The organism is Brucella thiophenivorans (genome assembly GCF_002252445.1).
In the GTDB taxonomy this organism is placed as follows: domain Bacteria; phylum Pseudomonadota; class Alphaproteobacteria; order Rhizobiales; family Rhizobiaceae; genus Brucella; species Brucella thiophenivorans.
In genome coordinates this window covers 1-106,791 of record NZ_NNRJ01000016.1, presented here as the reverse complement: position 1 = coordinate 106,791, position 106,791 = coordinate 1, and the positions used below count along the sequence as shown (strand labels likewise).

The window sequence follows — 106,791 nt, the reverse complement described above, 5'->3', positions numbered from 1 at the left end:
GTTCAAGGCAACCGACAAGGCTACCTTCAACCTTCAAGGCGCATATGAAGATTGGGGCAAGACCGCAATCGCAGCAAACGTTGCTTATCAGTTGGTTCCAGGCTTCACCATCACTCCAGAAGTCACCTATACTCGTTGGGATAGTGATCATCCGGCTTTCGCAGACGGTCGTGCGTATAACAAGGACGCTTTCGGCGGCATCATCCGCTTCCAGCGCTCATTTTAATAGACGTCTAATATAAACGACTGACGCCAGCCCTAATTGTTGGCGTCAGAGCATCCCAAGCGCTTTTAGAAGCTTGAGCCTATGTTCTTTCGAAATGGGGATTTCGAATGAGCAAAATGAAGAGTTACGGGAACGAACTAAGGGGGCAAAGGGGTCTTTAGAGGATCATAATATGTCTCCGACTAATATTAGCTTGCTTATCTTGTGCTTTATTTTTAAATTCTTTAAGTGTGTTCTCCATGAAAATGTGGGGGACTTGCTATGATCATCGTTGGGGGCACGACGATCGATAGTGGCGATACGTATTCGTCAATCATCGATTATAATCTGGAATATACGTCTGTCAGGAATCAGAAGCACAGAATTGTCGAAAAATTCTCGCTGGCTGAACTGGCAGGAAAGTATATCAACATTCTCTGGGATGACGGCTCGCACAAGTATAACGTTAAATCGTTTCTGGGTGAGATTGACGAGATTTTGAAAGGCGTTCGCTTTTCAGGTTTTGATCAGGAAATGCTGGACTCTGTCATAGGTTCGCTTCGCGAGCGCGGTAACAGCAACGCAACCATCAATAGAAAGATGGCTGCGTTGAGCAAACTGCTGCGAAAGGCGAATAAAATGGGGGACATTTACAGCCTGCCGGAATTTGTCCGACAGAAAGAGCGTGTGGGCCGCATTCGTTTTCTCGAACATGAAGAAGAAAAACGACTATTTTCTGCTATCAAGGTCCGATGCGAAGACAGTTATAGATTAGCGGTTTTTCTCGTCGACACCGGCTGTCGTCTCGGAGAAGCAATCGGTTTGACCTGGAATGACGCCCAAGACCAGCGTGTTACGTTCTGGCTCACAAAATCTAACAGAAGCCGGACCGTTCCATTGACCCGTCGTGCGAGAAAAGCGACTGCGATTGAACGTCAAAGACTTAAGGGTCCCTTCTCAATGCTCAATCAGGTTCGATTCCGCCAGATATGGAACGACGCCAAGCTTGAGGTGGGACTCGGAACAGATGACCAAGTCGTACCGCATATTCTGCGTCATACCTGTGCATCCAGATTGGTGCGGGGTGGCATTGATATTCGGCGCGTCCAAATGTGGCTTGGGCACCAGACTTTGCAGATGACGATGCGCTACGCCCATCTCGCCACCCATGACCTTGATTCATGTGTGAAAGTTTTGGAGATTCACTAGCAAAAACGCAGCAAAAATTGAGGTCCATTTTAAATCAGTCAGTGGCAGAAGCTTGCCGAAATTGTTATGCGTGGTGAAAGTGCTTGTCCCTGGAGCTTGTGGGATGACAAAGCTTCTCCACAGTTATTCTCAAGCTCACGACGAAATCAATTGGAAGTAAAATGGCATCGCCTCGTCTTACACCGCTCGTTGAAAGCCTCCCGTCCACCGTACCTTTCATTGGCCCAGAAACACTGGAATTGCAGCGCGGAAGGCCTTTCTCAGCACGCATCGGTGCGAATGAAAGCAGCTTTGGGCCCGCCCCGTCTGTCATCAACGCCATACAAGCAGAAGCTTCTGAGGTCTGGAAGTATGGCGATCCTGAAAACCATGAACTGCGTCATGCAATTGCCGCGCATCATCAGGTAAAGCCTGAGAACATCATGCCCGGTGCGGGCGTCGATGCTTTGCTCGGGCTGGTCGTCAGGCAATATGTTCAGCAAAGCGACAGGGTCATCAACTCGCTCGGTGGCTATCCCACATTCAATTATCACGTGGCGGGTTTCGGCGGACATTTGCTGACAGTTCCTTACAATCAGGACAAGCCTGATCTCGACGCTCTGATCCACAAAGCACGTGAGGAAAACCCGGCACTGCTTTATATAGCTAACCCCGATAATCCCATGGGTACATGGCATGAAGGGACAGAAATTCAAGCATTCATCGAGCACCTCCCGAAAACGACGATGCTGATCCTTGATGAAGCCTATAGCGAAACCGGTCCGGCATCCGCCTTCCCTGCATTTGAACTCGACCGTCCCAATGTTCTGCGCATGCGTACTTTTTCAAAAGCCTACGGACTTGCCGGAATTCGCGTGGGTTATGTTGTCGGATGCGCCGATGCAATTAAGTCCTTTGACAAGGTCCGCGATCATTTCGCCGTCAGCCGGATTGCGCAGGCGGCTGCAATTGCGGCCTTGAAAGATCAGGATTATTTGCGCGATGTGGTTGGCAAAATTCGCGCTGGCAGGGATCGAATCGCAAAAATCGCAGAACGGCATGGGTTAAAGCCTATCCCCTCGGCCACCAATTTCGTTACCATTGATTGTGGACTTGACGGAAGCTTCGCAACAGCCATTCTAAATGGACTGATAGAACGCGACATCTTCGTCCGCAAGCCCGGAGCACCTGTACTTGATCGCTGCATTCGCGTCAGTGTCGGTGTGAGTGAACAATTGGACATGTTCGAAGCAGCGCTGCCGGAAGCAATCGCCAATGCTCGAAATGCTTTGAAAATCGCCTGACAGCGGAGAAAATATATGTCGACTCAGCACTATAGTCAGCCTCGCAATGTTTTGTTTGGCACGCTTGCAGGTCTTTGCGGTGCTCTGGCCATTGCCGCCTATGCTGGTGCTGCACATGGCGGTGACAATCATCTTGGCACTATAGCTCCGATGTTGCTGGGGCACGCGCCTGCCCTGCTGGTTTTGTCACTGATTATTCCAAACAGCCGTGTGGCCAATATTGGTGGCGCTGTGCTGATCGCAGGGTTGGCGATGTTTTGCGGCGATCTGTTTATGCGCGATATGACGGGGAACCGATTGTTTCCTATGGCAGCTCCTACGGGCGGAAGCCTGATGATTCTTGGCTGGCTCATCGTAGGCGTTAGCTGCTGGTTCAAAAGAAACTAAACAAAATCATAAGTAAATAAAAAAGGGGCTTTGCTGATCAGCAAAGCCCCTTCTCTCTCAAACGGTGTAAGTTCAAACCGACTTATAAGCCGTTTCAGATATGAATTTAAGAATTACCCTTCAGTCGTGCATTGCAGAGGCTGTAATAACCGCCACCCTTTTGCACCCATTTCAAACCACCAAGTGCATTTGCATCCTTGGCTGCATGATACTGCTCAAGGCAAGTATGCATACGTGCTTTACCGGGAGATTCGCTTGAAAACTTGGCAGAAACAGCACTCGGAAATTTCACCCCGCGCGGAGCAGCAGCAGTTGGTGCCGCAGGTTCTGAATTGCCATCGGTGGTAAGTGCAACAGCGTCAGCGCCTGGTCCGCATTCGGCTTTACGGAAATCGTTCCATTTTGCACCACCATCCGTACCGGCATCTTTCGCTGCCTGATACTTCGTGCTGCACTGCTTCATCGTCAGACCCTTAGCAGCATCATCTGAAGCGGGAGCTGCGGCATTATTAGTCGGTACGGCGGCTTTCTTTGCAGGTGCAGCGGGTGTTGCGGGAGCTGCGGCTGCATCGTCACCACATTGTGTTTTACGGAAATCGTTCCATTTTACGTCGCCAAGCGTTCCAGCGTCTTTAGCTGACTGATACTTCGCGCTGCACTCTTTCATCGTCAGTGCGCTGGCGGGGGATGATAAAACAAAGGCAGAAGCGCCCATAATGATGGCGGTGCCAGCCAATGCTGTGAAAGTACGAATAGACATCTCGTCGCTCCCTGTCGGATACGGACTATTGAACTCGATCGTTGCCATTTGCGGAGAGCTATTCGCGACTTACAGACCATCTGATCTGCTATTAATCACTATAGCGAAAAGCCCGCACTCTCTACTAAGTTTGATATGAGGCAAGTTGTCTGTCAATCAACTGCTTAATATTAACACTATCTACAATACAAAATTTCTGACTGTCATTCTTCATGCGTTACGTATTTTGGCTATGCAAAGTAAATATACAGTAATTACATGCTCTTGTCCCATTTTTATTGGAACAGAGTTAAAATCCCCACAAAGCCCGGCATATATCCAATATAGTGTATCAATGCGAAGTCATCCACTCGCGGGCACTGCGCAGGGCTGCGACAAGTTCGGTCTTGCTCATGGTTGCTGCAACCTGATTACGCATACGTTCGGCTTTCTGATTGCCTCGAATTGCAGCAATATTGAGCCACTTATGTGCTTCAATAACGTCAATTTCGCAGTCCCGGCCAATAGCGTATTTCAAACCCATCTCGAGAAGGATGCGATCCTGAGGACCCGAATTATTGTGCTGTGTAACGCTCTGAAACTGTGTCATTTTCTTTATCCCTGTTAAATCCCGAGAACCGTCCGCTCTTTGTTTCCGCGACTTGATTTGCCGCCGCAGAACTGTCGGATCTGTCGTTCCGTTCATAGTCTTAAAGATAGACTACAGGACTAAAATGCACGTTAAACCAGATGCTTAACAACGCGACAACGAAATGCAAACAAGGTGTAAATTTGGGGATTTGTTAAACATCCAAATGCCGAGGATTGCTGCATTTTTAGAACATCACGGGATTTTGGCGTTCGTCAGCTTTAAACCAGATGATAACCATGGCGCAGATTGATAGCGTAAGAAACATTCCTGCGGCACGCACATTATCCCTCTTCCGCTTTCACCAAAACTCGATTACGTTTACGTTTGCGTAAGTTTTATGCAAGGCTGTGTGCCTTGCCGCATTTTGGGAGGAATGCATGATCCGTAATTTGTTTTTGGGAATGACAGCTGCCGTTGCTTTGAGCGCCGGGCTTGCAGTACCTGCCTTTGCTGATGAGGCTATCGTCGGCACATGGAAGCGTCCGAACGGCACGATCATAAGCTATGCAGCCTGTGCTGGCGGCAAGTATTGCGGCACCGTGCAAACGGGCGAATATAAAGGCAAGTCGATTGGCTCAATGTCAGGCAAAGATGGCACCTACAAAGGCGAAGTCAATAAGCTGGACGAAGGCAAAACCTATACCGGCAAAGCCAGTGTAAAAGGCAACACTCTGTCCCTTTCCGGCTGTGTGATGGGTGGTTTGATCTGCAAAAGCGAAAGCCTTACGCGGCAATGACAGTTCATAAAAAAGGCGGCCTCTCGACCGCCTTTTTGATTTATCGGGCCTTCTGACCGAACAAGATTTTCTGCGCTTCCTTGTCATCGGCAAGATTGGACTTTTCCCGCTCTTCTTTACCAAGCAAGATGCCACGCTGCACAGCACGGCGCGCATTCATGATTTCATGCCAGCGCTTGAGGTTTGGGAAATCATCCAGATTCTGGTCAAAGTTTTTGTAAGCATTGATCCAACCAATACTAGCCATGTCAGCAATGGAATATTCGCCTGCGATATAATCCTTGTCTTCAAGCTGATGGTTCAGCACACCATAGAGACGATTAACTTCATTGGTATAGCGATCAATGCCATATTGCACCTTTTCTGGCGCATAATTGCGGAAGTGACCCGCCTGACCTGACATTGGTCCAAGGCCACCCATTTGCCACATCAGCCATTCATCGACGGCAACGCGCTTACGCTCTTCAGCGGGATAAAACTTGTCGAACTTGCGACCGAGATATTGCAGGATGGCTCCAGATTCAAAGACTGAAATCGGCTCGCCGCCCGGACCTTCAGGGTCGACAATTGCTGGCATGCGATTGTTCGGCGCGATTTTGAGAAAGTCCGGCTGAAACTGATCGCCCTTGCCGATATTCACATATTTGACCTCATAAGGAACGCCGAGCTCCTCCAGCATGATGCTGACCTTGAAACCATTTGGCGTCGGCCAATAGTAAAGCTCGATAGGTTTTGTCTGCTCGGCCATGGGTATCGTCTCCCGCTTTCTTGGCTTTGTTCATTTTTGCAATGAGGCTTAAACATAGGCCCAGCGTGCTTAGGCACAAGAGCAAACGGCGTTGATTAATGAAGCTTCAATATTTTTGAACGGTGGATGAACGTGAACGTCAGAAGCGGTTCAGGTGCTTCGTGTCACTTTGAGACATTGAATAAGCACATTTGATAATCGGGGGAATTATGCTGCTGTGGCGCGTAACAATAGTCTGCCTGATGATCGCAGGTTTTGCGATCATTGCTGGTCTTTTCGTTGATCAGAAATACTATATCTATCGCGATCAACCCGTTGTTGGGCCGATCACCGCGATGCATATGGAGCATGTGAGCGGAGACGATAAGTTATGATTTCTCGTTTGCGTCTTTCGACAGGCATTGCGCTTCGTGTTCTTCTTTTTGCAGCCGTTTTCACCGGGCCTGCAGCAACATTTGCCTATACGCAAATCGGCCAAAAGACACAGATGAGTGGCGCAGGCCTTGTGCTTTATGTGAGTCTACAACGAAGTGCATAAAGTGGGACATGTTACTGTCGCGGACTTTGCTATACTAGGTCATGACACAGCGAATCGAACAACCATTCCTCATGGAAATTAAAACGCCTCCATTTATGGAGCCCGAAGTTTTTACAGATGCCAGCGCGGCTGTGGTCGCGCTGCGCAAACTTTATGATCGCAATACGGAATTCCTTCGCAAAGCTTTTGAGCAGCTCGCGCGTGGAGAGGTGCGTCCGCAGCGTTATCGGGCATTTTATCCTGAAATCTGCCTCTCGACGTCGAGCTTCGCGCATGTGGATACACGTCTGGCCTTTGGTCATGTGACTATGCCAGGTGATTATTCGGCGACAATCACACGACCCGATCTGTTCGACCATTATCTCAACGAGCAAATCCGCCTTTTGATGCGCAATCATAGCGTCACCGTCACGGTGCGGGAATCGGCAACGCCTATTCCTATCCATTTTGCGTTTATGGAAGGCACTTATGTGGAGGCGTCGGTTGCCAATGCCTTCACGCATCCGATGCGCGATCTATTCGATGTACCGGACCTGGCAGCAACTGATGATAAGATCGTCAATGCAGATTTTGATCCGATTCCCGGTGAACCGATGCCTCTGGCACCTTTCACCGCGCAGCGCGTTGACTACTCACTGCATCGACTTTCGCATTACACAGCAACCAGCCCGAAGCATTTCCAGAATTTCGTTCTGTTCACCAACTACCAGTTCTATATCGACGAGTTCTGCACCTATGCGCGCAAGCTTATGGCAGAGGGCGGCGGCGGTTATGAAAGCTTTGTCGAGCCGGGCAATGCGATAACGCTTGCGGGCGAAACTGCTCCAAGCAGCGGTATCGCGCTGCAACGAATGCCGCAAATGCCGGCCTATCATCTGCAGCGCTCTGACCATTCCGGCATTACCATGGTCAATATTGGCGTCGGCCCATCCAATGCCAAGACGATCACCGACCATATTGCGGTTTTGCGTCCGCATGCATGGGTGATGCTCGGACATTGTGCAGGACTGCGCAACAGCCAGCAGCTTGGCGATTATGTTTTGGCGCATGCCTATATGCGCGAGGATCACGTTCTCGATGACGATCTTCCGGCTTGGGTTCCGCTTCCAGCACTTGCGGAAATTCAGGTGGCTCTCGAAGAAGCGGTTGAGGAAATCACCGGCCTTGAGGGCTATGATCTCAAGCGCATCATGCGCACCGGAACTGTCGCAACCATTGACAATCGCAATTGGGAACTACGTGACCAGCGCGGCCCGGTTCAGCGTCTCTCTCAGGCTCGTGCGGTTGCACTCGATATGGAATCGGCGACAATCGCTGCCAATGGCTTTCGCTTCCGTGTTCCGTACGGCACGCTTCTGTGCGTTTCCGACAAGCCTTTGCATGGCGAGCTGAAGCTGCCCGGCATGGCCACCGACTTCTATAAACGGCAAGTCGCGCAGCATTTGCAGATCGGCATTCGTGCGATGGAAAAAATCGCCGCTATGCCAGATGAACGGCTACATTCGCGCAAGCTTAGAAGCTTTTACGAAACGGCGTTTCAGTGACGGTTAGGGCAGTATGATTGCGCGATTACATACTGCCCTAAATTACCTTTTGCCCCACTGCCCTCATCTCCATCATCACGCCGCAATCAGTAGCTAATCGCCTTTCATGTCAAAACGCCACGAAAACCTTTGCTTTTCTCTCCTGATCACCGTCGTGCTGGTATCAGTGCCGCTCGTGCTTGGTTTTCTCGGATCAGCGCATCCAGCGCTCGATTCATTCGCGCATTTTAGGCCACATCTCGCCATTCTGATGGGTTTACTTGCGCTGCCGCTTCTGTTCACCAAAATGCGGCGTGAAGGTGCGATGATTCTGCTTTTTGCGATCCTTGCTTTCAGCACGACATTGGGCGCAGCGCGTAATCTGCTTGATGGATCAACTGCGGCACAGGCCAATGTGACCGCATCTGAAGCGCGCTATAGTCTCGTGCAGATCAATCTGCGTTATAATAATTCTGAGCCAAAGCGCCTTTTGCAAATGGTTGCACAGGAAAAGCCCGATGTGATCACCTATCAGGAGGCCGGTCCCGATTGGGCCATGTGGATCGATATATTGAAGGGGACCTATCCTTATCATTTCGACTGCCGCAATGACGCAAACAATATGTTAGTCGGGGTTCTTTCGCGCCGCCCATTCGTCGAAAACAGCGAGCAGACTTGCCTTGGTGATGGTCGCCTTGCTGTGACTGCCATCGATTTCAGCGGCACAAATGTGAATGTGGCAACCTATCATTCGGCATTGCCTTGGCCTTTTGAACAAGCCTCCATCATCGACCGGATTTTGCCGGACTTGCAGAAGTTTAATGGCCCTTCAATTATCGCAGGCGATTTCAATGCCACCCCATGGAGCAATGGCGTTTATCGCTTGGAAAAAGCATCTGGTACAAAGGCAATTACAGGCATTGGCGGCACATGGATGCCAAGCAAACTGCCCGTAAAGCTTGCGCCGTTTATCGGCCTGCCAATCGATCAGGTTCTGGTTAGTCCTGAGATAGAAACGCCAGTTGCAGCCTCAAGCGAGGAAGTAGGCTCCGATCATCTCCCGATACGGCTCGAATTTTCCGTCCCGCTTCCTGTGCGACAGGACGAAACCGAAGTTCAGTCTGTTATGTTGCAATAAAAAAAGGCGGTTTAAACCGCCTTTTTTTATATTTAGAATTCCCATAAACATTACATGTTTACGTAAACTGGCCCTTCGCCAACATTTTTGAAACGCATTATCCGACGCAAAACCGCTCCGCACTTTTACTGGAAATGCTTGGACGGCGGGCGAGACGGACACAGTTCCCATAAACATTACATGTTTACGTAAACTGGTCCTTCGCCAACATTTTTGAAACGCATTATCCTACGCAAAACCGCTCCGCACTTTTACTGGAAATGCTTGGACGGCGGGCGAGACGGACACAGTTCCGATAAACATTACATGTTTACGTAAACTGGTCCTTCGCCGCCTTGTGGCGGAACCCAGTTGATGTTCTGGTTCGGGTCTTTGATGTCGCATGTCTTGCAATGCACGCAATTCTGCGCATTGATCACAAAGCGAACATCCTTGGCCTGCGGGTCAGCCGCCGAGTTGCCATCGGCATCGACCCATTCGTAAACACCTGCCGGGCAGTAACGCGTCGATGGACCAGCAAAAACATCATGTTCCGATGTCTGCTGCAATTTCATGTCAGCGACATGCAAATGCACTGGTTCGTTTTCATCGTGATTGGTATTCGACAAGAACACTGATGACAGACGATCAAAGGTCAGAACGCCATCCGGCTTCGGATAGTTGATCTTCTTATGCTTTGCGGCGGGCTCAAGGCTCTGCGCATCGGTCTTGCCATGCTTAAGCGTGCCAAAGAACGAGAAGCCGAAGAGTTGGTTGGTCCACATATCAAGGCCGCCGAGGGCTACACCGGCAACTGTTCCGAGCTTTGACCACAGCGGCTTAACGTTACGAACGCGCTTGAGATCCTTACCAATGGCGCTGTCACGCCAGCTATTTTCGATCTCGATTGGCTCGTCATTGGCACGGCCAGCAGCCAACGCTTCCGCGATCTTGTCAGCGGCAAGAATGCCCGACAGAACCGCATTATGGCTGCCCTTGATGCGTGGCACATTTACAAAACCTGCCGAACAGCCAATCAATGCGCCGCCGGGGAAGGAAAGTTTTGGCACCGACTGAAAGCCGCCTTCGGTGATTGCGCGCGCGCCGTAAGACAGGCGCTTGCCGCCTTCAAATGTGTCGCGAATTGCCGGATGCGTCTTGAAACGCTGAAATTCCTCAAATGGTGCGAGATATGGGTTCTTATAGTTGAGATGCAGCACAAAGCCGACCGCTACCATATTGTCTTCAAGATGGTAGAGGAACGAGCCGCCGCCGGTCTTCATATCAAGCGGCCAGCCAAATGAGTGCTGCACCAGACCTGGTTTATGCTTGGATGGATCAACCTGCCAGAGTTCCTTGAGGCCAATGCCGAACTTGGCTGGGTCGCGGCCTTCATCAAGTTTGAACTTGGCGATCAGTTCCTTGGCTAGAGAACCGCGCGCGCCTTCACCGATCAGCACATATTTGCCAAGCAGCGCCATGCCACGCGTGTAGTTTGGGCCGTGCGAACCATCGCGTTCGACCCCCATATCGCCGGTTGCAACACCAACCACAGCGCCTTCGTCGTTATAAAGCACTTCGGTCGCAGCAAAGCCCGGATAGATTTCAACGCCAAGTTCTTCGGCCTTTGTGCCCAACCAGCGGCAGACATTGCCGAGCGACACAATGTAATTGCCATGATTGTTCATCAATGGTGGCATGGCGAAATTAGGCAAACGCACCGAGCCAGCAGGCCCAAGCAGAAGGAAATGATCAGCCGTCACAGGCGTCTTGAACGGATGACCTTCTTCGTCTCGCCAGCCGGGCAGCAACTGATCGATCCCGCTTGGATCAACGACTGCGCCTGACAGAATGTGAGCGCCGACTTCCCCGCCCTTTTCAAGAACGACGACTGAAAGCTCAGGATTGATCTGTTTGAAACGAATTGCCGCAGCAAGGCCAGCAGGGCCAGCGCCAACAATAACAATATCAAATTCCATGCTTTCGCGTTCGGGAAGCTCAATCGCTTCAGACATTCGTGCCTCCGTCTGGTTTACATTCCCCTCACTATTTCAGCGCGGGTGATGCATCCAATTGTTTTTTGCTCATGAACCTATCGCGAATGGCGATAAACCATATCGAGAGGTCTATTTCCCTTAACCTCACTACCCTCTCGCAGAGTTAAAGACTGTCGCATATGCGTCCAATTGTCCAAAATCAAAGCGACAACAGTCATGATAATATTGACCTTAACGTAAACGTCAAACATAAAAGTACATTGAGCCGTTTGTGGGCTATTGTGATGCAATGGGTATTTCTGCACGCCCAAGCACTCTATGAACCGGAATTATACGCCTTGCTCTTGCATTCATGGCCAAAATTCGTCACCTGATTTGGTGAGGTGTATGAATGAACGATGATCGTGAAATGCTGGATATGGAAGGCTTACTTCGCTTTTATGCGGAAGCGGGCGCTGACATGCCGCTTTCTGAAACGTCTATCGATCGTTTTGCAGCACCCTTGCCGGTTGCAAAGACTGTAGAAGCGCCGCCTCCGAGCTCAAAATCGGAGCGTCCGCAACAGCAGCCACGTGCTGTGGCTACTCCTTCCCCGACCAGCCGGCCCGTGCAGGCTGCATCTGATGTGCCCGACAACGCTCAGATTGAGCTTGCCCGAATGGCAGCAATGCAGGCTTCGACGTTAGAAGAGTTGCGTGAAAATCTTGCACGATTTGATGGCTGCAACCTCAAATCCACGGCCAAAAGTCTTTGCTTTTCCGATGGCGATCCTAACTCTGGCATCATGTTTGTCGGTGAAGCGCCCGGGCGCGACGAAGACATGGAGGGGCTACCTTTCATGGGCAAGTCCGGGCAGCTTCTCAATCGCATGATCGAAGCCATCGGGCTCAAGCGCGAAAACGTCTATATCGCAAATGCAATTCCGTGGCGTCCTCCAGGAAATCGCACGCCTACACCACTGGAAACGGAATTATGCCGCCCGTTTATCGAACGGCAGATTGAGCTTGCCGCACCCAAAGTGCTTGTTGCGTTGGGTGGGCCTGCTGGCAAAATGCTCACGGGCGCTACCGAAAGCATCGTACGTATGCGCGGCAACTGGAAAATCCATAAAACTGCGTCGGGGATTGAAATTCCGGTCATGCCGACACTTAATCCCGAATCCCTTTTGCGTACGCCTGCGCAAAAACGCTTTGCATGGCGCGATTTTCTATCCGTAAAAATAAAGCTCGCCGAATTTGCCGATTGATCTTGTCTGATTTCAATGGCATCGGCAGGGCGATTGTCACCAACATGCCGTAAACTTCTATTATTCGGCCATCTCAACGTGACAAATATTCTTTCTATACAGCTCTTCCTGGAGTTTTCTCATGGCTGGTCAGCTTTTACCCATTGCGGCTCTGCTCGCAAGCACATTTCTGATGCTGCTTGCCGGTGGACTTGCGGGTATCCTCATGCCGATCCGCGGCGGGATCGAAGGTTGGTCAACCACCACAATCGGCTGGATGGGCACGACTTACGCGCTCGCCTTCACCATAGGCTGTATTGTTATTCCACATCTGGTGCGACGTGTCGGGCATGTGCGCGTCTTCGCGGCCCTCCTGACGCTGCTATCCATTGCGCTTTTACTGCACTCGCTAATCGTTCACCCCTATGCATGGATGATTTTTCGCGGCATTGCGGGCTTCTCACTCGCCGGGTCGTATATGATCATCGAAAGCTGGCTCAATGAGCGCGTGACCAATGAAACACGCGGACGCGTATTTTCGATCTATATGATCATAACGATGCTCGGCTTGATGTGCGGTCAGTATATCTTGCCGTTTGGCGATGCCACAACGCAAACCCTATTTATCATTTGTGCAATCATTTATGCGGCTGCACTTCTGCCGACAGTGCTTTCCAGTGCCCAGTCTCCGAATGCGCTTACCCAGGTGAAGCTGGACCTGAAAGGTCTTTATCGACGTTCACCTGCTGCGGCAGTTGGCTCATTCATCGCTGGCATCGTCGCTGCGACCTGGAGTTTTCTTGCTGCCATTTATGGCGGCATGAACGGGCTTTCAACATTCGGCATTGCGACCATGCTTGCGTCCGCGATGATTGGTGGCGTCATTTTCCAATATCCGCTCGGACGCGCATCAGACGTCGTTGACCGCCGATATGTGATGGTGGTGGCCGGCGCTATCGGCTTCATAATTTCGCTGATTATGCTAATCGTCCACCCCACATCGCCCTATGCCCTTTACACGATGATGTTCCTCTTTGGCTCGGTCATCTATCCAATCTATAGTCTCAATGTCGCCCATGCGAATGACTATGCGGATGCAAGCGAGTTCGTCAAAGTTTCGAGCGGCTTGCTTATCATTTATGGCGCAGGCAGCGTTATTGGCCCTGCCCTTGCGGGTCCGTTGATGGATATGATGGGTGCATCAGGATTCTTCGTCATCATGGCGGTTGCCTACTCAATCTATGGATTGCATGCTTTGTGGCGTATACGACGCTTCGAACGTCCGGCAGTGAGTGACCAGAAGACCGAATTTAAAATATATACGCCGGACGGCCAGCCGACGCCCGAAACAATGCAGCTTGATCCACGCTCTGAAGCATCTCCCGGACAGGCTTAATTTTCAGGCTTAGTTTTACTGCGATTGTTGCGGGGTATTGGTTTTGTGTGGGGCTATCGCCAGTTGATGCTCGCGATAGATAATATACCCGCCAGCACCCATAACAATCGCGCTGCCAATCAACATTTCAAAGGTTGGAATGTCTCCGAAAAACAAAAAGCCAATCCCAAGGCCGAGCAGCATTGACGTATATTCAAATGGTGCAATCGTGCTCATTGGCGCATGACGATAGCATTCAGTAAGCAGAATTTGCGCGACCCCACCAGCAATACCTGCACTGACCAGCATCGCCAATTGCGTCCAGGTCGGCATGACCCAGCCAAACGGTATTGTGACCAGTGAAATGACAGTTGCTGAAATCGAGAAATAGATAACGATTGTCGATGTGCGCTCTGTCTGCACCAGACGACGCACCAGCATCATCGCAAAAGCTGCCATTGCAGCACCGCCAAGCGCTGCCAGTGCGCCGAGAGCTTCTGCGTGACCGACATTGCCTTCGGCAAACAATGTCATACGTGGCCAGATAATGATCATCACGCCGACGAGACCGATCATCACTGCACTCCAGCGATAAAGGCGCACGACCTCGTGTAAAACGACGGCACTGAGAATGACCGCCATCAAGGGTGAAGCGTAATTAATTGCAATTGCTTCGGGCAGCGGCAACTTCGTCAGAGCATAAAAGCTCAATGACATGGCGCCTACGCCAATCATCCCGCGCCAGAAATGACTGAACCCGTGCCTTGTATGCAAGATACCGGCAATCTGCCCACGCCATGCAAAATAAACGAGAATGGCAAGCACGGCGAAAAATGACCGAAAGAAAATCAACTGACCAAGAGGAATACCATCGGCAGCTTTCAGCAAAGTCGACATGCCGACGAACACAGCAACGGAGGCGACTTTAAGGCTGATCCCCAGCATCGGATTATTCTGAAGCAGGTCAGGCTCGACGGTTTCGCGGGCCTGAACATTTGCGGAGGCCGCGTCCGGAAGGGACTTCACAACGCAATTCCTTAAACGGGGGAGATAGGACAAGGCGGGAAACAATAACTATTGCGTCATCCATAGGCTTGTTCGCAATAAAGTTCCAGCGGCGTTAAGATCAGCTGATAAAAAATATTGAGCCAGTTTGCTTTTCTTGTCGTTTGCTAAAAAGCCGGATACGACTCTCTCATCGAAGTGATCACAGAGAAGAGTTTCGCAATGCGCACTGAAACCGGCCAGACATTCCGTCTTGAGGATTATCGCCCGACCCCTTACGCCATTCCAGAAACAAAACTCGACTTCACGCTGGAGCCGGAAAAGACAATCGTTCGCGCAACCCTCACCATAGAGCGCCGCCCAGAGACTGCACGGAGCACACCGCTGGTGTTGGATGGTGACGGGCTGAAACTCATCAGTGTCAGTCTTGATGGAAAGCCACTTGGTGACAACAGCTATTCCGTCACGCCCGATCAGCTTGAAATTACCGACCTGCCCGATGCAGATCGCTTCACGCTTGAGATTGTCACGGAAGTCAATCCGACCACCAATCGCCAGCTTTCAGGGCTTTATCGTTCAAGCGATGTTTATTGCACGCAGTGCGAAGCAGAGGGCTTTCGCCGCATTACTTATTATTATGATCGCCCGGACGTGCTGTCAGTCTATACGGTGCGCGTTGATGCAGACAAGGTTGAGGCACCGATATTGCTTGCCAATGGCAATCCGGTTGAGCATGGCCTCGTTACCGATGATGATACCAGGCACTATTCGCTCTGGCATGATCCGCATCCAAAGCCATCCTATCTCTTTGCGCTAGTCGCCGGTTCGCTTGATGTTGTGAAAGATCATTTTACAACTGCGTCGGGCCGTCCGGTCGATCTTGCCATCTATGTCGAGCACGGCAAACAGGACCGCGCGCTTTATGCCATGGATGCGCTCAAGCGCTCAATGCGCTGGGACGAGGAAAAATTTGGACGCGAATATGATCTCGACGTGTTCAATATTGTCGCGGTCTCCGATTTCAATATGGGCGCTATGGAGAACAAAGGTCTCAATGTCTTCAACGACAAATATGTGTTAGCTGATCCCGAAACCGCAACCGATGTGGACTATGCCGGCATCGAAGCGGTCATTGCGCATGAGTATTTTCATAACTGGACCGGAAACCGTATCACCTGCCGCGACTGGTTCCAGCTTTGCCTGAAAGAAGGTCTGACCGTTTATCGCGATCACGAATTTTCGGCAGATGAGCGCTCGCGACCTGTCAAACGTATCGCCGAGGTGAAAATCCTCAAAGCCCAGCAATTTCCAGAAGATAGTGGACCGCTTTCGCATCCCGTACGTCCGCGCGAGTATAGCGAAATCAATAACTTCTATACGGCGACCGTCTATGAAAAGGGGTCTGAAGTGGTGCGGATGATCCGCACGATCATCGGACCGGAGCTTTTCCGCAAAGGCATGGACCTTTATTTCGAGCGTCATGATGGTGACGCCGCAACCATCGAAGACTTCATCAAAGTCTTTGCCGATGTGTCGGGACAAGATTTCTCACAATTTGCACTCTGGTACGATCAGTCGGGTACGCCGAAGGTCGAGGCGAGCTTCGATTATGATAGTGCAAAAGAGACTTTCACCATCACATTCGCGCAGTCGCAGGCACCCTCGCCCGGACAGCCGACGAAAAAGCCGATGCATATCCCCATTGCTTTCGGGCTTCTGGGACGTGACGGCAAGGATATTCAGCCGTCATCCGTCGAAGGCGGGGATGTACGCGATGACGTCATCCACCTCCATCATACTGAGGAAACCATCACCTTTCACGGCATTAAAGAGCGTCCAGTTCCTTCGCTTTTGCGCGGATTTTCCGCACCCGTTAATCTGGTATCGCCACTTGATGCGGAAGATCGCATATTCCTGGCACTCAATGACAGCGATCCGGTTGCACGCTGGCAGGCGCTGAGCAGCATTTTCACCCAGTCACTGCTTGAGGGTGCCAAGCGCGTGCGTGGCGGCTATGAGCCGGAGATCGACGACAAGATCGTCCATCTTGCTGGGCGTATTGCATCAGATGAAACACTGGATGCTGCATTCCGTGCGCTTTGTCTAACGTTACCGACCGAAAGCGATATTGCACGCGAGATGGGATCAAATGTCGATCCTGATGCAATTCTGGCAAGTCGCGATCATATGATTGCAGCCATCGCTGCCGCTTATGCGAAGGACTTCGCGAAGCTCTATGTAAACCTGCAGCAGGATGGTGCTTTCTCGCCGGATGCGGTATCGGCGGGCAAGCGCGCTTTGCGCAACGTGCTTCTGGATTATCTCAGCCGTCATGAAAACAACCCTGCCCGCGCAGCGCAGCAGTTTGCCGATGGCGATAATATGACCGAACGTGCAGCGGCACTTAGCATTCTGGTGCATCGTTTTGGCGACAGCCATGAAGCATTGGGTGCACTTGCTTCCTTTGAAAAGCGGTTTGGCGATGATGCGCTGGTGATGGACAAGTGGTTCATCGTGCAGGCAACCCGCCCCGGTGAAAAGTCACTGAATGCGGTGCGCGCTCTGACCAAACACAAGCTGCTGACCTTCGACAATCCGAACCGCGTGCGTGCATTGATCGGTGGGTTCTCGGCCAATAATCCGACCGGATTTAACCGCAAGGATGGCGCTGCCTATACATTCTTTGCCGATATGGTTCTGGCAATCGATCCTGAGAACCCGCAACTTGCCGCGCGTCTTCTCACCGCCCTGCGTTCATGGCGCGCATTGGAAGACAAACGCCGCGAACACGCACGCGCCGCACTCGCTCGCATTTCCGGTACACCGAAGCTCTCGACCGATCTGCGGGACATCGTGGACAGGACGCTTGCTTGATTTTTGAGGGCTGATTCGCGAATCATCTTGCTGGTTTCATGATTCGTAAAGCCCGGCCTCAAAATGGGCCGGGTTTTGTCATTCCGACCATATCCAAGCAATAGCGCATAAATCCTGCAAAGACTTACGGCTTTCATGAGTCTTTTCATGATGTTAGATGAGCCACTTCTCAAACTGATTCCACTTAACAGATTGAGATTCAACGAAAAAATCAAAACCGCGAATGGCATTTTTTACATCTCGTTAACGAATTCGCTGGACAGCACGAATCACTTTTGATTCATTAGAGCTGTTCGGTGACAGCGTATTCCGAAACATTTTGAGTAAAGATTTCAATTCATGCAGTTTCGGGCGGGCGGCGCTTTTTGGCGCATCTTGGAAACTGTCACGGCAAATCAAGAGGGGCTAAGAGATGGCGAGCACCGACGCGTATAACGCGACGGCGGAGAAGCGCGGCTACTCCGGAGCGAAGCGAAAGAAGGGCAAGCTCTCGGGCCATGCCAAGCTTCTCGCAGGCCCTGCCTATGGCAAGTTCGTGGCAGTCGAACCTGCATTGCGCCGCCTTGTTCCGGCCCTCATCATCATCTTTCTCATCATCCTTGGCGTAGCGCGAGTCTTCTCGATGCTCTCATGGCGCGAAGACATCGAATTGCAGCATAAAGCTGCTCTGTCTGCCGCAACCGCCAATCTCGCGCAGATGATCGAGCGTGCTGCCAATGGCACGCAATCCGGCGCGCAGATGACGACAAAAGATCTGGATAATACAATTGCCGAATTTCGTGCTCGCGGTCTTTCTTCCAGCGGCATGACCGTTGCTCTGGTCAATGATGATTCAGTGATCGTTACCGCTTCAGGACCTGCAACGGACATTGTTGGAAAAGCTGCCGACGATGTGTTCAGCGACATCCAGCCGCTTTTCATGTTTGCGGAACGCGCAGGCGTTCTGACAATCGTCATGAATGGCGAAATCGCTTATGGCACAGTGTCAAAACCGATAACTGTGCCCTATTCGATTATTGCTGCTGAACCCGAAAACACGATCTTTGCCGAATGGCGACGTGCGGTATCTCTGAACGTGACGCTATTTGCAGGCACGACCGGCGTGATGTTTGCCATTCTCTACGCCTATTTCAGTCAGGCAGCGCGTGCTCGCGAAGCCGACGATCTTTCCGGCCAAATTCAGCGCCGTATCGATATGGCTCTAGCGCGTGGGCGCGGTGGTCTGTGGGATTGGGACATGGCGCGTGGGCGCATTTACTGGTCGCGTTCGATGTATGAAATGCTTGGCTATGAAGCGCAGGATGCGGTGCTTGCCTTTGGCGATGTCTCGGCGATCATCAACCCGGAAGATGGCGATCTTTATTCGATTGCTGAACAGGCTGCGGCTGGCGATATTTCGCATGTCGACCGCGTGTTTCGCATGCGCCATGCGGACGGCTCCTGGGTGTGGATGCGGGTTCGTGCCGAGATTGCGGCTGAAAACGATCTGCATCTCGTCGGCATCGCATTTGACGTCAGCGAACAGCATCGCTTTGCCCAGCAGACGGCAGAAGCCGATATGCGCATTCGTGAAGCGATTGAAAATATCTCCGAGGCCTTCGTTCTCTGGGATTCCAACAATCGTCTGGTGATGGCCAATTCAAAGTTCAGCGAATATGCGGGCCTGCCGGTCTGGACGCTTAAACCCGGCGTGCCACGCAACGAGGTTGACGCGCATACGCGTCCATTCAGCTTTGAGCGTCGCATGGCAAACGAACATAATCGTGCAGGCGGGCAGACCTTTGAACGTCAGTTGAGTGATGGCCGCTGGCTACAGGTCAATGAACGCCGCACGCAGGATGGCGGTCTTGTTTCCATCGGCACAGATATTACGCAAATCAAGCAGCATCAGGAACGTCTGGTGGATAGCGAACGCCGGTTGATGGCAACAATTCACGACCTTTCTATTGCGCGTAAGGGCGAGCGCGACCGTGTACGTGAACTCTCCGAACTGGCCCGAAAATACGGACAGGAAAAGGAACGGGCGGAAGCTGCTAACCGTGCAAAATCCGAATTCCTTGCCAATATGTCCCATGAATTGCGCACGCCGCTCAATGCTATTATTGGCTTCTCGGAAATGATTCAGGCGGGCACTTTCGGTCCGCTCGGCTCAGACCGCTATGAGGAATATATCAACGATATTCACACCAGCGGTAACTTCCTGCTCAATGTTATCAATGACATTCTCGATATGTCGAAGATCGAAGCAGGTCATTTCTCGCTTGATCGCGAAGAGATCGATCTTTGTCCGCTGATCAATGAAACCGTGCGCATGATTTCGCTACAGGCCGATGAAAAGAACATCACGGTTGAGACACGCATTGAAGAAGCGATGCAACTCAATGCAGACCGCCGTGCGGTCAAGCAGGTTCTGATCAATCTTCTCTCGAATGCGGTGAAGTTCACCTCCCATAATGGCAATATCACAGTGCGCGCACGCAAGACCGGATCAGCACTGTTCATGACCATTCAGGATACGGGCGTCGGTATTCCAAAATCCGCGCTCAAGAAAATCGGCCAACCGTTCGAACAGGTGGAGAACCAGTTCACCAAGACGCATAGCGGTTCAGGCTTAGGCCTTGCAATCACCCGATCGCTTGCAGAATTACATGGCGGCTGGCTGCGCATCCGTTCAACCGAAGGCGTTGGAACGGTGGTTTCTGTCTGCATTCCTGATCGCAGACAGAAAGCAGTGACCGGCCAGGAGGCCGAAATCCACGCGGCCTGATTATTTGATCAGCGTATCAAAGCTGGTTCGAACATTGGCTGCAAGTTCGCTCAGATGATGTTCAACGCGGTCGATGTCCGGTAGTTCTGCAGCACGACAAAGAAGATCGACCATTCCGGGAATGAACTCTTCGCGTTTTGCATCGCTCCCCAGACAGAGCCTGATCGTCTGGCTAAGATTTGTGTAGAACCGATGTGCTTCAACCAGACTGTCAATTACAGCGGGGTCGGCAAAAGCCGGGTCTAAACCTGCAAGCACATCTTCGGTTCCCAAGGGTCGGGGATGCCTGATTTCTTTGCCCGTCAGCACCGCAAACTGCGCAATGAATTCCAGATCAACAATACCGCCGGGTTTCAGCTTGAAATCCCAATCATCACGCGGCGGCTTTTCCTCATAAATGAGATCGCGCATTTCGTGCACATCTTTGGCAATCTTTTGTGTGTCGCGTTTGTTCGCCAGCACTTCGTCGATTTCGTCTTTGATGAAGTCGCTGAAAGCCGCATCGCCATGGATTGGGCGCGCACGTGTGAGCGCCATATGCTCCCATGTCCAGGCCTCGCTGCGCTGATATTTGCCAAATGATTCGATATGGGTTGCGACCGGACCTTTATTGCCAGACGGTCGCAAACGCATATCGACTTCATAAAGTACACCTTCGGCAGTTGGTGCGGAAAGTGCAGCAATCAGCCTCTGCGTAAGTCGGATGTAATATTGTGATGAAGCCAGCGGCTTGTCACCATCGGATTCTTCCACATCCTTATCATGGTCATAAAGCAGGATCAGATCGACATCGGAACCTGCGGTCAGTTCGCGGCTGCCAAGCTTGCCCATGGCAAGCAATGCAACCTTTGCGCCCTTTACCTTGCCATGACGTCGCTGAAGTTCGGCCTCGACTGCCTCAAAAGCTTTGCCGATCATAAGTTCAGCCAAATCAGAGAAAGCGCGCCCTGCCCGCACGCCATCAATTGCACTGGTGAGCAAACGGATACCAATCAGAAAACGGTGTTCCGCCGCAAATATCCGTAAGCGGTCCAGCACTTCCTCATAATCAGTGGCAGCACCCAGAAAAACGCGCAACCGTTCTTCGAGATAATTGCGTGTCGGCATTTCGGAGAAAATTGCCGGATCAAGCAACCCATCGAAAACATGGGGATTCCGGGTAATGACCTCGGCAAGCCGAGGGGCCGCACTCATGATCATCACAAGCAGATTGAGCAGGCGCTGGTTGGATTGCAAAAGGCTGAAAAGCTGGATACCCGCAGGTAGCCCCTGCAAAAAGCCATCAAAGCGCAAGAGCGATTCATCGGCGCGTTTGGTCGCGGCAAAAGCCTGCAACAAGGCAGGTGTCAGCTCGGTCAAACGCTCGCGTGCTTCGGCTGATTGCGTGGCGCGATAACGTCCAAAATGCCATGTGCGGATAACACGACAAATATCGCTTGGACGCTCATAGCCCATTGCGGCAAGCGTTTCCAACGTGCCGGGATCATCTACATCGCCAGTGAAAACCAGATTGCCGCTGGAAGAACCAAGTTCCGGTGCCTGTTCGAACAATGCCGCGTATTGCTTTTCGACGACTTTGAGAGCCGACAAAAACACATCCGAAAATGCGGCTGGGTCGGCATAGCCCATCATATGGGCGACACGCGCAAAGCCCTCGTCATCTTCTGGCAAAATGTGGGTCTGCTCATCGGCAATCATCTGAATGCGGTGTTCGACATCGCGAAGGAAGTAGTATTCCTTGGCAAGTGCATCGCGGGCTTTCTCGGTAATCCAGCCACGCTCGGCAAGTCTGCCCAGCATCGGAACCGTCTGATTGCCACGTAGTTCTGGAAAGCGCCCTCCGGCAATCAATTGCTGGGTCTGCACGAAAAATTCGATCTCGCGGATACCACCGCGGCCAAGCTTCACATTATGCCCCCGCACAGCGATGTCGCCATGGCCCTTATGCGCATGTATCTGCCGCTTAATCGAATGCACATCGGCGATTGCCGCATAATCGAGATATTTGCGCCAGACATAAGGGGCGAGTTCTGACAAAACTTGCTCACCGGATTCGCGATCACCGGCAACGGGCCGCGCCTTGATCATGGCAGCACGTTCCCAGTTCTGACCGCGACTTTCGTAATAATGCAGTGCAGCGCCCACCGGAATAGCCAATGGTGTCGATCCCGGATCGGGGCGAAGTCTTAAATCGACGCGGAAGACATAGCCATCCCCCGTGCGGTCTTGAAGAATGCGCACCAAACGCCGTGTCAGCCGTGAAAACGTATCCACGCATTCATAAGGATCGATGATCGATGGACGTTCAGAATCGATGAAAACAATCAGATCAATATCGGACGAATAATTGAGTTCGCGGGCGCCGAATTTACCCATACCAAGAATGATCCAGCCGCTGCCCTTCTCGGGGTCTTGGCGATCCAGAAGCTTGATCTTACCGGCATTGTCCGCATCGCGCAAAAGGAAGCGAATGGCGGCTCCTGTGCAGGCTTCTGCCAGATCAGTCAACCAGCCGGTTGTTATTTCCGTATGATAGAGTTGAGCCAGATCGCAAAGTGCAATCAGCACATGCGCTTCACGCTTTCGTTGACGCAGGCTGCTCATCAATGTGGCTTCGGTGACGCCGTCTTCGATGCCCGATGCAGCTATTTCGGAAAGAATATTGGCAAGAGCCTGTTCGGGCGGATCAACCGTAATGCGATCAAGAATGCGCGGGTGACGAATGAGCGCCTCGCGCATGAAGGGCGACAGATCAAGCACCGCTGCCAGAAAACTTGACGCCAGTTTGTTTTGCAAAAGGGCTGTGACGCGAACAAGTTCCTCTTCCTTTGCCCGCTCCTTTAGATCGGTCAGGAAGGACTGCGCGCGCTCGTCATCAAGGGGGATAAGCCCACAAAGGTTTCGATCAAAAAACAGTGCCTTTGTGTCTTCAGCCGTCATAAGCCCCTCTTGAATTATGCTGTTATAGTTTTTCGTCCTTTACCAATGGAAACTCCAGAACAGCACGCAGGCCGGGACCATTGTCTTCAAGACGAAGAGCGCCACCGTGCAACTTCATGACTGCCTTGGCAAGACTTAAACCAAGTCCAGAACCCGGCTGTGTACGGCTTTCCTCCAGTCGCACAAAACGTTCGGTTGCCTGCTCACGCTTGTCCTCGGGAATCCCGGGACCATTATCGGCAACAACAATGCGCACCCATTGCTGATCACGCTCCATGAAAAGGTTGACGGCGGCATCATTTTCGCTTCTCAACGCATATTTAATCGCATTATCGACAAGGTTTGAAACCGTCTGGCCGACGAGTTCACGGTTGATATGCAACGGCACATCGTTCAGCGCACCAAGCGTCAACTGAACACCTGCATCTTCCGCAACTGGCTCATACATTTCAGCAACATCACGAACAATGGGTGCCACCAACATATTTTCGAGGTTTTCAGTCGAATAGCCTGCTTCAAGACGCGAAATCATCAAAATCGCGTTGAAGGTGCGGATCAACTGATCGGATTCACCAATCATATCCTCAAGCGCTTCACGATACTCAGGACCGGTCTTCTTGCCCGACAGCGCTTCTTCGGCACGGTTGCGCAGACGTGTCAGCGGTGTCTTAAGGTCATGCGCGATGTTGTCGGAAACCTGTTTAAGGCCTTCGTTGAGTTCGAGAATCCGCCCAAGCATAACATTGAGATTGATGGACAAACGATCAAACTCGTCACCCGACCCATTGACTGGCAATCGACCCGTCAAATCGCCATCCATGATGCGTTGCGATGCGCGTGACACATCATCGATGCGCTTGAGCGCACGACGCCCCACGAAAAACCAAATCAAAAGAGCGCCAACACCCATAATGCCAAGTGCCAGCATCAACGAATTGCGCACAAGATCACGGAAGCGTTCCGGCTCGCCCAGATCGCGGCCGACCAGCAGGCGCATACCATTGGGCAATGCAATCACAACGGCGATGGCGCGGTGTTCGGTTTCAGTCCCCTGTTCACCATAACGACGATATTTGAAAGCGCGTTCAACCACGCCGTCCGTATCGAGTACGCCGGGTTCGACACCTTCTACATTGCCCGATAAAATGCGTCCCGACTGATCTGCCACAAGATAAAGATAGGCACCAGGCTGGCGTGAACGATAGTCAATGGTGCGCACAAGCTGGGGAATGCCGCCGCGTGAATAGGCTTTGCCAATACTCGCCACTTCCTCGCCAAGCGCTTCCTGCGTCTGGCTATTGATTATAGAGGCGGAAAGATTGGTCATGTAAAAGACCAAAGCCACGGCACCCACGGCAAACAAAAGCAGATATAATGTCGAAAGACGTGCAGCGGTGGTGCGCATGAGCGCAGAGAAGCGGCCCATTATTCGACCTTAGCGCTTACAGCGGCTTTAGATTTTGCGGCTTTCAGCATATAGCCTGCGCCACGCACCGTGTGCAGCAGTGGTCCATCAAAGCCTTTTTCGATTTTCGAACGCAATCGTGAGATGTGAACATCAATCACATTGGTCTGCGGATCGAAATGATAATCCCAGACATTTTCCAGCAACATCGTGCGCGTTACAACCTGGCCTGCATGGCGCATCAGATATTCGAGCAATCGGAATTCACGCGGTTGCAACGTAATGTCGACATTCTGCCTGCGTGCGGTGTGCGCAAGGCGATCGAGTTCAAGATCGCCAACGCGATAAATCGTATCAGCCTCGCGCGGGCTGGAGCGACGACGCAAGACTTCGACGCGTGCAAGAAGCTCGGAAAATGCGTAGGGTTTGGTCAGATAGTCATCGCCACCGGCGCGCAATCCGGTTACGCGATCATCCACTTCGCCAAGCGCGGAAAGGATGAGAACCGGCGTTTCCATTCCTTTGGCCCGAAGGCCCGCAACAACGGATAGCCCATCGCGCTTGGGCAGCATACGATCAACGACCAGCACGTCATAATTGCCATTTTCAGCCAACGCATAACCAGTTTCGCCATCGCCAGCAATGTCGGCAGAATGACCAGCCTCGCTAAAGGCCTTCTCAAGATAGCGGGCCGCTTCGCGGTCGTCTTCAATAACGAGAATCTTCATGGCGATACTATACCGGGTCGTTGGAGAAAATGAAGCAATGCCAGGCAGATTAACCGCCTGGCATCAGATTAGCTCAAAGCACGACGGGTGTGTTTAACCCTGATCGATTGGCAGCGCCACGAAGCGGCTCTGATCGTTGCTCTGAATCTGGAGCAGAACGGCCTTACGACCAGCCTTTTCTGCTTCTGCGATCGCGCTATTAATGTCCTTCGCACTCTTTACGATCTGATTATTGACCGTAACGATGGTATCGCCAGAACGGATACCACGATCCGAAGCATCGCTGTCTGGATCAACATTGGTCACAACAACGCCATCACCTTCTTCTGATGGTGTTACAGTCAGGCCATAAGAGTCGAGTGTTTCACCCTGATCGCTATTGCCATCATCGGACTGAGTGCCGGCTTTACCCACATCTTGAGGCATAGCGGCAATCGTGACGTCAATTTTCTCAGCCTTGTTCTTGCGCCAGACTGTTACTTCAGCCTTTTCACCAGTAGCAATCTTGGCAACCTTACGGGCCAGATCGCGTGGGTCCTGAACAGGCTCACCGTTAACAGCAGTGATCACGTCACCAGCCTTGATGCCTGCCTTTGCAGCCGGACCATCGGCCTGTGGTGCGGCAACAATTGCACCCTTTTCTTCGGCCAGGCCGAGAGAGGCTGCAATGTCTTTGGTTACGGGCTGAATCTGTACACCAATCCAGCCGCGTTCTACAGAACCTGTCTTGATAAGCTGATCGACAACCTGCTTGGCAGTGGAAGCCGGAATTGCAAAGGCAATACCGACGCTACCGCCTGAAGGCGAGAAGATGGCCGTATTAATACCAATAACTTCACCCGACAGGTCAAACGTAGGCCCGCCTGAATTGCCTTTGTTAACGGCCGCATCAATCTGGATGAAGTCATCATAGGCGCCAGCACCAATGTCACGACCGCGAGCCGAAACAATACCCGAAGTCACAGTTCCGCCAAGACCGAACGGGTTACCAACAGCAACAACCCAATCACCAACGCGGACCTTGTTATCGTCGCCAAGTGCTACATAGGTGAATTTCTGCTTAGGATCGTTGATCTTAAGAACTGCGAGGTCAGTGCGCGGATCGGTGCCGATCAGCTTTGCGTCAAGCTCGGTGCCATCATCGAGAACAACGCTATAGGCATCGCCATCGGAAACAACGTGATTGTTGGTGACGAGATAACCATCTTCCGAAATGAAGAAGCCGGAACCCTGTGCAAATGGACGCTCATGTCCAGGGCGTGGCTTTCCACCGCGCTTGCCCTGACGGCTATCAGGACGTGCATCGCCGCGTGGCTCCATTCCAAAATCACGGAAGAAGCGCTTCAAGGGATGACCATCGGGCAACTGATCAAAACCCGGAGGGGTCTGCATCTGCTGGCCACGGCTATCTACTTCCTGCACATCTTTCTTTACGCGAACGCTAACGACCGCAGGGCGAACCTTTTCAACCAGATCGGCGAATCCTGCCTGCTGGGGAGCGGTAACCCGGACGGCTTCAGCGCGGGCATCGCGTATTGCACCAAGAGGGCCAGTCGCGACGAACCCGCCAGCAAGTGCTGCCGACAGTGCCAAGGCTGCAACGCCCTTACGATACCTGGAATTAGTCGCTTTAAACATAAGTCTCTCCTTGCGAGCATTACTCTTCGACCAGCGCACCTTGGGAAGGCTAACCAGCTCTGTGAAATCTTTATAGAGCGTAAGATAGTGTTGGCTACCTTACCGCTCAATTTCCGGAAGATGAAACTTTTGTAAGAATAGGAGCATTTCCAGTAAAAGTGCGCAGCGGTTTTGCATAGGATAATGCGTAACAACGAATAGAAGGAGCGGTTCCTACAATTCCAATTAAACAGGAACAGCTCTCAGAGCAATAATTTCAGCGCGAGACGCGATTATTTATCGTCAAGAAGCCGGGAAAGCTGGGCCTTTTCGCTGTCGGAAAGAGGCTTCTGCACCTCAACAAAAGCGCTTCTCCTGCGAAATGCAAAAGCCAGCGCAATTCCACCAATCAGAAGAATAATCACAGGAAAGCCCCACAAAAAAGCTGTCTGTGCATTGAAACGCGGCTTGAGCAGGACGAATTCTCCATAACGATCAACGACGAAATCGATAACTTGATTATCGGTATCGCCTGATGTCAGGCGCTCCCGCACCAATAGACGCAGGTCTCGTGCGAGTTCAGCATTGGAATCATCAATGGATTCATTCTGGCAGACCATGCATCTGAGTTCTGCCGAAATTTGCCGCGCACGACTTTCAAGCTGAGCATCAGGCAAAATCTCGTCCGGGTTCACAGCCAAAGCGACCGAACCATGAAACATTAATGAGAAACCAAGAAGAATTGCCGCCAGATTTTTGGTTAACTTCATGCGGTTGCCCCCGCCTGATTGGACGAAGACGTGCGTGTTTTTGACGGAGCACCAACGCGCAGACGCCGATCCGCCAGCGAGATAATACCGCCCAGCATCATCACCAGCGCGCCATACCAGATCAGTGTCACATATGGTTTCCACCAGACGCGGACAACGATGGAACCATCACCTGGTTCATCACCAAGAGCGACATAGACCTGACTGAACCAAAGTGTGCGGATGCCCGATTCAGTAGTCGGCATCTGACGCGCAGGGAAAAAGCGCTTGGAAGAGTGGACCTGCCCGAGATCACGATTTGACGAATCGAAAAGCGTAAAGTCGCCGCGATTTTCCGTGAAGTTTCCGCCCGTCAGCGGACGCATTCCTTCAAAACGCAAAGAGTAATCAGCAATCTTCACCGTATCACCGGCACGCATAACAACGACATTTTCAGTGCCGAAAGTCGTCACGCTGACAATACCAAGCAGCGTAATCCCAAGCCCCATATGCGCCAGCGATGTGCCGAACACAGAACGCGGCAGGCCTATGAAGCGCGAGAATGCCTTGCCTGCCGAAACCTTGCCAATACCCGCTTTCAGCCATAAATCGGTCAGGCTGCCAAAGATCAGCCACGCGGCAAGACCAACGCCAAGCGCTGCCAACACGGAATGCGCATTGCTACGCCAAAGCACGATGCCGAACGTGATGAGAGCCAAAGCAAAGGCTGTCATCAGCCGTTGCGCAACGCCATAAAGATCGCCGCGTTTCCATGCCAAAAGCGGACCGAAAGGTACTGCCAGCAAAAGCGGAATCATCAATGGCCCGAAGGTCATATTGAAGAATGGCGCGCCAACGGAAATCTTCTCGCCGGTCAGAACTTCTAGAAGCAGCGGATAAAGCGTGCCTATGAGAACGGTCGCCGCCGCCGTCGTGAGAAACAGATTGTTAAAGACCAGCGCGCCTTCGCGCGAAATCGGCTGAAACAATCCGCCTGACGACAGGCTTTGAACGCGAAGCGCAAAAAGCGACAGTGAACCACCGATGAAAATCGCAAGAATGGCGAGGATGAATAGACCACGTCCCGGATCGGTCGCAAAACTATGCACAGATGTAAGCACGCCTGAGCGCACCAGAAATGTGCCAAGCAATGACAGTGAGAAGGTCAATATTGCCAGTAGCACGGTCCAGATTTTAAGCGCCGAGCGCTTTTCCATCACAATTGCCGAATGCAGCAGCGCTGTACCGACTAGCCATGGCATGAAAGATGCGTTTTCGACCGGGTCCCAGAACCACCAGCCACCCCAGCCGAGTTCATAATAGGCCCAGTACGAACCCATTGCGATGCCGCCTGTCAGAAACATCCAAGCAAGCAGCGCCCATGGACGCACCCATCGCGCCCACGCAGCATCAAGTCGTCCCTCGACCAGCGCAGCAACGGCAAACGAGAAACAGACCGAGAAACCAACATATCCGAGATAAAGCAACGGCGGATGGATGGCGAGGCCGATGTCCTGAAGGATCGGATTGAGATCACCACCTTCCATCGGTGCTGGAATAATGCGTGTGAATGGATTGGATGTGAAAATGATGAAGGCAAGGAATGCTGTCGCAATCCAACCTTGGACGGCCAGCACATTGGCCCGTAATGTTTCAGGCAAATTGGCCGAAAAAGCTGCAACGAGTGCGCTGAAAAAACTAAGAATCAGAACCCAAAGCAGCATCGAACCTTCATGATTGCCCCAGACACCGGTGATTTTATAAAGCATCGGCTTCTGCGAATGCGAGTTCTCAACCACATTCAGCACAGAGAAATCAGAAACTACATAGGCCACAGTTAAAACGATGAATGAAAAGGCAATCAGTGCAAAAGCCGCAAGCGCTGTCGGGGCAGCAACGGCCATGAGTTGCATATCTCTGCGCTGCGCGCCCACAAGCGGGACAATGGATTGCACCACAGACAAAGCCAATGCCAGCACAAGCGCAAAATGACCGATTTCGACATTCATAATCTATATCCCGATCTCATCATTGCCCTTCCCACACGCCCTTTTTCTTCAGGCTGTCGGCGAGATCTTTAGGAACGTAATTTTCATCATGCTTTGCCAGCACATTGTCGGCGCGAAATATGCCATCGGGCTCAAAACGGCCTTCGGCAACAACACCCTGTCCTTCGCGAAAGAGATCAGGCGCAATGCCTTCAAACACAACTTTGACAGTTTTAATCGTATCGGTGACGACGAAATGCAATTCGCTACCATCGCGCGTAACCGATCCCTCTTCGACGAGCCCACCCAGACGAAAGCGTGCGCCGGATGTTATTTCCTGCTCGGACAGATCGGCGGGTGTTCTGAAAAAACGAATGTCCTGATTGAAAGCCATCAGCATCAGCCCGACCGCAATTGCCAGCACCGCCAATGCACCGCCGATCAACATCAGTCGCTTGCGCTTTCTGCGGCTGACCGTGCGGGCTATACTGCCTGATGAATTCGTTTTGCGCCCATTATTTTCTGCAGTCGCACTCATTGGTTTGCGCTCCCTGCTTCCAAACCCAGCCCTGCGGCAAAGCGTTCTAGCTCAGCCCGCTTTCCGCCATCCAACGCTGCAATGCCGCGTTTCCAAGCATCAAGGGCTGCAGCACGATTATTCAGGATCATGTACGAGCGCACAAGACGCTTCCATCCCTCAAGATTATCACCATTTTCTCGAAGACTTTCGTCAAGTCGTTGAACCATACCTTCAACCATCGCCTGACGACCCTCAGCATTCATGGAAGCCGCGGCGTCTATATCTTCGGCTGTCGGACCGACTGCAGGAGCCGATGGTTCTGAGGTACCGCTTCTGATGCGGGCAATCGTCTGCTCGACCTGCGCCCGCCATGGAGCATCTGCAGGAGCCTTATCTAGGAAAGATTGCAGCCGCATCACAGCGCCTTCTGCATCACCATCCTGCATTTCCCCCTGCGCGAGATAATATTGCGGACGAATATCGTCAGGCTGAAGATCTGCGGCTTTATTAAAGAGAGCCTCTGCTTCAGCTGTAACGGGTCCACCAGAAACGGCTATCAACGCTTCGCCCAGTCCAAGGACACGCGGGAAGTTTTCGCCTTCGATACGGATCGCCGAGCGATACGCGTTTGCAGAGTCAGCGCCCCGACCAATACGCAGATAAATTGGTGCAAGAACATCCCAGCCACGCGCATCATTTGGATTTTGGGAAAGATGCGTTTCCGCGCGGGCTATAAGCTCGTCAACCGAGCTATTCTGCGGGCTGCCTTCTAGACGGGCTGAGAGGGGCATAGAGGGAATATCCGGCGCGCCAAATAAGGGATAAATACCCCACGCAATCAAAGGTACGGCGAGGATTGCAACAAAAGCCAGCAATCGTCCTGAGCGGGCCTTTTTTACTTCGGCTGCGGCATCCGTGCTCATTTTCTCGGCGTTTAGGATACGACGGGAAATTTCGATCCGCGCCTGCTCGGCGCTTGGCGCATCAATCATGCCTCTAGCAACATCGGCCTCGACTTCGCGCAACTGGTCGCGATAAACTTCCAGATCATTTTTTTCAGGAGGCAAAAAATCCTGCTTGTTCCGTGTAAGCGGTAACAAAACAATCGATGTAGCTGCAAAAGTCAGCAGTGCGGCAGTCAACCAGAATTCCATAGTCGAGACTTAATCTTAGTCGTCACAAAAACCAACTTGAACGATGCTGAATCCCGCTGACTAGGGCAATTCGCCGCAAAGCTGCAATTGTCAGAGACAACTTTTCACGTATTCGAAGGCATAGGAGAGTTAATGGCGATGCATGAAATGCATAACTAAATAAAACGACTCACATTTTAGGCGTGATCTATGTAAGGGGAGTCCAGCTTCCATCCGCATTGCGGCAAGCCGTGCCACGCGCAGTTTGCGGTGCTCCCGCGATGGTGAAGCTATGTGTATATTGGCGGCAATTTTGCGAACCCACCTGATAAGGCTGCGCTGCAACCACATCGCCAGAGGTCGACCCACTGCCGCTCCACGAGACTGCTTTACCGGCAGGCGAATATTCGAGCGCTCGATACTCGGCTTCAAGTGCTTTCTTGCGGTCGGGCGCCGTCAATTGCGCTGCTGCGCTACCAAGAAGCCCCGCATCAAGAGAAGCAAGCAAATTAGGACGTGTCTCGGCAGGAGCTGACAGGCCACCAAGTGAAGTCAGTCCCGAGCTGTTTCCCCCACCGGAAGTTCCGCAGGCAGAAAGCGCAAACGCCATTGAGACGATCAGAATCGGAGCAGAAAACCTTGATACAATCATCATAACAAACCGGCCTTCATAACAAATGAGCATGCATACTATCTTACGATACAGCTAATAACTTCAATCTTCTAGTTCACATAACGGCAAAGGCAACATTCAATCTTCGGTCAGCGGCAACAAAACACGCACTTGAAGCCCCCCCATATCACTTTTACCGAGCTGCAAACTGCCGCCATATTCGCGTACTGTATCTTGAACGATTGCCAGACCAAGACCTGTTCCGGGCTTGGTTTCGTCGACACGCGTGCCACGCTTCAATGCTGCATCAATCTTGTCTGAAGCAAGACCCTTGCCATCATCTTCTATCAGAATTTCAAACTGGTGCTGCTTACCAATAGCAGGGCGTAGAACGATCTTGATCCGCTTTTGACCCCATTTTCCTGCATTTTCCAGCACATTCCCTATGATTTCTTCAAGGTCTTCTTTTTCACCCGCAAAGACGGCACCAGGCAAATCGTTCTTGAAAGCAATGTTGAATGTAGGATTGAGTTTAACGGTAACGCGCTCCATACGTTCCAGAACCGCCGTAACTGGCGTTCGGAACACCACACTGTCACGCTGTGCTGCAATGCGCGCGCGTTGCAGGTAATGCTGGATTTGTATCTGCATGGCTTCGCTTTGCTCAAGCACAAGCCGCCCCTGCTCGCCCCCCATCGCGCGTGCTTCATTGGTCAGAACCGAAAGCGGCGTTTTCAGCGAATGTGCAAGATTGCCAACCTGTGTTCGTGACCGCTCGACGATACGGCGGTTGTTCTCAATCAGCGCATTCATTTCACTGGCAAGCGGCGCAATTTCAATAGGTAGCGATGTATCAAGCTTGGCAGAGCGACCCTCTCGAATATCAGCAAGGGCCCGACGCACCTTATCAAGTGGTCGCAGACCAAAAAGAATAATGCCAGCATTGATGAAAACACTGCCAAGGCCGAAGATCGTCAGATAGAATGCAAGCTTGCTGCGGAAGTCCGAAATTTCACTTAAGACTTCGCTTAGATTGCCCATAACCCGGTAGCGCGCCACGCGATTGTCATTGTCAAGAACGACTTCGGTTTCGACAATGTAAAGTTCTTCGCCATTCAAACCTGGCAAAGTATAGCTGCGCATGAAGGAACTATCGAAAGGCGCTTGGCTGACCGGCATTTCAGGCACCACGCGCCCGACAGAAGAAAGCGACTGCAGCTTGCCATTAATATTTGAAGAAACAGGATCAACAGTCCAGTACCAACCAGAAAGCGGACTGGAATAGCGCAGATCACCCAATTCTGGGCGCCCTTGCAGAAGGCCTTCCGATGTTATGCTAACCGCACCGACAAGACTGAACAAATGCGCCGTCAGAAGCCGCTCGAAATTATTGCGTGCCGCATCACCGTAAAGCGTGCTGATCAATGTGGCCACAACGACAAGCCCGAGTATAACCCAGAGCGTCGAAAGGGTTACGACACGTATCGCAAGGGACCGTAAAGGGGGGAAAACGCTGAGAAGCTTCAGTTCCCGCTCCCTTTCGCATCTCCTTGCTCGTCTGAGCGAATGCGATAGCCCATACCACGCACCGTTTCGATGAGGTCAACGCCCATTTTCTTGCGCAGACGACCGACAAAAACTTCAATCGTATTGGAATCACGATCAAAGTCCTGATCGTAAAGATGCTCCACGAGTTCAGTGCGCGATACGACCTCATCCATGTGGTGCATCAGGTAAGACAACAGCCGATATTCATGGGATGTAAGCTTGAGCGCTACGCCATCGACACTTGCCTTCGAGGTCTTGGTATCGAGATGCAGAGAGCCGCAAACCAGTTCAGATGAAGCATGTCCGGCTGCGCGGCGGATCAATGCGCGCAATCGGGCCAACACTTCTTCGATATGAAACGGCTTGGCTACATAATCATCGGCACCGGCATCGATGCCTGCGACCTTATCGCTCCAGCGATCACGCGCGGTAAGCATGAGAACGGGCATAGTGCGACCACTGCGCCGCCAGCGTTCGACCACACTGATACCATCCATCTGCGGTAAGCCGATGTCGAGGATAACCGCATCATAGGGTTCAGTGTCGCCCAGATGATGACCTTCCTCGCCGTCATAAGCACTATCAACGACATAACCTGCGGCAGCCATCGCATCCGAAAGCTGCCTGTTCAGGTCCTTGTCATCCTCAACGATCAGGATACGCAAGCCATATTTCCTCGCCTATGTTCCGTAGCAAAGCCGATTACTGTGCAGGAACCGCAACTTCGACACGGCGCGGACGTTCACCGTCGCGACCGGGGACGAGCACCACGACCACGCACATGGCGCGACCATTCTGTGTGGTCGGCGTTGCCTTAGCCAATTGGCCACCCTGAGAGGCAGCCACTTGTTCACCGATGGCCGCACAATCACCTGCGGCGGCAACCAGCATATTGGACTTCTGTAGTGTGGCAGTTGGAAAGGCGCCAGCGTTAACCGGCAACAGACCAATGCTAACGGCCAGAAGCGCGAAAATTTTGAGAGCAGGGTTCTGTTTCATCATGCCCCTTATATAGCGTCTTTCATCTGAACGATGCATGAACAATGCGCTTATCTGATCGACACAAAGGAATTTTTCCCATAAAATGACCTCAGACTGAGGCCATTCTAAACTATTGTTTTCACGCATAATATTATCCGGAACATCCGTCAATATTCCGGTATCAGGCTATTTTCAGAACTTTGCTATCACGGTTTATGAAATTATGAAATGCGCGAAGTTGCCCCAATCCGCCCAAAAACTGTGATTAGACCAGCGATTGCGGTAGCAAGTTGCAGCAATACATCAGTCAATGCACCCTGATCTACGGTATCGCTGATGAAGCCGAAAGCGCCGGCCAACGACAGAAAAAGCGCCACCAATCCGGCCCAGATGGTGCGGGAAAGATACCAAGGTTTATCTTCGGTCATGAAACTTCCTTCCATTTCAAATCGTGTTCGGAATTTCGATTGTGGCAAAATCGCCAGCGCCTATTTTTGCGCTCAACATAGCAACCCGCAGCTCGAAACTATTGGTGCCGACCTCAGCTAGTATTGCGGCATTCGGATAGGTCCACGATGCCGTTTGTACGTCCAAAGTCCGAACACGCATTTCCGCCCGCCAGACTTCAATCCGATAGGTTTCCGCGTCCTCACCCAGTGGAATATCAGCACCCATCCAGCTATCGGCATCTATGCGTCCACGCCTGATCCAGTGAAACGACAGATCGCCATTGCCAAGCCGCTCCGCCTTGAGATGTACGGGGCTTAGTGGTTTCAAGGCTTGCAAACCACCGCTGGCTTTTACAGTGTCAAAATACTCATCCGAGAATGATTTTCCCGCCGCACCTATTCGCCAGTTGAGTTCCAGCCCGATCTCACTGGCCTGCAAACCAATGCTTTGTACGCCGCCATCAAACAGCACAAATGGCGTGCCAACTGGCTTTTCGATCAGGCTTGCTGCTTCCGTGCCAAGTTGACCACGCAGGAGACGGCTTAGTCGCCATTGATTCTGTCCGATTTCCTCAGCTTCAAGAAACTGAAGAATCTCCCATATTCCATCGGGAGATTTCAACATGACCATATTTGCGCCATTGAGGATTTGCGCGATTGGCTTTGATTCCAGTTCGCCCGAATAAAGCGCTATGTCTATGATCTGCGCATCGATCACTCGTCCACAGGGACCGCGTCCAAGCGGTGCGGTGAGTTCTCCCATAACCGCACGCTGCCCGATCAGGTTGCGCTCGCTAAAACCGTTATCGGAAGGAGAGGCATAGATCGCCACGCCGCGCCATGGCTTTGCATGACAAGCAATACGGAACTGACCAGCGGGATCCTCCGCCCCCGGCCAGAGCGGCAGATCAATCAAATGAAAAATCGGCTTCATATCGGAAACAGATCCGGTTGGTGGAAGCTGCGGTGTCTCACCTCTGTCGGCATAGACGACATTGGGCGCAAGTGCTATTGCCTTGACCGTGCGCACCTCACCATCTTCGAACGCCGATACCACATAATCGCGTCCGCCACCCAGAATGTTAAGCCGTACGCGATCACCCACATGAAGGGCTGCTTGCGACCATGGTAATGAAAAGCTAGCTGTGCGTCGCTCGGCATAGCGGCGCGCCATCCAGCTTTCAGCCAGTGCCGTCGCCTGCCCCGCTTCCATAGAACCAGAAAGACTTAGGCTTTCTGTACCCTGTCCTGCATCGCGCCGTACCGATGCACCTACCACCTGAAAATCACGCAGAGGATCATTACAATAGAGCTCCGCCACGGAAGGTAGATCCCCCTGATCTTCCAGAACAGAGGTCAGCGCATTACCATCCTGTGGATCGACCAGCTCGCCTGCCACATCAAGCGTCTGCGCTGCACGACCAATGCTGCGGAACATAAATTTCCCTGCCTGCTCAAAGCCATGCACACCAAAGACATTCATCAATGGTTCAAGCGCGCCACGCGCTGTTGATGGTTCTGAAATCACAAAGCCTGTCAGATGACCGTCTGCGCCGGAACAATCGGCTTGCGGCAAACCAAAATCCGTGAGAATTGCTGCAATAAGCTCGTCCAGCGCAACACCGCTCATGCGGCCATTGAGCCAATGACCCAGCCGCCAGTTTGGTGTGTCCCCCCACACATCGCCCTTCAGCGGAAATTCTGGAAACGGTCTTGTATCCCATGCCCAGAGATAAATGCGATCCATATCAAGCATCGGTCCGCCATAGACAGACGAGACCGGATTATGCTGCGGCCAATATTGGTAATGCGCGCGCAGGAAGCGATCCATTGCAATGTCGGAGCGCGAACCGTTCGAAAAATAAGGCGTGGCATTTTCAGACGATTTTGGATCGGGAAACACATTGGGCTGGTTCGGTCCCTTATCGACTGCCGGGCATCCCAGTTCCGTAAACCAGAAGGGCTTGGATTGCGGCACCCAGCCGGTGGATAAAGCTGCCTCCGCACCATCGACCCGATTATAATGCGGATTGCTCCACCAGGCGCGAATATCCTTGTAGCGATAGACCCATGGCTTGTCCGCTAGTCCGTCGGTAATCGGTGTGCGGATACGCGCTGCGCGATCCTCACTACTGGCATAATACCAGTCAAAACCTTCACGCGCTTCGACGCTTTGCGTAAGGCCATCAAGATCATAAGGCCCCTCAAAACCATCGGGATTGTCGCCGTCAAGATCGCTGTCGCGCCAGTCAGAAAGCGGCATATAATTGTCGATGCCAATGGCATCTATTGCAGGATGCGACCACAACGGATCAAGGTTGAAGTAGAGATCGCCTGTGCCGTCCTGCGCCTGATAAAAAAAATATTCGGTCCAGTCCGCGCCATAACTGATACGGCAACCCGCTCCAAGCTTCGCACTCATATGACTTGCAAGCGCACAAAGATGCGTGACGAATGGAAAGCTGTCACGGCTGTCACGAATGCTGGTCAGTCCACGCAATTCGGACCCAAGCAGAAATGCATCGACGCCACCCGCCTGCACGGCAAGATTTGCACAATGATTCAGAAAACGCCTGTAACCCCATGTTCCATTGACGAAAGCCTCGACCTGATTGCCTGCTTCAAGCGTTTTGTCGGGCGAGCCTGTCACGCCGATTGCCGGGTGGCACGTAATTCGTCCGCGCCATGGATAGACGGGTTGCCCTATCCCGCCATAGGGCGATGGCAATTGGTTATCCGCGGGAACATCCATCATGATAAACGGATAGAAGGTCACTTTAAGACCACGCGCTTTCGCATCACGGATAGCATCGATCACGCTCTGGTCGGATGGTGTGCCGCCATAAGCAGCGCCCTCACCGCTCTTCGAAATCAGACGTGCCTGTGAGCGTGTGACATTTTCGACCTTCCATGTATGACTCGACGACAATGAAGATTGATGCGTAACACCCGGCCGAATTTGGCACGAACCCGCGCGCAGATCATCGCCAAACCACGGCAGAACAATAGCCACATGCTGCAATTGCGGACAGAGCGCCTGCAATTCGTCCATGGCGGTGGCCCAGTCACTGCGACCGCGCTTCGCATTGCGATTAAGCGTGCGGCGTTCGCCCGGCGAAGGTTGATCCGAGACAGCGACTGGTGAGAGGCCGAACTCAGTGGAACCCGGAATAAGCGCAATGGCACGGAGATTCTGCGCCAGCTTTCCGACAGGACGCAAAACCTCGAACTGGAACTGCGGCAGTCGATTTCCAAATGTATCGAGCGGAATGCGCTCAAAAACCACGTAGGCTGTGCCGCGATAAGCGGGTGCATTACCCGTGCCCTGCTTGGCTTCGATCAGCGGGTCCGGCTCTTGCGTATCCGTGCCGTGATAGATCCGCATCTCGATCTCGGTGAGGTCAAGCTCCTGCCCATCGGCCCAAACACGACGAACGCCAGCAATCTCACCCTCGGCGATCGTATAGGCAACATTGCCAAAATAGCTGTAACTGGTGACTTTCGGACCACCCTTGCCACCCTGCCGCTCGGTCGTCTTTTTTTCCTCAAAACGCGTCGCCCAGATCAGCGTGCCGGAAAGCCGTGCTGTGCCGTAAACGAATGGCAATGCAGCACCCTCTTCGGCTGTTGCCACGCGACCGCCATTGAGGCGTGCACCTTCCATATGACGGGTGGAATTGATGATTGCCGTATCGATGGCATAGCCACCCATAGCACCAAGGCCTGCACCGATAGCTGCGCCCACAGGGCCAAAAATACCGCCAACGGCAGCACCAACCGCTTGCAGAACGATAGTCGCCATTGCTTATACTTTCAGTTCGGGGAAGATGAAAATTCCGGCAATGCGCTTGCGCCATTGCGGCACCAGCGCGGATGCCATCACATGATGGCCTTCATAGGCATGAATGAAGCGGTTCTCATTTGCCATAATGCCGAGATGCTTGGCCGACACGTCAGAACGCCATCGAAAGACGAGCAAGTCACCCGGTTGAGGATTATTATCGGATCGGCGTTGCATATGCCGGTTGGCCGCCTCAAATAGCGGATCGCCGGATGCGGCTTCCGCCCAGTCCGGCGCATAGACACCCGGATTTTCTGGTTCATCGTCATAAAGCGCACGCCAGATACCACGCACCAATCCAAGACAATCGCAGCTTATGCCGCGCGTTGAAGCGCCATGCCGGTAGGGCGTGCCGATCCAGCTTTCGGCTTCCGCAAAAACTCTATGTGCAATCATCATGGGACAAGTGCGCTCCCGTCATATTCATTGCCACCGCTGACATAGGCAAAAGCGGCGTCATTGCCGGGAAGATGCGGGAAGCCGCGAAAATTAGTGCCATTGGCAAATTTCGCCTTGCAGGTGACAAAGCTCTTGTCGCAGCCCGCAACGACACGAAAACTGTCGCCTGCGGCGACGGGCAATACTGGCTGCTCTATCAGGTTCAGGCTATTGCCGCTATGCGCAAGAATACGCAACGATCGACCCACATTTTCGCCACTCCACCAAGTGAGAAAACCTTGCGTGAACCAGCCGCTTGCAAAGCCCTCAATGCCTGTAACTGTGAGCGTCACGCCACTCGAATTTATGACTGAACCGATCGCAGAAAAACGCGGATCATCGGTATTCACGCCACAGCGCTTATCGCCCAGCACCGCATCGCATTGACGCAGAACCCGCCTCCCGCAAACGGCGTCGAAAGCTGCGGCAGCACCTTTTAATTCCATCACGAAGTGTCCGCCTGAACGGCTGATCGTGCCTGCTGTCCAGCGCCGCAACAGCATATGCTGCTGGGGTGCATTCCAGTTGACAAGATAGCTTTCAACAATAGCGCCGTCATAGCGGCCAAGCTCGATATCACCATCGCTTATGCGCTGCGATGAAAGTGCGCCTTCGACCTCGCCACCGGCAATAGAGAGGCCAAGCGTGGTGGTGGCTTCGCTGCTGTTTAATCCGGTCAGCGGTTCACACAGAACACCGCCCAACACCAGCGCTGAATCATGGTCTGTAAACCCAAGAACAACATCGTCAGAACGCCTTATAAGCCATGCAAAGCAATGGTTTGTCACCTCGCCCTTCAAATGTGATTCAAGCGCAATCGGAACCGGGATCATGCCTTCACCTCAATAATGGGAATGGATGGAATTTCGCCTGCCTGAAACGAAGCGATGCTGGCTGTGAGGCGGTCCGTGTCAAAGCGGACCGGCACATCGAACAGAAAACCAGCACTCACACGCTTTCCTGCGAGCGGCACATAATCAGGTGTAAAAGTGACAATGCCAGTGGTGAGATTAACGGTGAAAGCCTCGCCCTCATCAAGCTTTATGCCGTCCACGCCAACCACCACAGAGCCCGCAACGGGGCGCTTAATCGGGCGATTATAAGTCTCGTAATGCTTGACGAATTGAAAGCTGCTGGTGACACCATCACCCGTCCCGATCACCTGATCGATATGCGAGGGTGCAGCACTTGCTGTGGCAGACGAAAAGTCGAACGGATCGCGAAAGCGAAACGTATGAAGGGAACCGCGTCGGGCCTCGAAAAAGGCCAGCACGGTTTTCAGATCGTCAAGCGAACGCAAGCCTGTGCCTGCATCAAAATGCCTGCGTGAATGCGCCCAGCGCGCATTGCGCTTTTCCAGCCCCGAGGTGAGCGTGACAATTTCATTGCGCCATTCCGGCCCGCCGGTCGCACCAAAGGAAACACCGAGCGGGAAACGAATATCGTCAAAGGCTTCCATATCACATTCTCCGTGCGCCGCGACGCACGGCTCCTGCCAGCATGGTCGAAAGCTGCGCTTCGGACTTGCGGAAGGACGAAGCATCTGGAGAAGTCATATTGAAGACAACCTGCACCGGCTTGCCACCATTTCCGCCTGTGGCGACACCCAGCCTGCCATCGGCACCGCGTGCACGCGGCAGGATCGCTTCCGCGCCAGCCTCGCCAGTCAGCCCCAGCGAGCCATTGCCCATGCCAAAATAAGTCGGACTTGAGACCACCCCGCCCTTGGCAAATGGCATAATGCCACGGATGCCGCCAAGCACACCCGACATCAGCGATGAGCCGAGATTCTGCAATGGCTGCAGACCAGCCGACAAGGCTGACCCAGCTAGACTGCTTGCAAGGCCGCGCAGCACATCTTCCAGGCCTTTGCCGGAGACGATAGCGCCTTTGAGCGCTGTCGTCAGGCTTGAGCCGAAGCTTAATGAGCGTTTTTCGAGGTCGGTCAATGCGCGATCAAATGCGCTCGTATCCGCCTCGACGGAAACGGTTACGGTTTCATCTGTCATGTTAAATCACCTGTCGGGAAAGGTCTGCATCAGCGCGTTAAATGTTGCGCGCGAAGGAACGTTCATGCTGTGCGAGGTCGGTCGAAGAACGGCTGCGAGCTCGCGTGGGGTCATGGCCCAGAAGTCTTTCGAAGAAAGCCGCAGCAAACCAAAGCCCGCACGCATCACCTCATCCCAGGGAAAAGGCTGACGTGAAGGAGCTGATTCAACTGCGGCATTTAAGGGTTTGAAAGGGAATCGCTTTCTGCTGTCCCGAAGGTGGCAGTCAGGAGTGCAGAAACAATGCGGGCATAGCCGCTTGCGCCACCATCGGCGCGCATATCGGCCACGTCTTCAAAAGACACATCATGCCCGCCTCCATGCAAGCCAGCGCAAATAATCCGCTGCATATCGAAGGCAGAAAGCTTACCACCGGAAAAGCGCGAAATCAGGTCCGATAGATTATCTGCCTCAAAAGCGGCTTCGAGTTTCGCCAGCGAACCAAGCGTCAGGCAGAGTGTCCAGTCGCGACCATCGAGTTTTGCCGCAACCTCGCCGCGATGGCGGTTGATCATCATAGCGCATCTCCGAAAGCGATCAGGCCTGCGGATTCGAGCGCAATTTCAAACGTCACTTCGGCATCATGATTGCCGCCATATTCCAAAGCTACAACCTGAAACATGCCTGTAACAGTGCCAAAGTCGGGCAGAACAATCTGCCAGTCGCGGATTTCACCATTAAAAAAAATGCTCCGGATCAAAGCATCCGATGCGGCATCCTTGAAGATGCCCGATCCACTGACCGAAGCGCGTTGCACGCCACTTCCGGCTAGCAATTGCCGCCATCGTCCCGCTGCATCGGCATCTGTCACATCGACGGTTTCCGCATTGAAAGCAATACGTTTGGTGCGCAGGCCTGCGCAGGTTTCAAACTGTTCGCTACCACGCGAAATCTTCAGCAAAATATCCTTGCCACGTTGAGCTGCCATTCTATGCTCCTGAATTAAATAGAGGGTTCGGTCACTGCACGATAGCGCATGGTGCCAAGATAGCTGCCGAATCCATCGGTATTACGCGCCAGAACTTCCGTCAGCATGAGATTGACGACGCGATGACCATCGATCTCGAGTGGCTCTTCATCAAGACGTGTGGCAATGCGCCCAGCAATATCAAGCACGCGTTTACGACCCGCCTCACGCGCCCAAATCTGGATATTGAGAAAGTGCTCGCCGCCCGGCTCGCTCGCCGTGCTCCAGTCTTTGCTTAACGTCTCGCCGAGCGTGACATAAGGAAATGCTGTTTTGGGTGGGACATGGTCATAAACATGCTCACCACCAAGCGTTTCAATCAGTTCATCGTCATTCTTCAAGGCCTCATAAAGTGCCTTCTGCAATGCTGCCGCGCCGTTCTCCATTCTGTTCCCCTCTAAATTTTTCCGGCTCGTATCGAGCACCCAGTCCTCCGATGGCAATGTCTTCACGCAGCGCCAACTGTTTGAAACGAAGCGCGCGAACGAGGCCATCAAATGTCAGTTTCATGTTCACATTCACCGCCCTTCCTCCACTGCAAGACAGATCAGATAACGCCCGCTCTCATCCGGTTCGTGCACGGAACGCAGCGTGAAAATCCGCCCGCCCTTACGGAAACGTTTGTCAGCGGAAACATCCTCGCGATAACGCACCAGAATACGGTGGGTTATTTCTGGGCGTGGCCGAATGCCAAAATCACGCTGATTTGTGGATACGGGTTCGATGCGTCCCCATATGGTGGATGTTTCGACCCATGTTTCGCGATAGCCGCCCATCCCGTCGGCAATCGGATGCATGGCTTCCAGAGCCAACTCTGTGGTGAGCTGACCCGGGTCAATAAACAACACATTGTTCATAGGGATATGCGCCGCCAGCTATCGACCATCTGGCCGACCATCGGTGGAAGCTCAGATTTTGCTCCATCAAGGCCAGCGCGGTTCTCATAAAGATGTGCGGTCAGCGTGAATATCGCCTGCTTGAGCGCATCTGGCACCTCAACACCGGTCTCTCCGAAGCCCGCAATAAAGTCCACCTCAAGCCCACAGAAGGACTGCGCATCAGGATATTGCGCCATGTAAACACGCTGCGGACGACGACCGTGCTGGAGCATGAATTCTTCTGGTTCCATGCTGATCGCAATTCCGTCCGAACAATAAGCAACGACGGCGGTTACAGCCTTGACCGGATATTTGAACAGCGCCAGACGACCCGAACGCGGCCAGCGATCAACCCGCAGACGCCAGGTCTGGTCGATAAGTGCTAACCCCGTATCGGCCTCGACAAGTTCACGTGCCGTCTTGATGATGCGGCGTAGAATATCGTCTTCGCTCTCGGTCGAAATTCTTAAAAATGCGCGCGCGTCTGCGACCGTCACCGGCTCAAGCGCCGGCGGCGTGACAAGAAACATTGTCATTTTATTTTCCCCTTAAAATAACTCTCAAATCAGATAGTTACGCATGGCACCCCAGAAAAAGATTCAACGCGTTTGCAATTTGAATCTAGCTGCCAAAACCGGCAGGGTAGCGATGCAGAATTGCAGCAAAACCGCTGCTAAAAGCGCATCCCGAAAAGTGTGAAGCGGTTTTCGGCATGCGCGTTGTTAAGATTGTTATGCAGCAAACTTTAGAAGCTTGATCGCATCGAAGTCCTGAACACCGCCGCCAACGCGCTTGGTCGTATAAAAAAGCACATAGGGCTTGGCGGAATATGGATCGCGCAACACGCGAACACCGATGCGATCGACCACCAGATAGCCACGCTCGAAATCACCAAAAGCAATCGGCGTGCCATCGGCCGCGATGTCCGGCATATGCTCGGCCTCGACCAAACCAAAGCCCATGAACGAAGCTTTCTCGCCAACAGCCGATGGTGGCTGCCAGAGATAATTGCCGTCAGCATCCTTGAGCTTGCGCAGGACACTCTGCGTTTTTCTGTTCATCACAAAATTGGCGTTTTGGCGATAACCGGCTTTCAGCGCATAGATGAGTTCGATCAGCTTATCGGATGGGTCGGCTACAGGCAGGCCACCCGCAACGCCGGTTTCGATATGGCCGATCTTGCCCCATTCCCAGCCTGCATCTTCAACCGTGTCATAACTCAAGAAGCCCTTTGGCTTGTTGACGCCATTACCGCTGATGAAGGCGGCACCTTCCTGCTCGGCAAAGGCCGCTTCCACTTCCTCGGCAATCCACTGTTCGACATTGACGGCGGCGTCATCAAGCAGCGAAGAGGTTGCCGCTGGCATGGCGTAGATTTCCATGGTTGGAAACTGCAATTCTGCGAGCTTTGCCGAAGCCGTCTGCGGACGTGCATCGGTTTCGCCCACCCAGCCGGTCGCCGGACCGCTGACCGAGAACGGCTTTTTCAGCACAGCGCCGGAAACCTGACGCACACTTGAAATGCCACGGATTGGCGACAGCACCGCTAATCTCCGACCAATTTCGGTTTCGAGTTCCGCTGGCACTAGATAGCCACCATCAGGGCCGGAGGCATAAGAATGCGCCTTCTGTTCAATGCCGCGCAGCAACTGCTCATCACCACGGCGAACATAACCATCGAACGCCTGCTTGTGTTCGCGGTTTTCAACGAGTGCCACTTTGCCAAGCTGTGGACGTGCGCTTTTCAGCACATACTGATCCAGCGCCTGTTTTTGCTCATCAATTGCACGGTTGATACGATCAACTTTTTCGCGCAAAAGCACATCGACATCAGCACTTTTTTCGACCTTCTTGAGACGCTCATCATTGGCTTCACGGAAAGCCGAGAAAGCTGTCATGAACTCGTCAAATGCTTCGGATACATCGCCGTCATTGCCCAGATTAGCGCCAAGCGCCTTCGTTTCCACGCTCTTGGTTTCGAGCGGGACTGTATGAGTGTTGTTCATTTTTGATCCTGATTTAGTTAAAAGACATCATCTTGCAGGCGGCGCGCATACGCTGCGCAAGGCCTTGATCTTCGGGGTTGAGAGCGTCCCGCTCATCCCGACCTTGTAAGGCTGCAAGTGCTGAATAGCCCTTGGCTATCACCAGACGTGCAGCAGAACGGCTCAACCCCGCATCCCGCGTGAGCCAGCGTTCAAATTCTCTTATCGTTGGCAAATCCGCTTTTAGATTGTTGATGCGCGCCTGCGGCAGCATCGGAAACGTCACCACCGAGATTTCCCAGAGGTCCGCTTCAACAATGTGTCGCAAGCCGGTGCGTGCATCCTTTCGCGCCTTCACAGTGCGAAAGCCTATGGAAAGTCCATCCAGGCCACCGGCCCGCATCAGTTCGAGTGCTTCGCGTGCGCGGGCCACACCTTTGGCAAGTCTGCCTTCGACATAAAGACCGCGTGCATCTTCGCGAATATCTGTCCAAACGCCAATCGGTTCGCCTGCATCATGCTGCCAAAGCATCCGAACGCCAGACGATTTGCGGGTCAAAAGCGATTTTGCAAAAGCGCCTTTTTCGATAATATCATTGCCAAGATCAGGCAGACCGAAAACGCTGGCATAGCCGGAAAAACTGCCATCGATTTCAACTTCACTCAAAGCGAGTGATGCACGCTTGGTTTCAAGCTTTATCATTCTTGCTCCTTTGAGAAGTTGGAAGTCCGGGAAGCGGTGCATGCTTCACCCGCTCAGCAAAGCGCTTGAGAATGCCGAGCACCGACCACGCCGCAAGGCTTGCGGCAGTCGCCCCCATCAGCATCAGTTCAGCGCGACCAAGAAGAGCTTCGAGTGATAATGTCTTCGCGATTTTTACGCCTGCCGCACCGCCAAAAACCATGCCGCAGATGATACCGACCGCAAATCGGATGCCTGCCTCGCGTTTGCCGTTGGGCAGCATATAGGCGAGCGACACGGCAGAGCCTGCGACGGCTCCGGCAATCTTGGCAAACCAAACCAAGGTTGCATCGGACGTCATGACGGTTTCGCTTAGATTGCTCACGGTACTCTCCTTTCTGCACGCGGCTGATAACCAACCACATCGCGTTTTTCGTCGTCACTTAAGAATGAAGCTTCCGAAACACGACGCCAGAGCGACTCGCGTTCCAGCGACAATCCTTCAATCTGGTCGATGTCATGTTCGAGCCGCAAATCGCCGCCAAACAACGGCCCCAGCCAGCCGCCAAACGCCTTGGCAGTACGATTAATCAGCGGCAGCACGGTCAGGCGATAAAAGGCGCGATTGGCTTCTGCATAATTGGCATAGGTATTATCGCCCGGAATGCCGAGCAGCATGGGCGGCACACCAAACGCCAGTGCAATATCGCGTGCAGCACCATTTTTCGCTTCGATGAAATCCATATCCTGTGGGCTATAGCCCATGGCTTTCCAGTCAAGCCCACCTTCAAGAAGCAGTGGTCGGCCAGCGCCCGATGCTCCGGTATAGCCCTCTTCGAGTTCCGTCTTTAGCCTGTCGAACTGCTCTTCGGTAAGGTTGCCGCCATCTTTTGGCGCATAGACCAGCGCACCGGAAGGCCGTGCCGAATTATCAAGCAGCGCCTTGTTCCAGGCACCGGCTGCATTGTGCAGATCAAGCGCCATGAGTGCTGCTTCAAGCGGTGGAAAACCATAATGGTCATCCAGCGGATGAAACAATTTCAGGTGCAGACCAGAGGATGCCAAGCCTGCCAAAGAAACCGCCCTGCTTGTATTGCCCGAACGATAGATGAGCGATTGTGGCCACCCATCGCTCGACGTTTCAAGCGTCACCCTTTCGGGCCGCAGCAGATGCAATTCGCTGTTGCCGCTCGGCAGATCGATACGCTCGACATAGGCATTGCCTGAAATCAGCAGATGCCCATAAAGCCGCTCGAAGAAACTGCTGCCATCAAGTCCCGCCTGCGGACGCGCAACCAAATCAAGCAGCGGATGGGTTTCATGCTCGGTGGTGCCCTCATAAAGCAGCCACGGAATATTGCTGGCCGCTTCGGCGATCAGCCGGACACAGCGATGTGCCACCGGATTGCGCATAAATCCTTCACGCGCCAGCGATCTATAATCCCGCGCAATCCATGTCGGCCCGCGTTCCATATGAAGGGCGACAAAGCCATTCGCGGCTTTTCTCTCGCACCCCGAATTGGGATATGAAGGTGCCTTCGCGGCAGCTCTGCGCCACGGCAATTTCCACGCCATATATCGGCTCTCCAATAATTTTGAGTGTTATCCGAAACGCCTGATACGCGGCTTTCGGTCGTGACCAAGCATGAGTTCGGTCAGCGCCCATACGAGGGCATCCAGACGATCCGGCGAACGCCCAGTCGAAAGACCTTCGGGTGCGAAATCGCACATTTCATCTTCCAGTGCCGCAAAGCGTCCCGCATGGCGAACACGATCCTGCTCATAAAGGGCCGCCACCGGCTCAGCGCGCAGCCATTTGCCGCGCGATGCATGGCGCATTAGCACTGGCACGGTTGCATCTTCGGCCGACAAAACAGCTGCAACCATTTCGCCCCCCTGGTTGACCTCCGCCAAAATCGCATCGGCCTCATAATAATGATAAAGAGCGATTGCGCGCCGCGCCCATTGATGCGGTTTAGCCATGTTCATGCTTTCATCGGCCAGTACATGCGCAAAGCCATTTTCATCAATACCTGCAACGACAATCCCACAGGCATCCGACGATTTACCTGACGAAGCAGGCGGATCGACTGCTACCAGAATACGTACTAGCTCGGGAGCAGAGGTTTCGAAACATTGTTCAATCCGCTCGCGCGACCACAAAGCGCCTGCGCGTTCCTCGATCAGTTCGCCGTCAAGTTCCTGCCGTCCAAGACGTGTTCCGGCATAGCGTTGATTAATGGTTTCCATGAAACCATCAGCCAGATGTTCGGAGTTCTCCGCTGTTCGCATATGCGTCATGGCTACCGAATGTTCCGTCATTAAGGCTTTCAACAAAGGCACAGCACGTGGCGTTGTCGTCACCACCTGCCGCGGAAAATCACCCAGCCGGAGGCCAAATTGCAGCATATCCCACGTGGCCTGCGGGTTTTTCCACTTCGCGAGCTCGTCGCACCATGCAGCATCAAACTGCGGTCCGCGTAGACCATCCGGATCTTCCGACGAATAAAGGGAAGCCACCGCACCATTATCCCAAAGAAGCCGCCGACGTGTCGCTTCATAACGCGGACGCGAAATCCGCGACACCGACAAAATGCCGGAAGGACCATCAACCATCACCTCACGCGCATCGGAAAAAGTTTCGCCAACCAGCGCGATATGTCTGCAAGCTTTCTTGGAAAATGGCGCAAGCCCCAATGCCATTCCCGATACCCATTCGGCCCCTGCCCTTGTCTTGCCAGAACCGCGACCACCGAGAATAAGCCAATTCCTCCAGTTACCAGAAGGCGGCAATTGCGCGTCACGCGCCCTGATCAGCCATTCGCGATCCGCTGCCATTATCTGATTTTGCGTCAAGTCCGCGCTCCACGATTTCCCGCGCGTGCCTTTGTGCAAGGTCTTCAATTCTCCTGTCTATGCGTATCAGCGCCTGTCTGACCTCATGAAGGCTCACCACTGATCCCGCATTATCAACTGTGGTAGTTTCCGTCTCAGTAGCAAGGTCACCAACAGTTTTCACCGCCTTGGCCAGCGCCATCAGGGCTTCAGCCTTGCTCTTGTCTGGCAATTCATCACCATCGATCAGCTTGTTAAGTTCCGCCTGCAATCTTTGCAGAGCGCTTTCGGTGGCGGATGGTTTATTGTGCATCTGTTCAAGAAAACCAAGACGCTTCAAACGATCCCGATAGTTTTTTTCAGAAATGCCCATCAGCTGTGACATGTCCGAAAGTGTGATGCCGTGTTTCATTTGCAGGCAAAAAGCCAGCCTGACCCGCGCCTCACGGCACTCGTCAATTTTTTGCGTTTTCAACGGCCATATCCGTCAGCTTCACCCTCTTTTCATACAAAACCCCGAAAGCATATTGCTTCCGGGGTTTTGTAAGCACCAATAAAAGCCGGGGGTATCGAAGCTCTCATCGGCATCAGCCACACTTTTCTGACTGTATCTAATTGATAGCAAAGCACCGTGACGCCGTCAAGGACTATTTTCCTATTTATGATTTTTTTCTTAGCAATATTTCTAAAGTCTGTTTACGAATTAACATGAGTTATGGCTTATTAATCTGTTATTATCCGGGAGCAGGTTGCGCTCGTTTCATAAATTTTACGGCTATAAAGTAGAGTTCATGCGTAAAACGGCCGATGAAAATTTTGACAAGAAAAGCCGCAAGCCCTTCCGGGTTTCGCGGCTCATCGGGCTTGATGCCTGGATTGATTCCGGTCTCTATAATCTCCGTTTTAATTCGCGCGAATGGTGGGAAAATATCACTATTTTCTCACGCAAATTTCGCGTTCGCGGCTTTCGGCGTCTGGTCGTGGAAGTGCTGGACGAGGGCTTTACGCTTGGCACAATTGGCGCTGTCCTTATGCTGGGGCTTGCAATTCCAGCCTTTGAAGAAACCAAGAAAGACTGGCGTGCGCAGGACGATTATGCAGTTACCTTCCTGGACCGCTATGGCAATGAAATAGGCCAGCGCGGAATTTTGCACCGTCAGGCAGTGCCAATCGATGAATTGCCAGATCATGTTATCAAAGCCGTGCTCGGCACTGAAGACCGCCGCTTTTTCGATCATTATGGCATTGATTTCTGGGGGCTCAGCCGTGCGCTCAACCAGAATCTGCGCGCAAATGGCGTGGTACAAGGCGGCTCGACCCTAACACAGCAGCTTGCCAAAAACCTTTTTCTGTCCAATGAGCGCACCCTTGAGCGCAAGGTCAAGGAAGCGTTCCTCGCCCTTTGGCTTGAAAGCAACCTCAACAAGAAAGAAATCCTCCAGCTTTATCTCGACCGCGCCTATATGGGCGGCGGTACATTCGGGATTGCAGCGGCATCCGAATTTTATTTCGGCAAAAACGTTAAAGATGTCAGCCTTGCCGAAGCAGCCATGCTGGCCGGACTTTTCAAAGCGCCTGCGAAATTCGCGCCGCATGTCAATCTGCCAGCGGCGCGCGCGCGCGCCAATGTTGTGCTTTCCAACATGGTCGAAAGTGGCTTTATGAGCGATGGACAGGTGGCGGTAGCGCGTCGCAATCCAGCCAGCATTATCGACCGCGCCAAGAATGAAAGCCCTGACTATTTCCTCGACTGGGCCTTTGAAGAAGTCAAAAAAATCGCAGGAAAAGTACCCCAGCATACGCTGACCGTGCGCACGACACTTGATCGCAACATTCAGAAGGCCGCAGAAGAATCGCTTGAATTCTATCTGCGCCAGAATGGCAAAGAATATAATGTCTCCGAAGCTGCCACCGTGGTCATCGCCCATGATGGATCGGTACGCGCGCTTGTCGGTGGACGCGATTATGGCCAGAGTCAGTTCAACCGCGCAACCAAAGCGCTGCGGCAGGCGGGATCGTCATTCAAACCTTATGTTTATGCAGCGGCGATGGAAAAAGGCCTTACACCCAGTACAGTCGTTTCCGATGCACCGGTGAGTTGGGGCAATTGGTCGCCGCGTAATTATGGCCGCAGCTTTGCCGGACGTGTAGATCTCACAACAGCATTGGTGCGTTCGCTCAACTCCGTGCCGGTCCGGCTTGCGCGCGATCACCTCACAACAGCCCCCATCGTAGCGCTCGCTAAAGCCATGGGTGTGGAATCCACCATTTCCGCGCACAAAACTATGGTGCTTGGCACATCAGAAATGACCGTGATGGATCAGGCAACCGGCTTTAACGTATTTCCCAATGGCGGCATGGCAGGCAATCGCCATGGCTTCACGCAGATCATATCGGCAGATGGCAAAGTACTTTGGGACTTTTCACGCGATACCCCCAAGCCGCATCGTGCGCTTTCGGAGAAAGCGGCTTTTGAGATGAATTCCATGCTAGTGCAAGTGCCAGAACGTGGAACGGCGCGGCGCGCAGCACTTCCTATGACACGCGTTGGCGGCAAAACAGGCACGACGCAAGGCTATCGCGATGCTTGGTTTGTCGGATTTACCGGTAATTTCACCGCCGCCGTCTGGTTTGGCAATGATAATTTCACGCCAATGAAGGAACTTACCGGCGGTGTTCTGCCCGCAATGGCATGGCAGCGGATGATGAATTATGCCCATCAGAATATAGAACTAAAGCCGATACCGGGGATCACGCCCGCCTTTCCTGCCCCCGCAAAGGCAACAGAGCCAAAGCTGGCGGCGACAGGAAGTCCACTGGAAATGATGGCCGCACCGCCCCGCGTTCTGTCGCCTGTTGCCACAAAAACGCTTAAAGAATTGCAAGACAAATTCCTGACTGCACCGCCCGTACCGGCGCTAGCGACACGAACCAAAATATCGGTCCTTTGAGCACAGAATGCTGAAAACAATCCTCAAAGTCATGACGGTACTGGCAATCGCAATTGGCGGCGGCATCTGGGCGACCGATTATGCCCTTGACCATTTTGATGGTTTTGGCGAGTTGCAGCTTGGGGCATGGAATGCCTATCCCGCTTCTGGCACAAGTGACGCCGATCCCTATTCAAAAGCGCGCGCGGCACGCAAAGCATCACTTGCGCTCGGCACCGCAGAAGGACTGCCGTTTTACGCACGTCGGGATAGCAATGGGCGCGAGTTAGTCCGCGGATGCAGCTATCGCCTCACGGGCCTGACACCATCGGCGCGTTTCTGGACGCTCTATCCGGCGACATCGAACCTTGAACCCATTACTCCACGCGAAGGCTTGCCAACTGCACTTCATTCACGCGACGTCCTTTATGAAAATGACGGCAGCGTCGAGATCACGGTGGGGCCGAATGCCAGTCCGGATAACTGGTTGCCCGTTGATGGAAGCGGAAGCTTCGTGCTGGTGATGACGCTTTATGATACTCCCGCTGCAAGTTCGTCGGGGCTGATTGATCTCGTCATGCCGCGCATCGTGCCGCTCGCAATACTGGAGGCTTGCCGTGGCTAAGTTACTCCGCCTGTTGCTGCTTGGCCTGATCGGTGCTGCAATCGTGCATATCGCGGTTCTGCTGCTGGTCCCGCTTTATTCGAGCAAAAATGCTTGGTCGCATCTCGAAGCCTTGGGCGAACCATATAGCTTCTATATGCTTTCCGAAAAGTCGGGACTTGTCACCGATCAGGACCCGCTCATAGAACAGGCGGCATGCCGGTTTGATCTGACGAACGGCCCGATACATATCACAACAAAAGGCAATCTGCCTTTCTGGTCGCTGTCAGTTTACGCACCCAATGGCGATAATCTATACAGCCTCAATGACAATGTATCGAATGATCGACAGCTTGATCTGATCATTGCCGATCCGCTTGGCATTGCAGCGCTTCGCGCCGAGGGCGTGCAGAATGATGGCCGCTCGGTTATCATCGAACAAAATGTCAGCGAAGGTGCGGTTGTTCTACGCAGCTTCGTTCCCGATGCAAGCTGGCGAGAACAGGTGCAAAGCTTCTTTACGCAAGCAAGCTGCGCACCATATGAGGCAAGCTGATCCGCTTGCAATTTTTATTTTTACGCATGTCTTTTTCCCAAAACCGGTTTCCACTTTTGGGAGACATGCTTAGTTAACTATCTGCAAAACAGACGCTTTCTTATGCACGGTTAATGAGTTGCTAAGGCTTCACACCTATTATCCAGTTTGCCGATATGCGGCAGGCCGCGTTCATAGTTTTAGCCTACCGGAGTAACTTTGCGTGACAAACGATCAGTTCCGGGTCCTGGAAGAGATTTCAGGTAACCGGAGCCAATCACATTCGAGAGCTGATAGCAGCAAAGCAGACGACCTTCTGGGCGCTGCAATAGCTGCGTTTGCCTCCATCACGCGTCCGGGCCGCCACGATGCGCATCAGCTTGAAGATCTGGCATTTCCATTGATTGAACGTGCAACCACACGCGGCAAACGGCAAGCCGCACACGCATTGGCTCAGATAGAAGACGCGCCGCGCCGTCTCGTTTTATCGCTAGCAAACGAACCGGTTGAGATTTCCGCGCCTATCCTGCTGCGTTCGGCAGTTTTGCGATCCGAAGATTTGCTCGACATCATCAGCAAAAATGGCATTGACCATGCCCGTGCCGTCGCACGCAGGCAATCTGACGATCCCTTGCTGAAAAATGTTTTGCGTAGCTTCAATGATCCCGCGATTGACCGATTGCTCGCCTTGCAGGAAAATCTCGCAGGCCTTGAACCAAATAGGCCTGTCACGTCGGAAGACGCAAATAGCGAAGTCGCTGAAAGCCCGATCCAGACGCCATCGTTTTCGGCACCTGACTATCTGATCGATACAGCGCTGCTGATTGACGATCAAATTTTCCGCACGGCTTTGGCTGATTCGCTTGATGTCTCTTTTGATCGTGCTGATAGGATCATCGGACAATGGCCAGAAACCCATCTGCCAATAGCCCTGCGCGCACTGGGAATGTCGGCTTCCGAAGCTTTCATGATCATGTCAGCACTGCTGGGTCCGATTGCCGCCAACCGCGATCATTTACGCGAATTCATTCAAATGTATCGTTCGATTGATCGCGAAAAGGCTGTCATGCTCGTGCGCCGGTGGAAAGCCGACGACATGTCAAGAATGCTGCGCAGCAAACTGCGTGAGATGGCGACGGCTGCGGATGTCGATTCCGCAACAATACGATCAAGCCTATAAAATATCCGGTGAAATAGAAAACAAGCTTGTCGGATCGGCCACATCTTCAAGCTCTATGAGCCATAAATCAGGGTCGAAGCGGATTTCACGCTCCATGCGCTCGCTTGCTTTGATATCGTCGACCTCGTGGAGAATGCGCAAAAACATGCGTTCCCCATCGTGATTCTCATCATAAGACGTCTGCGGTGCAGGCGAGTAAAGATCGCATGTCCCAAAGCGCGAATTAACCTTGATAAAGATCGCCCCCGCTTCCTTTGAGCCACGGCGCGCAAGATAGGCAAAGCCGCCCTCGCCCTGTATTTTGCGGATCAATGCGGAAACCCAAAAGTCTGACGTTAACCGCATCAGCTTATCAGGCCGATTTCACGCATTTTGGAAATCAAAGCGGCATCGACTTCACCTGTCACGCGCAAGTTGAAAAGTTTCTGGAATTCACGAATGGCATCCTGCGTAGATTTGCCCGGAACACCGTCAACGCTAACCCGTTCATTGCCAAAGGCTTTCAAACCTGCCTGCACGCGCACAATATCCTGCGAGGAAATCTTTGCCTGCGGCTCCACAGCCGCTACCTGTTGTTTTTCCGATGCGGGTTTGCTTTGCAGCGATGCCAGATCAGGCGCGCGCTTTGCCGTTTCTTTGACTTTCAGCACAGCAGGCTCTGGCCGCGGCGTGGGTACCGCCAGATCAATGAACTTTGCAACATCGTCTTGCGATTGCGCCGGTGCCGCAGCGTTTTGTGCCGGAACGCCGAGCTTCTTCTGAAGTGCCTGCCAGCGTTCAATGGCTTCTCGCGTCTGTGGTCCGGTAAAGCCGTCGACCGCACCCTGATAAATGCCAAGTGTCAACAGTCTTTGTTGCAGCCGCGCGATTTCAAGATCCGCATTAGGCGCAAGCGCAGGCAGCATTTCATCAATTGAACCCGTCACTTGCAGACGATCCGGCGACAATTCTGCGGCTTCAGTCGATGGTTGCGCCTGGGCAGTCTCAGGCGTTTCAACGCTTGCCGTTTCCTGCTTTTTCTCAACAACCGTTCCGGGCAGCACTGCACGCGGCGTCGCCTTAAAAACGAGATCCTCACGCGTTTTGAAAAAGACCGCATTATGCGCTTCAGGCTGATACCAGAGCGCATTGGCCGAGACAAAACCCAACACGACGACAAATGCCGTAGCGCCTCCTGTCAGCACCGGATTACGCACAATGAAGTCGCCGGCAAAAATCGCCAGCGCCGAAGCCGAACTGAAAAAGAACTTAAGCAGGCAGCGACCGAGGCTATGCCGTTTTGCGGGCTTGCGCATCGATCCGCTCTGGGCTTTGTTCCCGGTTTTCGTCTTTCTGCCAGTCATTATTCCATTCTCCCTGGTGACGGTTCATATCGATAACCGTGCCAAGTTGTTGTTGATCTTCTTCTCCCAAAGAAGCCAGTTCGAGCAGTTTTTGCGGGCCTGCCACTGGCAGATGCACGGTTACAACCGTTCCTTCGCCCACGCAGCTTTTGATTTGCATTGAGCCCTGATGAAGTTCCACCAAACCCTTGACCACTGAAAGGCCAAGGCCGCTCCCCTCTTGTGTGCGCGTATAATGATTGTCGGCCCGCACGAATGGCGATCCGATACGCTGCATATCTTCCGGCTCAATGCCAATGCCCGTATCGGACACAACAATTTCGAGATGCGGACGTCCATCGACCATCACGCGCGCTGCATCAATTGTGACGCATCCGCCGGTTTGCGTGAATTTGACCGCATTGGCTGCAAGATTGATCAGTATTTGCTGCACGGCGCGGCGATCGGCTACCAACTCGCCGGTGCTCACATTCACACGATGACAAAAGGCCAAGCCCTTTTTCTCGGCCTGCGGCAGCATGACAGCCGCGCACAGTTCAGCCACTTCGCGGAAATTGATGTTCTGTGGTTCAATGCTGTAAGTACCGGTTTCAAGCTTTGAATTATCCAGAACTGAATTGACCAGATCGAGCAGGTAATGGCCCGATTTATGAATGAGACCAGCATATTCGCGCTGTTTTTCATTCTGTAGCTGGCAGCCCATTTCATGCGACAGCATATCGGAAAAGCCGATGATTGAATTCAATGGCGTGCGCAGTTCATGACTCACGGTTGCGAGCAGACGACCCTTTCCGATTCGTTCAGCTTCAAGTTGCGCCTTCAGTGCATTAATTTCTTCAATGAGCTTATGTTCACCCTCAATTGAACGTCCGAACAGCGTGATAATCCCGTTCGCCGCTACACCTTCCATACGGAAAACAAGAAAAACCGGAGTGCCATTTTCCAGCATACGCAGGCGAATATCTGCTGGACGTGGTGTGCGTCCTAAACGCAGGTCTGCGAGAAGCGAGAGATACTGCACCCGGTCTGCGACATGAACCCGATCGATCAATGCGACGCCTTCAAGGTTCTCCGGCTCAACGCCTAGAACCTTTGCAGACTGCGGAGCGATTTGCGTGATAACGCCCTCAATATCCATGGAGAGTTGCAGGTCGCCGTCAGCGACCAAAGGCTTAGGCTGCGCAAGCGGCTTTGATTCAACGGATGCTTTGATCGCAAAACTACGAGCTATGAGGCTTGTAATATAGAGTATCATGACGATCAGCGATGCCAACGCAACGGAAATGCCGCCTTTAAGCGCAAGAACACTTAAAATGCTCGCACTTAACACAATCGCTGCAAGCACTGGCATTGGCTTGCGGCTGATGAACCAAACTTCCAGAGGCAAGGCTCCGGCCATGATCCAAAGAGCCACATTGCTAGTATTCGCAAATATGGAAATTGCCGCAAGACCTGCGCCATAGGTCACAAAGTTGAGTGTTCCGAGCACTGCACCGCTCAAACCCATGAGGCTCAGGGCGCAAAGAATCATCGCAAAGCCGGCAAAGCTCGCGGCAAGAATGGAGATGGCTGCAAAATCTGATGTAACGCCCGATGCAAGCACGGCTGCAAACAAAAGAGCAGGCATGAGCATTAACGAGCCGACAGTGCGAAGTGCTACTGCATCCGATTGCTCAGTCCAGCGCTGGCAGAAACGTTCATGAAAACGCGCCAATGCCTGCACCTTCGTGCCAAGAATCTGTGCTGCGTTCAAAAGAATGGCGTTCAACTTGCCTTACTCACTCAATACTCGCTCGACTCATCCATCAGGGACGAACCTGTTAGAGCCAGAATGCAGGGGAGGCTTTAAAGAAACGATAAAACAATGTCATATTGAGCATCTTGATGTAGAATCTGACAGCTTAAGGTGGGAGTTTTCCCGCTATGGTAAACAGATGGTGGATATATAAGGGTTTGCGTTCCGCACGAAAGCGCAATGAAGATCAAAAAATGCAGACGATTCTCACGGTTACGGAATCTTTTCCAATTACGTAGACAATGCCACTAGCAATCCCGGTCAACAAACCCTGAGCATAATGATCCGTTTTCTTATTAAATCCGTTTTCTGGTTGTCGTTGGCATTTATTGTAATGCCGCACTTCTTTCCTGCGGACAAAGAAGACACTGCTCCAAAGACCATCGCTTCTGTTGAAGCCAAAGCAGAGCCGGACTCCGTTGAGCAACTGCTCGCCAATGGCAAAACCGCATTGGAAATCGGCAAGCTTTGCGTCAATAATCCTGCATTGTGTGAAAACGGAACGTCTCTGCTATCAAGCGCGGCAAGCGGAATGATGCAACGCAGCGGCAGTATTCTCGAATATCTGAGTGATCGCTTCGGCATAAAGCACGAGACGCCTGCACCCGCCGTTGCAAGGCAGGAGTTGCCTGTGGAGCCTTCGAAGAATTCTCCCCATATCATTCCGATCCCCACGCCACGTGCAAGCGCATTGCGGGCGCAAGGCGTTGTTACGAATTAGGTTTCGGGCATAACGAACAGTTTTCCGTGACGTTACCGGCTTTTGCCCCTATATAGACGGCATATCCAAGATTTTATTCAGGCGAATGTCATGACCACCACGATAGACAGTATTATCTCCGACTTCGAATTTCTCGACGATTGGGAAGATCGCTACCGCTATGTGATTGATCTTGGTAAGGAATTGCCAGCCTACCCAGACGATGCCCGCGACGTGGCACATAAAGTACAAGGCTGTGTCAGTCAGGTTTGGCTCAAGACCATTCCTCATGAAGGTAATGATCCAGTCGTCGAATTTCTGGGCGATTCCGACGCACATATCGTGCGGGGTCTGGTGGCAATTGTACTGGCCTTCTATTCAGGTCGTAAAGCATCAGCCATTGTCGCATCCGATCCTGAAGCCGTGCTCAAGAAGCTCGGATTGGATGAGCATTTGACGCCACAGCGTTCGAATGGACTGCGCTCAATGGTAGCACGTATTCGCCGCGATGCAGAAGCGCTGAGAATCTCAGCTTAATAAATTTTCGACTGTAAGAGCTGCTGAGAGCAACTGTTTGTCGGCGCCGTTGCGTGCATTCATCATCAGGCCTGCTGGCATTCCTGAAACTGGCATCGGCAGTGTTATGCTGCAAAGATCGAACTGATTGGCGATCTGCGTATTGCGCAACAAGAGTGCCTCGACCCGATCATATTCGACAGGGTTTTCACTCACGGACACAATTGTCGGCGCAACAATCGGCGTTGTTGGCGTGACGAAAAAATCAACCTCGCGCAATTTCTGATCCATTTTCCCAACAAGCTTCAAACGTATATCCATAAGGCGTTGATAGGCTTGATCCGTTACATCTAGACGTTTTACAAGCGTATGCTTTACCCTGTCATCGACATTGGCATCGGGATCTTTCAACCATGTTAGAGCGTGAACGCGGCTCGCTTCAATGCCAGCGATTGAGCCGATACGCGTCGCCTCGGAAAGAGCAAGAATAAGATCATCCAATTCAATTCTTACAATCTGCGCTCCAGCTTTTTTAAGCGCGGTCACTGCCAGGTCAAAAGCGATGGCTATGTGCGGCTCCGTATTGCGCAAGAACAAACCGGCCGGAAGCCCGACCTTTAACCCATTCAACGATGCTGCAACCGGCAGAACTGGCGGTTCACCCGCCATTATCGCATCCGCAAGAATGCAATCAGCAACGTTTTTCGCCAACGGTCCGACCGAATCAAGCGATGGTGCCAAAGGAAAAGCACCTTCAAGCGGAATGCGTTTTGCAGTGGGCTTGAAGCCAACCAGACCATTAAGCGCCGCAGGAATGCGCACTGAACCGCCAGTGTCGGAACCAATAGCGATTTCGCTGGTGCCCTCCGCAACCGAGATCGCAGCGCCTGACGATGATCCGCCTGGCACGCGGGTTGGATCAACGGAATTGGCGGGCACACCATAATGCGGGTTCAGTCCGACTGCGGTGAACGCAAATTCCGTCATATGGGTCTTGCCAATGATAATCGCACCCGCAGCTCGCAAGCGCTGCACAACAATCGCATCAGCCTTTGCTGGTACTGCCGTTTTGCGAACAACTGAACCAGCAAGCGTTGGCTCACCTTTTACGTCGAATAGCTCTTTGATAGAAATAATCCGGCCATCAAGCGGACCAAGCAGCTGCCCTTCTTTCACACGTTGCTCGTAAGCATTGGCCTCAAGACGTGCGTTATCCTGATAAATCACGCTAAACACGCGTTCATTATTAGCGCGCATCTCCAACATTTTCAGCACTGCGTCAAGATTTTGCATCTTCAGTCCCATGTTCGAATAGCATTACCCCTGGCTAGGGCGCGCTGTTGGACGATAATCATCAGCACCCCAGTGTAAAACTACCGGGGATCGACGCTCTCTTTCGAGCTGTGGATTATAATGCCGATGTAACATAGCAAGCCCCATTTTCAGAAGCATTTTGCCTGAACGCACAGGCCACTGACGTTCTCGCTCCACCGTTTCAAGGCCTTTAAGAAAACAACACACATCAATGAGTACACCACTCAATTCAGGACCAATCGCATCTAAAGCGCGCTCCACCCGCATACGGCTTGCAAGCGCTATGTCAGTCAGCTCTGCCATGCCGCCCGGCCCGGAGCGTGCAGAGCTTCCAACACCAACATCCCAACGTGCCGAAATCGAAGGCATCATCGCGCCACGCGTAAAATCGGCTCTCAAGCGCTCGCCTGCCCGAAACTCATCTTCAGAAATGAAGCTTCCTCCATCTCCAGCGCGAAGCCGATAAAGCTTAGCCAAAGGAGATTCGGAAAGGTTCACTTCAACTTTTTCGCCCTGCTCTATCTCAACTGTGGTTGTTCTTCGCGCAGACCTTTTATTTTTTACAGTAGTTTTCCGTGCGTATCCTGAAATCGCAATACGTTCACCATCGCAAATCAGAATTCCGCGCGTTTGCATTGCGTCAAGTTCGACGCGCGTTACGGCAATAGTTCCCTGCTCGCCAACCAGCAAAACATGCGTGTCCCGCACGGAATCCTGCACTTCGCAGCCACCCTGCTTGAGAAAGCGAATAATCCGCGCTTCGGAAGCCAAATGTGTCGCGCTCATGCTGCCATCCTCCATGCCGAGAAATCCTGATTGACGACTTTTTCCAGCGTTGAGACAACAGCGTCGTAATCCTCGTCATCGCGACTATCCTCCACAAGGTGGCAGGCGTACATGACCGTTGTTCGATCACGGGAAAACCCGATAGCTACTTCGCGCATCACCATTCCGAACGAAGTATGTGCGAGATACATTCCCAATTGTCTGACTTGCGACACTTCCCTTCTGCATCGCAAAGGAGAACGTAATTCCGCACCGCTTACTCCAAAAAAAGCAGACAATAAATCGATCAGTGCATCACAGATTTCCACATTTTTTTCCTGACGTCTTCGCCCCAAAGCAGGACCGGAATTATCCAGGTTAAGAGTTCGTCCGTGTCGCGCTGCAATGACCTTCAATGCTTCCACAGCTTCTGCGCGGGTATGGATGATATCCGAAATTTTCAGAGACATTCATCTTTCCTCACCATTATAGGAATATGTTCTTATAATGAGGATTATGCAAGTGGGGATAAGTTTTTTGAATGGTCGCTCGGCTTCAATATCCACCGATATTTATAAAATATAGGAATTTTATCCAACAGGTCGATAAATGGTTGATCTTGTCATCGGCACAAATTGCAAACCGATGAAAGATAAAAAATGGAAGCTTCTCTTCGCAAAGCCCGTGAGGAATTTATGATAATACGTAACCAGCAGCGCATGGGTGCCATGCAGCGTGTTGCGCTACAGATTATTGCCGGTATTGATATGGATAGGCTGCTGGACGCCCCCGAAAACGAGAAAAAACAAGCACAGCACAAACTCATACGCCTGATAGAGCGAGAGCGTTTAAAAGGCATAAATCGTCACTGGAGCTATGATCTTAATCGACACATCGCCTTAAAGCAGGCTTTAGACAGACTGCTGGGCAAAATAAACAATATATAATGCGCGTTGGCTTAGAGCAGTTCCTGTTTAAACGGAATCGTAGGAGCCGCTTCGCACTTTTGCTGGAAATGCTCCAGGGTTTGTGGAGAATTAGGTTTAGCTCGTGGCGTGCGACGGATTTTGGTCCTGAACAGGAAACCAGACGCCGGGGCGGCCTATCTCCACGGGCTGTTCGACAAATTCAGGGAGAACGCCACACACATCTCAAAGGGATATGGTGAAAATTGTCCAGCTATGCATCGCAAAACCTGTGCAGTTTTCATGCATAACAAGCTCCAAAACTAATCCCCACAGACCCCAATCGCTTTAAAAAAAAATAGCCCGGCATCTGAGTGCCGGGCTATTATCAACTTGTTTTACAAAAAGAGATTAATAAATTATGCGTCCTTAGGCTTGCGGCCCAAGCCCATCTTCTTGGCAAGACGCGAACGTGCTGCTGCATAGTTCGGAGCGACCATTGGATAGTTAGGATCAAGATCCCACTTTTCACGATACTGCTCAGGGGTCATGCTGTAATGGGTCATCAGGTGACGCTTCAGCGATTTGAACTTCTTACCGTCTTCAAGGCAGATGATGTAATCATCATGAACCGACTTCTTAGGATTTACGGCTGGCTTCGGCTTTTCAACAACGACAGGCGCTTCTTCACGAGCAACATGACTCTTGAACGCAGCATGTACTTCTGAAATCAAGAGAGGCAATTCACTTGCGCGAATAGAATTATTTCCGACATAGGCTGCAACAACATCAGCGGTGAGGCTGAGAAGCAATTCTGCGCTCTCGTCGTAGATTTCAGGGTTTTCCATTTTTTTTCCTTTATGGTCTTTCTTAGTATCAAACAGATTAGGGCTCTCAAAAACCTGAACGCCATCTGCGCGAATTTCTTATCCCCACCCAACTTCACCAGCGATGCAATTAACAATGAATATTGGGATTTGCAATAGAATTGTCAAACCACATTACATTAAAATGACTGATTTCTTCTTATAAAAGCAAATACAACATAATTATTCATAGAGTCAGCGCATCGAATTGACTAAAAATCACAGATGGAGAGGCATTCAGCGACAAAGTTTATTCGTTATGAGAATGGGGAGAGACAAATGCTGTTAGCGCTCCCTTAAATTGTAGAGCACATATAAGCAATCATTTTTTTGTGATAAGTCTTTTAACATAAGCTAAAACAAATATCATTCATCAAAAGAAAATATGAACAAGGAGTCTGGCAGCAAAAAGGCATAGGATAAATATATTTTCGCTAAATAAACTCGCATTCAACGATGTCCCCAACTATATATCCGATATTCGCCCGAAATCAAAAACGGTCAGACAGGTGCGCGTAAGATTTGTCAGTGAGTTGAGGCACTTACCCCAAGCTGTCACAAGCCCGTTCACAAATTCACATTGTAACGCGCCAAAGAGAGGACACAACTATGTCAAGCTCTACCAATCAGAATCACAATCTTAAGGTTGTTAAGACTGATGCCGAATGGCGTGAACAACTGACGCCGATCCAGTATCAGATCACACGGCAACACGGCACAGAACGCGCTTTCTCAAGTCCGAACTTCGAGAGTTCGCTGCATGGAATATATCGTTGCGTTTGCTGTGATCGCCCGCTTTATAAATCGGAAACCAAGTATGAGTCTGGAACCGGTTGGCCCAGCTTCTTTCAGCCAATAGAACCGGACGCAGTTTTTGCTGTTGAGGATCATTCCTACGGTATGAACCGCACCGAAATTCGTTGCTCCGATTGCGACGCACATCTGGGTCACGTTTTCCCCGATGGACCGCCGCCAACCGGCTTGCGTTATTGCATGAACGGCAATGCACTGATCTTCGATCAGGATTAAATCTTGTGTTTCACAGTCCGCACTGCGACACCATTTCGAACTGATTTCATTTACTTTTTACTGGATTTTACATGCCACACGATACCAAATTTCCGCATGCGCCAACAGCACCGAAACATCCGGCGAGTGACACGCGCCATGGCATTACCCGCAGCGATGACTATGCATGGCTGCGGGCAGATAACTGGCAGGAAGTCTTCAAAGACCCTTCGGTGCTAGCGCCTGAAATCCGTAAGCACCTTGAGGCAGAAAACAGCTATCAAACCGCTTTGATGCAGGACACGGAAGCGCTGCAAAAAGAGCTTTTTACGGAGATGCGTGGGCGCATCAAGGAAGATGATTCATCTATTCCGTCAAAAGATGGCCCTTATGCTTATGGCGTTTCTTTCAGGACCGGTGGCGAGCAGCCATATTTCATACGCAAGCCACGCGATGGCGGGACTGAGAGCATTCTGCTTGATGGCGACAAGGAAGCGGAAGGCAAAGCCTATTTCCGCCTCGCTTCTGCCGATCACTCCCCCGATCACCAGCGGCTGATCTGGGGCTATGATGACAAGGGATCGGAGTTTTACAAACTCAAGGTTCGCGAACTCGACCAGATGTCAGACCTTGAGGATATACTCACCGACACCAATGGCGGTGGTGTGTGGGACGCATCAAGCGCAGGCTTTTTCTACACATTGCTGGATGACAACCATCGCCCATCAAAGGTCTTTTATCACGAGATTGGTACATCTCAGGCGCAGGATAAGCTGATTTATGAAGAAGAAGACGCAGGCTTCTTTCTTGGCGTCGGCGGCTCGTCACTTGATGACTACGTCTTCATTGATATTCATGATCACGAAACATCGGAATGCTGGCTGTTGCCTGCAAACGATCCCTCCGCAAAGCCGCAGCTCGTCATGGAGCGCAAGACCGGTGTTGAATATGATCTCTCCCCCGGTGGGGATGAGTTCTTCATTCTAACCAATGCGGATGGTGCGAAAGACTTCAAGATCATGCGCGCGCCGGTCAGTGCTCCGCAGCCTGAAAACTGGCAAGAGGTGGTTGCGGAAGTTCCGGGACGCCTTATTCTGTCCCATGGTGCTTACAAGCATCATCTTATCTGGATGGAACGAGACAACGGCCTGCCGCGCATCGTCATTCGCGACCGCACAACAGGCGAGCAACATGCCATCGCTTTTGACGAAGAGGCCTATTCGCTTGGGCTTCATGGCAGTGCAGAATACGATACAGATGTCATCCGTTTCTCTTATTCTTCAATGACCACGCCGGAGCAGCTGTTCGATTACAACATGAACACGCGCGAGCGCACTCTACTGAAAACGCAGGAAGTGCCATCGGGCCATGTCATCGAGGACTATGTCACGCGGCGTATTCTTGCACCTGCTGCTGATGGCGAGATGGTTCCCGTATCGGTGATCTACCACAAGGATACGAAGCTTGATGGCTCTGCTCCATGCCTGCTTTATGGCTATGGTTCCTATGGCATCACCATTCCGGCAAGCTTCAGCACGTCGCGCCTTTCACTTGTTGATCGCGGTTTCGTCTATGCGATCGCGCATATTCGCGGCGGCAAGGACAAGGGCTTTGCATGGTATGAAAACGGAAAGCGCGAGAAAAAAAACAACACATTTACGGATTTCATCGCGGCTGCAAAGCACCTCGTCAGCCAGGGCTTCACAAGCCACGACCGCATTGTCGCGCATGGCGGCTCGGCTGGCGGCATGCTGATGGGCGCCATCGCCAATATGGCTCCCGAAGCCTTTGGCGGTATCATCGCCGAAGTACCCTTTGTCGATGTTCTCAACACCATGCTCGATGACACATTGCCACTCACTCCGCCTGAATGGCCTGAATGGGGCAATCCGATCACGTCGGGAGCCGATTACCGCAATATCGCTGCCTATTCGCCTTATGACAATGTGAAGACCCAAGCCTATCCGCGTATTCTTGCCGTCGCAGGTCTAACCGATCCGCGTGTGACTTATTGGGAACCGGCCAAATGGGTCGCGAAACTGCGCGAGCTTAAGACCGACGACCACCCTGTGCTGTTCCGTATCAATATGGATGCAGGCCATGCGGGTGCTTCGGGGCGTTTTTCACGCCTTGAAGAAGTCGCTTATACCTATGCTTTCGCGTTGAAGGCTGTCGGTAAAGTCTAAAGCGTTTCAAATTAATATATATCCGAACTCCCGGCAGTTATTTGCCGGGAGTTTTTTTAGGCCTATATTATGCGGATTACACCGACGCGGAGATCAGGCCATGTATCGTGTATTGTTGACCGCATTTGTTTCCCTGCCTCTATTGGTGCCCACACTCCTTGCCAACACAGCTCAGGCGCAGGTCCGCAAGGACGTCAGCGAATATGCCGGGCAACGCTGCAACACGCCACCGCGTGGCAGCGGCGTTATTGTCGGCCAGTTTAGCGGTGTGGACGACTCGCCATTCGTCAGCGATGGCGACGGGCTTGTGCCAGTTGACCGCTTCCGTTGCTTTCAGACAATGTCCGAGTGCAAAGGCTGGCTCTATACGATGCAAAGCAAATACACCAATGCCGGAGCCCCAACGGTTGTGCGCTGCACCAGGCGATAATTAGTTTCGTGCCGGGTAGCCATCCTTATGCGCCGGGATTGCTTTAAGATAAGCGGCAATTGCTTCGCGGTCCGCATCAGTGAGATGCGCCATATTGGTCACCACATCGGTCATCGATCCGCCTAATGAATCAAAGTCCGGCGTAAAACCACTTTGCAATGCATAGGCGATGTCGTTTTCGCTCCAGTCGCCAATACCGCCTTCACCGGCAGTAATATTGGGAACAATGCCCTTTCTGCCATCGCTGCCCGTTTCGGGCGAAAGAGCCCCCGCCATCCATTGCGTGGTATCAAGTCCGCCAATGACACTGCGCGGAGTATGGCACTCTGCGCAATGTCCAAGCGCTTCTGTCAGATATTTGCCGCGCTTGACCTGATCAGAAGCATTGGCCAGTTCCACCACCGGTTTATCGGAAAGATATAGCTGCTTCCACAACCCCAGGCCACGGCGAATGTTGAATGGAAATCCGAGTTTGTGCTCGGCTGCAACATTGTCGGATTCCGGCAAGGTTTTCATATAGGCAAAAAGATCGGCAACGTCCTGTGGCTGCATTTTCGCATAAGACGTATAAGGGAAGGAAGGATAAAGATGCTCTCCCTTTGTCCCCACGCCTTTCAGAATTGCATTGGCAAAATCATGCAGGGTCCAGGTGCCGATGCCCTGTTGCGACGGCGAAATATTTGGCGCTATAAAAGTGCCAAAATCCGAAGCCAGTTCGTGACCGCCGGCCATAACCTTGCGTGCATCACCCGTTGCGCCGGGTGCGGCGTGGCAGGAGGCACAGCCCCCTGCCCAGAACACTTGTTCACCCTTCGCCGCATCGCCCGGCTGCAAAGATGCAATCACCGTCTGATCCACAGTCTGGGGCGTTGTCAGTACCCAGAAAGTAGCTGCACCAATGATGATTAATGCGCCTGCGGCATATGCGAGTTTTCGGACCATAAGTTGGATCAGTTCTTCTTCTCACGATAGACCTGATGACAGGAACCACAATTGGCGGCGACCTGCTGGAATGCCGACTTTAAAGCATCGAGATCCTGCGGGTTCGCAGCAACTGCTGCGGCCGTATCTGCGCGGAATTTCTCGACATGCTTGACGAAATCTTCCTTGTTTTCCCAAATCTTGGCTGAAGCTTCCGTATCACCCTGATCGGAGCCAGCTGGGAATAGCGTCTCCACGTCAAACTTCTTCGCGTCGGCATCAAGCTTTTCAAGTGCTGCCAAAGCTGCAGCCGCATCGAAAGGCTTCTCGCCCTTAACCATCGGCGCGAGCTGTCCAACAGCGCGTCCCATGTCTTTCATGATTGCCTGGCGATCCGCAATAGCATCGGCATGAGCCACACCGGCAGTCAGTAATGCTACTGTGCTGACGGCTAAGAAAAATGAACGCATACGATCCTCCGCGTTGAAAATGGATGACAATCTTCCCTGATATAAATATCAGGCACATTCCCTGTCATTGCAACAAATGCACCCAATAAATGATGATCAGAATAAACAACACGCTGATATTATAGCTATTATTACAGTATTTTCACGAAAACGTGAAAAACATGACTACAATACTATTGTTTGAGTGCCTCAGCATTACAATCCCGCCGTGAGAATAGTTACTTTAAAACATGATATTTATTATCATGTTTTTCTTGAATAAGAATCGATAAAGAAAAGCCCCGCTTTCGCGGGGCTCTTCATTTCTAATACTAGAGCGGTCACTGTTTAAACGAAATCATAGGAACCGCTCTATCCATCTGTTTTTACGCACTATCCGACGCAAAACCGCTTCGCACTTTTGCTGGAAATGCTTGAATCGGCAAATTATGCCTTTTCGTAAAGCTCTGACACATAGTCCCAGTTGATTAGGCTATCGACGAAAGCTTCGAGATACTTTGGACGCGCATTGCGGTAATCAATGTAATAGGAATGTTCCCACACATCGACGCCGAGGATTGGCGTTGCACCATGAACGAGCGGGCTTTCACCGTTTGCAGTCTTCGAAATTTCGAGCTTGCCATTCTTAACCGACAACCATGCCCAGCCAGAACCGAACTGGCCCGCACCGGCAGCAATGAAATCTTCGCGGAACTTATCATAGCCGCCGAGATCGGACTCAATTGCCTTTTCCAGATTGCCCGGCAGCTTCTTGCCGCCGCCGTCTTTCTTCATCCAGTTCCAGAAATGGAGATGGTTGTAGTGCTGACCAGCATTGTTGAAAAGCGCCTGATTCTTGCCGAAGCTTTCCTTAACGATTTCTTCGAGGCTCTTGCCTTCAAGGCCCGAACCTTCAAGCAGCTTGTTACCATTGGTAACATAAGCCTGATGGTGCTTATCGTGGTGGAATTCGAGCGTTTCGCGCGACATAAACGGAGCAAGTGCGTCGTAATCGTACGGAAGGGGGGGCAGTTCAAAGGCCATTGAAACTCTCCTCTTTGTCTTTCAGCTTAACAGGGCAGAGCGTATACATACCCGAAAACTTGCGTGCGCAACCTACATAGGCCCCAACGCTTCATGCGGCAATGGCGCAGGTTCTAAATTTGCCACGCAACGCAATGATTTTTTATTGAAATTGCATAAGGATAGGGTCCAGTTTACTTTTTTTGATGGAAACGTCCGAATGGAGAAAATCGGTGTCTTATAGTTCCTATGTTTTCGACGCCTATGGCACATTGTTCGATGTGCATTCTGCTGTGCGTCGCCATGAGGAAAAGGCAGGACCTGACGGACGCGCATTCTCAGAAATCTGGCGGGCTAAGCAGCTCGAATATTCATGGATTCTAAGCCTGATCGGTGACTATAAAGATTTCTGGGCTTTGACCGAAGAGGCGCTGGATTTCGCGTTTGCGCGCTATCCTTCCGTTGATCCTACACTTCGCAACGACCTTCTGGATGCTTATTGGAAACTCGATTGTTACCCGGAAGTACCGGCAGCACTCAAAAACCTTAAAAGTCGCGGCGCGCGCCTCGCTATTTTATCCAATGGTTCTGCTGCCATGCTGGAGGCTGCGGTCAAGTCTTCCGCTCTGGACGTTCTGCTGGATGATGTCATCTCGGTTGACAGCATAAAACGTTACAAGACCTCCCCTGCCGTTTATGAGCTGGTGACCATGCAGTGGCGGCTCTATCCATCTGCAATTTCATTTCAGTCGTCCAATCGATGGGATGTGGCGGGTGCTGCGCGATTCGGCATGCGCTCGGTCTGGATCAACAGATCAAACCAGCCAGATGAGTATAAGCAGTATCCGCCTGCGCTTATTCTGCCTGGCCTTCAGCTTTTGGATTAATCTTCACTATAATTTGAACGGGCATGTTTTAGTGAGATGGCCTGTCGAAGCGAAAAACGTGTCGCAACGGCAACACAGGGACTGTAGTGGCCGTTTAGCCACTTTTAAGCCTCATTGCGAACGGCTGGAGGTCACATTTATGGGGCGTTTTGCCACCAACAGACGCGGAACGAAAAATGTTCAGCATCGTTATCGGCAAACAAATTGTGACCATTGCAACGGGTTGGTCGCATTTAATTAACCCTAACCGTTGTAGTTGTATCCGTAGCTTCTCCCGTCACTAACCTGGTTATTACATGCAAACGACCCTTACACGCCGTTCTTTTCTCACGGCCATGACAGTAACAGCGGCGGCCGGCCTCGCCGGTTGTGCTCAGTTGGGGCAGAATGTTCCAATTATTGATGTCGATGCGAACGGCAATCCAATCAACAGGACGCCGCAAGCCAATGTCGACGCTTCCTATGGAAGCTGGGCATCGATGTATGCTGCTGTGGAAGACAATGGCTTTCAGCTTCCTGCTATTCCGATCCAGAAAATGGACAAGCGCTATTTGCGTCAGGTCGTCCAGGATCCGACAGGCGAAATGCCCGGCACCATCGTCGTCGACACCACCAATCGTTTCCTTTATCTGGTGCTCGGCAATGGTCAGGCAATGCGCTACGGCGTAGGCATCGGTCGTGATGGTTTCGCATGGTCTGGCCGTGCGGTCATCCAGTATAAGCGCGAATGGCCACGCTGGACGCCACCGGATGAAATGGTCGCCCGCCAGCCAGAACTGGAGCCTTATAGCTCACGCAATGGCGGCATGGCGCCGGGCCTTAAGAACCCGCTTGGTGCACGCGCGCTATACATCTTCAAGGATGGCAAAGACACGATCTTCCGCCTTCACGGTAACCCGGAATGGTGGTCGATCGGCAAGGCCGTTTCATCTGGCTGCGTACGCTTGCTCAATCAGGACATCATCGATCTGTATAATCGCGTACCTGCTAAGTCCCCTATTCTGGTTATGTAATTCGCGATTTATTGTCGTCATAAAAAGCCCCGCCTATGCGGGGCTTTTTATATAATTCATATCCGCGTTCTGTCAGCGTTTGAAGCTGCCAAGAATACCTCGCACCAACGCCCGACCGAGTGATGTACTGACGGAGCGAACTACTGATTTCATGGCTGTTTCGGCTACAGTCTGTCGGCCTGACCGACGACCGGTTCCCAGCGCAGTTCCAAGCAGATCACCGAGAATACCACCGCCTTGTCCAGGTTCTTCCTCTTTTGTTTTCTGCTGCGCATCAGCTGCGGCTAGTGCTTTTCGCGCCAGCATCTCAAATGCAGAATCACGATCAACGGTTTGATCATACTGCCCTGAAACTGGACTTGCGGCGATAATCCTTGCACGTTCTTCAGGCGTTAATGGACCAATCCGCGACGACGGCGGACGGATCAAAGTGCGCTGCACCATCGAAGGCACACCCTTCGCCTGCAAAGTCGAAATCAAAGCCTCACCAGTGGCAAGGTTGGTGATTGCGTCATAGGTTTTGAAATCAGGGTTTGGACGGAACGTATCAGCTGCCGTTTTTACCGCATTGGTTTCGCGTGGCGTATAGGCACGCAGTGCATGCTGCACACGATTGCCAAGCTGCGCGAGAACTGTTTCAGGCACATCAAGCGGGTTCTGAGTGACGAAATAAACACCAACGCCCTTTGAACGGATCAGGCGAACCACCTGCTCGACACGATCAACCAGCGCTTTTGGCGCTTCATCGAACAGGAGATGTGCTTCATCGAAAAAGAAAACGAGACGCGGCTTATCAGGATCGCCAATTTCCGGCAGTTCTTCAAAAAGCTCCGACATTAGCCAAAGCAAAAATGTCGAATAGAGACGGGGGCTCATCATCAGCTTGTCAGCCGCAAGAACGCTGATAACACCACGCCCATCGGTCGTCGTGCGCATCAGATCGGCAATGCGCAGGGCGGGCTCACCAAAGAACTTGGTGCCACCTTGCTGATCCAGCACCAGCAGCGAGCGCTGGATCGCTCCAACCGACGCCTTGTTGACGTTGCCATATTTTGCAGAAAGCTCTGCCGAACGCTCGGCCATCTCCGCGAGGATTGCTTGCAAATCTTTCAAGTCGAGCAGAAGCAGCCCTTCTTCATCGGCAAGGCGGAAGGCAACGTTGAGAACACCCTCCTGTGCATCGGTCAGGCTCATCAAGCGTGAAAGAAGTAGCGGCCCCATTTCGGAAATGGTAGCGCGAACGGGGTGGCCCTTTTCACCGAAAATATCCCAAAAAATAACCGGAGAGGCCCGCAACTCATAAGGATCAAGCTTTATCTCGGTAGCGCGTTTGGTCAGATTCTCGTTGATAATGCCCGTTGCTGCGATACCCGAAAGATCACCCTTGATGTCGGCGCAGAAAACAGGAACGCCTGCAGCGGAAAAGCTCTCCGCCAGAACCTGCAATGTCACCGTCTTACCCGTACCTGTCGCGCCGGTCACAAGCCCATGGCGGTTACCATATTTCAGCGCCAGATATTCCGGCTGCTGATAAGAGTCGTCTGGTTTGCGGCTTGCACCAAGGAAAAGGGCATCATCGACGGTCATCAGGCATGTCGCTCCGTAAAAGGTTTGCTCCCGTTACGATATACTAGACCCACCACCACGCAACACTGAATAAGTCGAATTGTGCTTCAAGATTGATATCTCAACGTCCCTCCAACAAGAAATTCGCAATATTTTAAACCAGTAAAGCTTGCAAAGCCTCTGCGGTAATGCATATTACGTAAACGTAAGATATTTCGGGAGAGTCTCATGGATGAACTAATTGCGCGCATCACTTCCAATGTCGGCATTGATGCGGCAACGGCAGAAAAAGCCGTTGGTATGATTTTGGCGTTCCTGCAAAAGGAAGGCCCTGCTGATAAGGTTCAGCAATTGCTGGCAGCTTTCCCGGGCGCTGAAGAAGCCATCGCGCAGGTCAAGGGCGGCGGCCTACTTTCCGGTCTTATGGGCGGCGTGATGGGTCTCGGCTCCCAGCTTATGGGCGCTGGCCTCGGCATGGGCGAAATTTCCGGCGTTGCCAAGGAAACCATTCGCTTTGCCAAAGAAAAAGCAGGTGCAGAACCTGTCGATGCAGTGGTTGGTTCAATCCCCGGCCTCGGACAGTTCGTTTAAGTTCTGCTTGCCGCAACAAATAGCCCCGGTTTTCCGGGGTTTTTTTATGCCTGTTTTACGACCTTCACGCCGACATAGCGTGCGCGACCCGCACCCCAGCCATTGATCGCAGCCCCCAACCCCAGCAGAGCAAAGAAAATTCCACAGGCTGCAAAACTTCCTGTTGCCGTGTGAATAACGCCGACAATCAGCGGTCCAATTGCCGCCAGCGTATAGCCTATACATTGAGCCATACCGGAAAGATGGGCCGCAGTGTGCGAATCTGGCGAGCGCAGGACAATCACCATCATGGCGGCTGCGATCAACCCGCCCTGCCCGAAACCCTGGACAATGGCCAGAAGCCAGAAGCTCCATTGTGGCAGATAGAGAAAACCTATCAGCGGCAAGGCAGCGCTGGCACAAAGCACGACATTAAGCAGGCTCTGGCTTTTCTGTCTTATGGCAATGGAGGGAATAGCAAGACAGGTAACGACCTGAATCATGATTGAAAAGGAGACAAGCACGCCAGCTGCCGCGGGGCTTAAACCTTGTTCACGCAGGATCGGCGCCAGCCAACCAAACACGATGTAAGCGGTGGAGGATTGCAGCCCCATAAAAAATGTGACCTGCCAAGCAAGCTTATCTTTCCAGAGCCCAATTACCTTGAAGCCCGAATGGGCAACATTGTGTTTTGTACGCAAAGCCTGCGGCAACCATAACGCAAATACCAGTGCAGCAGGAATAGCCCAAAAAGCCAGTGCCAGATTCCACGAACCACCCAGCATGTGTTCAATCGGAATTGTCAAACCAGCGGCGGCAGCGGCGCCACCGCAAAGAGCCATCGTATAAAGACCGGTCATAATAGCTGCCGTTTTAGGGAAGTCACGCTTCACTACGCCCGGCAGAAGCACATTGCCGGTAGCAATTGCCGCACCGGCCAAAGTCGCTCCGATATAAAGCGAGGCGGCGTTGCCGATGCCTCGTATTGCTGTGCCCAGAGTCAGGACAATCAACACAAATAGCAACACACGCTCTGCTCCGAAGCGCTGTGCCAGTCTTGGCGCAAATGGTGCGAATACACCCAGACAGACCACAGGCAAAGTCGTCAGAAAACCTGCAGCCGTTGTCGACATGCCTGTAGCTTCGATGATTTCAGGCAGAAGCACTGAAACACTTGAAAACACCGGGCGCAAATTGGCCGCGATCAGTACAAGGCTTAGCCCTAAAAGCACACGCATTGCTGTTGTCTGCTTTTGTGGAGGAGAAGGTTGCGGTGAACTATCAGCTTCGGCGTCGATCAATGGCTCAACGAGCACAGGTTTAGTGTGGCTCATAGCGACCGCCCCCTCTATTTAACGCGCACAACAGGATTTGATGCGTTATACCCGACTTTATAGCCCGTCAATGTCTGGAACTTCATCTTAGAACGCTTCCCGAAACATGTGAGACGGTTTTCGTGATGCGCGTTAAGGCAACTAATCAGATCGAAATACGCACTAAATGAATGGACGAACTTCACTGCCGCATTCCGTTAACAATTATCGCGCAATGTAGCGGGCATTGGCCTGTCTCCCAGAACTGGCTAGAAAACCAAGCAGGTGGAGCAACTGTCATAGCCTTGAAACTCAGGAGTAACACGATGACTCCGGTGGATTTTTCGGATTGGACGGTTAAACTGACACTGCTCTAGATTTTAGAATTCGCAACCGGGTGCTGCATGATTAATCTTTACTGCCTCAACGGAGATCATCTCGAACGCGTCGAGGTTGAACCCGGTAATCCCTTGCCTGATAATGTTATCTGGATTGATCTGCTCGCCCCGGGCGTCAATGAAGATCGTATTGTCGAAGCATGGACAGGCATTTCCATTCCGACCCGCGAAGATATGACAGAGATTGAGGAATCAAGCCGTTTTTACATGGAAAATGGCGCACAATATCTGACTGTTCCAATTTTACATGCTGTCGATCTAGATCACCGCGAACTGGCTCCCGTCACCTTCGTGATTTACGGCCAGCGGCTCGTAACCGTGCGCTATGCCGATCCTAAATCGGTCAGTATTTATATCAACCGCGCGACAAAGCCCGGCAATGGCCTGATCACTGGCAAATGCTCTGGCCTGTCGATCATGCTTGGTATTATCGAAGCCACCACCAATCGTCTCGCCGATATTCTCGAAGGGGTTGCTGGCAAGATTGATGCGGCATCACATTCGATTTATCGACGCCAGCCAAAAGCGCGGCCTATGACAACCGAGGATTTCCGCCATATCCTCACACAGATCGGTGGGCAGGGAACGTTTCTTTCGCGCATGCGTGAAAGTCTTGCCGGTGTGAGCCGGATGCTGGTCTATCTTTCTGCAATCAACAGTCCCGTTGCGACTAAGAAAGATACGCGCTCGTGGATCAAGTCGCTCGAACGCGATGCGCAATCACTTGTCGCTTATGTCGACTTTCTGTCCAATAAAGTCACCTTTCTGCTTGATACGATTGTCGGCCTCATCTCCGTTGAACAAAATGCCATCATCAAGATTTTCTCAGTGGCAGCCGTGGGCTTCATGCCACCGACACTGGTCGCATCCATCTATGGCATGAACTTCTCGTTCATGCCCGAATTGAACTCGCCATGGGGGTATCCAATGGCACTTGGCCTGATGGTCGCATCAGCGCTGTTGCCGCTATTTTACTTCCGCCGGAAGGGCTGGCTATAAATCACACTGATGCGGCCACAATCTCCCAATCCCTGCCGTTGATCTTCAGCACATCGCCCACTGGTTTGCCGAAAAGCATGATCGCCACGGGTGCAACGTGAGATATTTTACCATTGGCAGGATCGGCCTCGTCTTCGCCGACGATAGTCCATGTCCGTGTTCCGCCTTCGTCGAGATTTTCAAGCTCAACCGTCATACCAAAACGCACGACATCACTGTCAGGCTCAGGCACGGATAGTTCCGCCGTTTCACGTCGCGCCGTCCAATACCGAAGATCACGCGAAAGACGCGCAATAGTGGAGCGCTCGCCCGCGACATTGGCTTCAGCCAGTTCGCGGGCGAGCTTGGCCAGTTCTTCTTCAATCATCTTCAAACCCTCACGCGTGACGAGATTGCGATGCGGGCTGACGGGACGTTCACCGAGATCGGTCGGCGCGTCGTCCTCTTCTTTGGTGAAAGCTCTGCTCATTCACAGAATGTATGCAGAGCGCCTAGCGTCTGCAAGTCTGCTGTTCCGACCTCAGCTAATTAAAGCCAGACAAAATCGCTGGGCTTTTTTCAGCCATGTTTTTATTGATTGAACAGTCAATCAAAGTTAAAATGCGTTCAATGGATTTTAATACGGGATGATGATGATGCCCAAAATCGGAATGGAACCTTTACGGCGGCGCGAGTTGATCGATGCCACGATCCGTACAATCGGACAGCGCGGTTCACTCGATGTTACCGTTGCGCAGATTGCGCACGAAGCGGGTGTTTCACCAGCGCTTGCGCATCATTATTTTGGTGGCAAGGACAAGCTTATCCTCGCCACCATGCGTCATCTGTTGCGCGAACTTGGCAATGACCTGAACGCCGCAATAAAGCTCGCGGAATCCCCACATCAGCGTATTGCAGCAATCATCGCTGTCAATTTTTCTGCGTCACAATTTGCGCAGGAAACAATCACTGCCTGGCTTACATTCTACGTTCATGCACAACAGTCGGATGATACCAGGCGGCTTTTACGCATTTATGCGCGTCGCCTGCATTCCAATCTGGTTTTTGCACTTGAACAAATCACCAGCCACAAGCGAGCGGTCCGCATTGCCGAAGGTGCGGGTGCGCTGATTGATGGACTTTATATCCGGCATGCATTGGGGGCCGACTCACCAAATGCAGCATCAGCAATTGCGCTGGTTAAAGATTACATCGCTGTTCAGCTATCGGCGGGAAAATAAAATGGAAGCAGATTTCGTTATCATCGGCTCAGGTTCTGCCGGTTCGGCTATGGCTTATCGCTTGTCGGAAGATGGCCAACATTCTGTTATTGTCATTGAGTATGGCGGTCCAGACATTGGGCCGCTGATCCAGATGCCCGCCGCCCTCTCTTTTCCCATGAATATGGAAACCTATGACTGGGGCTTTTCGACAGAACCTGAACCCCATATTGGCGGACGCAGTCTGGTTACGCCACGCGGCAAGGTGGTTGGTGGTTCATCTTCGATCAATGGCATGGTGTATGTTCGCGGCCACGCACGCGATTACGATCACTGGTCGGAAAGTGGTGCGCAGGGCTGGTCTTTTGCCGATGTGCTGCCTTACTTTAAGCGAATGGAAAATTCACATGGTGGGCAGAATGGCTGGCGCGGTACCAATGGACCGATGCATATCCAACGTGGCCGACGCGATAATCCGCTGTTTAAAGCCTTTGTCGATGCTGGTCAGCAGGCTGGATTTGAAGTCACAGACGACTACAATGGCGAGAAGCAGGAAGGCTTTGGTCCGATGGAGCAGACAATCCATAATGGACGCCGCTGGTCTGCCGCCAATGCCTATCTGAAACCTGCGCTCAAGCGTCCCAATGTGAAAATAGTCAAAGGGCTGGCGCGCAAGATCGTGCTAGATGGCAAGCGCGTCGTGGGTGTTGAGATTGAGGCTGGCCGCTCGTTTTCAACAATTCGTGCGCGGCGCGAAGTCATCATCGCAGCATCATCCATCAATTCGCCGAAGCTGCTTATGCTTTCAGGCATCGGCCCTGCTGACCAGCTTAAACAACACGGCATTGAGGTTGTTGCTGATCGCCCCGGCGTAGGGCAAAACCTACAGGATCATCTGGAGGTCTACATCCAGCAGGAGTGCACGCAGCCGATCACGCTCTATTCAAAGCTGAACCTATTTTCGAAGGCCAAGATCGGAGCGGAATGGTTGTTCTTCAAAACGGGTGATGGTGCCACAAACCATTTTGAATCCGCAGCCTTTGTTCGTTCGAAAGCAGGCGTCGAGTATCCAGATATTCAATATCATTTTCTGCCAGTTGCCATCCGCTATGACGGAAAAGCTGCAGCGCAATCGCATGGTTTTCAGGCGCATGTCGGTCCGATGCGCTCCAAATCACGTGGAAGCGTGACGCTGCGCTCGGCCAATCCCCGTGACAAGCCTGTCATAAAATTCAATTATATGTCGCACGAGGATGACTGGTCAGACTTCCGTCATTGTGTGCGCCTGACGCGCGAAGTTTTCGGACAGGACGCATTCGCCCCCTATCGTGGCGCGGAAATCCAGCCCGGCGCGAATGTGCAGTCAGATGACGAGATCGACAACTTTATCCGTGAACATGTTGAAAGTGCATTCCACCCTTGCGGAACTTGCAAAATGGGATCAGTTGACGATCCAATGGCAGTGGTTGATCCAGAATGCCGGGTTATTGGCGTCGAAGGATTGCGGGTTGCGGATTCATCCATTTTCCCGCGCATCACAAACGGCAATCTCAACGGCCCGTCGATCATGACCGGCGAAAAGGCATCTGATCATATTCTGGGCCGTACTCCGTTGACGCGATCCAATCAAGAACCATGGATCAATCCACGCTGGGAAGTATCTGATCGCTAAACGCGTCTCAACTATTTGTTTTAGAACGCATCCCGACAACAGTTTCATACAATTCGGGATGCACTCTCATGAATTTCGAGGAGAACAGAATGAAAGCTCAACCCAAAGCCTCCCATTTCATCGGTGGTGCATTCGTGGAAGACAAGGCAGGCAAGCCGCTCCCTGTTCTCTATCCGGCAACGGGCGACGAAATTGCAAAACTCTATTCGGCAACACCCGATGTTATTGAAGCAGCTTATGCAGCAGCGCTTAAGGCACAGGGCGAATGGGCAGCTTTAAAACCGGTAGAACGCGGCCGTATTCTCCGCCGCACGGCCGAAATTCTGCGCGATAAAAACAAAAAGCTCTCCAAGCTTGAGACGCTCGACACCGGCAAGGCGTTGCAGGAAACACTTGTTGCGGATGCAGCATCCGCAGCCGACGCACTCGAGTTTTTTGGCGGCATTATTTCGGGCTTCAATGGTGAATTCGTAGAGCTTGGTGGCTCGTTTGCCTATACGCGTCGCGAGGCGCTTGGCATTTGCGTTGGCATCGGAGCATGGAACTATCCAATCCAGATCGCGGTATGGAAGTCTGCGCCAGCGCTCGCCATGGGCAATGCCTTCATATTCAAGCCATCGGAAAATACGCCGCTTTCAGCGCTGGCTTTGGCGGAAGCCTATAAGGAAGCTGGCCTTCCAGACGGGTTGTTCAACGTCGTTCAAGGGTTCGGCGATGTTGGTGCAGCACTTGTTAATCATCGCCTCACGGCCAAGGTTTCGCTAACAGGATCGGTTCCGACCGGTAAAAAGATCATGTCGCAGGCTGGCGAACACCTCAAGCATGTCACCATGGAACTTGGCGGCAAGTCGCCGATCATCGTTTTTGACGATGCCGACCTTGATAGTGCCATTGGCGGTGCGATGGTTGGCAATTTCTATTCGACAGGACAGGTCTGCTCCAACGGCACGCGTGTCTTCGTGCACAAAAACGTTCGGGAGATATTTGTCGAACGCCTTGTTGAGCGCACGCGTAAAATCCGTATTGGCGATCCAATGGATGAAGCAACACAAATGGGTCCACTCATCAATGCCGCACAGCGTGAAAAGGTTTTGTCCTATATTGAAAAGGGCAAAGCAGAAGGCGCAACATTAGCTTGCGGTGGTGGAATTCCAAAGCTTCAGGGCTTTGACAAAGGATGCTTCATTGAACCAACAGTCTTCACAAATGTCACAGATAATATGACCATTGCACGTGAAGAAATCTTTGGCCCTGTCATGAGCATTCTGGAGTTTTCGGACGAAGAGGAAGTGATCGCTCGAGCGAATAATAGCGAGTTTGGTTTGGCGGCAGGTGTATTCACGGCAGACATTGCGCGAGGGCACCGGGTGATTGGCCAGATCAAGGCCGGCACATGCTGGATCAATGCATATAACCTCACTCCCGTCGAAGTGCCGTTTGGTGGCTACAAACAGTCTGGCATCGGTCGTGAAAACGGTATTGCGGCATTGACCCATTATAGCCAGATCAAAACTGTCTATGTCGAAATGGGCAAAGTCGACAGTCCCTATTGAATTGCCCACTGCCCGTAGTTGACAAACTTCTACCCAAACCTTCTATTCTGCCTCTAGTTTCGCGCACGGCAGCGGATGAGAAATCGGCCCCTATACCAGCTTCTTATCCGCTGAATATTTGATATTTAATAAGTAAATAAAAGAATTTTTATTATACAAAGTAAATTTGTACTAAATACAATCAAACATTAAATTATAATTATTTAGTTAAATAGAAAATACATATTATATTAAATAGATATATATTTTGGTAGCGAATCAATATTTTGGTTTATATATTTTGAAAGGTCGCTTTAAACGCGAAAACTACGATTTCACTTTTTTCTAAACAATATGATTAAGGTCCAATTGGATTGAGATGGGAAAAGAGCTCTGCTTATCGACGAGCGTCGTCGATTTCCACACATGCATTCATCACAGTCACGATTTGTCGAAGGGGCTTCACACAACCCAGCATTCTCGAATGATGGGATCCCTGCCCGTCGACAGCACAGTCCCCAATAAGCAAAATCGCGAACGCAACAAAAGACTCATTTTGCATAGTGGATTTGACCATTATGTTCTCCAGACAATTCTGACAGGAACCTTACGCGGAAATTTTAACGGTACGGATGTTTTTGTTCATCCCGGCGATATCGTCATTGTCGATCTGTCACATTTGTCTTCAAGTACCTTGGAGAAAGATACCTGCATCTCAGTTATCATCCCGAGATATGATCTGGAAAAGCTGACAGGTTGGCGAAATTTACATGGAACAGTGCTTAAGTCGCGAGCGCCAACGACATGTTTACTATTTAATTACGTAAAAGAGATGGTTGAGATCAGTGCGAAGCTCAACGCCACTGAAACTATTGCTGCCAAAGATGCAATGCTCATTCTTCTCACTTCATGCATTAACGGCTCGAAACAAAGTTTCGGGAAAAATTTGGCAATAAATCCAAAAATGCGGCATCGAATTCTAGCCTACATTGATGATAACCTGACCGATCCCCAACTTAAACCACGGTCTATCCAGCAGCACTTTAATGTCTCACGGTCACATCTTTATCGGTCTTTCGAACCAGATGGCGGAGTGGCAAAAGTCATTCGCGACAAGCGGCTGAGACTTGCATACCGGCTTCTTATCGAAACACAGGGAAAGCAACCTTCTCTCAAGGAAATTACCTATCATTGCGGCTTTCCTGACGCCAGTCAATTTACCAAAACGTTCAAGAAACATTATGGCATCACCCCAAAGAACGCGCGCGAAACCAGGGGGTGATAAGCTCAGATAGCTACAGCATCGCCATGGATCAAAACTATCTGACGTCACAGAACGAAAAAGCTGAAGTCAAGCCAGATAGGCCTGCAAAACCACCGCACCAAATCTAAAGCATGCTCTCCCGAACTGAAGTGAGGATGATGAATCTTTCAGATCAATATGTGTTCTATCTGAACACTTAGATAATCATTGTGCCTGTTCTTATACTGCGCCAGACAGTTCCATCCGAATAAGCCATTTGCGCACCACCGCTTGAATTGTTCACATAAGCAATAGCCCCCGCTCCCTGTTGAGAAGCCGATGGCAGACTAAACACTGCATAAGATGCGGGACGGATAGGCCCATCAACATGAAGCCGAGCTGTCGGGGCCAACGAGCCAACTGCAACATTGCCGGTTACGCGATCAACGTTCACAGCCACACGCCAATTGCCAACATCATCGCCAACTTTGATGCTGAAGTTATTGTCGCCATTGAGGCCCATCTCGGCATGTCCGGTCCAGTTCGACTGGAACAGCAGGCTTGCCGTGTCGGTGGCCGCACTTTTATTGACCTTTATCTGATGCCCGGCACCCGCATTGTTGAAAAGACTCGCCTGTGAAGAGACAGAGAAGCGGTTGATCACGTCTGCCGTCGCATGAATACCAAGCATCGAAAGCGATAGGCTTTCAGGAATGGAACTTGTGCTGTCCCACTGCGTGCCATCGAATACCAGCAGTTTCCCTTCGTCTTCAACATAGGCCAACCAGCCTTTTGCCACGGCTATAAAAGACCAGCCGCCATCAACGAAGAAAGCAATCATACCGACCTTGCCAGCCCAAAGCCCGTTGGCGGAAGCGGCAACGATATATCGTTCACCGGATAAGGGTGTTGCAGGCGCACCGATCTGCGCACGCGATTTCACGCTTAAATGAACGACTGCATCTAGCAATCGTAGCGCCTCATTGTGGGTTACATGTTTCTGCGCCTGACTGGGCGCGATGTAGGGAAGTTTAAGATTGGGTGTCTGATCCATGAAAAGCTCCTCGCGATGATCATGCGGGAAGCTTAAGCGCTCTTAGACAAAGGGGGATAAGTCAGCTTCCACGATATGTGGAATAAGACCAGGGGCTGACCAACAGAGGCACATGATAATTGCCGTCTTCATCTGCAATCGCAAATCGGATTGGGATTAAGTCAAGAAACGGTGGGTTGGCAAGATCGGCGTTCCGTCCCTCGAAATATTCGGCGACGTGAAACTGCAATTCGTAAGTGCCCTCCTGCATTTCACTGCCACTGAGCAATGGCTCATCCGTGCGACCATCAAGGTTTGTCACGGTGCGCTTGATCAGCTCGGTGCTTCCCAAGGCGCCTAGCCTGTAAAGCTCCAATCGCATTGCAGCCGCCGGGCTGCCATGAGCCGTATCCAGAACATGTGTTGATAGCTTGCCCATGATGATCCTCAGAGTTGAGTTTCTAAACTCGGTAAAACGTCTATACGATAGGTAACGTCAGGTAGATAATACTCTTGCAGATTATCCTCTTGGCCCGCGCGGTCAACAATAAGAAAATCGGATGTTGCTTCGAGAGAGACGAGCGGATGATGCCATACATTGCGCCAGTAATTGACACCCTGATCACCGCGCGCCAGAAATGCACGGGGTCTGGCGGGTTTGCCATCATTATCTTCCGCAACTACCACCAGAAACGGCCTACCGTTTAAAGGAATGAAAGCCTGCGAACCAAAGGGATGCCGTTCCAGCATCAAAATATCGATAGGCGTTTCAAAAAACTGTCCGCGAAATATATTGATCAGAACACGCGCATCCGTGCCGGTTGCCTCCACGCGGGCCAGATCGTGAAATCGTTCCGTCGTGCCATTGTTGATGAGACGACGTTCTGCGCCTTCCACCTCAATCACATCGCCAAACGGTGCAAAACCCGCCTTCGTCAACAACTCGACTTCAAGCACTTCAGACTTCACTCGATCCTCCCCAACCAGATGCATGTCGCACAGCAAAGCGTTGCATCCATTGAATTGTCAATCGCAAAGCAGTTTCAACAAACACATGAAAAAGGCCAGGTTTGCCACCCGGCCTTTTAGAACCATTAGTAATGCGCGTTGATCAACGCCTAAACAATGCGCTCACGGCAGGAACGCCACAGGCTGCGAGTGCAAGCTTAATCAGATCGCCGACAATGAAAGCGCCGAAGCCAAAAGCAATTCCTTTTTCGAGGCCGAATAGATAAGCCATCCAGCCAGCCCCCACGACAAGCACGACGAGTTCAGCAAGCAGCATAATGCCACCAAGCGCCAACGGATTGCGCGCAAGGCCCTTATCGGCTGCACGACCGATCATCCACGCAGCAACCAGATATGAAAGTAGATAGCCGCCGGTCGGGCCGACCATATAGGCAAGGCCAATGCCCTTTTCAGGCGTTCCGGTGAAAACCGGCATGCCAAGTGCACCTTCTAGCAGGTATAGCGCCACAGTCGCGACAGCGAGGCGCGATCCATAAACCGCCGCAATCGCAAAGAGCGCGAAGGTCTGCATCGTCAAGTTTACATAGAGAAGATCAACCTTGATCTTCGCGGAAATGGTCAGCACAGCGGTGCCGATCAGTGCGAGTAAGACAAAATAGAAGGCCCGTGCCAATTGCCCCGTGGGCAGATAGCTGGCGGCGAGCGATGCGGTGGCGACTTTCGCCCGGGATCTGTTCTGCATTCTTGCCTTGCTCCTTAAACTGGACGTTTCAGCTTCTAAAACCAAATAATCCATTTGAAACTTTAAACTTTAAAGCGGTTCTCGTTAAATAGAATTGTTAGAGCCGCTCTCTTTCTTTGCCTTACGCATTATCCTATGCATCGTAGCAGGATTAGAGATCAGTCCGGTAAATTGATTTCCCTGCGTAGACGCTTCGCACTTTCGCTAGAGATGCTCTACTTAGCAATAATACCATAGAAGAATTGGACCATTCGATGGCGATCGATTTCGACGGTAGTTTCTCTCCTGAATATGGAACTCCGGTTGCCTTGAGTAAAGACATTTTGCGCCTTACCGTCAATAATCCGAGCGCTTTCACGTTTCATGGCACCAATAGCTATATCATCGGACGCGAAACTCTTGCCATCATTGATCCCGGCCCGGAAGATGAAGCACACTTTCAAGCACTTCTGGCGGCAATTGCCGGTCGCCCGGTCAGCCATATCTTTGTGAGCCACACTCATCGCGATCACTCGCCACTTGCAAAGCGACTAAAGGAAAAAACAGAAGCGCTTGTTGTTGCGGAAGGGCCGCATCGCCCTGCCCGACCCTATTACAGCGGCGAAGTGAACATGCTTGAGGCCAGTGCCGACACCGATTTCATTCCGGATCTCGCTTTACCCGATGGTGAAAGGATTGATGGTGACGGCTGGGTTTTGCGTGGCATTCACACACCCGGTCATACTGCCAACCACATGGCTTTCGCACTTGACGGTTCTGGGGTGCTGTTTTCCGCCGACCATGTCATGGCTTGGGCGACCTCCATTGTTGCACCGCCAGATGGCTCGATGAGCGATTATATGGCTTCACTTGAAAAGCTGCTTGAGCGCGATGATCAAGTCCATCTACCCGGCCATGGTGGCGCTGTGACAAAGCCCGCCGCTTTCGTGCGGGGTTTGCGCGCACATCGAAAGATGCGTGAACGAGCGATACTCGAACGGATTATGCAGGGGGATCGCACCATCCCCGATATGGTCAAGGCCATTTATCGCGACACCGATCCGCGCCTGCATGGAGCAGCCGCCTTGTCGGTTCTCGCGCATTTGGAAGACCTTGTGGGGCGCGGTGAAATCACTACCGATGGCAATCCATCGCTCAACGGTATCTATCAGCCTAAGTAACTATTCAACATCCGCAGGCGCTTTATTGACCTCGCCCTCAAGGGCGGTCAAAAACTGGGTGATAAACGCCGCATTCAGCCCCATGTCACGTGTTCCATAGCGCGACAAAGACCGCATATCGACGAAAGTCGTTTCCCCTTCATCGAGCAGCCGAATGACCACATCGCTTTTCAGCCCGAGAATTGGACTATGGGCAGTCACAGCGAACCGACTAGCATTTTGTTGGGATAGAGGAATGTCGCGACTGATTTGAGTCCAGCCAAAGGTTTTGAGCGTGTTTGCGACACCTTGTGCCACACGGTCGGGGGCAGCTTCATAACGGCGTCCCATCACATCGGGATAAGCCGACATTTGCCCCAGCATATTTCCCTGAACGGCATCTGAAAGCGGGTTCATCCCGGCCAAGCGCTGCGGCATTGTCGACGGGAATTGCGGCGGTATTTCAAAATCAGTTGTTACATCATAAATGCTGGGTGAACCATACCAGAGGTTCCCCACAAAACTAAACGGCAGCAGAACTGCGAGCGCCAGAAACCCACCCCAGAAGGACCGTGAGCCGCCTTTGTCGCCGTTCAGCCAGAGATTGCGTAGCCCTTTAGCTGCACAGAATAACGCGAGTATCGCAAGCACCGCACCAAACGCTGCGATGAGAACGAAGTCAGGCGTTTCAAGCTTGCCAAGCCTGTGCAGAACAAGGCCAAGGACTGACAGCACAAAAGCAAAGATGCCGAACCGCAACGCCCAAACTGCGGAACGCGACTGTCGACGCTGATAGTGAAGTTTCCTCATGCAAGTCCCAAGTAGGTTTCAAAGCCGCAGCTAGAGCGCGGCTCGATCTAATTAAATCAGATCGGCGCATCGCAACAATTTGTTTTAACACGCATCTTGTCCGAAAACCGTTTCACGCTTTTCAGGATGCACTTTAATGCATAACAGAGGCTGCTTTAACGCAAAAGAAAAAGGCTGTGCTAAGCTGTCAATTCGTCCAGTTATAAAAAGTGAGCAGAAAAAATATAGCTAAATCAATATAAAAATCATTGTAGCAACTCCTAATGGAGCGCATGATCGCGTATATGGGGCGTTTATCGGATTCGTCGGAAAGGACGACATGGATCGAAACCTTCATAATGGCAATTTATCAGCCACATCCAGCTTTGCAGAGGCCGAGCCGGAAGTCATGACCTTGGAGGCTGTAGAGCTTGAATTTGCTCTCGGTGCGATTGACGTTTTGATCGAAGGATTTGACACCGCTCTTGCCAAAGCGGCCGAACGAGTGGGCGGCGAAGTTTTGTTCAACATGCCAGCACTTGATACAACGACTGCACAGCGCATCGGCGCAATTGCCATTGAAGGCCAGCCGCAGGATCAGGTTGTTTTTGTAACTTTGGGAAATGATGGAACAACGCTTTCCGTTGCTCCACCCACTGGTGAAAATGCTCTTTTCGTAAGTCTGGGCCGCAATTATGCAGAGGTCATGAAAAGCCTGACGCCAAAAGACCAGCTCAACGGCGAATAACGCTTAAGTTTCAGTTATCCTGTTTTGTGCCCGCATGCAGATTATGCGCGGGCACGGGATTGAGCGTCATGGTTGTCTCGACATCTCTTAGCTTTACAAACGTCATGCCTTTTGCCTGAAGCGCTAAAATGCCTTTGGCTACACCTTCGCCTGCCGAACGGCTTGGCTGGTTGATATGCGAAATAATGACATCGCCATCGCGCGCCGCAGCAATGCGCTTTGCGACAACAGGTGCCAGCAAAGATGCACCCTGATCACCATTCAGCGAATATCCGCCAATCTTGTAGCCCATGCTTTCCGCAAGCTTCACCGCGTCGGTTGAATAACGTGCTGTGGCATCACGATACCAGAGCGGCTTTACAGCACCAGACTTGGTGATTGTCTCTGCACCGCCATTGATTTCAGAGCGAACAGCATCCAATGAACCCGCCGTTTTAATATTATACACGGTCGGCACATTGGTAATGGCCGGGACATGCATATTGCCATGGTTCTCAATGTCGAAAAGATCGGGATGGGCTTTCATCACGGCGAAAGCTTCTGCATTTTGCTTTAGCCAACGTGCTGTCACAAAGATGGTCGCCGGGATGCGGTTTTGAACCAGCACATCAAGAATACGGTGATCCGTTTTCCCCATGCAGGCATCCAGCGTCAGCGCCACTTGCGGCTTGGCCGGACCGCCTTTTGTGATGTGCAATTGCGGTTCGACAATGCTGATTTTCTCATGGACGCCCTGCTGCGGCAGCGCATCATAAGCGCTGGCGACAGTGCTAAAGTAAGCAATAACGGCCCCCGCCGTAAACAACTGACGAAACATAGCTGCCCCAATAAAAAAGTTCTGGTGCTTAAATTACTCAATTCAAGCGCCAGAACCAAAGCCGAATTATGGCATTCATTTTTTCCTGATTGCCGCCTGCGCCGCTGCCAGCCGTGCAATCGGCACACGAAACGGCGAACAGGATACATAATCAAGGCCGGTTTTCTCGCAGAAAGCGATCGAAGTCGGATCGCCGCCATGCTCGCCGCAAATGCCAAGCTTGAGCTGGTCGCGTGTTTTGCGCCCACGCTCGACTGCGATCTGGATGAGCTCCCCAACGCCATCAAGATCGAGCGATACAAACGGGTCCTGTTCGATCACGCCACGGCTCTGATAAGTCGAAAGAAACGGAGCTGCATCATCACGTGAGATGCCAAATGTCGTCTGCGTCAGATCGTTCGTGCCAAAGGAGAAAAACTCCGCAGTCTCGGCGATTTCTGCAGCGCGAAGTGCAGCACGCGGCAATTCGATCATCGTGCCGACCATATAGTCGATCTGAACGCCTGCCTCGCTCATGACCTCTTTTGCCACCGCATTAATACGTGCCTTGACGAAATCAAGCTCTGCCTTGAGGCTGACCAACGGCACCATGACTTCCGGAACTACCGGCTCGCCAGTCTTTTTGCCTGCTTCAACTGCTGCTTCAAAGATTGCGCGTGCCTGCATTTCGGCAATTTCCGGATAGGACACAGCCAGCCGGCAACCACGATGGCCTAGCATCGGATTGAACTCGTGCAGGCTATCGGCGCGCTCACGCAATTTTTCCGCGTCTACGCCCATAGCACTTGCTACTTCCGCAACCTCTTCATCTGTCCGCGGCAAGAACTCGTGCAAAGGTGGATCAAGCATCCGGATCGTGACGGGAAGCCCTTTCATGATCTCGAACAATTCGACAAAATCAGAGCGCTGCATCGGAAGAAGCTTTGCCAGAGCCGCACGGCGACCGTCTTCCTTGTCGGCCAAGATCATTTCACGCATCGCGATAATGCGCTCGCCCTCAAAGAACATATGCTCGGTGCGGCAAAGCCCAATGCCTTCAGCACCAAACGAACGCGCCGTGCGTGCATCGGCAGGCGTTTCCGCATTGGCACGTACCTTCATGCGCCGCGTCTTGTCAGCCCATTGCATCAGATGACCGAAATCACCGGAAAGTTCTGGCTGCAGCATGTCTACTTTGCCTTTGAGCACTTGCCCATTGCTGCCATCAACGGTGATCACGTCGCCCTTCTTGAAACTCTGTCCAGCAGCCAGCATGATGCCGTTGCGATAATCAACACGCAATGAACCTGCACCCGACACACATGGCTTACCCATACCGCGCGCGACAACGGCGGCATGGCTCGTCATGCCGCCGCGCGTTGTCAGAATGCCTTCTGCCGCATGCATGCCATGAATATCTTCAGGGCTTGTTTCAATGCGCACCAGAATGACATTCCGCCCTTCCGCTTTGACTTGTTCTGCATCTTCGGATGAAAACACAATCTCACCCGTTGCAGCCCCCGGCGAAGCAGGCAAGCCTTGGCCGATCACAATGCGTTCGGCCCGTGGATCAATGGTTGGATGCAAAAGCTGATCAAGCGCTGCCGGATCAATCCGAAGGACTGCTTCCTCTTCGCTGATCAGGCCCTCCTCGACCATTTCGACCGCCATTTTCAATGCTGCTTTCGCCGTGCGCTTGCCCGAACGGGTTTGCAACATCCAGAGCTTGCCGCGCTCGATGGTGAATTCGAGATCCTGCATATCGCGATAATGACGCTCAAGCTGGTCGGCAACTTTCAGAAATTCTGCAAAGGCATCCGGCATGACTTTTTCAAGCGAAGGCTTGTCAGAACCAGCAGCAATCCGCGCTTCTTCGGTGATATTCTGTGGCGTGCGAATGCCTGCCACAACATCTTCACCCTGCGCATTGACCAGAAACTCGCCATAAAGCTTCTTTTCACCGGTCGATGGATTGCGGGTGAAGGCCACACCCGTTGCGGAGGTTTCGCCCATATTGCCGAAGACCATGGCCTGCACATTGACCGCCGTGCCCCATTGCGCCGGAATGTTGTGCAGACGGCGATAGGTGATCGCACGCGCATTCATCCAGCTTGAGAAAACGGCACCAATGGCACCCCAAAGCTGTTCACGCGGATCTTGCGGAAAAGGCTCGCCAAGCTCTTCTTCAATCTTGGCCTTGTAAAGAGCGATGACTTCTTTCCAGTCGGAAGCGTCAAGTGCCGTATCGACTTCGACGCCCAAATCAGCCTTTTTGTCTTCGAGAATTTCTTCAAAAAAACCGTGATCGACACCCAGAACCACATCGGAATACATCTGGATAAAACGGCGATAGCTGTCATAGGCAAAACGCTCGTCGCCTGCTTCGTTCGCAATGGCCTGCACTGTCTGATCATTGAGGCCGAGGTTAAGAACCGTATCCATCATACCGGGCATGGATGCGCGCGCGCCAGAGCGCACCGAAACCAAGAGCGGCTTGTCAGTGCCGCCAAAATTACGTCCGGTCAGTTGGGCGACATGCTCCAGCGCTTTCTGCACCTGCTGATCGAGCTCATCAGGATAGGACCGCTCATTGTCATAATACGAAGTGCACAGTTCGGTGGTGATCGTAAAACCGGGCGGCACAGGCAGGCCAAGGCTGCTCATTTCAGCCAGATTAGCCCCTTTACCGCCGAGAAGGTTGCGATCGCTCGCAGCACCTTCTGCCTTGCCATCACCGAATGCGTACACCCACTTCGCCATTCTGGCCTCCCATGCGCAGATAACGGTCCGCAAAGTCTGTGGTTTTCCACAGGTTTGCAGAAACTATCTTCGTGCTTATGCGATCATGCCGCCGCCTGCCAATCAAAAAAGACAAAGGATCGTAATAGAATCGATTAGTTCGTCCGAAGCTCCATCTCAATATTGACTCCAATCGCAAAACGGGTCAAAAATAAGAACAAAAATAGAACGCACGGAGTTAATAATGCGTATAACCGGCAAGCTCGATTATCTTGAAATGCCTGCGCCCAATGGATCGCTGGATGCCGCAAAAAGTTTTTATGCACGCGCTTTTGGATGGTCCTTTGTGGATTATGGCCCGACTTATTCTGCTTTTGCAGAAGGTCTGGATGGTGGCTTTGATGCCGATCCGGAAGCGACGCGCAAACCTCTGCCAGTGTTGTATTCCGCTCAGCTCGAACAAACTCTGCAAGCTGTGACAGAAGCTGGTGGAACCGTTGTAAAGCCAATCTATGGATTTCCCGGCGGTCGCCGTTTTCACTTCACCGACCCTGCTGGCAATGAACTCGCTGTTTGGAGTGAGAAGTAAATTGCTTCGCACTTTTCGAGATGCAATATAGCATTTCACAAAACGAAACAGTATCAAAAGCCATGTCCAGTTCTCTATCATCACTCGAATCTGCCGCTAAATATCTGTCGCAAGCCGACAAGGATCAGTTCTTCAAGATCAAGCGTGAAATGGAAGCATCAAATGCTTCCAGAGCAAGCATTGAAGAGCGTCTTCACGCGTTTATCTGGCAAGTGATCGAAGCCGATGATGATGACGAAGACGAGAGCGAAAATGAAGAGTGATTTTCGCACGTAGAGCGGTTCCTGTTTCGACGAAATCGTAGGAACTGCTCTACCCCTTTGTTTTCACGCATTATCCAACGCATCATAGCAGGATGATAAATCAGTTCAGTGAACTGATTTCCCTGCGTAGACGCTTCACACTTTTACTGGAAATGCTCTATTTTTTATCGCATTATCCGACGCAAAACCGCTTCGCACTTTTGCTGGAAATGCTCTATTTTTTATCGCATTATCCAACGCAAAACCGCTTCGCACTTTTGCTGGAAATGCTCTTATGAATATCAGATGGCTTCGCGCAATTGCTCTGCGGTTTGCAAATCGACCGAGACAAGCTGGCTTACGCCCTGTTCACCCATTGTCACACCGAACAAGCGATTCATACGGGCCATAGTGATCGGATTATGCGTGATGATGACAAAACGCGTTTGCGTTGACGCCGCCATTTCGTCCATCAGATTACAATAGCGCTCTACATTATGATCGTCGAGCGGGGCGTCCACTTCGTCCAGCACGCAGATCGGAGCCGGATTGGTCAGGAACACCGCAAAGATCAGCGCCATAGCCGTCAATGCCTGCTCGCCACCTGAAAGAAGCGTCATTGTCTGCGGCTTTTTGCCGGGAGGACGCGCCAGAATTTCAAGCCCGGCATCGAGCGGATCATCGCTTTCGATGAGTTGCAATTCGGCAGTGCCACCACCAAAAAGATGCGTGAACAGGCGCTGAAACTGCACATTGACCACATCGAAAGCCGCGAGAAGTCGCTCGCGACCTTCGCGATTGAGGCTTTGGATTGCCTGACGCAGTTTTTTGATCGCTTCGATCACATCTTCGCGTTCGGAAACAATCGTATCAAGCCGTGCGGTGAGTTCCTGACTTTCTTCCTCGGCACGCAAATTCACCGCACCAAGCCGCTCGCGTTCGATACGCAGTCGTTCAAGTTGGCGCTCAAGCTGATCAGGATCGGGCATGCGATCCTCCGGCTTGAGACCGGTATGTTTGATGGCTTCATGCGGTGCACAATTGAGTGCCTCCCCAATGCGCGCTTCCGCGTCCTTCCGGCGTTCTTCGGCAGCCGTTAGACGCTCTTCGGCACGTGCGCGTTGTTCGCGACTTGTCGCAAGCTGCTGGATGGCAAGGGTTGCAACCTTGTCGAGTTCGGCCTGCGTTGCTTCGGCGTGGGCCAGAATATCAGCCGCCTGCTTGCGTCGTTCATCGGCTTGCGACAGCTCATTGAGAAGTGCGCGGCGACGGCTTGCGATCTCTTCGGGCGCTTCGGCCAAGGCTTCCGCTTCATCCGCAGTTTCCGCACGACGATCATTGAGTGCTGCGATCTGCTGCTGCGCACTTTCAGCGCGCGAAGCCCAGTTGCGGCGTTCAAGTCCAATCATGGAGAGACGCCGCAAACGATTATCCGCTTCACGGCGCTGACCTTCATAAGCAGCACGTGCTTCCGCAAGCCTTGCACGATCCGACTGCACCTGCGCTGCAAATACAGAATGGCGTTCACCGATTGCGCCAATATCCGGCATTTTATTGAGCCGGCCTTCGGCCTCAACCACCAGAATCTGCGCTTCATCAAGATTTTCCTCTAAGCGCGCCTTTGCTTCTTCAAAGCCTGCACGTTTGGTGGCCAGTTGCCCTGCAGCGCGCTCAACGGCTGCCAGAGCTTCGCGTGCATCATCGAGCTTGCGCTGTTTTGCGCGCCATACATCGCGCGCCACGCGTTCATGCTCAATCGCTTCACGAACAGAGGTTTCAAAACGCTGCACGGCTTGCTCGGCATTTTTCAGGCGACCGGCAGCACTTATGGCTTCATGTTCAAGTTCAGCCAGACGGTTCTTTTGTGCTAGGCGTTGCGCGGCAGGCGTTGGCGCATCTGCACTCGCCGTATAGCCATCCCAGCGCCACAAGGCACCGGCCTTGCTCACCAGTCGCTGTCCCGGACGCAATGAAGCCTGTAAACGTAAGCCATCCTGGTCGGAAACAACGCCCACTTGCGCAAGCCTTCGGCGCAATTGCTGCGGACCGTTCACAAAACTATCAAGCGGTGTTGCACCTGAAGGCAAGGAAGGATCAGTCTCCTGCGCCGGATTATAGGCCCAAAAGACGGGTGCCGCATCGTCGCTTGTCGCGTCAAGGTCTTCACCCAGCGCTGCACCAAGGGCAATTTCATAGCCCTTCTCGACCTGCAAATCTTCAACAACCGGGGGAAACTGGCCTGTCTCACCCGCATTAAGAATACGCGCCAATGTCTGTGCTTCGGTCTCAATCCGGTTAAGCTCGGTGCGCGCCTCATTCAAAGGATGACGGCTCTCCGTCTCCTGTTCGCGTGTGTGGCCCACCAATTCTTCGGCGGCAATCACCGCATCTTCGGAGGCTGCCAGCGCTTCAACTGCCGTTTCGACGACGAGACGCTTTTCAGCGGGGTCAAACAAGCCGCCGATCTGCTCGACAACCGCTGCAATATCGCGCTCGATATTGTCGATCTGGCTGATCAAGCGGTCACGCCGCGTCTGTGTTTCTTGCAACGCGCGTTCGATTTGGGTCCGTTCGGCAGCGGCCTCCGCACGCTCCGCCGTCACGCGCGCCAATGCATTTTCGCTGTCTTGCAAGCGGATTTCAGCACCTTCAAAAGACAAGCGTAGCTCTTCGTCGCGTTCGCCCGAGGCTTCATTGGAGGCAATCAGCTCCTGCTCTTCTTCGTCCAGTCGCCCAAGAATATCGGCGTTTTCACGCACCATCTGCTCTTCGCGCGCAATATCGGCAGTCAGTTGTTCAAGCCGCTTCATAAGCTCTGCCCGACGCACGCGGATACGACCGTCTTCTTCGTCGAGCTGGGAACGTGCGATCGAAAGCCGTTGCAGTGCCGCAGCAGCCTTGGCTTCCGCCTCGCGCATTTCAGGAAGCTTATGCGCGCCCACAGCCTGATCGCGCGCCGCATTCATTTGCGCCTGCGCCATATCGCCAACCACGGAAGTCGCCTGCGCAAGTGCGCTCTGCGCTTCGCCTTCCTGCGCTTTGGCCTGCGACCAGCGCAGATGAAGAAGTGAAGCTTCGGCACGGCGAATATCGGCGGACAACGCCTTGAAGCGATTGGCTTGACGCGCCTGACGTTTCAGACTTTCAATCTGACTGCCAAGCTCACCGACCACATCTTCCAGACGCTCAAGATTTGTTTCGGCTGCACGAAGACGCAATTCAGCCTCGTGACGACGCGTATGCAGGCCGGAAATACCGGCAGCTTCTTCCAGAAGTGCGCGGCGTGCCTGCGGCTTTGCCTGAATCAACTCGCCAATGCGCCCTTGACCGACCATGGACGGCGAACGAGCACCCGTCGATTGATCGGCAAAAAGCAGTTGCACATCCTTGGCGCGGGCTTCCTTGCCATTGATGCGATAAACGGAACCAGCCTCGCGCTCGATACGGCGAGAGACCTGCAATTCATCCTGATCATTATAAGCAGCGGGGGCTGTGCGGTCTGAATTGTCGAGAAACAGCGTAACTTCCGCCGTGTTACGCGCCGGGCGGGTGCCGGAACCTGAAAAAATAACATCATCCATGCCGGAAGCGCGCATGTTCTTGTATGAGTTTTCACCCATCACCCAGCGCAGAGCTTCAACGAGATTGGACTTTCCGCAACCATTCGGGCCGACGACACCCGTCAATCCGCCTTCAATGACGAATTCCATAGGCTCGACAAAGGATTTGAAACCGACAAGTCGTAGCTTGGAGAAGCGCATCAGATCGCTCCTTCTTCAAAAACGCAAAAAGCGGACGCAACGAAGCGTCCGCTTTTCATGCCGAAAGGCGGCTTAGAGCAGCTTGTCAATGATTGCCGACATCTCGTCAACCGAAAGGGCTCCAGCGTATTTCTGTCCATTGATGAAGAATGTTGGCGTTGCGTTCACACCAAATTCCTGCGATCCGCGTTCCATCGTGGCTCTCACATCATCGAGAAGTTGCTGGTTCGTCAAGCAAGCCTTGAACGACTCCTGTGTAAAACCTGCAAGTTTCGCGATTTGAAGCAATGCTGCTTCGCCATCGGCAGCGCCAGCCCATTGCTGTTGCTGCTTGAAGAACACTTCAACCATCGGGAAATAACGATCTTCAGGTGCGCAACGCGCCAGCATGAAGGCCGCGGTCGCGCGTGGGTCGAAAGGGAATTCGCGGAAGATCAGACGCGCTTTGCCCGTATCAATATATTTTTCCTTGATGGTCGGCAGCGTATTCACCGCAAAATCAGCGCAATGCGAACAGGTCAGCGACGCATATTCAATGATGGTCACCGGCGCATCGGCCTTGCCATAAACCATGTCTTTCAGCTTGCCAGCTTCTGCAACCTTGGCAGCATCGACACTTGCCTCAGAACTACGAGACTGTGCGCTTGCATTGCCAGCAAAAGCGATACCAGCGGCTGCGGCACCTGCAAGAGAAATAACATGTCTGCGATTAAGCGGTGCAGGCATACGAATCATCCATTCTTGTTTCAATGTTAATATTCGAGAACAATTTAGGGTGGCAGATTACTATTCACCAGCCCTGTTGCGATCAAATGAAAGTCAGCATTAATGATACATCAAATTTATGGCAGACCGCTCACTTCTTTGTACTGCGTTTCTCTGCGAGGATATTCTTGCCAAGACGTGCCAGTGCTGCACGCAGCGCATCGTCTTCAATTCCATCCGTCGCCTTGTCGATGCGGCGCTCTTCCGAAGGCGCTAAAGCTGGGAGACGTTTCGGACGTCGCTTGAAATCAATCGCCGGAGGCTTCTGTTCGATCTTGATGCGACCAATGGCTGAAAAGCCCAGAAACCCGTTCACTCTGCTGATTATTTCGCCAGTCTCATGCTGAATCTGCAAGGCCGCAAAGCCCTCACACGCAATGATCAATGTCGCCGGACTAAATGGATCATCTTCATGCAAACGCCGTGGCCAGAGAATCCGCAAGGGTCGTGATGATGACCCGATTGCAGCCCCCACAATATCTTCCCACGATTGCAACAGCGAAAGATTGATACCCGCACGTTTCTGCAACATCGGGTCCATGAGGCCAGAGGTCGTGTCAGAGAGCGGGCGGAATCCGCGTTTTGATTTCGGTTCCCTCATCGCTTTCCATTATAGCCGCGAAACCACTCAACAAACAAAGGAATACCTTCATCCAGCGTGGTTTGAGGGCTGAAACCAAGATCACGCGCCGCAAGCGTAATATCTGCATAAGTTCGCGGTACATCCGCTGCGGGCATAGGTTCAAGCTTGCGGATAGCTTCTTTGCCGCATGCTTTTTCAATTGCTGCGATGAAATCATTGAGCATCGTCGGGCGATTGTTACCCAGATTATATACCGGCGCGGTGTTATGCGGCTGTTCCAGAATGCGTTTGACCGCTCCCAACACACCGCTCACAATATCATTGACGAAAGTGAAATCGCGCTGCATTTCACCATTGTTGAAAACCCGGATCGGCTCACCTTTGAGGATTGCCGATGTAAACAACCACGGCGCCATATCGGGGCGACCAAACGGGCCATAGACCGTGAAAAATCGCAGGCCTGTCGAATAAAGCCCATGCACATGCTTATAGGAAAACGCAAGAAGTTCGCCGGAACGCTTGGTTGCCGCATAAACGGAAACTGGATGATCGACGGCATCGCTTTCCGAGAACGGGATTTTCTCATTCGCGCCATAAACCGAAGATGAACTGGCATAAACGACCGGTGGGCGCTTATCGAGCTTGAGCGCTGTCTCGAAAACATTCACCTGTCCCATGACGTTGGCGGAGACATAGGCCGCAGGGTTTTCAATGGAATAACGCACGCCGGCCTGTGCCGCGAGATGTACGATCACATCAGCATCCCGGTCTTGTCCGATAGATGCATTGAAAGCTTCTATATCGGCTATATCGGCTTGCGAAAAACGGAAGCCTTCATATGTCTGCAATTTTGCAAGGCGTGTTTCTTTGAGGTCGACCTGATAATAATCATTGAGATTATCAATGCCGATAACTTGCCAACCTTCATCCAGAAGCCGCGCTGCTGTGTGATAGCCGATGAAGCCAGCGGCCCCCGTCACGATGGCTTTCATAGATGTCATTTCCCGCAAATATAATTCGTAAGCCCAGCCCGACGGAATGCCATGACGCGACGTGAAGCAGCCGCATTCAAAGCAGCAATGAAGAACATGACCGACGCAATCGTGACCTCATGCAGCAATGGATTATGCAACATTCCATAGCTCGCGCAGACGAAAGCGAAATAGATCAGCGCACGACGCATCGCCCAGCTATCAGCAGTTCTCCAAAGATAAATGAAAATCGCAATGAAAGCCGCGAACATGAAGAACAGACCGACAATGCCGTCATTCAACAATTCATCAAGCACCGTATTATGAACGTGACGAAAGCCGGCCAGCATTGGTGCTTGTTCGCCTGCTTGCTCCCTGACAAGATTCATCTTCGAATAAGAGCCTACACCTGCTATCGGATGTTGCTTAATGATTGTGGCCGCACTTTCCCACATGACCTCACGAATATCGGCTGAGATTTTGTCTTCCCATTTAGAGCTATCGCCGCTGTCGTAATATTCAACCATTCCAGCAAAACGTTTGGAAATCGCATCACCAACCGGGCCAACAACGATAAGCGCAGCAAGTGCGGTCGCGAGCGCCACATAGACAGCCCCTTGCTGCTTAAGGTTATATTTACGCAGGAAAAGCACAATTTCGACCGCTGCAAATATCGGCAGAACAACAATCACGGCGCGTGTTTCTGATGTAAGAACAGCCGCTAAACCTAAAACCAGCCAGTGCGGTCCGTTTGGCAAATAGCGCGGCGCTTTTGAAATTGGAATTGCTGCCGAAATCGCAGCAACACCCGCAACAAAAGCAAACACCGCTTCATTACCACCAACGCCGATGCGTCCGCCCTGTGTCAGCACAAGGTAAATGACAGCCAACACCGTCAGAATGACGCCCGCACGTGAGCCTAGCACATAAGATCTCAGTGGGTTTTTGATCAGAACCATACCTGCGCCGGCAAAAGCGAACACGGCGATCAGCAATGTGTAACCAATCTGGCGGTTGCCTGAAAAAGGTTCGCCACGGTAAAGGATAAGCCCCAGCGACCAGGCGGCGTATAGAACAATGAAAATATAGAATTTCTTTGCAAAAAGCCTTGTCGTGTTGTGACGGGCAGCAGCCAAATAAATGCCCAGACAGGAAAAAACGAACAGAAGAATTGGACCGAAACCCAATCGGATCGGCATGGCCGCAGAAGCAACAGCCAAAGCCCAACTATCTATTCTTCTACGCACAAGAAATGACTTGCCTAAAAAACTCATTTCCCCGCCACTCCCAACCCCTTCGAGCCTAAAGCGTAAGCGATTCGTCTGATATAGTCAGTGGCTCTAAAGATAAGAGTGCTAATCCTTTTGTAGACAGGCAAACGCGCCTTTGCATAGGTCTCCCGACTATCCGCGATCGTTGAAAGTGCGACATGCGGAAGCTCAACCAAGGGCCGCTCAGTCAAATATAGCTCATAGTCCCCTGCCCAACCGCGCTCCAGTGCGACATCATAAGGCAGCGACATGGGTTTGATTGCCGCCAGCAGTTTTATTGCGCCCTTTCGGGTCAACAGATAAGCGGCCGAACTGCCCAATGGGCCATGTAAACAACGACCGATTGAATTACCGCCTTCAACTTTATCGAAGCGCCGATAAGCCGAGGTACGATGATTAACGAGTTTGATCACATCCCAGCCTTCCAGCTTTGACACGCTGGAAATGAAAGGCAGAAAATCAGGGGTAAAGCGCACATCATCTTCGACAACGACAGCATAGGGTTCCTGAGCCGCGATAATTGCTTCCAACGCCTTGATATGGCTAAAATAACAGCCAATCTCTGCTGGCAAAGCTATCTTGCCATGGCGGCGGCGGAACCCCGCCTCATCGAAATTACCAAGTTCGTCAGGCTGAAGAAGCTTACCTTCAACGGCTTCTACCCGACGTAGCTCGATACCAAACTGATCGGCACTTGCAGTCACATCATCCCAGCGCTGCGCAGAGCGCGCCAGATTAATGACATAAACCGGGACTGAAATACTCACAAATAATCTTTCTTTGTCATTCATTTGCCCTGTACCACGATGGGCCTATCTATCATAAAGTGCAGCATCAAACGCACTTCAATTTTATATCAATTCCCAAAATTCAGCGTTAATCCGAAATTACAGGCCGCCCTCAAATATCCGATCAATAATATCTATGCTCAAAACACTCAAATCCGACCGTACCAAGGCAATCCTCAACTGGTATGATCGCCATCACCGTATTCTGCCTTGGCGTGTAACGCCAGCGGAGCACGCGCGCGGTGTGACATCCGATCCTTACCGGGTCTGGCTTTCGGAAATCATGCTGCAACAAACGACCGTGGAGGCAGTCAAATCCTATTTCACGAAATTTATCGAACGCTGGCCTGACGTAATGGCGATGGCCAATGCCAGCGAAGACGACATTCTGAGAGCATGGGCAGGCTTGGGCTATTATTCGCGGGCGCGCAATCTCAAGAAATGCGCAGATATTATTGCCGCAAATTATAACGGGAAATTTCCATCAACGGCGGTCGGGCTAAAAGAATTGCCGGGCATTGGCGATTATACATCGGCAGCGATTGCGGCAATCGCTTTTGGGGAACAAGCAGCAGTGGTTGATGGCAATGTGGAGCGCGTTATCTCGCGGCTCTTTGCAATTTATACACCCCTGCCCGCAGCCAAGGCCCAAATTCGGATATTGATGGGGGAACTGACCCCGGAAGACAGGCCGGGCGACTTTGCGCAAGCTATAATGGATTTGGGCGCAACCATATGCACACCGCGACGTCCGGCTTGCGCAATTTGTCCAGTGAATGACGGTTGCGAAGCGCTGATTACACACGATCCTGAGAAGTTTCCGGTCAAGGCACCAAAAGCGCAAAAGCCAATACGTGTGGGCGCTGCATTCATCGCTATTGCTGATGATGACTCAATTCTGCTGCGCAAGCGCAAGGGAGAAGGTCTGCTTGCCGGAATGACAGAAGTTCCCGGAAGCCAATGGACGGCGCGTGTTGACGGCGATGCAACCATAGGCGCCGCGCCGTTTGCAGCAGATTGGGTGTCATCAGGCAGCATCACCCATGTTTTCACACATTTCGAGTTGCGCCTTTCCGTTTACGCGGTCAGCAATATACAAAAGCGCAACGATATGGATGGCTGGTGGTCGGCCTGTTCAGAACTTGAAAATGAAGCGTTGCCAACGGTTATGAAAAAAGCAATCAGCGCTGCTGTTCCGGCAGCGTTTAAACAACTCAAACGGGGGAGGAAAAGCCGTTGAGCAGCCCAGTCAAACACGTGGTTTTCGATATTGGCAAAGTGCTTTTGCATTATGATCCTGAACTGGCCTATCTCGAAGCGATCCCGGACGCTACCGACCGCCGCTGGTTTCTGGATAATATCTGCACGGGCGAATGGAATATCGAGCAGGATCGGGGTCGAAGCTGGCACGAAGCGGAAGCGCTTCTGATCGAATCCTATCCTGAGCGCAGCGAGCAAATTCGGACATTTCGTCAAAACTGGAATCTCATGGTGCCGCATGCCTATGAAGGCAGCGTTACCATTTTGCGTGGATTGATTGCGCAAGGCAATGACGTGACCATGCTCACGAACTTCGCTTCCGACACGCTGCGCGAAGCACAAGGTCGCTTTCCATTTCTCACCGAAAGTCGTGGTGTCACGGTTTCAGGCGAAATTCGCCTTTTGAAACCGGAACGCGAAATTTACGAGCACCATGTTGCAAGCTTCGATCTTGATCCAGCTGCAACGCTTTTCATCGATGATAGTATGGCCAATGTCGAAGGTGCTAAATTAGCAGGCTGGCAAGCCGTGCATTTCACCGGCGCATCCAAACTTGCGGATGATCTTAGAGGTTACGGCCTCTCTTTTTGAAACTAAGTCCGGTAAAAAAAAGACACCCGAAGCACTTCGCCTCGAGTGTCTTTTTATCAGACTTTGTTGGAGGTCGTCCGATAGTAAGTCCAGTATACTTATTTATCGCGTATCTTTTCCGAAAACCGCATCACACTTTTCCTGATGCGCTTTATGCGCCAGCGGCGGCCATCTCATCGCGGATGACCTTGCGCAGATCATCGATTGGCTTCAACACACCGGCTTCTTCATAGTGCCAGAAAGTCCAGCCATTGCAGGCATCAAAGCCTTGTACTTTCGCACCAATGCGATGAATGGAACCTGCTTCGCCATTGGCAGCCAGAGTTCCATCAGCACGAATAATCGCTGCATGGCGGCGGCGCGCATCCGACAGAACCGTACCCGGCCGTAGGAGGCCAGATTCAATGATCGAAGTGAAAGCGACACGTGGTTCTGCGCGCTTGCCGGTCATCACGGTCAGTTCAGCCTTACCAAGCGGCTCGACCGCTGCAATGCGGGCAGTTGCTGCATCGATGTAATCCTGCTCACGCTCAACACCGACAAAGTGACGACCAAGACGCTTCGCAACTGCGCCCGTCGTACCCGAACCGAAGAACGGATCAAGGATGACGTCGCCCGGCTTGCTCGACGACATCAGAATGCGTGCAAGCAATGCTTCCGGCTTCTGGGTCGGATGGACTTTGTCGCCGTTCTCGTCCTTCAGGCGTTCCGAGCCTGTGCAGATCGGAAACAGCCAGTCAGAGCGCATCTGCACATCGTCGTTCGCCGCTTTCATAGCGTCATAATTGAACGTGTAGCCTTTGCCCTTTTCGTCGCGCGAAGCCCAGATCAGCGTTTCATGCGCGTTCTGAAAGCGACGACCACGGAAGTTTGGCATTGGATTGGTCTTGCGCCAGATAACATCATTGAGGAGCCAGAAACCAATATCCTGAAGCTGTGAGCCGACGCGGAAAATGTTGTGATACGAGCCAATGACCCAGATTGTGCCATTCGGCTTCAGCACGCGGCGGCAAGCCATCAGCCACGCGCGGGTGAAAGCATCATAGGCCTGAAAACTGTCAAACTGGTCCCAATGATCGTCAACCGCATTGACCATGGTCTGATCCGGGCGGTGAAGATCGCCACCTAGCTGCAGATTATAGGGAGGATCAGCAAAAATGACGTCCACGGAATGATCCGGAAGACGTTCCAGAGCGGAAACGCAATCCCCCTTGATGATAGAGTCGAGCCAAGCGGTACGTGGGGCCTCAATAGGCAACTCATGTGCAAGACGTACTAGGGACATGGGATACTCGATTACTTGTGAACGCTAAAAACTTGTCCCTATGGTTACTGAACAGGGTAAATATGCGGTTAACGCCAAGTGATTGAAATCGTAAACCTTTTCTTAATGATCGGGAATAAGCCCGCATTTGCTGGGTTCGGCCAGACAACGTAACTTTGATAGTTTGCGTTCGGCCATATTAAAGCCGCCAACAAATAGCAGTTGAAACCAGAAAAATGGTTCGATCCATAAGGCTTGGTTATTCGTTTCGGCCTATAACTGATCCAAAGATTAAAACTGATTTGCGTGTCTGTCCCATGTGTTGTCATGAATATCAATGAACTGCGTCACAACCGGTATTTACGAATCCTCTTTGTGCCTTTTCGCATGCGCGCACTCGTGCGCGGCAGTGAAATAGGCCTTGTCATTGCGGGTGCTTTCATTGGCATCGTCTCCGCTCTGGTCGTTGCGGCTATCGCCGGTATTTCCCAGTGGATGCATCAGGCACTTTTTGGACTTGCCGATGGTGAGAGACTAAGTGCCGCTTCCCAGCTTGACTGGACTGCCTACATCGCACCGCTCGCAGGCGGCATTCTTATGGGCATTATTATTTGGGTTCTGGCACGCTGGCGCAAGAAGCCGATTGTCGATCCCATCGAAGCCAATGCACTACATGGCGGGCATTTGTCGTTGACAGACAGTTTTATTCTTGTGGGACAAAACCTTGTTTCCAATGGCTTTGGCGCCTCTGTTGGGCTTGAGGCTGCCTATACCCAGCTTTCCAGCGGTTTCGCATCACGTATAGGACGTTCATTAAAATTACGCCGGGCTGATTTGCGCACCTTAGTGGGCTGCGGAGCCGCTGCGGCGATCGCCAGCGCATTTAATGCGCCGCTTACCGGCGCATTTTATGCTTTTGAGCTGATTATCGGCGTTTATTCCATTGCGACATTGGCCCCTGTGGTGGTTGCAGCAATCGTCGGCATGTTGGTGACGCAGGCCATCGGCGGTGCACCTTTGGTGATCCATGTCGGCCAACTTGAAGGCATTGCGGCGCGTGATTATGTGCCTGCGCTTGTGCTGGGCTTTCTGGCTGCAGGCATTGCTATTCTCATCATGCGCGGCGTCACAACTGTCGAACGTATCGCTCGCAAAAGCGTTGTGCCGACTGTGTTGGCACCAGCGATTGGCGGGGCGATTGTCGGCATGATTGCCTTTGTTGCGCCGCAGGTTTTGGCCTCGGGTCACGGAGCGCTTCATCTTGATTTGAATGCAAATCTGACAATTCCGGTACTCTTACTTTTGATCTTTGCCAAATCGCTGGCATCGGCCATTTCGATTGGTTCGGGGTTTCGTGGCGGATTGTTTTTCGCGTCACTTTTTCTGGGAGCGCTGACAGGCAAACTCTTTGCGGCACTTACCGGTTACGTTTTGCCGCTAACGCTGGAACCTGAGGTCTATGCGGTCATCGGCATGAGTGCGATGGCAGTGGCAATTATCGGCGGACCATTGACGATGACATTCTTAGCATTGGAACTCACCGGCGATTTCCCGATTGCAATGCTTGTGCTGGGCGCTGTCGTGTCATCGTCGCTGATGGTTAGAAAGACATTCGGCTATTCGTTTGCCACTTGGCGCTTCCACTTGCGCGGCGAAGCAATCCGTTCGGCGCATGATATTGGCTGGGTGCGCAATCTCACCGTTAACCGCATGATGCGTCATGATGTGCGCACGGTTTCCATCGACACCGATATTGAAACATTCCGCCATGAATTCCCGCTCGGTTCAACGCAGCGGGTTATTGCTGTCGATAAAGAGGGCCGCTATGTCGGCATGATCCCCGTGCCTGAAGCCTATTCGGAAAGCTTTGACAGCACCGATAATGCAAAAGGCATCATTGATTTGCTTCGCTATCAGGACGAATTTCTATTGCCTCAGATGAACGCCAAGGAAGCCGTCGTACGCTTCGACCGTGCTGAAGCAGAAGCGCTTGCGGTGATAAACGATGCAAAAGAACGCAAAGTGCTTGGGCTTCTCAGCGAAGCCCACACTTTGCGTCGATACAGCGAAGAACTCGACAGGCGCAGACGCGAGGTTTCAGGGGAGGTTTGACCTATTGCGATGTCTCGGTTGTGGGTTCGGTTCCACGGTTTTCCGGCGTAACGCTGTAGTAATATGGTGACGCAACAACAAACGCTAAAACAAAAGCAACTGCGATAATAAACAGTACAACGGATTTCCGCATAAACTTCTCCTTCACAGGAAAATGAAACTGCGCACGGTGCATATCGTTCCCAGGGATATGTTGAATTGAGCTTCAAAAGTTTGACGCGAAAGATATAAAGGTGTAGCTCATCCCCTCAATTTTGGTGAGCACTGTTGCTCTTTCTTCTGCGTTTAAGGCTTATGACATGACGGCTCCCTCCCTGATTATTTTCGACTGTGATGGCGTATTGGTGGATTCAGAAGTTATCGCAGCAGAAGTCGACGCAGCACTTTTGACAGAAGCAGGCTATCCGATTGAAGCGGCCGAAGTGGGGGAACGCTTCGCTGGCCTCACTTGGCAGGACATCCTTCTGACGGTTGAGCGCGAAGCAGGCATTCCTATTTCCGCATCCCTTCTCGACAAAGCCGAAAAGCTGCTTGACGAACGTTTGAAAAACGAAGTGCAGGCAATTGAAGATATTGTCGAGGTCGTGTCTGCACTTGATCTGCCAAAATGCATCTGCTCGAATTCGACCAGCGTTCGCCTTGAACTCATGCTCAAGCGCGTCGGGCTTTATGATCTTTTTGAGCCAAATATCTTTTCGGCACGTGAGGTTGGATCGAAGAAGCCAAAACCTGCGCCAGATGTCTTTCTTCATGCCGCAAAGCATTTCGGTGTCGATCCGGCTAACGTAATTGTGATTGAAGATTCAGCCCATGGCATTCATGGCGCGCGTGCCGCAGGTATGCGAGTGATCGGCTTTACCGGCGGCGCTCATACCTATCCAGGCCATGCTGATAAATTGACGGATGCAGGCGCCGAAACCGTCATCCATCGCCACAAGGACTTGCCAAGCGTGATCGAAGCTTTGTCGATCTGGACTGATGCCTGATCCCAGAGCATTTCCAACAAAAGTGCGTGAGCTTTTTGCGTAGGATAATGCGATAGAACAAATACTTGGCGCGTTTCGATCAGATTTTATCAAATCGAAGCTCTATCTATTTATTTTAACGCGCATCTTATCTGATCAGAGCGCGGAGAAATTAGTCCAGTGGACTAATTTCTCCGCGCAGGAGTTTCATATTTTTCGGGATGCGCTCCCCCTCTCCCGAAACATTTTTCGGAAGAAGCATCCGCTATAATTTAAGCGGCGCTACGCTTGCTCTTGCTTTTCACTGCCGCATTGAGTGTAGCGAGAAGTTCTTCAGACTCGCTTTCGCTCAGGCCGATCATAAGTCTGTCACCGATGGAGGCAGGTTCATCGGTTGCGAGGTCAAAAATTGCCCAAGTGTCCGTTGGTTCAAGAACGCGTTCATATTTTGGTTTCATGGGTCTAAGCTCAGAACGTGCATTACCGCCCTGCCCCTAATGTTTTGGTACAGTTACTCGTAAAAGATCCACCCTGTCCATTTTAAGGCAGAGCTATCTCGTTCGTTACTGTTTTACACTAAACATCTTGCGATTCATTTCACAGAAACGGTCGAAATCAGCAAAAACTTTAAAGATTACTTCTATAGTTAATTTTTGTTTCGTTTTGGCAAATCGTTCGAAATAGATTCGTGTTAAAATGGAAGCAGTGAAAATGCTCTATCTGTTTGTTTTTATGTAAACCCCAAAAATCGTTCTAGAGTTCCGGGAGCCACTTTAAACAAGTGCATATAGCGTCATTAGGCAAAATTAAGCCCCCGATACAGACTTGGGTCGCCCACGTCTTTTTGCCGAAGAAACATTGCCGACAAGCGCATGAACCCCAGCCAAATCGACCGGCTTTCCAAAAAACCAGCCCTGCCCGATAAGTTCCGTACAAATACCACGGAAATACTCGACCTGAGATTCCGTTTCGATACCTTCAACAACGACACCAAGACCATGCTGATGCGCCATTGAAATAATTTGTGGCACTATGGAAACGGTATCAGCATCATTTCCCACGGTACGCGTAAAAGCTTTGTCGATCTTGATTGCATCAACCTTCAATTCATCGAGATAGGCAAGGCTCGAATAGCCTGTTCCAAAATCGTCTATATAAACCTTATGGCCTCGCTCGCGAAGCTGCTTGATCCCTTCACTGGCTTTTGCAAAATCGACAGGCGTGCGCTCGGTTAATTCCAGTCCGATCTGTTCAGGCCTGATATTGGCTGCGCTTAAACGCTCGCCGATGGTTCTCATAAATTCGACGCTTTGCAGATCGCTGGCAGTGATGTTAATATTAATATACAATGCAGACTGCTTTTTTAGCAGTCCGCTCATCTCCTTGATGACGCGATTAAGGACATAAATTGTTACTTTGTCGGCAAGGCCTTGCGCTTCTGCTTTAGCGATAAAAAGATCAGGCGGAACGTAGTCGCCCTTGGTTATTTCCCAGCGAATAAGCGCTTCAAAACCGACGATCTTTCGGTTGCTTATATTTACGACAGGCTGATAGACAAGCGTCAGTTCATTAGCAGCCAGCGCTTTTTTCAACAGTGAAATCAATGATCGGTCACGATTGCGGTAATAGCTCCAGCCGATGACTATGCCACCACCAACAAGCATTCCAAGGCTGATAAAGACTATCGGCAACAACCCATCCGCGTTGCCCTTCCAGTTGGGAGAAGTGGCCACGAAGATACAAACGCCTGAGCTTTTATCGCAAGCTCTCTGCTCCACAGCACCGTCTATTACATCGAAAGGGCGATCACCATTCTTAGGAAAGAATCCGCTTCGGACTTCGCTCGGAAAATCCTTCGGGTAGCTGTAAAAGCGAGCAAGCTGGGTATGATCTTCATTCATCATAAAAACAGCGAAATCATACTGAGGAATCTGAAATGCATCAAAAGCAACAGCGCTTAGTACAACATTTGCTTCACTTCGGCCGATAATCGGTCCATGGCTACCCGGCGTAATGAGCTCCTCGTCACGATAAATATAGGTTTTATCCTTTAGAGCCTGAATCATAATGAATGTAACGATATCAG

Annotated in this window: 104 protein-coding genes and 1 pseudogene; 39 read left to right on the top strand and 66 right to left on the bottom strand. The window is 52.0% G+C overall.

Annotation, left to right across the window (positions count from 1 at the left end; genetic code table 11):
- From CEV31_RS08725 to CEV31_RS08710, 4 genes are all read left to right on the top strand, one after another.
- Nucleotides 1-226: porin (locus tag CEV31_RS08725; protein WP_210190902.1), on the top strand; the 226-nt coding region annotated here is incomplete at its 5' end.
- Between the two features lie 261 nt (nucleotides 227-487).
- Nucleotides 488-1,414: a tyrosine-type recombinase/integrase gene (locus CEV31_RS08720; RefSeq protein WP_094506674.1), complete on the top strand. Its 927-nt coding sequence runs from the start codon at nucleotides 488-490 to the stop codon at nucleotides 1,412-1,414.
- Between the two features lie 161 nt (nucleotides 1,415-1,575).
- Nucleotides 1,576-2,697, top strand: a complete 1,122-nt coding sequence (locus CEV31_RS08715; protein WP_094506673.1) for a pyridoxal phosphate-dependent aminotransferase — start codon at nucleotides 1,576-1,578, stop codon at nucleotides 2,695-2,697.
- A gap of 15 nt (nucleotides 2,698-2,712) precedes the next feature.
- The gene (locus tag CEV31_RS08710) at nucleotides 2,713-3,084 is read left to right on the top strand and encodes a DUF423 domain-containing protein (protein ID WP_094506672.1); all 372 of its coding nucleotides are present in this window, start codon (nucleotides 2,713-2,715) and stop codon (nucleotides 3,082-3,084) included.
- A gap of 106 nt (nucleotides 3,085-3,190) precedes the next feature.
- On the opposite strand, the gene CEV31_RS08705 is transcribed toward CEV31_RS08710, so the two are convergent.
- Together CEV31_RS08705 and CEV31_RS08700 are read right to left on the bottom strand one after the other, a co-directional pair.
- Complete coding sequence (locus CEV31_RS08705) at nucleotides 3,191-3,844, bottom strand: antifreeze protein (protein WP_094506671.1); 654 nt, start codon at nucleotides 3,842-3,844, stop codon at nucleotides 3,191-3,193.
- 331 nt (nucleotides 3,845-4,175) lie between these two features.
- Complete coding sequence (locus CEV31_RS08700; protein ID WP_094506670.1) at nucleotides 4,176-4,433, bottom strand: sel1 repeat family protein; 258 nt, start codon at nucleotides 4,431-4,433, stop codon at nucleotides 4,176-4,178.
- Between the two features lie 419 nt (nucleotides 4,434-4,852).
- On the opposite strand from CEV31_RS08700, the gene CEV31_RS08695 reads away from it, so the two are divergent.
- Nucleotides 4,853-5,212, top strand: coding sequence for a DUF2147 domain-containing protein (locus tag CEV31_RS08695; RefSeq protein WP_094506669.1), 360 nt, complete (start codon nucleotides 4,853-4,855; stop codon nucleotides 5,210-5,212).
- A gap of 40 nt (nucleotides 5,213-5,252) precedes the next feature.
- Here CEV31_RS08695 and CEV31_RS08690 read toward each other — a convergent pair whose 3' ends face one another.
- On the bottom strand, nucleotides 5,253-5,960 hold the full coding sequence (locus CEV31_RS08690; RefSeq protein WP_094506668.1) for a glutathione S-transferase N-terminal domain-containing protein: 708 nt from the start codon (nucleotides 5,958-5,960) through the stop codon (nucleotides 5,253-5,255).
- 209 nt (nucleotides 5,961-6,169) lie between these two features.
- On the opposite strand from CEV31_RS08690, the gene CEV31_RS21080 reads away from it, so the two are divergent.
- The 4 genes from CEV31_RS21080 (at nucleotide 6,170) to CEV31_RS08680 (ending at nucleotide 9,159) form a co-directional block, all read left to right on the top strand.
- Nucleotides 6,170-6,334, top strand: coding sequence for a hypothetical protein (locus CEV31_RS21080; protein ID WP_169717321.1), 165 nt, complete (start codon nucleotides 6,170-6,172; stop codon nucleotides 6,332-6,334).
- A complete protein-coding gene (locus CEV31_RS21075; protein WP_169717320.1) occupies nucleotides 6,331-6,498 on the top strand; it encodes a hypothetical protein in 168 nt (55 codons plus the stop codon). Before CEV31_RS21080 ends, CEV31_RS21075 begins: the two co-directional genes overlap by 4 nt.
- 41 nt (nucleotides 6,499-6,539) lie before the next feature.
- A complete protein-coding gene (locus CEV31_RS08685) occupies nucleotides 6,540-8,042 on the top strand; it encodes an AMP nucleosidase (RefSeq protein WP_094506667.1) in 1,503 nt (500 codons plus the stop codon).
- 106 nt (nucleotides 8,043-8,148) lie between these two features.
- Nucleotides 8,149-9,159, top strand: coding sequence for an endonuclease/exonuclease/phosphatase family protein (locus CEV31_RS08680; RefSeq protein ID WP_094506666.1), 1,011 nt, complete (start codon nucleotides 8,149-8,151; stop codon nucleotides 9,157-9,159).
- 302 nt (nucleotides 9,160-9,461) lie between these two features.
- Here CEV31_RS08680 and CEV31_RS08675 read toward each other — a convergent pair whose 3' ends face one another.
- The gene (locus CEV31_RS08675; protein WP_094506665.1) at nucleotides 9,462-11,153 is read right to left on the bottom strand and encodes an electron transfer flavoprotein-ubiquinone oxidoreductase; all 1,692 of its coding nucleotides are present in this window, start codon (nucleotides 11,151-11,153) and stop codon (nucleotides 9,462-9,464) included.
- Between the two features lie 373 nt (nucleotides 11,154-11,526).
- Here CEV31_RS08675 and CEV31_RS08670 point away from each other — a divergent pair, with 373 nt between their 5' ends.
- A complete protein-coding gene (locus CEV31_RS08670) occupies nucleotides 11,527-12,381 on the top strand; it encodes a uracil-DNA glycosylase (RefSeq protein ID WP_094506664.1) in 855 nt (284 codons plus the stop codon).
- Between the two features lie 121 nt (nucleotides 12,382-12,502).
- Nucleotides 12,503-13,756: an MFS transporter gene (locus tag CEV31_RS08665; RefSeq protein WP_094506663.1), complete on the top strand. Its 1,254-nt coding sequence runs from the start codon at nucleotides 12,503-12,505 to the stop codon at nucleotides 13,754-13,756.
- 15 nt (nucleotides 13,757-13,771) lie between these two features.
- Here CEV31_RS08665 and CEV31_RS08660 read toward each other — a convergent pair whose 3' ends face one another.
- Nucleotides 13,772-14,680 (bottom strand): DMT family transporter, encoded by a 909-nt coding sequence (locus CEV31_RS08660; protein WP_094506689.1) that lies wholly within the window; start codon nucleotides 14,678-14,680, stop codon nucleotides 13,772-13,774.
- A 282-nt stretch (nucleotides 14,681-14,962) separates the two neighbouring features.
- Between CEV31_RS08660 and pepN the strand changes: the two genes are divergently transcribed.
- Both pepN and CEV31_RS08650 read left to right on the top strand, forming a co-directional pair.
- A complete protein-coding gene (pepN, locus tag CEV31_RS08655; protein ID WP_094506662.1) occupies nucleotides 14,963-17,614 on the top strand; it encodes an aminopeptidase N in 2,652 nt (883 codons plus the stop codon).
- Nucleotides 17,615-18,026: 412 nt separating this feature from the next.
- On the top strand, nucleotides 18,027-20,381 hold the full coding sequence (locus tag CEV31_RS08650; protein ID WP_094506661.1) for a PAS domain-containing sensor histidine kinase: 2,355 nt from the start codon (nucleotides 18,027-18,029) through the stop codon (nucleotides 20,379-20,381).
- Here the strand turns inward: CEV31_RS08650 and CEV31_RS08645 are convergent, their stop codons facing one another.
- From CEV31_RS08645 to CEV31_RS08500, 31 genes and pseudogenes are all read right to left on the bottom strand, one after another.
- Nucleotides 20,382-23,321 carry a bifunctional [glutamine synthetase] adenylyltransferase/[glutamine synthetase]-adenylyl-L-tyrosine phosphorylase gene (locus CEV31_RS08645; RefSeq protein ID WP_094506660.1) on the bottom strand — a complete coding sequence of 980 codons (2,940 nt, stop codon included), beginning with the start codon at nucleotides 23,319-23,321 and terminating at the stop codon, nucleotides 20,382-20,384. It lies immediately after the preceding gene.
- Nucleotides 23,322-23,343: 22 nt separating this feature from the next.
- The gene (locus CEV31_RS08640; RefSeq protein ID WP_210190903.1) at nucleotides 23,344-24,750 is read right to left on the bottom strand and encodes a sensor histidine kinase; all 1,407 of its coding nucleotides are present in this window, start codon (nucleotides 24,748-24,750) and stop codon (nucleotides 23,344-23,346) included.
- Complete coding sequence (locus tag CEV31_RS08635) at nucleotides 24,747-25,454, bottom strand: response regulator transcription factor (RefSeq protein ID WP_094506658.1); 708 nt, start codon at nucleotides 25,452-25,454, stop codon at nucleotides 24,747-24,749. Before CEV31_RS08635 ends, CEV31_RS08640 begins: the two co-directional genes overlap by 4 nt.
- A 93-nt stretch (nucleotides 25,455-25,547) precedes the next feature.
- Entirely contained in the window at nucleotides 25,548-27,092 is a 1,545-nt protein-coding gene (locus tag CEV31_RS08630; RefSeq protein ID WP_094506657.1) for a Do family serine endopeptidase, read from the bottom strand.
- A gap of 272 nt (nucleotides 27,093-27,364) precedes the next feature.
- Nucleotides 27,365-27,793: a cytochrome c-type biogenesis protein gene (locus CEV31_RS08625; RefSeq protein ID WP_235818058.1), complete on the bottom strand. Its 429-nt coding sequence runs from the start codon at nucleotides 27,791-27,793 to the stop codon at nucleotides 27,365-27,367.
- Between the two features lie 44 nt (nucleotides 27,794-27,837).
- Nucleotides 27,838-29,829 (bottom strand): heme lyase CcmF/NrfE family subunit, encoded by a 1,992-nt coding sequence (locus tag CEV31_RS08620; RefSeq protein WP_094506655.1) that lies wholly within the window; start codon nucleotides 29,827-29,829, stop codon nucleotides 27,838-27,840.
- A gap of 19 nt (nucleotides 29,830-29,848) precedes the next feature.
- Nucleotides 29,849-30,346, bottom strand: coding sequence for a cytochrome c maturation protein CcmE (gene ccmE, locus CEV31_RS08615; RefSeq protein WP_094506654.1), 498 nt, complete (start codon nucleotides 30,344-30,346; stop codon nucleotides 29,849-29,851).
- Nucleotides 30,343-31,482, bottom strand: coding sequence for a c-type cytochrome biogenesis protein CcmI (ccmI, locus tag CEV31_RS08610; protein ID WP_094506653.1), 1,140 nt, complete (start codon nucleotides 31,480-31,482; stop codon nucleotides 30,343-30,345). Before ccmI ends, ccmE begins: the two co-directional genes overlap by 4 nt.
- 187 nt (nucleotides 31,483-31,669) lie before the next feature.
- Nucleotides 31,670-32,116, bottom strand: a complete 447-nt coding sequence (locus tag CEV31_RS08605) for a hypothetical protein (protein WP_094506688.1) — start codon at nucleotides 32,114-32,116, stop codon at nucleotides 31,670-31,672.
- A gap of 96 nt (nucleotides 32,117-32,212) precedes the next feature.
- Nucleotides 32,213-33,559 (bottom strand): ATP-binding protein, encoded by a 1,347-nt coding sequence (locus tag CEV31_RS08600; protein WP_235818057.1) that lies wholly within the window; start codon nucleotides 33,557-33,559, stop codon nucleotides 32,213-32,215.
- A gap of 38 nt (nucleotides 33,560-33,597) precedes the next feature.
- Nucleotides 33,598-34,287, bottom strand: a complete 690-nt coding sequence (locus tag CEV31_RS08595) for a response regulator transcription factor (protein WP_094506651.1) — start codon at nucleotides 34,285-34,287, stop codon at nucleotides 33,598-33,600.
- A gap of 37 nt (nucleotides 34,288-34,324) precedes the next feature.
- Nucleotides 34,325-34,621 (bottom strand): hypothetical protein, encoded by a 297-nt coding sequence (locus CEV31_RS08590; RefSeq protein ID WP_094506687.1) that lies wholly within the window; start codon nucleotides 34,619-34,621, stop codon nucleotides 34,325-34,327.
- A 203-nt stretch (nucleotides 34,622-34,824) separates the two neighbouring features.
- Nucleotides 34,825-35,031 (bottom strand): hypothetical protein, encoded by a 207-nt coding sequence (locus tag CEV31_RS08585; protein WP_094506686.1) that lies wholly within the window; start codon nucleotides 35,029-35,031, stop codon nucleotides 34,825-34,827.
- A gap of 16 nt (nucleotides 35,032-35,047) precedes the next feature.
- Nucleotides 35,048-38,854: a baseplate multidomain protein megatron gene (locus tag CEV31_RS08580; protein ID WP_094506650.1), complete on the bottom strand. Its 3,807-nt coding sequence runs from the start codon at nucleotides 38,852-38,854 to the stop codon at nucleotides 35,048-35,050.
- Between the two features lie 3 nt (nucleotides 38,855-38,857).
- Nucleotides 38,858-39,292, bottom strand: coding sequence for a C40 family peptidase (locus CEV31_RS08575; RefSeq protein WP_094506649.1), 435 nt, complete (start codon nucleotides 39,290-39,292; stop codon nucleotides 38,858-38,860).
- Entirely contained in the window at nucleotides 39,289-40,164 is an 876-nt protein-coding gene (locus CEV31_RS08570; protein ID WP_094506648.1) for a DUF2163 domain-containing protein, read from the bottom strand. Before CEV31_RS08570 ends, CEV31_RS08575 begins: the two co-directional genes overlap by 4 nt.
- On the bottom strand, nucleotides 40,161-40,790 hold the full coding sequence (locus tag CEV31_RS08565; RefSeq protein WP_094506647.1) for a DUF2460 domain-containing protein: 630 nt from the start codon (nucleotides 40,788-40,790) through the stop codon (nucleotides 40,161-40,163). Before CEV31_RS08565 ends, CEV31_RS08570 begins: the two co-directional genes overlap by 4 nt.
- Nucleotide 40,791: 1 nt before the next feature.
- Nucleotides 40,792-41,340, bottom strand: coding sequence for a phage tail tape measure protein (locus CEV31_RS08560; RefSeq protein WP_094506646.1), 549 nt, complete (start codon nucleotides 41,338-41,340; stop codon nucleotides 40,792-40,794).
- Nucleotides 41,341-41,346: 6 nt separating this feature from the next.
- Nucleotides 41,347-41,514 (bottom strand): annotated as a pseudogene (locus tag CEV31_RS08555) (rcc01693 family protein); the annotation flags it as partial.
- 44 nt (nucleotides 41,515-41,558) lie between these two features.
- Nucleotides 41,559-41,897: a gene transfer agent family protein gene (locus CEV31_RS08550; RefSeq protein WP_094506644.1), complete on the bottom strand. Its 339-nt coding sequence runs from the start codon at nucleotides 41,895-41,897 to the stop codon at nucleotides 41,559-41,561.
- On the bottom strand, nucleotides 41,894-42,307 hold the full coding sequence (locus tag CEV31_RS08545; RefSeq protein ID WP_094506643.1) for a phage major tail protein, TP901-1 family: 414 nt from the start codon (nucleotides 42,305-42,307) through the stop codon (nucleotides 41,894-41,896). The genes CEV31_RS08550 and CEV31_RS08545 overlap by 4 nt, the downstream gene beginning before the upstream one ends.
- Before the next feature lie 14 nt (nucleotides 42,308-42,321).
- Complete coding sequence (locus tag CEV31_RS08540) at nucleotides 42,322-42,732, bottom strand: DUF3168 domain-containing protein (protein WP_094506642.1); 411 nt, start codon at nucleotides 42,730-42,732, stop codon at nucleotides 42,322-42,324.
- Nucleotides 42,692-42,856: a hypothetical protein gene (locus CEV31_RS21070; RefSeq protein ID WP_169717319.1), complete on the bottom strand. Its 165-nt coding sequence runs from the start codon at nucleotides 42,854-42,856 to the stop codon at nucleotides 42,692-42,694. Before CEV31_RS21070 ends, CEV31_RS08540 begins: the two co-directional genes overlap by 41 nt.
- A gap of 8 nt (nucleotides 42,857-42,864) precedes the next feature.
- Complete coding sequence (locus CEV31_RS08535) at nucleotides 42,865-43,203, bottom strand: phage head closure protein (RefSeq protein WP_094506641.1); 339 nt, start codon at nucleotides 43,201-43,203, stop codon at nucleotides 42,865-42,867.
- The gene (locus CEV31_RS08530; protein ID WP_094506640.1) at nucleotides 43,200-43,760 is read right to left on the bottom strand and encodes a head-tail connector protein; all 561 of its coding nucleotides are present in this window, start codon (nucleotides 43,758-43,760) and stop codon (nucleotides 43,200-43,202) included. Before CEV31_RS08530 ends, CEV31_RS08535 begins: the two co-directional genes overlap by 4 nt.
- 195 nt (nucleotides 43,761-43,955) lie before the next feature.
- Nucleotides 43,956-45,230, bottom strand: a complete 1,275-nt coding sequence (locus tag CEV31_RS08525; protein ID WP_094506639.1) for a phage major capsid protein — start codon at nucleotides 45,228-45,230, stop codon at nucleotides 43,956-43,958.
- Nucleotides 45,231-45,243: 13 nt separating this feature from the next.
- Nucleotides 45,244-45,912, bottom strand: a complete 669-nt coding sequence (locus tag CEV31_RS08520) for an HK97 family phage prohead protease (protein WP_094506638.1) — start codon at nucleotides 45,910-45,912, stop codon at nucleotides 45,244-45,246.
- Complete coding sequence (locus tag CEV31_RS08515) at nucleotides 45,899-46,276, bottom strand: DUF6107 family protein (RefSeq protein WP_094506637.1); 378 nt, start codon at nucleotides 46,274-46,276, stop codon at nucleotides 45,899-45,901. Before CEV31_RS08515 ends, CEV31_RS08520 begins: the two co-directional genes overlap by 14 nt.
- Nucleotides 46,273-47,466 carry a phage portal protein gene (locus tag CEV31_RS08510; RefSeq protein WP_094506636.1) on the bottom strand — a complete coding sequence of 398 codons (1,194 nt, stop codon included), beginning with the start codon at nucleotides 47,464-47,466 and terminating at the stop codon, nucleotides 46,273-46,275. The genes CEV31_RS08515 and CEV31_RS08510 overlap by 4 nt, the downstream gene beginning before the upstream one ends.
- Nucleotides 47,467-47,493: 27 nt before the next feature.
- The gene (locus CEV31_RS08505) at nucleotides 47,494-48,729 is read right to left on the bottom strand and encodes a DNA-packaging protein (RefSeq protein WP_094506635.1); all 1,236 of its coding nucleotides are present in this window, start codon (nucleotides 48,727-48,729) and stop codon (nucleotides 47,494-47,496) included.
- Entirely contained in the window at nucleotides 48,692-49,201 is a 510-nt protein-coding gene (locus tag CEV31_RS08500) for a hypothetical protein (RefSeq protein WP_094506634.1), read from the bottom strand. The genes CEV31_RS08505 and CEV31_RS08500 overlap by 38 nt, the downstream gene beginning before the upstream one ends.
- A 316-nt stretch (nucleotides 49,202-49,517) precedes the next feature.
- Here CEV31_RS08500 and CEV31_RS08495 point away from each other — a divergent pair, with 316 nt between their 5' ends.
- From CEV31_RS08495 to CEV31_RS08480, 4 genes are all read left to right on the top strand, one after another.
- Nucleotides 49,518-51,677: a transglycosylase domain-containing protein gene (locus tag CEV31_RS08495; protein WP_094506633.1), complete on the top strand. Its 2,160-nt coding sequence runs from the start codon at nucleotides 49,518-49,520 to the stop codon at nucleotides 51,675-51,677.
- Between the two features lie 7 nt (nucleotides 51,678-51,684).
- The gene (locus tag CEV31_RS08490) at nucleotides 51,685-52,281 is read left to right on the top strand and encodes a DUF1214 domain-containing protein (protein ID WP_094506632.1); all 597 of its coding nucleotides are present in this window, start codon (nucleotides 51,685-51,687) and stop codon (nucleotides 52,279-52,281) included.
- Nucleotides 52,274-52,816, top strand: a complete 543-nt coding sequence (locus CEV31_RS08485) for a DUF1254 domain-containing protein (RefSeq protein ID WP_094506631.1) — start codon at nucleotides 52,274-52,276, stop codon at nucleotides 52,814-52,816. Before CEV31_RS08490 ends, CEV31_RS08485 begins: the two co-directional genes overlap by 8 nt.
- 202 nt (nucleotides 52,817-53,018) lie before the next feature.
- The gene (locus CEV31_RS08480) at nucleotides 53,019-53,975 is read left to right on the top strand and encodes a DUF2336 domain-containing protein (protein ID WP_094506630.1); all 957 of its coding nucleotides are present in this window, start codon (nucleotides 53,019-53,021) and stop codon (nucleotides 53,973-53,975) included.
- Here the strand turns inward: CEV31_RS08480 and CEV31_RS08475 are convergent.
- From CEV31_RS08475 to CEV31_RS08465, 3 genes are read right to left on the bottom strand one after another with little or no spacing between them, the layout of a single operon-like run.
- Complete coding sequence (locus CEV31_RS08475) at nucleotides 53,970-54,320, bottom strand: DUF1491 family protein (protein ID WP_094506629.1); 351 nt, start codon at nucleotides 54,318-54,320, stop codon at nucleotides 53,970-53,972. The genes CEV31_RS08480 and CEV31_RS08475 overlap by 6 nt on opposite strands.
- Complete coding sequence (locus CEV31_RS08470) at nucleotides 54,320-55,270, bottom strand: peptidoglycan-binding domain-containing protein (protein WP_094506628.1); 951 nt, start codon at nucleotides 55,268-55,270, stop codon at nucleotides 54,320-54,322. The genes CEV31_RS08475 and CEV31_RS08470 overlap by 1 nt, the downstream gene beginning before the upstream one ends.
- Nucleotides 55,245-57,086, bottom strand: coding sequence for an ATP-binding protein (locus tag CEV31_RS08465; protein WP_094506627.1), 1,842 nt, complete (start codon nucleotides 57,084-57,086; stop codon nucleotides 55,245-55,247). Before CEV31_RS08465 ends, CEV31_RS08470 begins: the two co-directional genes overlap by 26 nt.
- Nucleotides 57,087-57,393: 307 nt before the next feature.
- On the opposite strand from CEV31_RS08465, the gene CEV31_RS08460 reads away from it, so the two are divergent.
- Nucleotides 57,394-57,834, top strand: a complete 441-nt coding sequence (locus tag CEV31_RS08460) for a hypothetical protein (protein WP_094506626.1) — start codon at nucleotides 57,394-57,396, stop codon at nucleotides 57,832-57,834.
- 90 nt (nucleotides 57,835-57,924) lie between these two features.
- Nucleotides 57,925-58,350 carry a SufE family protein gene (locus CEV31_RS08455; RefSeq protein WP_094506625.1) on the top strand — a complete coding sequence of 142 codons (426 nt, stop codon included), beginning with the start codon at nucleotides 57,925-57,927 and terminating at the stop codon, nucleotides 58,348-58,350.
- Here CEV31_RS08455 and CEV31_RS08450 read toward each other — a convergent pair.
- From CEV31_RS08450 to CEV31_RS08440, 3 genes are read right to left on the bottom strand one after another with little or no spacing between them, the layout of a single operon-like run.
- The gene (locus CEV31_RS08450; protein WP_374847020.1) at nucleotides 58,342-59,622 is read right to left on the bottom strand and encodes an amidase; all 1,281 of its coding nucleotides are present in this window, start codon (nucleotides 59,620-59,622) and stop codon (nucleotides 58,342-58,344) included. The genes CEV31_RS08455 and CEV31_RS08450 overlap by 9 nt on opposite strands.
- 24 nt (nucleotides 59,623-59,646) lie before the next feature.
- Nucleotides 59,647-60,444, bottom strand: coding sequence for a DUF6456 domain-containing protein (locus CEV31_RS08445; protein ID WP_210190901.1), 798 nt, complete (start codon nucleotides 60,442-60,444; stop codon nucleotides 59,647-59,649).
- Nucleotides 60,426-60,872: a helix-turn-helix domain-containing protein gene (locus CEV31_RS08440; RefSeq protein WP_094506684.1), complete on the bottom strand. Its 447-nt coding sequence runs from the start codon at nucleotides 60,870-60,872 to the stop codon at nucleotides 60,426-60,428. The genes CEV31_RS08445 and CEV31_RS08440 overlap by 19 nt, the downstream gene beginning before the upstream one ends.
- 195 nt (nucleotides 60,873-61,067) lie before the next feature.
- Here CEV31_RS08440 and CEV31_RS08435 point away from each other — a divergent pair, with 195 nt between their 5' ends.
- Nucleotides 61,068-61,355: a cytoplasmic protein gene (locus CEV31_RS08435; RefSeq protein WP_094506623.1), complete on the top strand. Its 288-nt coding sequence runs from the start codon at nucleotides 61,068-61,070 to the stop codon at nucleotides 61,353-61,355.
- 377 nt (nucleotides 61,356-61,732) lie between these two features.
- Here CEV31_RS08435 and CEV31_RS08430 read toward each other — a convergent pair whose 3' ends face one another.
- A complete protein-coding gene (locus CEV31_RS08430) occupies nucleotides 61,733-62,161 on the bottom strand; it encodes a MucR family transcriptional regulator (protein WP_094506622.1) in 429 nt (142 codons plus the stop codon).
- Between the two features lie 627 nt (nucleotides 62,162-62,788).
- On the opposite strand from CEV31_RS08430, the gene msrB reads away from it, so the two are divergent.
- From msrB to CEV31_RS08415, 3 genes are all read left to right on the top strand, one after another.
- A complete protein-coding gene (msrB, locus tag CEV31_RS08425; protein ID WP_094506621.1) occupies nucleotides 62,789-63,208 on the top strand; it encodes a peptide-methionine (R)-S-oxide reductase MsrB in 420 nt (139 codons plus the stop codon).
- Between the two features lie 71 nt (nucleotides 63,209-63,279).
- Nucleotides 63,280-65,373, top strand: coding sequence for a S9 family peptidase (locus CEV31_RS08420; RefSeq protein WP_094506620.1), 2,094 nt, complete (start codon nucleotides 63,280-63,282; stop codon nucleotides 65,371-65,373).
- Between the two features lie 100 nt (nucleotides 65,374-65,473).
- A complete protein-coding gene (locus CEV31_RS08415; RefSeq protein ID WP_094506619.1) occupies nucleotides 65,474-65,803 on the top strand; it encodes a hypothetical protein in 330 nt (109 codons plus the stop codon).
- Here CEV31_RS08415 and CEV31_RS08410 read toward each other — a convergent pair whose 3' ends face one another.
- The 3 genes from CEV31_RS08410 to CEV31_RS08400 all read right to left on the bottom strand — a co-directional run bounded on the left by CEV31_RS08410 (nucleotide 65,804) and on the right by CEV31_RS08400 (nucleotide 68,217).
- Nucleotides 65,804-66,745, bottom strand: a complete 942-nt coding sequence (locus tag CEV31_RS08410) for a cytochrome c (protein WP_094506618.1) — start codon at nucleotides 66,743-66,745, stop codon at nucleotides 65,804-65,806.
- Between the two features lie 8 nt (nucleotides 66,746-66,753).
- Nucleotides 66,754-67,194 carry a c-type cytochrome gene (locus tag CEV31_RS08405; RefSeq protein WP_094506617.1) on the bottom strand — a complete coding sequence of 147 codons (441 nt, stop codon included), beginning with the start codon at nucleotides 67,192-67,194 and terminating at the stop codon, nucleotides 66,754-66,756.
- 426 nt (nucleotides 67,195-67,620) lie between these two features.
- Nucleotides 67,621-68,217 carry a superoxide dismutase gene (locus tag CEV31_RS08400; RefSeq protein WP_094506616.1) on the bottom strand — a complete coding sequence of 199 codons (597 nt, stop codon included), beginning with the start codon at nucleotides 68,215-68,217 and terminating at the stop codon, nucleotides 67,621-67,623.
- 212 nt (nucleotides 68,218-68,429) lie between these two features.
- Between CEV31_RS08400 and CEV31_RS08395 the strand changes: the two genes are divergently transcribed.
- Both CEV31_RS08395 and CEV31_RS08390 read left to right on the top strand, forming a co-directional pair.
- The gene (locus tag CEV31_RS08395; protein ID WP_094506683.1) at nucleotides 68,430-69,083 is read left to right on the top strand and encodes a haloacid dehalogenase type II; all 654 of its coding nucleotides are present in this window, start codon (nucleotides 68,430-68,432) and stop codon (nucleotides 69,081-69,083) included.
- Nucleotides 69,084-69,379: 296 nt separating this feature from the next.
- Entirely contained in the window at nucleotides 69,380-70,096 is a 717-nt protein-coding gene (locus CEV31_RS08390; protein ID WP_094506615.1) for a L,D-transpeptidase, read from the top strand.
- A 72-nt stretch (nucleotides 70,097-70,168) separates the two neighbouring features.
- Here the strand turns inward: CEV31_RS08390 and CEV31_RS08385 are convergent, their stop codons facing one another.
- A complete protein-coding gene (locus CEV31_RS08385) occupies nucleotides 70,169-71,683 on the bottom strand; it encodes a helicase HerA-like C-terminal domain-containing protein (RefSeq protein WP_094506614.1) in 1,515 nt (504 codons plus the stop codon).
- A 207-nt stretch (nucleotides 71,684-71,890) separates the two neighbouring features.
- Here CEV31_RS08385 and CEV31_RS08380 point away from each other — a divergent pair, with 207 nt between their 5' ends.
- Nucleotides 71,891-72,253: a hypothetical protein gene (locus CEV31_RS08380; protein ID WP_094506613.1), complete on the top strand. Its 363-nt coding sequence runs from the start codon at nucleotides 71,891-71,893 to the stop codon at nucleotides 72,251-72,253.
- A gap of 44 nt (nucleotides 72,254-72,297) precedes the next feature.
- On the opposite strand, the gene CEV31_RS08375 is transcribed toward CEV31_RS08380, so the two are convergent.
- Nucleotides 72,298-73,566, bottom strand: a complete 1,269-nt coding sequence (locus CEV31_RS08375) for a CynX/NimT family MFS transporter (protein ID WP_094506612.1) — start codon at nucleotides 73,564-73,566, stop codon at nucleotides 72,298-72,300.
- Nucleotides 73,567-73,949: 383 nt separating this feature from the next.
- Between CEV31_RS08375 and CEV31_RS08370 the strand changes: the two genes are divergently transcribed.
- Nucleotides 73,950-74,942 carry a magnesium transporter CorA family protein gene (locus tag CEV31_RS08370; protein ID WP_094506611.1) on the top strand — a complete coding sequence of 331 codons (993 nt, stop codon included), beginning with the start codon at nucleotides 73,950-73,952 and terminating at the stop codon, nucleotides 74,940-74,942.
- Nucleotide 74,943: 1 nt separating this feature from the next.
- On the opposite strand, the gene CEV31_RS08365 is transcribed toward CEV31_RS08370, so the two are convergent.
- Nucleotides 74,944-75,411, bottom strand: a complete 468-nt coding sequence (locus tag CEV31_RS08365; protein ID WP_094506610.1) for a GreA/GreB family elongation factor — start codon at nucleotides 75,409-75,411, stop codon at nucleotides 74,944-74,946.
- A gap of 166 nt (nucleotides 75,412-75,577) precedes the next feature.
- Between CEV31_RS08365 and betI the strand changes: the two genes are divergently transcribed.
- From betI to CEV31_RS08345, 4 genes are all read left to right on the top strand, one after another.
- Nucleotides 75,578-76,162, top strand: coding sequence for a transcriptional regulator BetI (betI, locus tag CEV31_RS08360; RefSeq protein ID WP_094506682.1), 585 nt, complete (start codon nucleotides 75,578-75,580; stop codon nucleotides 76,160-76,162).
- A 1-nt stretch (nucleotide 76,163) separates the two neighbouring features.
- Entirely contained in the window at nucleotides 76,164-77,813 is a 1,650-nt protein-coding gene (gene betA, locus CEV31_RS08355; RefSeq protein WP_094506609.1) for a choline dehydrogenase, read from the top strand.
- An 89-nt stretch (nucleotides 77,814-77,902) separates the two neighbouring features.
- Nucleotides 77,903-79,366, top strand: a complete 1,464-nt coding sequence (gene betB / locus CEV31_RS08350; protein ID WP_094506608.1) for a betaine-aldehyde dehydrogenase — start codon at nucleotides 77,903-77,905, stop codon at nucleotides 79,364-79,366.
- A 463-nt stretch (nucleotides 79,367-79,829) separates the two neighbouring features.
- Nucleotides 79,830-80,627 carry a helix-turn-helix domain-containing protein gene (locus CEV31_RS08345; RefSeq protein ID WP_169717318.1) on the top strand — a complete coding sequence of 266 codons (798 nt, stop codon included), beginning with the start codon at nucleotides 79,830-79,832 and terminating at the stop codon, nucleotides 80,625-80,627.
- A 178-nt stretch (nucleotides 80,628-80,805) separates the two neighbouring features.
- Here the strand turns inward: CEV31_RS08345 and CEV31_RS08340 are convergent, their stop codons facing one another.
- The 4 genes from CEV31_RS08340 to CEV31_RS08325 all read right to left on the bottom strand — a co-directional run bounded on the left by CEV31_RS08340 (nucleotide 80,806) and on the right by CEV31_RS08325 (nucleotide 83,332).
- A complete protein-coding gene (locus CEV31_RS08340) occupies nucleotides 80,806-81,642 on the bottom strand; it encodes a DUF2793 domain-containing protein (RefSeq protein ID WP_094506606.1) in 837 nt (278 codons plus the stop codon).
- Nucleotides 81,643-81,703: 61 nt separating this feature from the next.
- Nucleotides 81,704-82,060, bottom strand: a complete 357-nt coding sequence (gene uraH, locus CEV31_RS08335; protein WP_094506605.1) for a hydroxyisourate hydrolase — start codon at nucleotides 82,058-82,060, stop codon at nucleotides 81,704-81,706.
- Between the two features lie 8 nt (nucleotides 82,061-82,068).
- Nucleotides 82,069-82,590, bottom strand: coding sequence for an ureidoglycolate lyase (locus tag CEV31_RS08330; RefSeq protein WP_094506681.1), 522 nt, complete (start codon nucleotides 82,588-82,590; stop codon nucleotides 82,069-82,071).
- A 142-nt stretch (nucleotides 82,591-82,732) separates the two neighbouring features.
- Nucleotides 82,733-83,332, bottom strand: a complete 600-nt coding sequence (locus CEV31_RS08325; protein ID WP_094506680.1) for a biotin transporter BioY — start codon at nucleotides 83,330-83,332, stop codon at nucleotides 82,733-82,735.
- A gap of 254 nt (nucleotides 83,333-83,586) precedes the next feature.
- Between CEV31_RS08325 and CEV31_RS08320 the strand changes: the two genes are divergently transcribed.
- A complete protein-coding gene (locus tag CEV31_RS08320; RefSeq protein WP_094506604.1) occupies nucleotides 83,587-84,492 on the top strand; it encodes an MBL fold metallo-hydrolase in 906 nt (301 codons plus the stop codon).
- On the opposite strand, the gene CEV31_RS08315 is transcribed toward CEV31_RS08320, so the two are convergent.
- On the bottom strand, nucleotides 84,493-85,281 hold the full coding sequence (locus CEV31_RS08315) for a DUF1499 domain-containing protein (protein WP_094506603.1): 789 nt from the start codon (nucleotides 85,279-85,281) through the stop codon (nucleotides 84,493-84,495).
- A 319-nt stretch (nucleotides 85,282-85,600) separates the two neighbouring features.
- Here CEV31_RS08315 and CEV31_RS08310 point away from each other — a divergent pair, with 319 nt between their 5' ends.
- Nucleotides 85,601-86,008 carry a hypothetical protein gene (locus CEV31_RS08310; RefSeq protein WP_094506602.1) on the top strand — a complete coding sequence of 136 codons (408 nt, stop codon included), beginning with the start codon at nucleotides 85,601-85,603 and terminating at the stop codon, nucleotides 86,006-86,008.
- Between the two features lie 10 nt (nucleotides 86,009-86,018).
- Here CEV31_RS08310 and CEV31_RS08305 read toward each other — a convergent pair whose 3' ends face one another.
- Together CEV31_RS08305 and ppdK are read right to left on the bottom strand one after the other, a co-directional pair.
- Entirely contained in the window at nucleotides 86,019-86,825 is an 807-nt protein-coding gene (locus CEV31_RS08305) for a polysaccharide deacetylase family protein (protein WP_094506601.1), read from the bottom strand.
- 75 nt (nucleotides 86,826-86,900) lie between these two features.
- Nucleotides 86,901-89,564: a pyruvate, phosphate dikinase gene (gene ppdK, locus CEV31_RS08300; RefSeq protein WP_094506600.1), complete on the bottom strand. Its 2,664-nt coding sequence runs from the start codon at nucleotides 89,562-89,564 to the stop codon at nucleotides 86,901-86,903.
- A gap of 223 nt (nucleotides 89,565-89,787) precedes the next feature.
- Between ppdK and CEV31_RS08295 the strand changes: the two genes are divergently transcribed.
- Nucleotides 89,788-90,132, top strand: a complete 345-nt coding sequence (locus tag CEV31_RS08295; protein WP_094506599.1) for a VOC family protein — start codon at nucleotides 89,788-89,790, stop codon at nucleotides 90,130-90,132.
- Between the two features lie 62 nt (nucleotides 90,133-90,194).
- The gene (locus CEV31_RS08290) at nucleotides 90,195-90,395 is read left to right on the top strand and encodes a hypothetical protein (RefSeq protein WP_094506679.1); all 201 of its coding nucleotides are present in this window, start codon (nucleotides 90,195-90,197) and stop codon (nucleotides 90,393-90,395) included.
- A 281-nt stretch (nucleotides 90,396-90,676) separates the two neighbouring features.
- On the opposite strand, the gene smc is transcribed toward CEV31_RS08290, so the two are convergent.
- The 6 genes from smc to CEV31_RS08260 form a co-directional block, all read right to left on the bottom strand.
- A complete protein-coding gene (gene smc, locus CEV31_RS08285; protein WP_094506598.1) occupies nucleotides 90,677-94,135 on the bottom strand; it encodes a chromosome segregation protein SMC in 3,459 nt (1,152 codons plus the stop codon).
- A gap of 72 nt (nucleotides 94,136-94,207) precedes the next feature.
- Entirely contained in the window at nucleotides 94,208-94,861 is a 654-nt protein-coding gene (locus CEV31_RS08280) for a DsbA family protein (RefSeq protein ID WP_094506678.1), read from the bottom strand.
- Nucleotides 94,862-94,991: 130 nt separating this feature from the next.
- Nucleotides 94,992-95,501, bottom strand: coding sequence for a DUF721 domain-containing protein (locus CEV31_RS08275; protein ID WP_094506597.1), 510 nt, complete (start codon nucleotides 95,499-95,501; stop codon nucleotides 94,992-94,994).
- Nucleotides 95,498-96,475: an NAD-dependent epimerase/dehydratase family protein gene (locus CEV31_RS08270; protein ID WP_094506596.1), complete on the bottom strand. Its 978-nt coding sequence runs from the start codon at nucleotides 96,473-96,475 to the stop codon at nucleotides 95,498-95,500. The genes CEV31_RS08275 and CEV31_RS08270 overlap by 4 nt, the downstream gene beginning before the upstream one ends.
- A 5-nt stretch (nucleotides 96,476-96,480) precedes the next feature.
- The gene (locus CEV31_RS08265) at nucleotides 96,481-97,728 is read right to left on the bottom strand and encodes an O-antigen ligase family protein (RefSeq protein WP_094506595.1); all 1,248 of its coding nucleotides are present in this window, start codon (nucleotides 97,726-97,728) and stop codon (nucleotides 96,481-96,483) included.
- Nucleotides 97,725-98,492 (bottom strand): glycosyltransferase family 25 protein, encoded by a 768-nt coding sequence (locus tag CEV31_RS08260; protein ID WP_094506677.1) that lies wholly within the window; start codon nucleotides 98,490-98,492, stop codon nucleotides 97,725-97,727. Before CEV31_RS08260 ends, CEV31_RS08265 begins: the two co-directional genes overlap by 4 nt.
- 157 nt (nucleotides 98,493-98,649) lie before the next feature.
- Between CEV31_RS08260 and mutY the strand changes: the two genes are divergently transcribed.
- Together mutY and CEV31_RS08250 are read left to right on the top strand one after the other, a co-directional pair.
- Nucleotides 98,650-99,753, top strand: a complete 1,104-nt coding sequence (gene mutY / locus CEV31_RS08255; RefSeq protein WP_094506594.1) for an A/G-specific adenine glycosylase — start codon at nucleotides 98,650-98,652, stop codon at nucleotides 99,751-99,753.
- Nucleotides 99,750-100,364, top strand: coding sequence for an HAD family hydrolase (locus CEV31_RS08250; protein ID WP_094506593.1), 615 nt, complete (start codon nucleotides 99,750-99,752; stop codon nucleotides 100,362-100,364). Before mutY ends, CEV31_RS08250 begins: the two co-directional genes overlap by 4 nt.
- A 151-nt stretch (nucleotides 100,365-100,515) precedes the next feature.
- On the opposite strand, the gene CEV31_RS08245 is transcribed toward CEV31_RS08250, so the two are convergent.
- Complete coding sequence (locus CEV31_RS08245) at nucleotides 100,516-101,649, bottom strand: site-specific DNA-methyltransferase (protein ID WP_094506592.1); 1,134 nt, start codon at nucleotides 101,647-101,649, stop codon at nucleotides 100,516-100,518.
- A 306-nt stretch (nucleotides 101,650-101,955) separates the two neighbouring features.
- On the opposite strand from CEV31_RS08245, the gene CEV31_RS08240 reads away from it, so the two are divergent.
- Nucleotides 101,956-103,740, top strand: coding sequence for a chloride channel protein (locus CEV31_RS08240; protein WP_094506591.1), 1,785 nt, complete (start codon nucleotides 101,956-101,958; stop codon nucleotides 103,738-103,740).
- A 1-nt stretch (nucleotide 103,741) separates the two neighbouring features.
- Here the strand turns inward: CEV31_RS08240 and CEV31_RS21405 are convergent, their stop codons facing one another.
- Nucleotides 103,742-103,873 carry a hypothetical protein gene (locus tag CEV31_RS21405; RefSeq protein ID WP_268876327.1) on the bottom strand — a complete coding sequence of 44 codons (132 nt, stop codon included), beginning with the start codon at nucleotides 103,871-103,873 and terminating at the stop codon, nucleotides 103,742-103,744.
- A 166-nt stretch (nucleotides 103,874-104,039) separates the two neighbouring features.
- Between CEV31_RS21405 and CEV31_RS08235 the strand changes: the two genes are divergently transcribed.
- Complete coding sequence (locus CEV31_RS08235) at nucleotides 104,040-104,726, top strand: HAD family hydrolase (RefSeq protein WP_094506676.1); 687 nt, start codon at nucleotides 104,040-104,042, stop codon at nucleotides 104,724-104,726.
- Between the two features lie 251 nt (nucleotides 104,727-104,977).
- On the opposite strand, the gene CEV31_RS08230 is transcribed toward CEV31_RS08235, so the two are convergent.
- Nucleotides 104,978-105,163, bottom strand: coding sequence for a hypothetical protein (locus CEV31_RS08230; protein WP_094506590.1), 186 nt, complete (start codon nucleotides 105,161-105,163; stop codon nucleotides 104,978-104,980).
- Nucleotides 105,164-105,511: 348 nt separating this feature from the next.
- A partial coding sequence (locus CEV31_RS08225) for an EAL domain-containing protein (protein WP_143850911.1) occupies nucleotides 105,512-106,791 on the bottom strand: 1,280 nt, incomplete at its 5' end.

Coding starts and splice junctions, on each gene's coding strand:
- CEV31_RS08720 (WP_094506674.1), top strand. CDS start 488: ATGATCATCGTTGGGGGCACGACGATCGATAGTGGCGATACGTATTCG.
- CEV31_RS08715 (WP_094506673.1), top strand. CDS start 1,576: ATGGCATCGCCTCGTCTTACACCGCTCGTTGAAAGCCTCCCGTCCACC.
- CEV31_RS08710 (WP_094506672.1), top strand. CDS start 2,713: ATGTCGACTCAGCACTATAGTCAGCCTCGCAATGTTTTGTTTGGCACG.
- CEV31_RS08705 (WP_094506671.1), bottom strand. CDS start 3,844: ATGTCTATTCGTACTTTCACAGCATTGGCTGGCACCGCCATCATTATG.
- CEV31_RS08700 (WP_094506670.1), bottom strand. CDS start 4,433: ATGACACAGTTTCAGAGCGTTACACAGCACAATAATTCGGGTCCTCAG.
- CEV31_RS08695 (WP_094506669.1), top strand. CDS start 4,853: ATGATCCGTAATTTGTTTTTGGGAATGACAGCTGCCGTTGCTTTGAGC.
- CEV31_RS08690 (WP_094506668.1), bottom strand. CDS start 5,960: ATGGCCGAGCAGACAAAACCTATCGAGCTTTACTATTGGCCGACGCCA.
- CEV31_RS21080 (WP_169717321.1), top strand. CDS start 6,170: ATGCTGCTGTGGCGCGTAACAATAGTCTGCCTGATGATCGCAGGTTTT.
- CEV31_RS21075 (WP_169717320.1), top strand. CDS start 6,331: ATGATTTCTCGTTTGCGTCTTTCGACAGGCATTGCGCTTCGTGTTCTT.
- CEV31_RS08685 (WP_094506667.1), top strand. CDS start 6,540: ATGACACAGCGAATCGAACAACCATTCCTCATGGAAATTAAAACGCCT.
- CEV31_RS08680 (WP_094506666.1), top strand. CDS start 8,149: ATGTCAAAACGCCACGAAAACCTTTGCTTTTCTCTCCTGATCACCGTC.
- CEV31_RS08675 (WP_094506665.1), bottom strand. CDS start 11,153: ATGTCTGAAGCGATTGAGCTTCCCGAACGCGAAAGCATGGAATTTGAT.
- CEV31_RS08670 (WP_094506664.1), top strand. CDS start 11,527: ATGAACGATGATCGTGAAATGCTGGATATGGAAGGCTTACTTCGCTTT.
- CEV31_RS08665 (WP_094506663.1), top strand. CDS start 12,503: ATGGCTGGTCAGCTTTTACCCATTGCGGCTCTGCTCGCAAGCACATTT.
- CEV31_RS08660 (WP_094506689.1), bottom strand. CDS start 14,680: ATGCTGGGGATCAGCCTTAAAGTCGCCTCCGTTGCTGTGTTCGTCGGC.
- pepN (WP_094506662.1), top strand. CDS start 14,963: ATGCGCACTGAAACCGGCCAGACATTCCGTCTTGAGGATTATCGCCCG.
- CEV31_RS08650 (WP_094506661.1), top strand. CDS start 18,027: ATGGCGAGCACCGACGCGTATAACGCGACGGCGGAGAAGCGCGGCTAC.
- CEV31_RS08645 (WP_094506660.1), bottom strand. CDS start 23,321: ATGACGGCTGAAGACACAAAGGCACTGTTTTTTGATCGAAACCTTTGT.
- CEV31_RS08635 (WP_094506658.1), bottom strand. CDS start 25,454: ATGAAGATTCTCGTTATTGAAGACGACCGCGAAGCGGCCCGCTATCTT.
- CEV31_RS08630 (WP_094506657.1), bottom strand. CDS start 27,092: ATGTTTAAAGCGACTAATTCCAGGTATCGTAAGGGCGTTGCAGCCTTG.
- CEV31_RS08625 (WP_235818058.1), bottom strand. CDS start 27,793: ATGTTTCATGGTTCGGTCGCTTTGGCTGTGAACCCGGACGAGATTTTG.
- CEV31_RS08620 (WP_094506655.1), bottom strand. CDS start 29,829: ATGAATGTCGAAATCGGTCATTTTGCGCTTGTGCTGGCATTGGCTTTG.
- ccmE (WP_094506654.1), bottom strand. CDS start 30,346: ATGAGTGCGACTGCAGAAAATAATGGGCGCAAAACGAATTCATCAGGC.
- ccmI (WP_094506653.1), bottom strand. CDS start 31,482: ATGGAATTCTGGTTGACTGCCGCACTGCTGACTTTTGCAGCTACATCG.
- CEV31_RS08605 (WP_094506688.1), bottom strand. CDS start 32,116: ATGATGATTGTATCAAGGTTTTCTGCTCCGATTCTGATCGTCTCAATG.
- CEV31_RS08590 (WP_094506687.1), bottom strand. CDS start 34,621: ATGAAACAGAACCCTGCTCTCAAAATTTTCGCGCTTCTGGCCGTTAGC.
- CEV31_RS08585 (WP_094506686.1), bottom strand. CDS start 35,031: ATGACCGAAGATAAACCTTGGTATCTTTCCCGCACCATCTGGGCCGGA.
- CEV31_RS08580 (WP_094506650.1), bottom strand. CDS start 38,854: ATGGCGACTATCGTTCTGCAAGCGGTTGGTGCTGCCGTTGGCGGTATT.
- CEV31_RS08575 (WP_094506649.1), bottom strand. CDS start 39,292: ATGATGATTGCACATAGAGTTTTTGCGGAAGCCGAAAGCTGGATCGGC.
- CEV31_RS08570 (WP_094506648.1), bottom strand. CDS start 40,164: ATGATCCCGGTTCCGATTGCGCTTGAATCACATTTGAAGGGCGAGGTG.
- CEV31_RS08565 (WP_094506647.1), bottom strand. CDS start 40,790: ATGGAAGCCTTTGACGATATTCGTTTCCCGCTCGGTGTTTCCTTTGGT.
- CEV31_RS08560 (WP_094506646.1), bottom strand. CDS start 41,340: ATGACAGATGAAACCGTAACCGTTTCCGTCGAGGCGGATACGAGCGCA.
- CEV31_RS08550 (WP_094506644.1), bottom strand. CDS start 41,897: ATGATGATCAACCGCCATCGCGGCGAGGTTGCGGCAAAACTCGATGGT.
- CEV31_RS08545 (WP_094506643.1), bottom strand. CDS start 42,307: ATGGCAGCTCAACGTGGCAAGGATATTTTGCTGAAGATTTCGCGTGGT.
- CEV31_RS08540 (WP_094506642.1), bottom strand. CDS start 42,732: ATGGAGAACGGCGCGGCAGCATTGCAGAAGGCACTTTATGAGGCCTTG.
- CEV31_RS21070 (WP_169717319.1), bottom strand. CDS start 42,856: ATGAAACTGACATTTGATGGCCTCGTTCGCGCGCTTCGTTTCAAACAG.
- CEV31_RS08535 (WP_094506641.1), bottom strand. CDS start 43,203: ATGAACAATGTGTTGTTTATTGACCCGGGTCAGCTCACCACAGAGTTG.
- CEV31_RS08530 (WP_094506640.1), bottom strand. CDS start 43,760: ATGACAATGTTTCTTGTCACGCCGCCGGCGCTTGAGCCGGTGACGGTC.
- CEV31_RS08525 (WP_094506639.1), bottom strand. CDS start 45,230: ATGAACAACACTCATACAGTCCCGCTCGAAACCAAGAGCGTGGAAACG.
- CEV31_RS08520 (WP_094506638.1), bottom strand. CDS start 45,912: ATGATAAAGCTTGAAACCAAGCGTGCATCACTCGCTTTGAGTGAAGTT.
- CEV31_RS08510 (WP_094506636.1), bottom strand. CDS start 47,466: ATGGCGTGGAAATTGCCGTGGCGCAGAGCTGCCGCGAAGGCACCTTCA.
- CEV31_RS08505 (WP_094506635.1), bottom strand. CDS start 48,729: ATGGCAGCGGATCGCGAATGGCTGATCAGGGCGCGTGACGCGCAATTG.
- CEV31_RS08495 (WP_094506633.1), top strand. CDS start 49,518: ATGCGTAAAACGGCCGATGAAAATTTTGACAAGAAAAGCCGCAAGCCC.
- CEV31_RS08490 (WP_094506632.1), top strand. CDS start 51,685: ATGCTGAAAACAATCCTCAAAGTCATGACGGTACTGGCAATCGCAATT.
- CEV31_RS08475 (WP_094506629.1), bottom strand. CDS start 54,320: ATGCGGTTAACGTCAGACTTTTGGGTTTCCGCATTGATCCGCAAAATA.
- CEV31_RS08470 (WP_094506628.1), bottom strand. CDS start 55,270: ATGCGCAAGCCCGCAAAACGGCATAGCCTCGGTCGCTGCCTGCTTAAG.
- CEV31_RS08460 (WP_094506626.1), top strand. CDS start 57,394: ATGATCCGTTTTCTTATTAAATCCGTTTTCTGGTTGTCGTTGGCATTT.
- CEV31_RS08455 (WP_094506625.1), top strand. CDS start 57,925: ATGACCACCACGATAGACAGTATTATCTCCGACTTCGAATTTCTCGAC.
- CEV31_RS08450 (WP_374847020.1), bottom strand. CDS start 59,622: ATGCAAAATCTTGACGCAGTGCTGAAAATGTTGGAGATGCGCGCTAAT.
- CEV31_RS08445 (WP_210190901.1), bottom strand. CDS start 60,444: ATGGAGGATGGCAGCATGAGCGCGACACATTTGGCTTCCGAAGCGCGG.
- CEV31_RS08435 (WP_094506623.1), top strand. CDS start 61,068: ATGGAAGCTTCTCTTCGCAAAGCCCGTGAGGAATTTATGATAATACGT.
- CEV31_RS08430 (WP_094506622.1), bottom strand. CDS start 62,161: ATGGAAAACCCTGAAATCTACGACGAGAGCGCAGAATTGCTTCTCAGC.
- msrB (WP_094506621.1), top strand. CDS start 62,789: ATGTCAAGCTCTACCAATCAGAATCACAATCTTAAGGTTGTTAAGACT.
- CEV31_RS08420 (WP_094506620.1), top strand. CDS start 63,280: ATGCCACACGATACCAAATTTCCGCATGCGCCAACAGCACCGAAACAT.
- CEV31_RS08415 (WP_094506619.1), top strand. CDS start 65,474: ATGTATCGTGTATTGTTGACCGCATTTGTTTCCCTGCCTCTATTGGTG.
- CEV31_RS08410 (WP_094506618.1), bottom strand. CDS start 66,745: ATGGTCCGAAAACTCGCATATGCCGCAGGCGCATTAATCATCATTGGT.
- CEV31_RS08405 (WP_094506617.1), bottom strand. CDS start 67,194: ATGCGTTCATTTTTCTTAGCCGTCAGCACAGTAGCATTACTGACTGCC.
- CEV31_RS08400 (WP_094506616.1), bottom strand. CDS start 68,217: ATGGCCTTTGAACTGCCCCCCCTTCCGTACGATTACGACGCACTTGCT.
- CEV31_RS08390 (WP_094506615.1), top strand. CDS start 69,380: ATGCAAACGACCCTTACACGCCGTTCTTTTCTCACGGCCATGACAGTA.
- CEV31_RS08385 (WP_094506614.1), bottom strand. CDS start 71,683: ATGACCGTCGATGATGCCCTTTTCCTTGGTGCAAGCCGCAAACCAGAC.
- CEV31_RS08380 (WP_094506613.1), top strand. CDS start 71,891: ATGGATGAACTAATTGCGCGCATCACTTCCAATGTCGGCATTGATGCG.
- CEV31_RS08375 (WP_094506612.1), bottom strand. CDS start 73,566: ATGAGCCACACTAAACCTGTGCTCGTTGAGCCATTGATCGACGCCGAA.
- CEV31_RS08370 (WP_094506611.1), top strand. CDS start 73,950: ATGATTAATCTTTACTGCCTCAACGGAGATCATCTCGAACGCGTCGAG.
- CEV31_RS08365 (WP_094506610.1), bottom strand. CDS start 75,411: ATGAGCAGAGCTTTCACCAAAGAAGAGGACGACGCGCCGACCGATCTC.
- betI (WP_094506682.1), top strand. CDS start 75,578: ATGCCCAAAATCGGAATGGAACCTTTACGGCGGCGCGAGTTGATCGAT.
- betA (WP_094506609.1), top strand. CDS start 76,164: ATGGAAGCAGATTTCGTTATCATCGGCTCAGGTTCTGCCGGTTCGGCT.
- betB (WP_094506608.1), top strand. CDS start 77,903: ATGAAAGCTCAACCCAAAGCCTCCCATTTCATCGGTGGTGCATTCGTG.
- CEV31_RS08345 (WP_169717318.1), top strand. CDS start 79,830: ATGATGGGATCCCTGCCCGTCGACAGCACAGTCCCCAATAAGCAAAAT.
- CEV31_RS08340 (WP_094506606.1), bottom strand. CDS start 81,642: ATGGATCAGACACCCAATCTTAAACTTCCCTACATCGCGCCCAGTCAG.
- uraH (WP_094506605.1), bottom strand. CDS start 82,060: ATGGGCAAGCTATCAACACATGTTCTGGATACGGCTCATGGCAGCCCG.
- CEV31_RS08325 (WP_094506680.1), bottom strand. CDS start 83,332: ATGCAGAACAGATCCCGGGCGAAAGTCGCCACCGCATCGCTCGCCGCC.
- CEV31_RS08320 (WP_094506604.1), top strand. CDS start 83,587: ATGGCGATCGATTTCGACGGTAGTTTCTCTCCTGAATATGGAACTCCG.
- CEV31_RS08315 (WP_094506603.1), bottom strand. CDS start 85,281: ATGAGGAAACTTCACTATCAGCGTCGACAGTCGCGTTCCGCAGTTTGG.
- CEV31_RS08310 (WP_094506602.1), top strand. CDS start 85,601: ATGGATCGAAACCTTCATAATGGCAATTTATCAGCCACATCCAGCTTT.
- CEV31_RS08305 (WP_094506601.1), bottom strand. CDS start 86,825: ATGTTTCGTCAGTTGTTTACGGCGGGGGCCGTTATTGCTTACTTTAGC.
- ppdK (WP_094506600.1), bottom strand. CDS start 89,564: ATGGCGAAGTGGGTGTACGCATTCGGTGATGGCAAGGCAGAAGGTGCT.
- CEV31_RS08295 (WP_094506599.1), top strand. CDS start 89,788: ATGCGTATAACCGGCAAGCTCGATTATCTTGAAATGCCTGCGCCCAAT.
- CEV31_RS08290 (WP_094506679.1), top strand. CDS start 90,195: ATGTCCAGTTCTCTATCATCACTCGAATCTGCCGCTAAATATCTGTCG.
- smc (WP_094506598.1), bottom strand. CDS start 94,135: ATGCGCTTCTCCAAGCTACGACTTGTCGGTTTCAAATCCTTTGTCGAG.
- CEV31_RS08280 (WP_094506678.1), bottom strand. CDS start 94,861: ATGCCTGCACCGCTTAATCGCAGACATGTTATTTCTCTTGCAGGTGCC.
- CEV31_RS08275 (WP_094506597.1), bottom strand. CDS start 95,501: ATGAGGGAACCGAAATCAAAACGCGGATTCCGCCCGCTCTCTGACACG.
- CEV31_RS08270 (WP_094506596.1), bottom strand. CDS start 96,475: ATGAAAGCCATCGTGACGGGGGCCGCTGGCTTCATCGGCTATCACACA.
- CEV31_RS08265 (WP_094506595.1), bottom strand. CDS start 97,728: ATGAGTTTTTTAGGCAAGTCATTTCTTGTGCGTAGAAGAATAGATAGT.
- mutY (WP_094506594.1), top strand. CDS start 98,650: ATGCTCAAAACACTCAAATCCGACCGTACCAAGGCAATCCTCAACTGG.
- CEV31_RS08245 (WP_094506592.1), bottom strand. CDS start 101,649: ATGTCCCTAGTACGTCTTGCACATGAGTTGCCTATTGAGGCCCCACGT.
- CEV31_RS08240 (WP_094506591.1), top strand. CDS start 101,956: ATGAATATCAATGAACTGCGTCACAACCGGTATTTACGAATCCTCTTT.
- CEV31_RS21405 (WP_268876327.1), bottom strand. CDS start 103,873: ATGCGGAAATCCGTTGTACTGTTTATTATCGCAGTTGCTTTTGTTTTA.
- CEV31_RS08235 (WP_094506676.1), top strand. CDS start 104,040: ATGACGGCTCCCTCCCTGATTATTTTCGACTGTGATGGCGTATTGGTG.
- CEV31_RS08230 (WP_094506590.1), bottom strand. CDS start 105,163: ATGAAACCAAAATATGAACGCGTTCTTGAACCAACGGACACTTGGGCA.